The following is a 109,335-nucleotide window of genomic DNA, read 5'->3' as shown; positions in this document are numbered from 1 at the left end:
TCGAGCGCAGCAAGCAGTACCCGGACCTCACGCTGAACGTCGGGACCAAGCGGCTCAACGAGACGCAGGTCACGCAGGCCATCGTGGGACTCACCGTGCCCCTGCCCTTGTTCGACCGCAACCAGGGCCGGCTCCAGGCCGCCAGCAGCCGCGCGGCCAAGGCCGAGGACGACTTGCGGGCGGCGCGCACCCGGCTCGTGAATGAGGTGCAGCAGGCGTCGAGCCGCCTCGCGCGCGCCCGCGCGTCGGCCGAGATGCTGAAGGCCACGATCCTTCCGGCCGCACAGCAGGCACACGACGCGGCGACGCGTGGCTTCGAGGCCGGCAAGTTCGGCTTCCTCGACGTGCTCGACGCCCAGCGCAGCCTGCTGCAGGCGCGCGTGCGCTATGTGGACGTCGTGACCAGCGCCTACCAGGCCGCCACGACGCTCGACCGGATTCTCGGTCGCCAACCCCACGAACAGGCAGCGAAATGACACTCTCGAACAAGCAGAAGGTCGCGATCGCGGCCATCGTGATCCTCGGCGCGCTCGCGGGCGCCGCCATGCGGATGACCGGAGGCTCGCCGGAAAGCGCCGGCGCGGGCCATGGGCATGAAGAAGCCGCCGGCCATGACGACCACGAGCACGGCAAGGAATCCGCCGCCGGCCACAAGGAACCCGAAGGCCACAAGGAGCCCGAAAGCCATGGCGACAAGTCGCACGCCCACGGCGCGAAGGAAGAAAAACACGAAAGGGTCGAACTCTCCGCCGGGCAGATCGAGGCCGCCGGCATCGAACAGCAGGTGGCCGGCAGCGCCCGCGTGCAGGTCACGCTGCAGCTGCCGGGCGAGATCCGCTTCAACGAGGACCGGACCGCCCACGTGGTGCCGCGGCTCGCCGGGGTGGTCGAAAGCGTGCCCGTGCAACTGGGCCAGCAGGTCCGCAAGGGCCAGCTGCTGGCCGTGATCGCCAGCTCCGCATTGTCCGAGCAGCGCAGCGAACTGCTGACCGCGCAGCGGCGCCTCGAACTCGCCCGCTCGACCTACGAGCGAGAAGAGAAACTCTGGAAGGACAGGATCTCGGCCGAGCAGGACTATCTGCAGGCCCGTACGGCGCTGCAGGAAGCGCGGATCGCACTGCAGAACGCGCAGCAGAAGCTCGGCGCGGTCGGCGGCGCTGCGAATGCGTCGGGCGCGCTGAACCAGTTCGAGCTGCGCGCGCCTTTCGAGGGCACCATCGTCGAGAAGCACATGGCGCTCGGCGAGGCGGTGCGCGAGGACGCCAATGTCTTCACGCTGTCGGACCTCTCCATGGTGTGGGCCGAGATGGCCGTGCCCGCGCAGGACATCGACCGCGTCCGCGTCGGCGGCAAGGTGCTCGTGAGCTCCACGGCCTCCAGCGTCAAGGCCGAGGGCACCGTGTCCTATGTCGGCGCGCTGATCGGCGAACAGACGCGCACCGCGAAGGCGCGCGTCACGCTGGCCAATCCGCAGCTCGCGTGGCGGCCCGGGCTGTTCGTCACGGTGACCGTGATCACGCAGGAGGCCGAGGCGCCGGTGACCGTGCGCGCCGAAGCGGTGCAGACGCTCGACGACCGGAGCGTGGTCTTCCTGGCCGTGCCCGGCGGCTTCGTCGCGCAGCCGGTGACCCTGGGCCGAAGGGGCGGTCCTTTCGTCGAGATCACGCAGGGCCTGGAGCCGGGCGCCCGCTACGCCAGCTCGAACACCTACGTCCTCAAGTCCGAGCTCGGCAAAGCCGGCGCGAGCCACACCCACTGAGGCGCGAGACACATGTTCGAACGCCTCATACGCTTCGCCATCGAACAGCGATGGCTGGTGATCCTCGCCGTGCTCGGAATGAGCGCCCTCGGCATCTACAACTACGGGCGCCTGCCCATCGACGCGATACCGGACATCACCAATGTCCAGGTGCAGGTCAACACCTCGGCACCCGGCTACTCGCCGCTCGAGATGGAGCAGCGCGTCACCTACCCGATCGAGTCGGTGATGGCCGGGCTGCCGGGCCTGGAGCAGACCCGGTCGCTGTCGCGCTACGGCCTGTCGCAGCTGACCGTGATCTTCAAGGACGGAACCGACATCCACTTCGCACGCCAGCTCGTCAACCAGCGCATGCAGGAGGCCAGGGACAAGCTGCCCGACGGCGTGACGCCCACCATGGGCCCGATCTCCAGCGGCCTCGGCGAAATCTACCTGTGGACGGTGGAGGCCGATGACGAGGCGAGGAAGCCCGACGGCACGCCCTACACGCCGACCGACCTGCGCGAGATCCAGGACTGGGTGATCAAGCCGCAACTGCGCAACGTGCCGGGCGTCACGGAGATCAACACCATCGGCGGCTTCGACAAGCAGTTCCAGGTGGCGCCCGACCTGGAGCGCCTCGCCGCGCGCGGCCTGAGCCTCCAGGACGTGGTCATGGCACTGGAGCGCAACAACGCCAACGTCGGCGCCGGCTACATCGAGCGGCGCGGCGAACAGTACCTGGTGCGCGCACCGGGCCAGGTGAAATCGATCGACGACCTGCGCGAGATCATCGTCGGCAGCGCGCAGGGCCAGCCGGTGCGCATTCGCGACGTCGCCGAGGTATCGATCGGGCAGGAACTGCGCACCGGCGCGGCCACCGAGAACGGCCGCGAAGTGGTGCTCGGCACGGTCTTCATGCTGCTCGGGGAAAACAGCCGCGCGGTCTCGCAGGCGGTCGACAGGCAGATGGCCGTGATCAACCGCAACCTGCCGCCGGGCGTGAACGCGGTCACAGTCTACGATCGCACGGTGCTGGTCGACAAGGCCATCGCCACCGTGAAGACGAACCTGCTCGAGGGTGCGGTGCTGGTGATCGCGGTGCTGTTCCTGTTCCTCGGCAATATCCGCGCGGCGATCATCACCGCGCTGGTGATTCCGTTCTCGATGCTGTTCACCTTCACGGGCATGGTGCACTACCGGATCAGCGCCAACCTGCTGAGCCTGGGCGCGCTGGACTTCGGGATCATCGTCGACGGCGCGGTGGTGATCGTCGAGAACTGCGTGCGGCGGCTCGCCCATGCCCAGGCTCACCATGGCCGGCCGCTGACGCGCTCGGAGCGCTTCCACGAGGTGTTCGCGGCATCCAAGGAGGCCCGGCGCCCGCTGATCTTCGGACAGCTGATCATCATGATCGTCTACCTGCCGATCTTCGCGCTCACCGGCGTCGAGGGGAAGATGTTCCAGCCGATGGCCTTCACGGTCGTGATCGCGCTGGTCGGCGCGATGATCCTCTCGGTCACCTTCGTGCCGGCAGCGGTCGCGCTGTTCATCGGCGACAAGGTCGCCGAGAAGGAGAACCGGCTGATGCAATGGGCCCGACGCTGGTACGCGCCGGCACTGCGCCACAGCATCGCCAACACCCCCGTGGTGCTGACGGCCGTGGTCGTGATCGTGGCGCTGTCGCTGCTGGCGGGGAGCCGGCTGGGCCGGGAGTTCGTGCCCAATCTGAACGAAGGCGATTTCTCGATCCAGGCGTTGCGCATACCGGGCACCAGCCTCACGCAATCGGTCGAGATGCAGGCGCGCATCGAAGAGCGGCTGAAGCAGAAGTTTCCCGAGATCGAACGCATCTTCGCGCGCACCGGGACGGCGGAAATCGCGTCCGACCCGATGCCGCCGAACATCTCCGACGGCTACATCATGCTCAAGCCCGAATCGCAGTGGCCCGCGCCGCGCAGGACGCGCGAAGAACTGCTGGCCGCGGTGCGCGAGGAGGTCGCCCAGCTGCCGGGCAACAACTACGAGTTCTCGCAGCCGATCCAGCTGCGCTTCAACGAACTGATCTCGGGCGTGCGCTCGGACGTCGCGGTCAAGGTCTTCGGCGACGACAACGAGGTGCTGAACGACACCGCCAACCGCATCGCCGCCGTGCTGCAGGCGGTCCCCGGAGCGACGGAAGTGAAGGTCGAGCAGACCACCGGACTGCCGATGCTCAGCGTGAACATCGACCGCGCCAAGGCCACGCGCCACGGCCTGAACATGAACGAGGTGCAGGAGGCGGTCTCGATCGCCATCGGCGGCAAGGAAGCAGGCACCTTCTTCCAGGGCGACCGCCGCTTCGACATCGTCGTGCGGCTGCCGGAGTCGGTGCGCGGCGACATCGAGGCGCTGGGGCGGCTGCCGATCGCGCTGCCGAAGGACGGCAACGGCCGCAGCGCCTTCGTGCCGCTGTCCGAGCTCGCCACGCTGGAGATCGCGCCCGGGCCGAACCAGGTGTCGCGCGAGAACGGCAAGCGCCGCATCGTGGTCAGCGCCAACGTGCAGGGCCGAAGCATCGGCAGCTTCGTGCCCGAAGCCGAGGCGGCGCTGCAGGCCGGGGTCAAGCTGCCGACCGGCTACTGGAGCACCTGGGGCGGCACCTTCGAGCAGCTCGAATCGGCGACGGCGCGGCTCAAGGTCGTGATACCGGTGGCGCTGCTGCTGGTCCTGGTGCTGCTGTTCGCGATGTTCGGCAACCTGAAGGACGGGCTGCTGGTCTTCACCGGCATCCCGTTCGCGCTGACCGGCGGCATCGTCGCGCTGTGGCTGCGCGACATCCCGATCTCGATCTCGGCCGCGGTCGGGCTGATCGCGCTGTCAGGCGTGGCGGTGCTCAACGGGCTGGTGATGCTGTCGTTCATCCGCAACCTGCGCGACGAGGGCCGCAGCCTCGACCAGGCCATCCACGAAGGCGCGCTGACCCGGCTGCGGCCGGTGCTGATGACGGCATTGGTGGCGTCGCTGGGCTTCGTCCCGATGGCCATCGCCACGGGCACCGGCGCCGAGGTGCAGCGGCCGCTGGCCACGGTGGTGATCGGCGGCATCCTGTCGTCGACCGCGCTGACGCTGCTGGTGCTGCCGCTGCTGTACCGTCTGGCGCATCGGCGCGAGGCCGACGAGCCTACTTCTTGAAGTTCGCGATGCCGTCCATGATTTCCTTCTTGGCGGCATCGATGCCTTCCCAGCCCAGCACCTTGACCCACTTGCCGGCTTCCAGGTCCTTGTAGTGCTCGAAGAAGTGGGTGATGGCCTTCAGGCGCATCGGGTTCACGTCCTCGACCTTCTTCCAGTGGCTGTAGATCGGCAGCACCTTGTCGGTCGGCACGGCGAGCACCTTGCCGTCGACGCCGGCCTCGTCTTCCATCATCAGGATGCCGATCGGCCGGCAGGGCACCACCACGCCCGGCACCAGCGCCCAGGGCGTGATCACCAGCACGTCGACCGGATCGCCGTCGCCCGACAGGGTCTGCGGCACATAGCCGTAGTTGGTCGGGTAGTGCATCGCGGTCGTCATGAAGCGGTCGACGAAGATCGCGCCTGATTCCTTGTCGACTTCGTACTTGATCGGGTCGGCGTTCATCGGGATCTCGATGACGACATTGAAGGCTTCGGGGGCGTCTTTGCCGGGGGAAACTTGGCCGAGGGACATGGTCTGTCTTGGAGTAGTTGAAAGTGTTCGCGGGATGCGGACAAACCCGAAGTTTACTTTCCATGTCACAGCCCGGTCGCACAGAAAGTCACTTTTGCCTGTAAATTGCCTACGTTGGCCAATCGGTCCCTGCCCTTCGCGGCACCGGGGCTTCGAGGAAGCAACGCGGCGGAAGCACTGTCCCGTACGCGTTGCGCACAGGGTCGGGCTTTCGTCTCCATTAGTTACAACGAACGACTGGAGAAGCAAGGCATGACTGGCAACACCCCTCTCGTCCTCGCCATCGTCTGCGGCCTGGTGGCCGTGGGCTATGGTTTCTGGGCGCGCAGCTGGATTCTTTCCAAGGACCCGGGCAACGCCCGAATGCAGGAGATCGCGGCCGCGATCCAGACCGGCGCGGCGGCCTATCTGGCCAAGCAGTACCGCACCATCGCGGTGGTCGGCATCGTGCTGGCGATCCTCATCGGGATCTTTCTCGACGTCACCACGGCGGTCGGCTTCATCATCGGCGCGGTGCTCTCGGGTGCCTGCGGTTTCATCGGCATGAATGTGTCGGTGCGCGCCAACGTGCGTACCGCGCAGGCCGCGACCCAGGGCATCGGCCCGGCGCTGGACGTGGCTTTCCGCGGCGGCGCCATCACCGGCATGCTGGTGGTGGGGCTCGGCCTGCTGGGTGTCTCGGCCTTCTACTGGTTCCTCGCCGGCAACGGCGTGCTGACGCCGGACAAGAACCTTGCGAACCTGCTCAATCCGCTGATCGGCTTCGCCTTCGGCTCCTCGCTGATCTCGATCTTCGCCCGGCTCGGCGGCGGCATCTTCACCAAGGGCGCCGMCGTCGGCGCCGACCTGGTGGGCAAGGTCGAGGCCGGCATCCCCGAGGACGACCCGCGCAATCCGGCGGTGATCGCCGACAACGTAGGCGACAACGTCGGCGACTGCGCCGGCATGGCGGCCGACCTGTTCGAGACCTATGCGGTGACGCTGATCGCGACCATGGTGCTGGGCGCGCTGATGGTGACGGCGGCGCCCGTCAATGCGGTGATGTACCCGCTGGCGCTCGGCGGCGTGTCGATCATCGCGTCGATCATCGGCTGCTTCTTCGTCAAGGCCTCGCCGGGCATGGTGAACGTGATGCCGGCGCTGTACAAGGGCCTGGCGGTGGCGGGCATCCTGTCGCTGATCGCCTTCTGGTTCGTGACCAGTTGGCTGATCCCGGACAATGCCATCGCACCCTCGGGCAGCCAGCTGAAGCTGTTCGGCGCCTGCTTCGTCGGCCTGGCGCTGACCGCGGCGCTGGTCTGGATCACCGAGTTCTATACCGGCACCCAGTACTCGCCGGTCAAGCACATCGCGCAGGCCTCGACCACCGGCCACGGCACCAACATCATTGCCGGCCTCGGCGTCTCGATGCGCTCCACCGCCTGGCCGGTGATCTGCGTCTGCATCGCGATCCTGGCCTCGTACACGCTGGGCGGCCTCTACGGCATCGCCGTCGCCGCCACCGCGATGCTCAGCATGGCGGGCATCGTGGTGGCGCTCGACGCCTACGGCCCCATCACCGACAACGCCGGCGGCATCGCCGAGATGTCGGAGCTGCCGGCCAGCGTTCGGGACGTCACCGACCCGCTGGACGCGGTGGGCAACACCACCAAGGCCGTGACCAAGGGCTATGCCATCGGCTCGGCCGGCCTCGCGGCACTGGTGCTGTTCGCCGACTACACCCACAAGCTCGAAGGCTACGGGCTGGCGATCAGCTTCAACCTGAGCGACCCGATGGTGATCGTCGGCCTGTTCATCGGCGGCATGATCCCCTACCTGTTCGGCGCGATGGCGATGGAAGCCGTGGGCCGCGCGGCCGGCTCGGTCGTCGAGGAGGTGCGCCGTCAGTTCCGCGAGATCCCCGGCATCATGGAAGGCACCGGGAAGCCCGAATACGGCCGCGCCGTGAGCATGCTGACCGGGGCGGCAATCAAGGAAATGATGATCCCCTCGCTGCTGCCCGTGGTGGTGCCGATCGTGGTCGGCCTGGTGCTCGGACCCAAGGCGCTGGGCGGCCTGCTGATGGGCACCATCGTCACCGGCCTGTTCGTCGCGATCTCGATGTGCACCGGCGGCGGCGCCTGGGACAACGCCAAGAAGTACATCGAGGACGGCCACCACGGCGGCAAGGGCTCCGAAGCGCACAAGGCGGCGGTCACCGGCGACACCGTCGGCGACCCCTACAAGGACACGGCCGGCCCGGCGGTCAATCCGCTGATCAAGATCATCAACATCGTGGCGCTCCTGATCGTGCCGCTGGTGGTCAAGTTCCACGCCGGCGATGCGGGTGCGATGACGGCGCCGGCCACGGCCCCGCCGCCAGCCAGCGCACCGGCGGCGCCTGCCGCGGCGCCCGCTGCGGCGGCACCGGCTGCAGCGTCAGTGGCCGCGGCCGATGGCGGTGCCTCGATCAAGGCCGAGGGCGGCGTGATCAAGTTCTACTTCGCCACCAGCAGCGCCGAAGTGCCGGCGGGCTCCAGCGCGGCGCTGGCCGAGATCGTGAAATCCGTGCAGAGCGGCGGCCGCGTGCTGGTGAGCGGCTACCACGACGCCACCGGCGACCCCGAGAAGAATGCCGAACTCGCCAAGCAGCGCGCGACGGCGGTGGGCGCAGCCCTCAAGATCGCCGGCGTACCGGAAGACAAGGTCGAGCTCGCCAAGCCTGCGCAGGCCCAGGCCGACGGACCGCCGGCGGAAGCGCGCCGGGTCGAAGTGAAGCTGCAGTAGCAGCGATGCCTTCGACCGCGACGCTCGAAGCCTTCATCGCCGCAGTCGAGAGCGGCCAGCACGCGCAGGCGATCGAGGATTTCTATACCGAGGATGCGTCGATGCGCGAGAACCAGGCCGAGCCCCGGCGCGGCCGCGCGGTACTTGTCGCGCATGAACGCGCAGTGCTCGCCCGAACCGCTTCGGTGGTCTCGCATTGCGTGCGGCCGGTGTGCGTGAGCGGCGACCATGTCGTGATCCGCTGGATCTTCGACTTCACCGGCAACGATGGGCGCCGCATGCGCATCGAAGAGCTCGCCTGGCAGCGCTGGGACGGCGAGCGCATCGCGCAGGAAGAGTTCTTCTACGATCCCGTGCAGATGAAACCGGACTGACTGGGGACGCTCAGTTCAGGCTGACGCCACGGGCCGGCGGCGTGCTTTGCTCGGCACGCAGCGGCACGCCCTGCAGGGTGTCGAAATCGGACGGCGCCTCGGGCACGCGCATGTCATCCAGCTCGTGCAGCGAGGCGACCCAGCGGCCGGCCGCGGACTCGGCCGGCTCGTCGTTGGTGAAGATGCCGTCGCGAATGTAGAAGGTCTCGGCCGCAGGCCGCTCCATGTGCAGCTCGATCAGCCGCGCGATCGGGAACGTATAGGTGACGAGCTTTTCCTTCGTCTTGCGGTCCTTGGCGCCGCAGTTGAAGAAACCCTCGGCGGCGATCACGATGCAGGAGCCTTCCACCGAACTGTCGATGTCGCCGCCGCAGCGCCAGATGGCGGTCGGCAGCCGGACACGCACCTTGTCGATGACCAGGTCGCGCTGCTTGTTGAGCGCGTTGAGCGGCGGCACCAGCGAGCGCAGTTGCCTGAGACGCTCGGCAAAGTTGTCGTCGATGCAGAACTCGACGTGGTGCGTGGCGCCGCCCGAGCGCTTGACGACCTGCATGATGACGTGACGCGGTGAGCTCACAGGGGCCGTCCTTTCGCGTGCGTTCGACGCAGACCCGACCCGTTCGAAGCAGTGGTCTTCATTGGGATCATTGAAGCTACGATTAATTAGAACTTAGGTATTGATGCAACTATTCGCATCATTTGTTTCTAACTGTAGTTCGAATGCCCGCGACTGGATAGGCGGAATGAAGTATTAATTAGATGAAATCAATTGCCTCGCCAACTCTCATAGGCGAGGCAATTCGCACCAGGTCAGGCGGTGCCGGCCGATTCCATCAATTCGTCGAGCGCCTTGCAGGAAGGCGCGCAGACCGTCTGTGATTTTCCGAGCAGCTGGCGGGTCCGCATCTGGGAGCGCACGCGATGCTTCCCGCACATGAAGCAGGACATCGTGGCGCCGCTGAACGAGGCCGAGGCGCGAAACGGCGAGCCGGGCGCCTTGGCCTTGTAGCGCAGGCCGTCGGCCACCACCGCGGTCTTGACGTCGGTCTTACTCATGGGCTGCTTCCGGGGGACCGTCTCGGTGCATGGCACGCCCGATGGCCGTCTTGGCGGCCAGTTCGGCCGCCAGCGAGGCGTCGAGCGCCGAACGGCACAGGCCGGCGTGCTGGTAGTTGAGGTTCTCGTACACCTGCGAGGCGGCGGGATAGGCATCCAGCAGCTGGCCGAGTTCGGCGCCGGGCTCGGAATCGCGGAATTGATCGACCAGGTGCATCACGACCGACCGGTATTGCTCGGGGCCTACCGGCACGGCGCTGTGCTCCAGCCGCTCGAGGAGCTGGGCCAGGACATGCGTCACGGCCAGATCGGCCTTGTGCGCGGGAGTATGGGTAGCGTTCATGCACAGCATGTGGGGCGGCGGCGGCGGATTGCAAGGGCGGAAAAGGACCATCCCCCGAGCCTACAGCAGCATCTCCGGCACGATCGGCGCGATCAGGGAGTTGTAGAACCGCTTGAAGAAGCCCGATTCGGGCTCCGAGGTCAGGATCACTTCCTTCTCCCCGTCGGTGGTGAGCCATTCGAGCGCGCCGGTGCTCTTGTCCAGCCGCAGGCGGTAGGAATTCTGCAGCTTGCTGATGTTGATGACCCGCAGCATCTCGCGCGCCAGCTGGGGGCTGTCGACCACCACGCCCATTTCGGTGTTCTGGGTCGCCGAGCGCGGGTCCAGGTTCATCGAACCGACGAAGATGCGCCGGCGGTCGATCGCAGCCGTCTTGGCATGCAGCCGGCCGAGCGAGTTGCCGAACATGTCGAAGCGCTTGTTGGCGGTGGTGCGCTCCGGGCTCAGTTCGTACAGGTCGGCGCCCGTCGCGAGCAGGCGCTCGCGGTAACGCGCGTAGCCGGTATGGACCAGCGGTTCGTCGTTGGCGGCCAGCGAGTTGGTCAGCAGCGTCAGCTTGACCTTGCGCCGCGACAGGTCCTCGAACGCGGCCATCCCCTTCTCGCCGGGCACCAGGTAGGGCGACGTCAGGTCGACCTCGGTCCTGGCGTCCATCAGCAGGCCCCAGACCTTCATGGTCACGCTGGTGGCGAGCGCGTCGTCGGCGGTCATGGTGGCTGGCTTGGTCGGCGGGTCGGCGATGGCGTGCGCCTCGCCCCAGAGGAGGCCCATCCGGCCACCATCCAGCTCCTCGGCGATCGGTCCGTAGCCGAGCACGTCTGACGGCGGCAACAGGATTTTCGGCGGCGGGGAGCTCATGCCGATCCAGGCATCGAACTCCTCGGCGCCGGGCTTGCGCCCGCCCGGGCCGCGGACGATCTCGGCGATCGGCCAGACCTGTTCGGCATTCCAGTATTCGTCGAAGATCGCCTCGAGTTCGGCCACCACCTTGCCGACGACCAGCGCGTCCATGTCGATGAAGTTCTGCGCCTCGCTGAGCACGAAATACTCGTCCGCGATGTTGCGCCCGCCGACCACCGCCACCACGCCGTCGGCGATGAAGAGCTTGTTGTGCATGCGATGGTTGAGCCGCCCGATCTCCTGCGGGGAAGCGAGGAAGCGCGACAGGAAGCCGTCCCGGCCGCAACAGAAGGGATTGAAGAGGCGCACCTCCACGTTCGGCGTCTGCGCCAGCGCCAGCAGCGGCTGCTGGCTCTTCGCGGTGTAGAGGTCGTCCACCAGCACCCGCACCTTCACGCCGCGCCCGGCGGCCTCGCGCAGGGCACGCATCAGGAGCCGGCCGGTGGCATCGTTCTCGAGCTGGTAGTACTGCACCACCAGCGACTGCTGGGCCCGCTGGGCAAGCTGGACGCGAGCGTCGAGCGAATAGACGCCCAACGGCATCAGGCGAAAGCCGGAATGCTCCTCGGGCGGCGTCGAATCCGCGACGATCTTCGCCAGCCGGGTCGAGCGGTCGGGCACCGCGGCGTATTCGGCCGGGCGGTCGCGCGATATCGGCAGCGAGCCGCAGGCGCCCAGCAGCGCGATGCCGGCGCAGACCAGCGCCAGGCGGAGCCAGCGATCCAGGCCAATCGTCATGTCAAATTCCTCATTGCTGGCGCGCATGCATCGAACCGCCGCGAGACGGGATGCGGTCCTAGAATTCGAAACGCTCTCACCCGGGGTTACATCATGATGCTATCGATCGCCGCGCGCGCAACTTTCGTTGCCTTCGCCGCCGCCCTGGCCGCGCCCGCCCTCGCCGCCCTCGACATCGGCGACGCGGTGCCCAGATTCACCGCCACTGCGGCGCTGGGCGGCAAGACTTTCCGCTACTCGCTGGCCGACGCGCTCGCCCAGGGGCCGGTGGTGGTCTATTTCTTCCCGGCGGCGGACTCGAACGACTGCTCCATCGAGGCGCATGCCTTCGCCGAAGCCATCGATCAGTTCGCGGCGCTCGGCGCCACCGTGATCGGTGTGTCGGCCGACGACATCGACACCCTCGCGAAGTTCTCGGTCAAGTCCTGCCAAAGCCGCTTTCCGGTGGCGTCGGACCAGTCGAAGACCGTGATCGAGGGTTTCGACGCGCTGATGCAGACCCGGCCGGATTTCGCCAACCGACTGTCCTACGTGGTCGCGCCCAACGGCAAGGTCGCCTACTACTACCAGAACCTGAATCCGGACAAGCATGTCGAGCGCATGCTGAATGCGCTGCGCGCGCTGCCGAAGGCAGCCGCTGCACGCTGAACGCGAAACGCGACGGCGGACCGTTACCATTTCCACCATGCAACTCAACTACATCGGCAACGAAAACGTTGCTTCCTCGTCCGGCCGCACGCTGCCGGTGATCGATCCGTCCGACGGCCAGGTCTTCGACGAACTGCAGCGCGGCAATGCAGCGGACATCGACGCCGCGGTGCGCGCGGCGCGCCATTGCTTCGAGACCACCTGGCACAAGGTCAGCGCGGCCGAGCGCGGGCGGCTGCTCTACAAGCTGTCGCAGAAGATCGCCGAGCACGTCGACGAGCTGGCGCTGATCGAGCAGCGCGACTGCGGCAAGCCGGTCAAGCAGGCCCGCGCCGATGCGGTGGCGCTGGTGCGCTACTTCGAGTTCTATGCCGGCGCCTGCGACAAGCTGCACGGCGAGACCATTCCCTACCAGGATGGCTACAGCGTCTTCACCTGGCGCGAGCCGCACGGCGTCACCGGCCACATCATCCCGTGGAACTACCCGATGCAGATCTTCGGCCGCAGCGTCGGCGGCGCCCTGGCCGCCGGCAACGTCTGCGTGGTCAAGCCCTCCGAGGACGCCTGTCTGTCGCTGATCCGGGTCGCCCAGTTGGCGGCCGAGGTCGGCTTCCCGCCCGGCGCGCTGAACATCGTGACCGGCTATGGCCACGAGGTCGGCGACGCGCTGGCGCGCCACGAGGGCATCGACCACATCAGCTTCACCGGCAGCCCGAAGGTGGGCACGCTGATCCAGCAGGTGGCGGCCGAGCGTCATTGCCCGGTGACGCTCGAGCTCGGCGGCAAGAGCCCGCAGATCGTGTTCGCCGACGCCGACCTGGGCGCGGCGATCCCGGTGCTGATCAACGCCATCGTGCAGAACGCCGGCCAGACCTGCTCGGCCGGCTCGCGCGTGCTGATCGACCAGGCCATCTACGAGCCGCTGCTGCAGCGCCTGGGCCATGCCTTCGAGGCGCTGCGCGTCGGCCCCGCGGCCATGGACCTGGACGTCGGCCCGCTCATCCGCCAGACGCAGCAGCAGCGCGTGTGGGACTTCCTGTCGGACGCGCACGTGGCAGGCATCCCGATGGTGGCGCAGGGCGTGGTGGTCGACGAAGCGCCCGAGGCCGGTTTCTACCAGGCCCCCACCCTGCTGCGCGACGTGCCGGTGGACCACCGCCTGGCGCAGGAGGAAGTCTTCGGCCCGGTGCTGGCCGCGATGTCCTTCCGCGACGAGGACGAGGCGGTGGCGCTGGCCAACGCCACCCAGTTCGGCCTGGTCGCCGGCATCTGGACCCACGACGGCGGACGCCAGTTCCGGATGGCCAAGCGCGTGAAGAGCGGCCAGGTGTTCATCAACAACTACGGCGCGGGCGGCGGGGTCGAACTGCCGTTCGGCGGCGTCAAGTCCTCGGGCTACGGCCGCGAGAAGGGCTTCGAGGCGCTGTACGGCTTCACCACGCTCAAGACCGTGGCCGTGAAGCACGGCTGAGCAAGTGCCCTTGCAAGGGCAGCAGCCCCGGCGATGCGTTAAATTGACCCTCATGAACAAGCATGTCGTCCACGTCTCCGAGATCGGCCGCCCGCGCCGCGCCGCGGCCGCGCCCGAGCGCATGGTCGCGGCCACCGGCGTGCTGCTCGACCGGCTGGCCCGGCCCCTGACCGACCTGCGCATCAGCGTGACCGACCGCTGCAACTTCCGCTGCAGCTACTGCATGCCGAAGGAAGTGTTCGACAAGGACTACCAGTACCTGCCCCACAGCGCGCTGCTGAGCTTCGAGGAGATCACGCGGCTGGCGCGCATCTTCGCCAGCCATGGCGTGCACAAGATCCGGCTCACCGGCGGCGAGCCGCTGCTGCGCAAGAACCTCGAGGTGCTGGTCGAGCAGCTCGCGGCGCTGCGCACACCGGACGGCCAGCCGCTCGACCTCACGCTGACCACCAACGGCTCGCTGCTCGCGCGCAAGGCCCAGGCGCTGAAGGCGGCCGGCCTCAAGCGCGTGACCGTGAGCCTCGACGGCCTCGACGACACGGTGTTTCGCAGCATGAACGACGTCGACTTCCCCGTCGCCGAGGTGCTGGCCGGCATCGAGGCCGCGCAGGCGGCCGGGCTGGGCCCGATCAAGGTCAACATGGTGGTCAAGCGCGGCACCAACGAGCAGGAGATCCTGCCGATGGCCCGCCACTTCCGCGGCACCGGCGTGGTGCTGCGCTTCATCGAGTACATGGACGTCGGCGCCACCAACGGCTGGCGCATGGACGAAGTGCTGCCGTCGGCCGAAGTCGTGCGGCGGCTCGCCGAAGTGTTTCCACTGGCGCCACTGGAAGCCACCGCGGCCGGCGAAACCGCGCAGCGCTGGGCCTACGCGGACGGCGCCGGCGAGATCGGCGTGATCAGCAGCGTGACCCAGGCCTTCTGCCACGACTGCAGCCGCGCGCGACTGTCGACGGAGGGCAAGCTCTACCTGTGCCTGTTCGCCAGCCAGGGCCACGACCTGCGTCCACTTCTGCGCGGCGACGCCGACGACGCGCAGATCGCCTCCGCCCTCGGCCACATCTGGCAGGGCCGCAGCGACCGCTACTCCGAACTGCGCGCACTGCGCGCACCCGACACCGACAGCAGCGCACCGCGCCGGGTCGAGATGAGCTATATCGGCGGATGAGCGCGGCCGGAATGAACCCAACGACTGCCATCGACGCCGGCGAGATCACCGGCCTCGTGCTCGCCGGCGGCCGCGGCTCGCGCATGGGTGGCGTCGACAAGGGCCTGCAGAACTTCAACGGCACGCCGCTCGCGATGCACGCGGTGCTGCGCCTGGGGCTGCAGGTCGGCGAGATCATGGTGAACGCCAATCGCAACCTGGCCGCCTACGAGTCCTTCGGCGTGCCGGTCTGGCCGGACGGCCTGGCCGACTATGCGGGGCCGCTGGCCGGCTTCCTGACCGGGCTGGAGCGCTGCGAGACGCCCTACCTGCTCACCGTGCCCTGCGACACGCCGCTGTTCCCGCTCGACCTGGCCAGCCGCCTCGCCGCCGCCCTGGCGGCCGAGGACGCCGACATCGCGATGGTCAGCGCGCCCGAGGCCGCGGACGATCCGGCTGCCGCGCCGGTGCTGTTCCCGCAGCCGGTGTTCTGCCTGCTGCGCGCCACACTGCTCGAAAGCCTGGTGCGCTTCACGCAGAACGGCGGCCGCAAGATCGACAAGTGGACCGGACAGCACCGCACGGTGCTGGTGCCCTTCGATCGCCCCGGCGATGCCGCCAATGCGTTCTTCAACGCCAACACGCTGGCCGAGCTGCACGCGCTCGAAGCCCGGCGTTGCTGATTCCTTTGTTGCCATGAGCCGAATTGCCGAGATTGCCGCCGCGCTGGCGGGCTATGACCCCAAGGCCCTGGGCGTCGACGCCGTGCAGGCCTTCCTGGCGCAACTGGCCGAGCCCGCGGTCGTCACGCAGGTCGAACGCCTGGCCCTGCGCGATGCGCTCGGACGGGTGCTGGCCGAGGACGTCGTCTCGCCGGTCAGCGTGCCGCCGCACGACAACTCGGCCATGGACGGCTTCGCCTTCGACGGCACGGTGCTCGACGCCGCCGGCGACGCCACGCTCACGCTGCGCGTGGTCGGCACCGCGCTGGCCGGCGCCGCCTGGCGCGGCACGCTGGGGGCCGGCGATGCCGTCAAGATCATGACCGGCGCGGTGATGCCGGCCGGACTCGACACGGTGATTCCGCAGGAGTTCTGCACGGTCGAAGGCGAGCGCGTGAGCTTCCCGGCCCGGGCGCTGCGGCGCGGCGACAACCGCCGCTTCGCCGGCGAAGACCTGATGCAGGGCCAGCCCGCGCTGCGCCGCGGCCAGATCATCACACCGGCCGCGCTCGGCATGGTGGCCAGCCTCGGATTGCCGATGGTGCCGGTGCTGCGGCGCCTGCGCGTCGCCTATTTCTCCACCGGCGACGAGATCCTGAGTCTCGGCGAACTGCCGCGCGAAGGTGCGGTCTACGACAGCAACCGCTACACCGTGTTCGGCCTGCTCACCCGACTGGGCTGCGAGGTGATCGACCTCGGCCTGGTACGCGACGATCCGGCGGCGCTCGAATCCGCGCTGCGCCGCGCCGCGGCGGATGCCGACGCCATCATCACCAGCGGCGGCGTCAGCGTCGGCGAGGCCGACCACACGCGCGCCGTCATGCAGCGGCTCGGCGACATGGCGTTCTGGCGCGTCGCGATGCGGCCCGGCCGGCCGATGGCGGTCGGCCTGATCCCGGCGCCGAACGAACAGCGCGGGCCCGCCGTGCTGTTCGGCCTGCCGGGCAATCCGGTGGCGGTGATGGTGACCTTCCTTGCCTTCGTGCGCCCTGCGCTGCTGCAGATGATGGGCTGCAACGCAGCCTGCGCCGCGCCGCCGCCGCTGCTGCGCGCCACCAGCGTGGATGCGATTCGCAAGAAGCCCGGACGCACCGAGTACCAGCGCGGCCGGGTGCAGGCGGTCGCGGGCGCGCTGCCCGAGGTGCGCATCGCCGGCAATCAGGGCTCGGGCGTCCTGAGCTCGATGGTCGAGGCCAACGGCCTGGTGGTGCTGCACCACGACCAGGCGAGCGTGGCGGCGGGCGAAGCGGTCGATGTGATGATCTTCGACGGCGTGGTGTAAGGTCGCTGCCCGCCCCTGGCCTCACGGGAGTTGCGCATGGCCGCCACCAGAATCGAGTTGATGCAGCAGATGCCGATCTTCGGCGCCATCGGCGCGGAAACCATCGAGTTCCTGCTGGCGTCCGCGCCGGTCGTCGAAGTGCCGGGCGGCAGCTACTTCTTCCGCGAAGGCGAGCCCGGCCACGGCATGTTCGTGCTCGAAACCGGCAGCGCGACCGTGTCCAAGAGCTGGCAGTCGCACGAGCTGCTGCTGGGGCACCTGGTCCGGGGCGACTGTTTCGGCGAGATGGCCCTGCTCGACCTCTTTCCGCGCAGCGCCTCGGTGCGCGCCGATGCCGACTGCGTCGCAATCGAACTCACTTCGGCCAACCTGTACCGCCTGTTCGAGCGCGACGTCGAACAGTTCGCGCTGATCCAGATGAACGTCGCGCGCGAGATGAGCCGCCGGCTGCGCGTCGCCGACGATCGCCTTTTCCGGGCACAGATGGGCGAATGCCTGGAGGCGCTGAAGCGCATTTGAACCCGCCCTCAGCCTTCGCGCACTTCATGCACGCCAAGGGCCGGCAAAGCCAGGCCGGTTCGTGAAACACCGCGGAACCGGCTCCGCCGGGCCGCTGGTGTTGCCCCCGGTAGGGGGTGGGCGGCTACACGAAGTGAGCCAACCTGGGGGCGAGCTAAATCCGGCCGAGTGCGCGCTCGACACCCTTGTTCGCGAGCGCATCCGCGCGCTCGTTCCCCGGATCGCCCGAGTGACCCTTGACCCAGCGCCATTCGATCTGGTGGCCGCCCTCGGCCACCAGCTTGTCCAACTGCTGCCAGAGTTCGACATTCTTCACGGGCTGCTTGGTCGAGGTGCGCCAGCCCTTGGCCTTCCAGCCCTTGATCCATTCGGTGATGCCCATGCGCACGTACTGGCTGTCCAGGTAGAGGACGACCTTGCACGGCCGCTTGAGCGCGCCGAGGCCCTCGATCACCGCCTGCAGTTCCATGCGGTTGTTGGTGGTGTTGAGTTCGCCGCCGAAAAGCTCCTTCTCAGTGGCGCCCGACTTGAGCCATGCGCCCCAGCCGCCGGGACCGGGGTTGCCCTTGCAGGCACCGTCGGTGTAGATCTGTACTTCGTTCAAAAACCGTTTCCTTCTCGATGTCCCCGATTGTCGCGTCCCCGGTGCATCTTTCCCGCGATTGGCACCGGCGCGCTGGCGCGCGAGGCGGCGCGGCGCCAGTCGGCGCTCAGCAGCCGCAGCCCCCGCACCCGTTTCACCGCCACGAGGAAATAAACAGCACCGAAAATCGGCCACCAGCGCTCGCCGGCGGCGTCGAACCAGCGGCAGCGCTCCAACCAGGCTTCGCTGCGGACCGCAGGCCGATAGACGCCGAAGCGCCCCGACTCGACCTCGAAGCTCAGCAGCCGCAACCAGTCGCGCATGCGCCGATAGCCGATGAAATCGCCGGCTTCGGGCAGGAACAGCTCGCCGAATCCCAGCCGTCGAAAAAGACGAGCCCGGCGCTGCCGCATGCCCCAGAGGCTGGCCGGATTCAGGCCGCAGATGACGACGCGGCCCTCGGGCACCAGCACCCGCTCGACCTCGCGCAGGGTCGCGTGCGGGTCGGGACTGAGCTCGAGCGCATGCGGCAACACCACCAGGTCGAGGCTGTTGGCCGAAAAAGGCAAGGCCGAGAAGTCCGTCACCAGCGCGCTGGCGCTGGCCTGGGCCGGATCCGACAGCGCCAGCCAGCGGTGCGGCATGCGATTGGCGCGCAATCCCTCGACCTCGGACAGGCCCAGCTGCAGCGCGTGGTAACCGAACACGTCGGCGACGGCCTGGTCGAGCTGCGCCTGCTCCCAGGCCAGCAGATAACGGCCGGGGGGGGTCTCGAACCAATCGTGCAAACCTATAATTTGACCGCTCATGACCCTCGTTCCGCTGCCCGCCTTCGCCGACAACTGCATCTGGATGTCGCAGGACGGGCACGACGCGATCGTGGTCGACCCAGGGGACGCCGGGCCGGTGTCCGAAGCACTCCCGCGCGGCAATCTGCAACTGGCCGCGATTCTAGTCACGCGCCATCATGCCGATCACACCGGCGACGTGGCGGCGCCGTACGCGGACTGCGGCCACGAAGTCACGCTTGCTTTTCCGAGATTTGCACAAAGCGTGGAACCCGGCAACCCGGATCTCACTCACTACACGGCGCACTGCGAAACATTGCGTGCGCGCGGCCAGCCGACGCTGCCCCCGCAGCGGCTCACCGGGCGCCGAATCCATCCCTCACTTCGCAGCTGCGAAGCCACTGTCAGTCAGTCGGTCCAGGCTCATGCCGGCCTTTGCGCGCAAGCCGCGCCGGCCGAAGTGTTCCCCGCGCTGCGCCAATGGAAAAACGACTTTCGATGAAATTTCTGCTAGCCGCCTGCCTCGCGGGCTCCTTGTTTCTCGCGGGCTGTGCCACCGGCACCGGGTCGGCGCCCGGTGGCGCTTCGGCCGGCGGCACGCCGGTCTATCCGGGCGGCAACCTGACGCCGATCACCTCGGGCAACACCAAGTCGCGCGCCGTGGTCACGCTGGCCCCGCCCACCGACATGTGGGACCGCATCCGCCGCGGCTTCAAGATGCCCGATCTCAGCAGCGATCTGGTGCGTGACCGCGAGCAGTGGTATGCGAGCCGGCCCGACTACATCCAGCGCATGACCGAGCGCTCGAACCGCTACATCTTCCACATCGTCGAGGAGCTCGAACGCCGCGACATGCCGACCGAACTCGCGCTGCTGCCCTACATCGAGAGCGCCTTCAACCCGCAGGCCGTGTCGAGCGCTCGCGCGGCCGGCATGTGGCAGTTCATGCCGGCCACCGGCACCGACTACGACCTGAAGCAGAACATCTTCCGCGACGACCGGCGCGACGTCGTGGCCTCGACCCGCGCAGCACTCGACTACCTGCAGCGGCTCTACGGCATGTTCGGCGACTGGCAACTCGCGCTGGCCGCCTACAACTGGGGCGAAGGCAACGTCGGCAAGGCGATCGCCAAGAACCAGCGCGCCGGCCTGCCCACCACCTACAGCGACCTCGCGATGCCCGCCGAGACCCGGCTCTACGTGCCGAAGCTGCAGGCGGTCAAGAACATCGTCGCCGATCCGGCGCGCTTCAATGTCGACCTGCCGCTGATCGCCAACCACCCCTACTTCCAGACCGTCGCGCTCAAGCGCGATCTCGACGTTGCGCTGGCGGCCAAGCTGGCCGACGTGCAGATCGAGGACTTCCGCGCGCTCAATCCGTCGGCCCACAAGCCGGTGCTGCTGGCCGCCGGCACGCCGGAGATCCTGCTGCCGTGGGACAACGCCGCCGTGTTCCAGCGCAACTTCGAGGCCTACAGCCAGGGCCAGTACGCCAGCTGGACCGCCTGGACGGTGCCGGCCACGATGACCGTGGCCGATGCCGCGCAGCGCTCGGGCATGAGCGAAGCCGACCTGCGCGCGATCAACAACGTGCCGCCGCGGATGCTGATCAAGGCCGGCTCGACGCTGATCGTGCCGCGCAGCGCCCGGGTCCAGGAAGACGTGGCGGCGCTGGTGGCCGATACCGGCCAACTGAGCTTCCAGCCCGAGATCGTCACGCGCCGCACCGTCATCAAGGCAGGCCGTCAGGACAGTGTCGCCAGCATCGCGCGGCGCTACCGCCTGAGCCCGGCCAGCGTCGCCGAATGGAACGACGTCAAGTCGAACCACACCTTCCAGCGCGGCTACGAAGTGGTGGTGTTTCTGCCGGTGCGGGCCGCGCGTGCGGCGAGCGTCGGCTCGGGCGGCAGCCCGGTGCGCGGCGGCCCGCCCGTGATCAAGAGCGCCGGCGTGCTCAAGAGCACCAGCGTGACCAGCAAGAGCGTGCACAACGCGCCCGCGCCTGCCGCCAAGTCGTCGAAGTCTTCGGCCGCCAGCAGCAAGCAGGTCGCACGCGAGCCGCGCGGCGGCACGCCGTCGAAGAAGCAGCGCTGATCGGAAACCCGGGAAGCACGATCAGATCAGAGCTTCTCGGTCTCGCCGCTGCGCGGCTGCCACTTCATCAGCCGCTTCTCGAGCACGCCGACGATCGCGTCCAGCACCAGCGCGAAGGCCGTGAGCACCACGATGCCGGCGAACACCGTGTTGACATCGAAGGTGCCCTCGGCCTGCAGGATCAGGTAGCCAACGCCGCGAGCCGAGCCCAGGTACTCGCCGACCACCGCGCCGACGAAAGCCAGGCCCACCGAGGTGTGCAGGCTCGAGAACACCCAGCTGGTCGCGCTCGGCAGGTAGACGGTGCGCAGCAGCTGCCGCTGGTTGGCGCCGAGCATGCGCGCATTCGCCAGCACCACCGGGCTCACTTCGCGCACGCCCTGGTAGACGTTGAAGAAGACGATGAAGAAAACCAGCGTGACTGCCAGCGCCACCTTGCTCCAGATGCCGAGGCCGAACCACAGCGCGAAGATCGGCGCCAGGATCACGCGCGGCATCGAGTTGGCGGCCTTGATGTAGGGGTCGAAGACCAGGCTCGCGGTCGGGGCCAGCGCCAGCCAGAGCCCGCAGGCCAGCCCCAGCACGGTGCCGATCACGAAGGCCAGCACGGTCTCGAGCAGCGTCGTGCCGAGGTGGACATAGATGTCGGCATTGCCCGCCAGGCCTTCGGGGAACAGCGGATTGGGCGGGATCGCGACCGGCATGAACCAGCTCCAGACCCGGCCTGCAACCTGGACCGGTTCGCCCAGGAAGAAGGCGAACTGCGGGTTGCGCGAGGCCAGGTGCCAGCCGACCAGCAGCAAGACCAGGACGGTCAGCTGCCAGAAGCGCGCGTTGCTTTCGTCAGGGCGCAGCCGCATGTTCAGGCCGCCTTCTTCAATTGCTGCGCATAGCCCTTGAGCACCTCGTCACGCAGCACGTTCCAGATCTGCGTATGCAACTCGACGAAACGCGGATGCGTGCGGACCTCCGCCACATCGCGCGGACGCGGCAGGTCGATCGCGAATTCTCCGATCGGATGGGTCGCGGGTCCGGCCGACAGCACCACCACGCGATCGCTCATCGCGATCGCTTCATCGAGGTCGTGCGTGATGAACAGCACCGCTTTCTTCTTTGCCGCCCACAGATCGAGCACCTCGTTCTCCATCAGCTGCCGCGTCTGGATGTCGAGCGCGCTGAACGGTTCGTCCATCAGGATGATGTCGGGATCCAGCGCCAGCACCTGGGCCAGCGCGGTGCGCTTGCGCATGCCGCCCGAGAGCTGGTGCGGATAGCGGTCGCCGAAGCCGCTCAGGCCGACACGCGCGAGCCAGTCCTCGGCCTGCGCCCTCGCCTGCGCGTCGGGCAGGCCGCGGTACTGGAGGCCCACCATCACGTTGTCGAGCGCGCTGCGCCATGGCATCAGGGCCTCGCTCTGGAACATGTAGCCGGCGCGCGCGTTGACGCCCGCGAGCGGCTGGCCGAAGACCCGCACCGTGCCCGACGAGGGCTCGAGCAGCCCGGCGCCGACATTGAGCAGGGTCGACTTGCCGCAGCCCGTGGGCCCGACCACCGACACGAACTCGCCCTCGCCGATGCGCAGCGTGGTGTCGGCAACCGCCGTGTAGCGCTGGCTGCGGTCGTCCTTCGAGCGGAAGGTGCAATGGATGTCGATCAGTTCGAGCGCGTGGTCGGCCATGGGCTTGGAAGAAAAAACCCGGCCGAAGCCGGGTTGCAGGACGCCACGGTCAGGCTTTGAACCGGTCCTTGGCACGCCGCGCAAAATCGTTGGTATAGAGCTTGGCCAGGTCGATCTTCTCGGCCTTGACGGAGGGATCGAAACTGGCGATGGCAGTGAGTGCTGTCCTGGGGCCTTCGGCCGGCACCAGCCCGTCGATCGCGATCGCCTCGCGCACCTTGTCGAAGGACGCCAGGTACAGCGCGCGGTCGCCCAGCAGGTAGGTCTCGGGCACGGTCTTGATGATGTCGCCCGGCCCGGCGGTCTGCAGCCACTTGAGGCCATGCACGATCGCGTTGGTGAGCGCCTGGCAGGTGTTCGGATGCTTCTGGACGAATTCTGTCGAGGCATACAGGCAGGCCGCCGGCATCAACCCTCCGAACACCTCCTGCGTGCCCTTGAGCGTGCGCGTATCGCTGATGATCTTCACATCGCCCTTCTGCTCGAGCATGGTCATCACGGGATCGGTGTTGCTGATCGCATCGATCTGGCCGGAACGCAACGCAGTGAGTGCACCGGCCGCGACACCGACACCGATGAAGCTCACGTCACTGGCCTTGAGCCCGCCGCGCGACAGCACCAGGTTGGCCACCATGTTGGTGGAAGAGCCCGGCGCCGAGACGCCGATCTTCTTGCCCTTGAGCTCCGCGATGCCGGTGTAGCCCGGCATGTTCTTGGTCGACACGCCGATGGCGATCTGCGGCGCACGGCCCTGCAGCACGAAGGCCTGGAAGAACTGGTTCTTGGCCTGCAGGTTGATGGTGTGCTCGAAGGCCCCCGAACAGACGTCGGCCGAGCCGCCCACAACGGCCTGCAGCGCGCGCGCACCGCCCGAGAAATCGGAGATCTCGACGTCGAGTCCTTCGGCCTTGAAGTAGCCGAGCTGCTCGGAGATCGTGAGCGGCAGGTAGTAGAACGCCGCCTTGCCGCCGACCGCGATGGAAACCTTGGACTTCTCGAGCTTGGCCTGGCCGTGGACCAGTGGCGCGCCGATGGCAGCGGCGCCCAGCGCGGCGGCTGCGGTGAAGGTACGGCGATTGAGCATGAGTGGTGCCCGCGGGCTCTGTTCGTGTGATTCGAATCGAGCTTAGAGGCCCCCCCCTGCCCCTGCATCGGGAACATCCCGTGCGGGTTTTCACGTAATCACGAAGACCGCTGGCGGTCCGCGAACAGGATGGCTGCGTGGGCACCGAATGCGAGCGCCCGGACCGCCCCTGCGTCGCGACGATCAGCGTCAACCGTTTCGATGCTCAGCGGCGATCCACGAGCGCATGGGCGATGGTGCCGAGGTCGACGTACTCGAGCTCGCTGCCGGCCGGCACGCCGCGCGCGAGCCGGGTCACGGCGAGGCCGCGCTGCTTGAGCGCATCACCGATCACGTGGGCCGTCGCCTCGCCCTCGGCAGTGAAGTTGGTGGCGAGGATCACCTCGGTCACGCTGCCGTCGAGCGCGCGCTCGAATAGCTTCGAGAGCCCGATGTCCTTGGGCCCGATGCCGTCGAGCGGACTCAGCTTGCCCATCAGCACGAAGTAATAGCCCCGGAACACGCCGGTGCGTTCGAGCGCGGCCTGGTCGGCCGGCGTCTCCACCACGCACAGCTTGCTGGCGTCGCGGCGCGCATCCTGGCAGACGCTGCAGATCAGGCCTTCGGTGAAGGTGTTGCAGCGCTCGCAGTGCTGCACGTTGCTGGCCGCCTGCTGCAGGGCGCGCGCGAGCCTTTGCGCGCCTTCGCGGTCGTGCTGCAGCAGATGGAACGCCATGCGCGAGGCCGACTTCGCGCCTACGCCGGGCAGTCGGCGCAGCGCCTCGACCAAGGCCTCGAGCGAGCTGGAATCCGCCATCGAGGGCTGATGAAAGCTCAGAACGGCAGCTTCATGCCGGGCGGCAGGCCAGGCATGCCGGAAGTCAGCTTGCCCATCTTCTGCTCGCTGGTTTCCTCGGCCTTGCGCACCGCGGCATTGAAGGCCGCTGCCACCAGGTCTTCGAGCATGTCCTTGTCGTCGGCCAGGAGGCTCGGATCGATGGTGATGCGCTTGACGTCGTGCTTGCAGGTCATCACGACCTTCACCAGCCCGGCGCCGGATTCGCCCTCGACCTCGATGGTGGCCAGTTCTTCCTGGGCCTTCTTGAGGTTGTCCTGCATTGCCTGCGCCTGCTTCATGAGGCCGGCCAGTTGTCCTTTGTTGAACATGTGGGTCCTGTCGATCGTTGAAATAAAGAGTTTAGTCAGTTGAGGACAGAGCAAGAACTGCTGCGCAGTTTCTTGGTCTGTCCCGCGAGGTATCAGTCAGTCGAGGACAGAGCAAGAACTGCTGCGCAGTTTCTTGGTCTGTCCCGCGAGGTCTCAGGCGGGACGCAGCGTACCCGGGACGATCCTCGCGTCCCAGTCGCGCATCATCGACTGCACCTCGGGGTCGTTGCGGATCGCTTCCTCGGCGACGCGCTGGCGCTCGTCGGCCGCCTGCTTGTTGCGGCGCGCCGGGCTGTCGACCACGGCGCCGATCTCGATCGCGATCTTGACTCCATGGCCCAGCGTCGCCAGCGCGGTCTGGAGCTTCTCGCGGCTGCTGGTCTGATTGAGCGACTCGCGCTCGACCCGCAGCAGCCACTGGTCGACGTCGCGGGCCACCAGCTGCGACTGCAACGCGAGCTCGCGCGCCAGGGCGTTGATGGCCTCGGCCACCACCATCTGGGTCACCGTGGCGTGCCAGAAGTCGCCCTCCTCGCTGGGCGGAATCGGCGCCGAGGGGGCGGAGGGCACGCCCGCCTGGACCTCGCGCGCACCGGGCGGCGGCTGCACGCGCACCGGCATCGCCATCAGCTTTGCGGCCGTGGGTGCCGAGTCGTCGGCAGCGGCTGCCGGTCTGGGCGGTACCGACGCGTTCAGCGCCGGGGCATCGACCACCGGCAGCCGCTGGCCCGGTGGCGTATGTGCGGCAACGGACGTCATCGCTACCGGCGCAGAGGCCGGGGCGCGCGGAGCGTCTGCGGCGGTTGGACGCGCCGCTTCGACAGCAGGAGGTGCGGCCCGGGGCGCATCGGCGACCGGCCGCGCAGGCTCATTCAGAGTTTTTTTTTCCGCGCCGGCCGCAGCGGCGGGCTTGAAGGCCAGCAGGCGCAGCAGCACCATCGTGAGCGCCGCGTACTCGTCGGGCGCCAGGCCGAGTTCGCCGCGGCCGTGCAGGCAGAGGCTGTAGAGCAACTGCGTCTCGTCGGCCGGCAGCAGCGCCGCAAGGCGCGCGGTCTCGGCCGCGTCGGGGTCGGTGCCGTCACGCGACTCGGCGCGAGAAGGCACGGCCTGCAGCACCGCCATGCCCTGCAGCACGGTCGTCATCTCCTCCAGCGTGGAGGCGGCCGACAAACCGTCGCGGCGCAGACCTTCGGAGGTCTCGACCACTGTCTTTCCGTCACCCTGCGCGAGGGCCTCGATCAGCCGGAACACATGGCCGCGGTCGACGCTGCCGAGCATCTGCCGCACGCCGGTCTCGAGCAACTCGCCATTGCCGAAGGCGATCGCCTGATCGGTCAGCGAGAGCGCATCGCGCATCGAGCCGCGGGCAGCGCGCGAAATCAGGCGCAGCGCGAGCGGCTCGGCCGGCACGGCTTCGGTCTGCAGCACCTGCGTCAGATGCTCGAGCACGGTCTCGGGCGCCATCGGCCGCAGGTTGAACTGCAGGCAGCGCGACAGGACGGTGACCGGCACCTTTTGCGGGTCGGTGGTGGCCAGCACGAACTTGAGGTATTCGGGCGGCTCCTCGAGCGTCTTCAGCATCGCGTTGAACGCGTGGCCCGTGAGCATGTGCACTTCGTCGATCATGAAGACCTTGAAGCGGCCCTGCACCGGCTTGTAGACCGCCTGCTCCAGCAGCGCCTGCACCTCGTCGACACCGCGGTTGGAGGCCGCATCGAGTTCGGTGTAGTCGACGAAGCGGCCAGCGTCGATGTCCTTGCACGCCTGGCATAGGCCGCACGGCGTGGCCGTGATGCCGCCCTGGCCGTCGGGCCCCTGGCAGTTGAGCGACTTGGCCAGGATGCGCGAGACCGTGGTCTTGCCGACGCCGCGCGTGCCGGTGAACAGGTAGGCGTGATGCAGACGCTGCGAGGTGAGCGCGTTTTCGAGCGCCTGGACGACATGCTCTTGGCCCACCATCTCGCTGAAGGTTCGGGGACGGTGTTTGCGAGCGAGCACGAGATAGGCCATCGGCGCATTTTAGGTCGACGCGGCGACCCGCCCCGCGCAACGGCCTAGGCCATCTTGCAGATGGCTTTCGCGGCCCCCGCACCTAGCATGAAAAACCCTCCGAGGAGATCGACATGTCCACTGCGACGCGCAAGGCGACCCGCCCGGCCACAGCCAGCAGATCCAGCCAGCCGGGGGCCCTCACCCCACGGCGCTATTGCTCGCAGCCGGTGCAGCAGGTTCGCCATTTCGATCTCAGCGTCGCGGCCGGCCGCGCCCGTGCCATCATCGCCGCAAGCAAGAAGTGGGTGAACGGCACCCAGCTCACCTACTACTGTTTCAAGCGCGGCGACGGCGTGCCCGCGGCTTGGCAGGGCAGCACGGCGGACATCGGCGTCGTCGACACCTCCTTCGAGACCTGGGCCAAGCTCGGCCTCGGCATCAGTTTCAGGCGCACGGAAGCGCCCGAGGACGCCATGGTGCGCATCGGCTTCGATCCGCAGGATGGTTCCTGGTCCTATGTCGGGCGCGATGTGCTCAACACCAGGTCGCCGCAGGAGCGCACCATGAATTTCGGCTGGGCGTTGACCACCGCCTACGGCCATGACACGGCGCTGCACGAGATCGGCCACACGCTCGGACTCGAGCACGAGCACCAGAACCCGAACGCCGGCATCACCTGGAACCGCGAGGCGGTGCTCGCCTATTTCAAGGGTCCGCCGAACAGCTGGGACGAGTCGCAGATCGAGTGGAACATCCTGCGCAAGATCCCGGTATCCGAGGTCAAGGGCACCACCTGGGATCCGGATTCCGTCATGGAATACCAGTTCGACGCCGGACTGATCATCGCGCCGGAGAAATACAAGGCCGGCCTGCAGCCCAAGGGCGGGCTCTCCTATGCGGACAAGGCGTGGGTCGTGGAGTCGTACCCGGGCGTCAGGGCGCCCTCGACCGCCACGTTGAAAGTCGGGCTGTCGCAACTGCTCAAGCTGAAGGCCGGCGAGACGCGCACCTTCGACTTCACCCCGGCCCGCACGCGGACCTACAGCATCGGCACCTTCGGCACCTCCGACACCGTGCTGGTGCTGTTCGAGGTCACGCCCAACGGCAATGTGCAGATCGCGGGCGCGGACGACAGCGGCACCGACCTGAACGCCAAGGTCAGCATGCGGCTGAACAAGGGCCGCCGCTACCAGATTGGCGTGCGCCTCTATTACGCGGACGCGGCGCTCGAAACCTCGTTGATGGTCTGGTGAAAAAAGCCGGGGCGCCCGAGTCGCCTACAATCCCGAGTTGACGGGCCTCCCCGCATGGTGAAGCGGCCAAACGGGTCAGGTGGGGAACCAAGCAGCCCTAACTGCGTAGTCAGTGCCGGGGGTAAGGCTCGTCAACCTCACATCAAGAAGCCTTGAGTTCTCGATAACTTGAGCGCCATCGACCGCAAGGGCGGGAAATAGTCCTAAAGCAAAACGACCCCAGGTGTCACCACATGGGGCCGCGTGAGGGAAATCGGACAACTACGGGAGCTTGGCCAGTATCTTGTCCATTTCCTGGCTCGAATACGCGCGCATCGAAGCGATGCGCACATTCCCCTGGCTGGCCGTCGCGATGCTGAACGCCGCCAATGCGAGTTCGTCCTCTGCCTCGAGCACGCAGACGAGGTCGTACTTGCCCATGGTCCAGAACAGTTCCCGCATGGTGACTCCGCCCTTTTTTGCAGCTTCCTTGGCGGCAGCGGCCCGTTTGGTCGTGTCCTTGACCGATTGAATGCCCTTGTCGGTGAAGCTCATCAAGCCAATGTAGGTGATCATGTCAACCTCCTTTGAGCTGAAAGTAGGTGGCCTGTGCCGACTGCCTCGAACCGACGCGGCCACCTGCCGTCGATCCAGATCACGACCAGTGAAATGACCTGCTGGTCCCTGGCCAGGAGCGCAGCATTACGGGAGCGAACCTCGCGCAGGGCGGCAAGGAGTTTCACTGAGGGGCGACCCGGCGCATGCTACGCGCTTCGTCGGCGGTGGCAAGGCCGGCCTGATGGGCGGGAAGCACGATGTCCACCGGGCATGACGCCCTCCTGGCGGACCGGATCGCGTCATCCGGCGCGCGGCATCTCGGCCGCAATGACCTCGAGCTCGTCCAGGAGCGCCCAGCCCTCGCCCTCCTCGCCCTCGCGGCTCTCGGTCAGCAACTCGACCGCGAACTCCATCTGCATCGGCGTAAACAGATGGGCCATCATGCCCATGAGTTGGTGGGCACTGCGCGGCGGATGGCCTGAGGCCTTCTCCGCCAGGTGGATGGCGCGAATCAGGTTCACCTGCGGATAGCTCAGTGCTTGTTCGCCGCAGTGGCCCAGATAGGCAGTCAGGGAGCGCGCGGCACGCTTGCAGGCCTGCCGCGTCTCGGCGCCGAGGGCTGCGGTCTGCGCGTCCGCGCGGCGCCCCTCCGCCAGGATGTCTGGGGCAGAGGTCTCGTTGTTCTGGGTCATGCTGTGGTGGAGCGGGAGTGGGCCAATCGGGGTGCGCAGGCGGTCCGGTCTGGTGGACCGATCCCGCCGCACATGACTCCGAGCTTCGGCGATCTCGCTGAAGGCAGCCTTAAACGAAAGTACCCGCTCAGGCGTAAATACTGTATTTTTATACAGTCATTTTGCTAGAATGGACCGCCTCCAACAACAACACAACGGCGAGACCATGCCCCCCTTGACCCCTTCCCTGAATGTTGGCCGGGTGCTGCCTTTGCGGCCTCCGCCGCGCCCAGCTCGCCCCTCCTGGCCCTTTCGAGTGGCGCGCGAGCCGCCTGCGGCCCCTCAGATCAGGGCGCAGGCGGCACGGGTCATCGCAACCACCGCCCGGCACTGGAGGGTCGACGAAAACTGAGATCCGACCGCTACTTCAAGCGCTCCAGCACGCCGCGCGCGGCCGCCGCGCCGCTCGCCATCGAGGCGGTCAGCAGATAGCCGCCGGTCGGCGCTTCCCAGTCGAGCATCTCGCCCGCAAAGAACACCCCCGGCAGCGCGGCCCCCATCAGCTTGTCGTCGAGCGCATCGAAGCGCACGCCGCCGCCGGTGCTGATGGCTTCGTCGAGCGGCCTCGGCGCCAGCAGCCTGAGCGGCACCGCCTTGATGGTTTCGGCCAGCTTGTCGGGCGATTGCATTTCTTCGCGCGTGAGCACTTCGTGCAGCACACCGGCCTTGATGCCCTCGAGGCCGAGCCGGCTTTTCAGGTGACTGGCCAGCGATCGCGCACCGCGCGGATGCAGCACTGCGGCGCGCACCTGTTCGGCGCTGCGATCGGGCAGCAGGTCGAGCATCAGGAGGGCGCTGCCGCTCTCGGTGATGTCGTCGCGCAACAAGGCCGAAGCCGCATAGATCAGGCTGCCTTCGACTCCGGTGGCGGTCGCCACGAACTCGCCCTTGCGCGCAAAGCGCCGACCCTGGGCATCGCTGACCGTGATCGCCACCGACTTGAAGGGCATGCCGGCGAAGCGCTCGGCGAAATGCGGGGTCCAGCCCAGGTCGAAGCCGCAGTTGGCCGGCACCAGCGGTGCGACCGGCACGCCGCGACCTGCCACCCACGGCACCCAGGCGCCATCGGAACCCAGCCGCGACCAGCTTGCGCCGCCGAGCGCCAGCACCACGGCATCATGGGCGGCAACGACTTCGGCGCCGGGCGCGGCGAAGCGCAGCGTGGTGGCCGGCATCGACGCATCCGGCCAGCCCAGCCAGCGGTGGCGCATGTGGAACCGCACGCCGGCCTGCCGCAGCCGATGCAACCAGGCACGCAGCAGCGGCGCGGCCTTCATGTCCTTGGGGAACACGCGCCCCGAAGTGCCGACGAAGGTCTCGATGCCGAGTCCATGCGCCCACGCGCGCAGTTGATCGGGGCCGAACCGTCGCAGCAGGGGCTCGAGCGCGGCGCGCTGCGGGCCGAAGCGGTCGACGAAGACGTCATAGGGCTCCGAGTGCGTGAGGTTGAGGCCACCGCGGCCGGCCAGAAGGAACTTGCGCCCGACCGAGGGCATGGTGTCGTAGAGATGCACCTCGACGCCTTCGCCGCCGAGCACTTCGGCAGCCATCAATCCGGCGGGGCCGCCACCGACCACCGCGACTTTCTTTCTTTGATTCATGCGTCGAGTGTCACCGCTTTGGCTATCGACGCCATAGCTTGCGCGTCGACCACGGCATCACTTGGTTTCTGTCACAATGACCCGCACTTTAGCTGCACCGAAACTCTCCGCGCAGAAGGACACACCCCCATGGCCAGCGACCTCATCAAACACATCTCCGACTCTTCTTTCGAAGCCGACGTGCTCAAGTCCGGCAAGCCTGTGCTGGTCGACTACTGGGCCGAATGGTGCGGTCCCTGCAAGATGATCGCGCCGATCCTCGACGAGGTCTCCAGCACCTATGAAGGCAAGCTGCAGATCGCCAAGATGAACGTCGACGAGAACCGCGACATCCCGGCCAAGTTCGGCATCCGCGGCATCCCGACCCTGATGCTGTTCAAGGACGGCCAGCTGGCCGCCACCAAGGTCGGCGCCATGAGCAAGGCGCAGCTCACGGCCTTCATCGATCAGCAGCTCGCCTGACGTTCCCCGGGGCTGCCCGCGCGCAATGCGCCGGCAGCCTTCCTTTTTCCTGTCATAATCTCCTACAGATCACCGGCCCTTCCAGGGACCCGGTTCGAGTTCCCCGGTTTGTGAGGCATCTCTCGCCTCTCCTCAAACCTCCCCCTCCTGGTTCCAGACTGATTTCCCCACACGGGGTCATTCCATGCACTTAAACGAACTCAAGGCACTCCACGTGTCCGAAGTCTTCAAGCAGGCTGAAGCGCTTGAAATCGAAAACATCGGCCGTATGCGCAAGCAGGAGTTGATGTTCGCAATCATCAAGAAGCGGGCCAAGGCCGGCGAGCAGGTCTTCGCGGACGGCGTGCTCGAGATCCTGCCCGACGGCTTCGGCTTCCTGCGCAGTCCGGACACCAGCTTCACCGCCAGCACGGACGACATCTACATCTCGCCCAGCCAGGTCCGGCGCTTCAACCTGCACACCGGCGACATGATCGAAGGCGAAGTGCGCACGCCGAAAGACGGCGAGCGCTACTTCGCGCTGACCAAGCTCGACAAGGTCAACGACGGCGCCCCCGAGGCCAACAAGCACAAGGTCATGTTCGAGAACCTGACGCCGCTGTTCCCCAAGGAGCAGATGCGTCTCGAGCGCGAGATCAAGGGCGAGGAGAACCTCACCGGCCGGATCATCGACATCATCGCGCCGATCGGCAAGGGCCAGCGTGCCCTGCTCGTGGCACCGCCCAAGAGCGGCAAGACGGTCATGATGCAGCACATCGCGCATGCGATCAGCGCCAACTACCCCGACGTCCACATGATGGTGCTGCTCGTCGACGAGCGCCCCGAAGAAGTGACGGAAATGCAGCGCACCGTGAAGGGCGAGGTCATTGCCTCCACCTTCGACGAGCCCGCAGCGCGCCACGTGCACGTCGCCGAAATGGTCATCGAGCGCGCCAAGCGCCTGGTCGAACTCAAGAAGGACGTGGTGATCCTGCTCGACTCGATCACCCGCCTGGCCCGCGCCTACAACAACGTCGTGCCCTCCTCGGGCAAGGTCCTGACCGGCGGCGTGGACTCCAACGCGCTGCAGCGCCCGAAGCGCTTCCTCGGCGCCGCGCGCAATGTGGAAGAAGGCGGCTCGCTGACCATCATCGGCACCGCGCTGATCGACACCGGCAGCCGCATGGACGAAGTGATCTTCGAAGAGTTCAAGGGCACCGGCAACTCCGAAATCCACCTCGACCGCCGCCTCTACGAGAAGCGCGTGTTCCCCTCGATCCAGCTCAACCGCAGCGGCACGCGCCGCGAAGAGTTGCTGCTGCCCCCCGAGATCCTGCAGAAGACCCGCATTCTTCGCCAGCTCATGTACAACATGGACGAGATCGAGGCGATGGAGCTGATGCTCAAGAACATGAAGGCGACCAAGACCAATGTCGAGTTCTTCGACATGATGCGTCGCGGGGGCTGATCAAGCCTGATCGCCTCCTCGCGCTGACGGCCTGTCAGCGCGCCGCCAGGGCCCGGCCTTCCGCCGCGCTCTGGCGCCCCAGGTCGAGCAGCTCCATCAGCTCGACCGCCTGCTCCGGCATCACCGGATTCGGGCCCTTCCCGACGATCGCATCGCGCACCGCCGCGTAGTAGCCGACATAGTTGCCCGCCGGCGTGGGCCGCTTCTGCGTCTGCGCACGGCCGTCGATCCCCACCAGCGTCAGTTCGCCTTCGACCGGGTCGACGCCCCATCCCGCTTCGCCGGGTCGGCCGCCGGCGCGCAGCGCGTCCTCCTGCGGGTCGACGCCACGCTTGATGTAGCTGCCGCGCGTGCCGTGCACGATGAAACGCGGCGCCGGAACGGCCGCCAGCGTGGTCGCGTGCAGCACCACGCGCAAGGGCGCGTGCTCGCCGCTTTCGTAGCGCAGGACGGCATGGAAGTAGTCCTCGACCAGCGCGCGCTCGCGCAACGCGGCGATGTCGAGTTGCAGCGTATCGGGCCGGCCGAAGAGCTGTACCGCCTGGTCGAGCAGGTGCGAGCCGAGGTCGACCCAGAGGCCCGCACCGGGCACCGGCTGTTCCCGCCAGCGTTCGCGCACCTGCGGCCGGAAGCGGTCGAAATGCGATTCGAAATACACCGGGCGACCGAGTTCGCCGCCCGCCAACAGGTCGCGCAGGCTCAGGAAGTCGGCGTCGAAGCGACGATTCTGGTAGACCGACAGCAGCCGCCCCTTTCGCTCGGCCAGCGCGGCCAGTTCGCGCGCCTGGGCGGCGTCGAGCGTGAAAGGCTTGTCGACCACCACGTGCTTGCCGGCTTCGAGCGCCAACCTGGCAAGCGGATGGTGCTGGGCATTGGGCGCGGCAATGACGACCAGGTCGATGTCGCTTCGACGCAACAGAGTGACGACGTCGGGGACCACGTCCACGCCGGGCCAATCTGCATGAACCTTGTGCGGCTGCGAACTCGCGACGGCGCCGAGTTCGAGCCCCGGGACGGCCGACAGCACGGGCGCGTGGAAAGTCTGGCCGGCGAATCCATAGCCGACCAGGCCGGCGCGCAAGTTGGAGAACGGCATGGTAAGGGAGCCCCTGGCGCGGAAAACGCCCAGTATGCGATAATTGCGGGCTTAGCGAAAAGTGCTGCGCGGCCTCCTGCCGCGGCTTGACGGCCCCAGGCCCTCGACACCCAGTGGCTCTCGCATCGACCCCAAAGGAAAAATCATGGCTAAAGAAGGCATTCACCCCAACTACCGCGAAGTTCTGTTCGTCGACCTGTCGAACGGCTTCAAGTTCGTGACCCGTTCGTGCGCGAACACCAAGGAGATGGGCAAGACCGACGACGGTCGCGAACTGCCTCTCTACAAGCTCGACACCTCGAGCGAGTCGCACCCCTTCTACACCGGCACGCAAAAGTCGGTCGACAACATGGGCGGCCGCGTCGAGAAGTTCCGCAACCGCTTCGGCAAGACCACCGGCGCCGCCTCCAAGTAAGGAGGGCGCTTCTGCGTCGAGGGCAGCCCGGTTTACCGCGCTGCCCTTTTTTCTTTGGCCCCCGCACGCCCCACACCCGACCCTTGAATCAGCCGACGCCAGCGATCGTTGCCCAGAGCGCCGTGCGCCGCCTGCCGCGGATCGCGCTGCTGCTGCTGTGCGCGGCCTACCTGATGCCGGGGCTGGTGGGCCGGGGGCCATGGAAGAGCGCCGACATCGCGGCCTTCGGCTTCATGGCCGAACTCGCGAACAGCACCGCAGGCATCGCGCGCTGGCTGGATCCGATGCTGCTCGGCCTCCGGCCCGAGACGCCGGCGCTGCTGCCCTACTGGATCGGCGCCTGGGCCATCAAGATGGCACCGGCCTGGCTCAACCCCGACCTGGCGGTGCGCATCGCCTTCGCACTGATGCTCTGGGGTGCCTTCAGCGCCACCTGGTATGCCGCGTACTACCTGGCACGCACACCGCGCGCGCAGCCGGTGGCCTTCGCCTTCGGTGGCGAGGCCCGCCCGACCGACTATGCGCGCGCCATCGCCGATGGCGCCGTGCTGGCGCTGATCGCCTCCCTGGGACTCGCGCAACTGGGTCACGAGACCACGCCCGCGCTGGCCCAGCTGTTCTTCGCCTCCCATCTTTTCTTCGGCGTCGCGGCCCTGCCGTATCACCGCATCGGCGCCTTCATCGCACTGCTGATCGGCAGTTGCGGGATGGCGCTGTCCGGCGGGCCGACGGTCGGGCTGGGACTGGGCCTCGGCTGCGTGCTGGTGCTGGCTGCGGAGCGCAGGCGCAGCAGCGCCGACCAGGCCTCCGAATCCGAACCGACCTACAGCGTCGGCGCGATCGCAGCGGTGCTGGCCGCCACGCTGTTGGCGGCGGCCCTCGCGGCCGCACTCGGGCTCTTCCAGTGGAAGATCGAACTGCCGGGCGGAGGCCCCAACGACCGCGTGTTCGCCGAGGTGCGCGGCCAGGCCAAGTTGCTGCTGTGGTTCACCTGGCCGACCTGGCCGCTGGCGGTCTGGACCCTCTGGCGCTGGCGCCGGCAACTGACGGCACGCCACGTCGCGCTGCCGCTGTGGTTCGCGCTGATGCCGCTGCTCGCCACCTGGACCACCGACTTCTCCGAGCGCTCGCTGCTGCTCGCGCTACCCGCCCTCGCGACGCTCGCCGCCTTCGCGCTGCCGACCCTGCGGCGCAGCGTGGCGGCGCTGATCGACTGGTTCACGCTGCTGTTCTTCAGTGGCTCGGCCATCATCATCTGGGTGATCTGGGTGGCGATGCAGACCGGTGTGCCGGCCAAGCCCGCGGCCAATGTCGCCAAGCTGGCACCGGGTTTCGTGCCGCATTTCTCGGTGGTCGCCTTCATCTTCGCCGTGGCTGCGACGCTGGCCTGGGCCTGGCTGGTCCGCTGGCGCACCGGACGCCATCGCGCCGCGCTCTGGAAGACCCTGGTGCTGCCGGCCGGCGGCGCCGCGCTGTGCTGGATGCTGCTGATGACGCTGTGGCTGCCGCTGCTCGACTACGCGCGCAGCTACGTGCCCCAGGTGCGCACGATCTCGGAGAAGGTCACCCAGAACGAGTGCATTTCCGAACTTGCCCTCAGTCGGCCGCACATCGCGGCGCTGCGCTACCACGGCGGCTTCAAGCTGCGCTCGCTCGGCACCGACGCGCCCTGCCCCTGGCTGCTGGTCAGCCCGGACGCGATCGCGCGCCTGCACAACATCGTGAACCTCGACGGCTGGCGCCTGATCGGCACGCTGCGGCGACCGACCAGCCCGAGCGACGATCTGCTGCTCTACCAACGGATCGTCCCGGCCGGTGGCTAGCGAGCGGCGGGTGATCGCGCGCCACGCCGCGACGGTGCTGGTCGGCCAGCTTGCGGTCATGGCCTTCGGCGTGACCGACACGATCGTGGCCGGCCGCTATGCCGAAGGCGCGTTGGCGGCGCTGTCGGTCGGCTCGGCGATCTTCATCAGCGTCTTCGTCTCGCTGATGGGCGCACTGCAGGCGCTGCTGCCGATCTGGGCCGAGCTCCACGGCGCGGGCCGCACGCACGAGGTCGGCCGCTCGGTCCGGCAGTCGCTCTATCTCTGCGCGATCACGATCGCGATCGGCATGGCAGTGCTGCTGTTCCCGGCGCCGTTGCTGCGCTGGACCGAAGTGCCGCCGGCCATGCGCGACGACGTCGAGGCCTACCTGCAGGTGCTCGCCTTCGCGCTGGCGCCGGCCCTGCTGTTCCGGCTCTTCAGCACCCTCAACCAGGGCCTGGGCAAGCCCCAACTCGTGACCTGGCTGCAGCTGGCTTCGCTGGGCGTGAAGCTGCCGCTGTCGATCTGGTTCGCCTTCGGCGGCGCCGGACTGCCGGCCATGGGACTGGTGGGCTGCGGCTGGGCCACGCTGGTGGTCAACTACGCGATGCTCGGCGCCGCCATCTGGCTGCTGCGCAGCGACTCCTTCTACACGGGCTACCGCTTCTGGCAGCGGATCGAAGCACCCGACTGGCGGCAGATCAGCCAGTTCGCGCGGCTCGGCGTACCGGCCGGGTTGTCGGTGCTGGTGGAGGTGACCTCGTTCACGCTGATGGCGCTGTTCATCGCCCGGCTGGGCACGGCGGCCTCGGCCGCGCACCAGATCGCTTCCAACCTCACGGCGGTGGCCTACATGATGCCGCTGTCGCTCGCCATCGCGACCAGTGCGCGGGTCAGCTTCTGGCTGGGGGCCGGCGATCCTGCGCGCGCGCGGCGCGCCTGCCGCCGGGGCTTCGAGCTGACCGTGTGCCTCGCGCTGCTGTTCGCCGCCGCGATGGCCACGCTGCGCTGGCAGCTCGCGGACATCTACTCGGCCAACCCGGCGGTGGTCGCGCTCGGCGCCACCCTGCTGCTGGCCACCGCCATCTATCACTTCGCGGATGCACTGCAGACGCTGTGCGTCTTCGTGCTGCGCTGCTACCGCGTCACCGTGCTGCCGCTGGTGCTCTATTGCACGCTGCTGTGGGGCGTGGGACTTGGCGGCAGCTACCTGCTGGCCTATCGCGGCATCGGCCCCTGGACAGCGATGCACTCGCCGCTGGCCTTCTGGATGATGGGGGCACTGGCGCTGGCCCTGACGGCCGGGGTGTTCATCACGCTGCTGGCGTTCACGCTCAGGCAACGACGCTGAGCGGCGAAGCCTGCCGCAGGCGCGCCACCGGAAACACGAGCGCGAACCGCGAACCCTTGCCGAGCGTGCTCTCGATGCGTAATTCGGCCCCATGGCGCTGCGCGATGTGCTTCACGATCGCCAGGCCGAGGCCGGTGCCGCCGGTCTCGCGCGAGCGGCTGCGGTCGACGCGGTAGAAGCGCTCGGTGAGACGCGGCAGGTGCTCCGCAGCGATGCCGGGGCCGCTGTCGCGCACCGCGTACTCGCCTCGGCCGTCGGGCAGCAGGCGCCAGGTCACCTCGATTTCGCCGCCGCCGGGCGTGTAGCGGATGGCATTGCTCACGAGGTTGGACATCGCGCTCTGCAGCTCGGTCGGTCCGCCGGCGATCTCGGAGTCGGCCTCGATCGAGAACGACAGCCGGTGACCCTGAGAGGACAGCCGGCTCGACAGCCCCCTGCCCTCGTCCTCGCATTGCGCCATCAGGGCCCGCACGCGGGTCCAGCGATGGGCCGGCGGGGCCGCGCTGCCTTCCAGCCGCGACAGGGTCAGCAGGTCGTTGACCAGCGTCTCCATGCGGTGCGACTGCTGGCCCATGAGCGCCAGATAGCGGGCCCGCTCCTCGGCATCGAGCGGCAGGTTCTGCAAGGTCTCGACGAAGCCGGCCAGCACCGTCAGCGGCGTGCGGATCTCGTGCGAGACGTTGGCGACGAAATCGCGCCGCATGGCCTCGGCCTGCTCGAGCGAGGTGATGTCGCGGGTCAGCAGCATGCGCCGGTTGCCGGCGTAGGGGTGCACCTGCACCGACAGCCGCGCCGGATGACCGCGATGCTGCGGGGCCTGCGCCGGGGCATCGATGACCACGTCGCGGCTGTAGTTCCAGGAGGCCAGGTAGGCGACGAAGGCCGGGTCGCGCACCAGGTTGGCCAGATGCTGGAGCAGGTCGCGTTCGGCGTCGATCCCGAACTGGCCGGCGGCGGTCTGGTTGCACCATTCGATGCGCCCCTGCTCGTCGAGCAGCACGACGCCGTTCGGCGAAGCCTGGATGGCGGCAAGAAACTCCTGCAGCCGATCCTCGGCCTGGCGGGTCTGCTGCTCGCGCTCGCGCAGCAGCTTGCGGATGCGCTCGGACAGCTCGCCCCAGACGCCGGGCCCGCGCGACGGCAGGCCGGCGACGTCCTTGCGCAGCACGTTCAGCAGCCGCTGGGCGCGCCAGGCGTCGAGCAGCAGCCACACCAGCGCGCCGAGCCAGCTGCCGAGCCAGGCATGGTGCCAGCCCAGCAGCGCCGCGGCCGCGCCGCCGCCAAGGGCGGAAGCCGTGAGGAAAGTGGCGATACGAAACGGCATGCCGAGCAATTATCCCGCCCGGTCGCAGCCGACCGGGCCTCTGGCGCGTTGGATTTTCAGACCGTGGCCTGGGCAGTGAGCCGGTAGCCCGCGCCGCGCACGGTCTCGACCATCGGCGCGGCGGCACCGAGCGACTCGCGCAGGCGCTTGACGTGAACGTCGACCGTGCGTTCCTCGATGTAGACGTGGTCGCCCCACACCTTGTCGAGCAGCTGGGCGCGGCTGTGAACGCGCTCGGCGTGCTGCATCAGGAAACCCAGCAGCTTGAACTCGGTCGGACCGACCTTCAGCGGCGCCCCTTGCCAGGTGACGCGATGGGTGGCGGTATCGAGCGCCAGCTCGCCGATCTCGACCCGCTCGGCCACCGCCTCGGGTGCCCGGCGGCGCAGCACGGCGCGGATGCGCGCCAGCATCTCCTGCGTGGAGAAGGGCTTGGTGATGTAGTCGTCGGCGCCGGCATCGAGCCCGGCCACCTTGTCGGGCTCATCGCCGCGCGCGGTCAGCATCAGGATCGGGATGGCCTTGGTGCGCGGGTCCTTGCGCCAGTGGCGGGCCAGCTGCAGGCCGCTCTGGCCCGGCAGCATCCAGTCGAGCAGCACCAGGTCGGGCAGGAAGGCATCGATCTCGCGCTGCGCCGCCGCGCCGTCCTCGGCCCAGATCGGCTCGAAGCCGTTGTGACGCAGGTTGACGGCGATCAGCTCGGCGATCGAGGACTCGTCTTCGACGATCAGGATCCTAGGTTTCTTCATGAATTGCAGGCGAACTTCATTGCAGTGCCGACTCGATCTCCTGCATCGAAGTGTGCCGCACATCGGCGCCCTTGACGATGTAGATGATGAACTCGGCGATGTTCTTGGCGTGGTCGCCGATGCGCTCGATCGCCTTGGCGAGGAACAGCAGGTCGAGGCTGGCGGAGATCTTGCGCGGGTCTTCCATCATGTAGGTGACCAGCTTGCGCACGAAGCCGTCGAACTCCTTGTCGATCAGGTCGTCGTCCTTGAGGATCGACAGCGCCGCCGCGGTGTCCAGCCGCGCGAAGGCGTCGAGCGCCTTGCGCAGCAGGCCCGAGGCCAGGTCGGCGGCGATGCGCAGCTCGCTCGAGGGCAGCGCGCGGGCCGATCCGCTCTCGATGATCGATTTGACCATGCGCGCGATCTTGTTCGCCTCGTCGCCCACGCGCTCGAGGTTGGCGGTGGTCTTGGAGATCGCGATCAGGAGGCGCAGGTCACGCGCGGTCGGCTGGCGGCGGGCGATGATCGACGACAGCTCGCGGTCGATCTCGATCTCCATCGCGTTGACGCGGTGCTCGGTCTCGGTGACGCGCTCGGCCGCCTCGGCGTCGAACTCCTGCAGCGCGTAGACCGCCTGGTGGATCTGGGCCTCGACCATGCCGCCGAGCTCCATCACGCGCGAGGACACGGTGTTGAGTTCGCTGTCGAACTGGCTGGAAAGGTGCTTTTCGGTCATGTCTGTCCCCTTAGCCGAATCGGCCGGTGATGTAGTCCTCGGTCTCCTTGCGCTTCGGCTTGAAGAAGAGGTCTTCGGTCGCGCCGAACTCGATCAGGTCGCCCAGGTACATGTAGGCGGTGTAGTCGCTGCAGCGCGCCGCCTGCTGCATGTTGTGCGTCACGATGACCACGGTGTACTCGCTTTTGAGCTCGGCGATCAACTCCTCGATTTTCGCCGTGGAGATCGGGTCGAGTGCCGAGCAGGGTTCATCGAGCAAGAGCACTTCCGGCTTGATGGCGATGCCGCGCGCGATGCACAGGCGCTGCTGCTGGCCGCCCGAGAGCCCCGAGCCGCTTTGCTGGAGCTTGTCGCGCACTTCCGTCCAGAGCGCGGCTTTCTTGAGCGCCCATTCGACCCGGTCGTCCATCTCGGAGGCGCTCAGGTTCTCGAACAGCTTCACGCCGAAGGCGATGTTGTCGTAGATCGACATCGGGAACGGCGTCGGCTTCTGGAACACCATGCCGACCTTGGCGCGGATCAGCGCCACGTCCTGCTTGGAGGTCAGCAGGTTCTCGCCGTCGAGGGCGATCGTGCCCTCGGCGCGCTGCTCCGGATAGAGCTCGAACATCCGGTTGAAGGTGCGCAGCAGGGTCGACTTGCCGCAGCCCGAGGGGCCGATGAAGGCGGTCACCTTGTTCTCGGGAATCTCGAGGTTGATGCCCTTGAGCGCGTGGAACTTGCCGTAGTAGAAGTTCAGGTCCTTGACCGAGATCTTCGAGCGCGTCGGCTGGGCGAGAGTGGTAGGCATGATTTTCTTAAAGCTTGTTGCGCGTGAGGATCCGCGCGAGGATGTTGAGCGCCAGCACCGCGACCGTGATCAGGAACACGCCGGCCCAGGCCAGCTGCTGCCAGTTCTCGTACGGGCTCATCGCGAACTTGAAGATGGTCACCGGCAGGCTGGCCATCGGCTGCGTCACGTCGGAGGTCCAGAACTGGTTGCTGAGCGCGGTGAAGAGCAGCGGCGCGGTTTCCCCGGCGATGCGGGCCACCGCCAGCAGCACGCCCGTCACCACCCCGGCGCGCGCCGCGCGCAGCGTGATGCTCAGGATCACCTTCCACTTCGGCGTGCCCAGCGCGTAGGCCGCTTCGCGCAGGCCCGGCGGCACCAGCTGCAGCATGTTCTCGGTGGTGCGAATCACCACCGGGATCACGATCAGCGCCAGCGCCAGCGCGCCCGCCAGCCCCGAGAAGGACTTGAAGTAGGCCACCACCACCGCATAGACGAACAGGCCGATCACGATCGAGGGCGCCGACAGCAGGATGTCGTTGACGAAGCGCACGATCATCGACAGCCAGCCCTTGGGGTTGTACTCGGCCAGGTAGATGCCGGCCATGATGCCGATCGGCGTGCCGACGAAGGTCGCCAGCAGCACCATCACGAGCGAGCCGAAGATCGCGTTGGCGATGCCGCCGGCTTCGTTCGGCGGCGGCGTCATCTCGGTCAGGGTGCTGAGCGCCAGGCCGCCGACGCCCAGGCGCAGCGTTTCCCAGAGGATCCAGACCAGCCAGAAGACGCCGAAGGCCATCGCGGCCAGCGAGAGCGTCAATGCGATGAAGTTGACCCGCTTGCGGCCGGCGAAGCGCGCCGCGCGCGTCTCGTCCAGCGTCTTGGCGTTCAGGAGGCGTTCCGCGGTGGTCATGACTTGGTGCCCTCGCTCTTCTTCATGCGCTGCAGCAGCAGCTTGGACAGCGACAGCACCACGAAGGTGATGAAGAACAGCACCAGGCCGAGGTACATCAGCGAGGCCTGGTGCAGGCCGGCGCCGGCTTCGGCGAACTCGTTGGCCAGTACCGAGGTGATGCTGTTGGCCGGCTCGAAGACCGACAGCGAATTGAGCTGGTTGGTGTTGCCGATCACGAAGGTGACGGCCATCGTCTCGCCCAGCGCGCGGCCCAGGCCGAGCATGATGCCGCCGATGACGCCGGCCTTGGTGTAGGGCAGGACGACCTTGGAAACCACTTCCCAGGTGGTGGAGCCGAGCCCGTAGGCCGACTCCTTGAGCAGCGGCGGCGTGACCTCGAACACGTCGCGCATCACCGAGGCGATGAACGGAATGATCATGATCGCCAGGATGATGCCGGCCGACAGGATGCCGATGCCCACCGGCGGGCCCGCCACCAGCGCGCCCAGATAGGGCACGCCCTCGAACAGCTTCTGCAGCGGCTGCTGCACGTAGGTCGAGAGGATCGGGCCGAACACCAGCAGACCCCACATGCCGTAGACGATCGACGGCACCGCGGCGAGCAACTCGATCGCGGTGCCGAGCGGCCGCTTGAGCCAGGCCGGCGACATCTCGGTGAGGAACAGCGCGATGCCGAAGCTCACAGGCACCGCGATCAGCAGCGCGATCAGCGAGGTGGCCAGCGTGCCGTAGATCATCACCAGGCCGCCGTACTCGTCCTTCACCGGATCCCAGACGCTGCTGGTCAGGAAACCGAGGCCGAACTTGGAAATGGCGGGCCAGGCGCCGACAAGCAACGACAGCAGGATGCCGATCAGCATCGCGAGCGTCAGCAGCGCGGCGCCTTTGGCGGCCCAGCCGAACAGGCGATCGGTGGTGGGGCCGCTGCGCGGCCGCTTGGCCGGCGGCGGGCCGGCTTGGGCACGGGCGCGCTCGGCCGGGAGGTCGAGCGTGGTGGCGCTGGCAGGGAATGTGGATGACACGTGTCGCTCCGAAGCCGGCGCGCGATCAAGCGGTGTGCTCATATGCGCGCCGAGGTGGCTTACTTGATCGCGACGGGCTTGCCCGAGGCGTCCTTGATCTCGCCCCAGGCGGTGGCGATCGCGCCCTTGACCTTGTCGGGCATCGGCACGTAGTCGAGGTCGCCGGCGGTCTTGTCGCCGTTCTTGTAGGCCCAGTCGAAGAACTTGAGCGTGGTCGTGGCCTGCGCCGGCTTGTCCTGCAGCTTGTGCATCAGGATGAAGGTGGCGCCGGTGATCGGCCACGAATCCTTGCCTTGCTGGTCGGTCAGCACCTGGTAGAAGCTCTTCGACCAGTCGGCACCTGCCGCCGCCGCCTTGAAGGCATCGTCGTCCGGCGAGACGAAATTGCCGGCCTGGTTCTGCATCTGCGCGTACGTCATCTTGTTCTGCTTGACGTAGGCGTACTCGACGTAGCCGATCGAGTTCGGCAGCCGGTTCACGAAGGCCGCGACGCCTTCGTTGCCCTTGCCGCCGGCGCCGGTCGGCCAGTTGACCGCCGTGCCGTCGCCGACCTTGGCCTTCCAGTCGGGGTTGACCTTGCTCAGGTAGTTGGTGAACAGGAAGGTGGTGCCCGAACCGTCGGCGCGGCGGACCGGCGCGATGGCGGCGTCCGGCAGCGCCAGCGAGGGGTTCAGCGCCTTGATGGCCGGATCGTTCCACTTGGCGATCTTGCCCAGGTAGATGTCGCCGATGACCTGGCCGCTGAGCTTGAGCTCGCCCGGCTTGATGCCCTGGATGTTGACCACCGGGATCACGCCGCCGATGACGGTCGGGAACTGCATCAGCCCCTTGGCCTTGAGCTCCTCGTCGCTCAGCGGCATGTCGGAGGCGCCGAAGTCGACCGTCTTGGCATCGATCTGCTTGAGGCCGGCGCCCGAGCCGACCGACTGGTAGTTGATCTTGGCGCCGGTGGCCTTGTTGAAATCGGCCGCCCACTTCGAGTACAGCGGCGCCGGGAAGCTGGCGCCGGCGCCGGTGGCGGCTTCCTGGGCCAGGGCCGGAACTTGCGCGAAGGCCGCGGCGATCAGGCCGGCGGCAGCGAATTTGAACGTCGTTTTCATGGTGCTTCCTTTGAGCTGCAAAAGGGCCCCTTGGGGGCTTGGCAGCGACTCTAGAAAGCTTGTGTGACAACGTCGTGACACTCGCGTACAGAGGGAGAAACAGCTGCTGCGGTGTGTGATCGTGTGTCGCTGTCACATATTCGTCACACGGCCCATCTAGCCTTGCGTGCCCACCGGGCTACGATCAGGCCCCGCCCTTTGCACCTCACTATGAAAAACGGAACCCGCCTCGCCGCGGTCGATCTCGGCTCGAACAGCTATCGACTGGAGATCGGCCAGGTCGACCACGGCCAGATCCATCGCACCGAATACCTCAAGGAAACCGTCCGCCAGGGCAACGGCCTCGACAGTTCGCGCAATCTCACGCCGGAGGCGATGCAGCGCGGCTGGGACACGCTGGCGCGCTTCGGCGAACGGCTGGCGGGCTTCGATCGCTCCCAGGTCCGCGCGGTCGCCACCCAGACGCTGCGCGAAGCCCGCAACCGCGACGAGTTCCTGTTGCGCGCGCGCACCGTTCTGGGCTTCGGCATCGACGTCGTCACGGGCCCCGAGGAGGCCCGCCTGATCTACCAGGGCGTGGCGCACACCCTGCCCCACACCGACGCCTCGAACCGCGAACGCCGCCTGGTGGTGGACATCGGCGGCCGCTCGACCGAGATGATCATCGGCCAGGCGCTCGTGGCCGAGGTCATGGAGTCCTACCGCGTCGGCAGCGTCGCCTGGTCGATGAAGCACTTCCCGCAGGGGCTGTTCACGCCCTCGGCCTTCCAGGCTGCCGAGGTGGCGGCCAAGGCGGTGCTCGACGAAGCGCTGGAAACCTACGTGCCCGACCGCTGGGACGTCGTGTACGGCAGCTCCGGCACGATCGGCGCCGTCGGCGACGTCCTGACCGCGGCCGGCAACGAGCCGGGCCTGATCACGCGTGACGGTCTCGATTGGCTGGTCGACCGGCTGCTGCGGGCCGGCAGCGCCGACCGGCTGCGCATCGAGGGCATGCGCGAGGACCGCAAGGCGGTGATCGGCGGCGGCGTGACCGTTCTGCGGGCCGTGTTCGACCTGCTCGAGATCGAGGAGATGAAGGTCGCCCAGGGCGCACTGCGCCATGGCGTGCTGTACGAGCTGCTCGAGCGCGACGACGTGGTGGCCGACCTGCGCACTGCCACCGTGGCACGGCTGGCGTCCCGCTTTCCGGTCGACAGCGCCCAGGTCAAGCGGGTCGGCGAGACCGCCGCCGCCCTCTATGTGCAGCTCAATCCGGCCGCGCGCGGCGGCAGCACCACGAGCCGGGCCGGCCGCGCGCTGCGCAAGCTCGGCTGGGCCGCGCAGTTGCACGAGATCGGGACCCAGATCTCGCACAGCGAATACCACAAGCACGGCGCCTACATCCTGGACAACGCCGAGGCGCCCGGCTTCGCGGTCAACGAGATGCATGCCCTGAGCCAGCTGGTGCTGGGGCATCGCGGCAAGCTGCGCAAGCTGGAAACGTCGCTGGACGACGAGAGCTTCGTCCCGCAGCTCATCGCGCTGCGGCTGGCCGTGATCCTGTGCCACGCCCGGCGCAACCCCGACCTGCAAGGGCTGCGAATCGAACAGCCCGACACGCGGCTGTTCGTCGTCGGCTGCCGCGCCGGCTGGTCCGACCTCTTCCCGCAATCCGCGTACCTGCTGCGGGAGGAGGTGCTGGCCTGGCAGAAGACCCCGTGGCGGCTCGAGCTCACCGGAATCTGAGAGCCCCCGCGCCCGAACGCCGCTACAGCAGCTCGGGCGCCTGAACCGTCACCACCACCGTCTGCACGTCGCCGTCGCGCTCGCGCGTGCGGATCCACCAGACCGCGCCCTTGCGCACCGGGCAGCTGTCCTGCTGCAGCCCCAGCAGCAGCGAGATCGCCTGGCCCAGCGAAGGCTGGTGGCCGATCAGCAGCACCACCGACTTGCCGTTCGGCCATCCGGCGGCGCCCAGCAGCGCATCGGGCGTGGTGTCGGGCGCGAGCTCGGTGCGCAGCTTGTACTTGCGCCCGAGCGCCAGCGCGGTCTGCTCGCACCGGCGCGCCGGACTGCACACGATGCGCGTGCCCTCGGGCAGCTGCCGATCGAGCCAGCCGGCCATGCGCTTGGCCTGCTTCTCGCCGCGCGAGGTCAACGAGCGCTGCAGGTCGTCGCAGCCCTCGGTCCAGTCGTCTGCCTCGGCGTGGCGCCAGAAAATGAGGTCCATGATTCAGTCAATCCCGTGATGCCGCGTGGCGGAGCCCGCGCGATGCGTAGCGGTTCATGAGGGCCGTCTGCGCACCATGGGCCTCGATGGCGCGCGAGGCGCCCTCCTCGCCCGCATGCGTGTCCGCGTCGACGCGGCGATAGACGCCGTCGGGACCGAGGTCCCAGGCGTCGCGCCCGTCGTGCAGGTAGGCCACCAGGCACTCGTCGATGAGCCGTTGCCGCAGCCCCGGGTCGGTCACCGGCCAGGCCAGTTCGATCCGGCGCAGCATGTTGCGGTTCATCCAGTCGGCGCTCGAAAGGTACAGCGACTCGTCGTCGCCCTGGCGGAAATAGAAGACCCGCGAATGTTCGAGGAAGCGCCCGATCACCGAGCGCACGCGGATGTTGTCGGTCAGCCCCGGCACCCGCGCCGGCAAGGTGCAGGCGGCACGCACGATGAGGTCGATCTTGACGCCCTTCTGCCCGGCCCTGACCAGCGAGGCGATCAGCGCCTCGTCGGTCAGCGCGTTCATCTTGGCGACGATGCGCGTGGCCTTGCCGGCCGCCGCAGCGACCCCGAGCGCGTCGATGCGCGCGATCAGGTTGCGATGCAGGTCGAAGGGCGCCAGCCACATGCGGTGCAGCTTCGGCAGCCGGCTCTGGCTGGCCAGGTGCACGAACACCGCCTCCATGTCGGCGGTGAGCAGCGGGTCGGCCGTGAGATGGCTGATGTCGGTGTAGAGCGCGGCGGTGCGCGGGTTGTAGTTGCCGGTCGACAGGTGGCCGTAGCGCCGCATCTGCCGGCCCTCGCGGCGCGTCACGAGCAGCATCTTGGCGTGCGTCTTCAGGCCGACCACGCCGTAGACGACCTGGGCGCCGATCGACTCGAGCATCTCGGCCCAGTTGATGTTGGCCTCTTCGTCGAAGCGCGCCTTGAGTTCCACCACCACGGTCACTTCCTTGCCGCGGCGGACCGCCTCGCGCAGCAGGTCCATCAGTTCGGAATCGGTGCCGGTGCGGTAGATGGTCTGCTTGATCGCGAGCACCTGCGGGTCCTGCACCGCTTCGCGCAGGAAGGCCAGCACGCCGCCGAAACTCTCGAAGGGCTGGTGGATCAGCACGTCGCCGCGCTGCAGCCGGTCGAAGAAGGACTGCCCGGGCGACAGCGTGATCGGGTAGGAGGCCTGGTACGGCGCAAAGCGAAGCTGCGGCTCGTCGAGCAGGTCGATCAGCTGCGTCAGGCGCGCCAGGTTCACCGGGCCGTGCACCCGGTAGAGCGCCTGCGGCGGCAGATTGAATTGCGCCAGCAGGAAGCTCGCGAGCGATTCGGCGCAACTGGAGGAAACCTCCAGCCGCACCGCCTGGCCGTAGTGGCGGTGCTCCAGGCCTTGCCGCAGGGCGGTGCGCAGGTTGCGGACATCCTCCTCGTCCACCGCGAGGTCGGAATGCCGCGTCACGCGGAACTGGGAAAACTCGCCCACTTCCCGCCCCGGGAACATGCTCGACAGGTGGGCCCGCACCACGCTGGACAGCGCGATGAACAGCGTCTTGCCGCCGGAGACCTTGGCCGGCAGGCGGATCACGCGCGGCAACACGCGCGGCACCTTCACGATGGCGATCGGGTTCTCGCGGCCGAAGGCATCCTTGCCGCCGAGCCTCACGATGAAGTTGAGCGACTTGTTGGCGACCTGCGGAAACGGATGGGCCGGATCCAGCCCGACCGGAATCAGCAGCGGGCGAACCTCGCGCTCGAAGTACTCATGCACCCACTTGCGCTGGACCGGATTGCGCTCGCCGTGCGAGATGATGTGGACGCCCTGGCTCGCGAAGGCCGGGATCAGCCCGTCGTTGTAGAGCGCGTACTGGCTCGCCACCAGCGAATGCGCCGCCTCGGCGAGGTGCTCGAAGGATTCGACCGTGTAGTTGCCCTTCTGGTTGCCGGCCACGCCGGCCGCCAGATGGGGCGCGGCCCGGACCTCGAAGAATTCGTCGAGGTTGGACGAGACGATGCACAGGTAGCGCAGGCGCTCGATCAGCGGCACCTCGGGGCGGTAGGCCCAGTCGAGCACGCGCTCGTTGAAGGCCAGGATGGCGTGATCCCGATCGAGCAGGGCCAGGGCGGATTCGGGTTCGACGATGGCAGGCGATTTGTCGGAAGTGGCAGGCGGCATGAATATGGATTCTGTAACAACCGCCGCAGGAGTGCTCAACGATCGCAGCATGCCAGTGTCACGGGCGCACATGACAGTTTTGTGACGATTGCGTGACGGAATTCCAACACTCCCTCGGCCCTCAGCGACCCTGGAAGTGCCTCTTGTAGCGTGCCGGCAACTCGTCGATGCGCATCAGCATCGGCAGGTCCGCGGTGTTGAAGTCCGGATCCCAGGCCGGCGGCCCGAGCACCTTGGCGCCGAGCCGCAGGTAGCCCTTGATGAGCGCCGGTGGCTCGATCTCGAGCGCGCCGTCCAGGCGCTGCACCGGCAGCGGCAGGCGCGGCTGCACGTGGTACTGGATCGGCGCCATGTGGGTGGCCGAGAGCTGACGCCAGATGCTGGCGGCCGCGTCGCCGCTGGTCACGCCGAGGTGCCACATCGGGATGCTGGCACAACCGATCATGGTGTCGAGCTTGTTGCGGCTCATGAAGCCGGCCAGCGCGCCCCAGAGCGCCAGGATGACACCGCCCTGGCGATGCTCCGCATGCACGCAGCTGCGGCCGAGCTCGACCATGCGCTCGCGCAGGTCGCGCAGGCGGGTCAGGTCGAACTCGATGTCGCTGTAGGTGCTGCCGACGCGCCGGGCCTGGGCCGGCGTCAGCACCCGATAGGTGCCGATCACCTGGCCGGTGGCTTCCTCGCGCACCAGCAGGTGCTCGCAGAAGTCGTCGAAGAGGTCGACGTCATGGCCGGCGACCGGCGTCGCCAGGCGCGCGCCCATTTCGCCGGCGAACACGTCGTAGCGCAGGCGCTGGGCGGCGCGCACCTCGTCCTGATGGCGCGCCCAGCTCACGCTGATGCCGCCGGTTTCTCGGCCACCCTCCGTGCGCGGGAGCGGCACGGGTATTGCAACGGGAGCCGGACCTGGCGCAGGCCGGAGGGAGCCGCGCAGGCCGAGCTGGGAGAACGGGAAGGTCGGGTTGGGCAGTTCTTTCATCGGGACCCTTTCTACGGACGCAGTCTGGGGACCGGCGGTGAAACAAGCATGTCGATTCGAAGGCAATTGCATGACGCCGCGCGATCCGGGCCGCTTCAGCGTTTAATGCCGGAAATTCGCTCTATGGAGTTTTGATGGCCACCGAAACCAGGATCGAGGTCGAGACTCGCCGCCACCAGATGTTTCCGGTCCTGAGCGACGCGGACATCGCACGCATCCGGCGCTTCGGGACCGTGCAGCGCCACGCGCGGGGCGACTGCCTTTTCCGGGCCGGCGAGCCTGGCCCCGGGATGTTCGTCGTGCTCGACGGCGCGGTGTCGATCACTCAGCGCGACGGCCTGGGGCATGTCGTGCCGATCGAGCGCCAGGGGCCGGGCCAGTTCCTGGCCGAGGTGGCCCAGCTCTCGGGCCGCCCCGCGCTGGTCGACGGCCATGCGGACACCGAGGTCCAGACCCTGCTGGTGCCACCTGACCAATTGCGGGCGCTGATCATCGCCGAGGCCGATCTCGGCGAGCGGCTGGTGCGCGCGATGATCCTGCGGCGGGTGGCGCTGATCGAATCGGGCGCCAGCGGACCGGTGCTGATCGGGCCGCCGCAGTCGGCCGGCGTGCTGCGGCTTTCGAACTTCCTGGGCCGCAACGGCCATCCCTACCAGGTGGTCGACGCCACGCAAGACGCCGACGCTGTGGCGCTGCTCGAGCAGTACGGCGAAGCCGAACTGCTGGTCGTCTGTCCCAACGGCACCGTGATGCCGAACCCGACCGAGCATGCGCTGGCGCGCTGCCTGGGCATGGTCGACAGCATCGCCCACGACGACCTGTTCGACGTCCTGGTGGTCGGCGCCGGCCCGGCCGGCCTCGCGACCGCGGTTTATGCGGCCTCGGAAGGCCTGCGCGTGATCGTGGTCGACTGCCGCTCCTTCGGCGGCCAGGCCGGGGCGAGCGCGCGGATCGAGAACTACCTGGGCTTTCCGACCGGCATCTCGGGCGGCGCGCTGGCCGGGCGTGCTTATGTGCAGGCGCAGAAGTTCGGCGTCGAGATGCTGATCCCGGCCCAGGTGGAATCGCTCGATTGCACCGCCGCCGAATCCCGGGGCGAAGTCTCGGTGCAGCTCGCCGACGGCCGGCGCCTGACCTCCAGGACGCTGGTGATCGCCAGCGGCGCGCGCTACCGCCGGCCCGAGGTCCCGCGGCTGGCGGAATTCGAGGGCCGGGGCATCTGGTACTGGGCCTCGGCGCTGGAGGCCAGGCTGTGCGCCCGGCAGGAGGTCGCGCTGGTCGGCGGCGGCAACTCGGCCGGCCAGGCCGCGGTGTTCCTGTCGCAGCATGCGGCCAAGGTCAACGTGCTGGTGCGCGGGCCCTCGCTGGCGGCCACCATGTCGCGCTACCTGATCGATCGCATCGAGGCCACGGACAACATCGCGCTGCGCCCGCACACCGAACTGGTGGCGCTGCACGGCGAGCCGGCCAGCGGCCTGAACGGCGCGACCTGGCGCCATCGCCTGAGCGGCAAGCAGGAGGATTGCCCGGCGCGCAACATCTTCCTCTTCATCGGCGCGGTGCCCGAAACCGATTGGCTTGCGGGCTGCGGCGTTGCGCTCGACAAGCACGGCTTCGTGCTCACGGGCCAGGCGGCGCGCGGCGGCTTTCCGGCCAAGACCGCGGGGACGCTCGAATCGAGCATCCCCGGCGTGTACGCGGTCGGCGACGTGCGCGCGGGCTCGGTCAAGCGCGTCGGCGGCGCCATCGGCGAAGGCGCTGCGGTGGTGGCGCTGATCCACCAGCACCTGGCGGCGTCGGCCGTCGCGGGGGCCTGAGCGGCTTGGGGCCCTGCAGGAAGACCGGTCCAGCGCTATGCTGACCGGCTTCGCCACCCGCACGGATTCCCCGACATGCCTCAAGCGCCCATCGACGTCTATTCCTGGCCCACGCCCAACGGCCACAAGATCCACATCATGCTGGAGGAATGCGGCCTTCCCTATGTTGCGCATCCGGTCAACATCGGCAAAGGCGACCAGTTCGAGCCCTCCTTCCTCGCGATCAGTCCCAACAACAAGATACCGGCCATCACCGATCCCCAAGGGCCGGATGGCAAGCCGATCTCGCTGTTCGAGTCCGGCGCCATCCTGGTCTACCTGGCCGGCAAGACCGGCAAGTTCCTTCCGGCCAGCGACCGCGCACGCTACGAGACGCTGCAGTGGCTGATGTTCCAGATGGGCGGCGTCGGCCCGATGCTCGGCCAGGCGCACCATTTCCGCATGTATGCGCCCGAGAAGATCGGCTACGCGATCGACCGCTACAGCAACGAGGCCAAGCGCCTCTACGGCGTGATCGACAAGCAGCTGTCGAGCAACAAGTTCATCGCTGGCGAGAGCTATTCGATCGCCGACATCGCGATCTTTCCCTGGCTTCGCGGTTGGGAGAACCAGGGCATCGTGCTCACCGACTATCCGCACCTGAAGCAATGGTTCGACGGCATCGCCGCACGCCCGGCGGTCCAGCGCGGCGTCAAGGTGCTGGCCGACCTGCGTCAGCCGATCACGGGCGACAAGGAACGCGAAATCCTGTTCGGCAAAACGCAATATCAGCGCCGCTGAAAGACGCCGGCGCGCCGATGCCCCATTCGCAGGTTAGAATCGAAGGCTCGTCGGGGTGTAGCGCAGCCTGGTAGCGCATCTGGTTTGGGACCAGAGGGTCGAAGGTTCGAATCCTTTCGCCCCGACCATGAAAAAAGTGAACGCCTGCAAGGACTTCGGTTCTTGCAGGCGTTTTGCTTTTTGGGGGGCGATTTCTAACTGCTGACTGAAATGTCTAACTGCCTGATGCCTCGACAGCTTCGACGGCGACAACCTGGTCCGCTCGCGAAGCCCTTCCTCAGCGTTCCGGTACGTTCAGGGGTTGAAGCCACTCCACAGCGGCCATTGCGGGTGCCATCGATCGCAGCCGCTCGTCGCGCCAAAGGTCGGCCGCGACCTCCTCGAGTTGCTCCGGGTCCACCGTTCGCCACTGTCGCTGCAGCTGGTGGGCACAGGCTGCAATCCAGGTTTGTGCGCTGATCGGGTCCATGCCTATACTGTACGTCCATCCAGTGTTTTTTGCAGATGTTTGCGATCGTCTATCGACGATCAACGAACGCGGCCTGCTGCTGACGGGCATCGAGATCAACCCTCCCCGCGGCACCAAAGGCCCGACTTCATGCAGCCTCGCAGTTGACGTCGGCAGCGTGGCGCCCACCGCGTTCTGCCAGAATTGCGGCAAGGTCGGCTCCGGCCAGGGCGGCCGGCAGCGCGTCTCGTCCGGATGCCACCGCGGCGGAGCTTGTGGCGCTCAAGCCGGATGTCATCATCGTCGCGAGTGGGACTGTCGGGGCATTCGCGGCCAGACGGGCGACGACGACCATTCCGATCGTCTTCTACCTTGTCAACGATCCTGTGGGCACGGGTCTCGTGCAAAGTCTGGCGCGCCCTGGCGGCAACCTGACGGGTAATGCATTCTTCTCGAAAGCGCTGGATCTCAAGCGATTTCAGTTGCTGACTGAGGTGGTCGGCACTGCGGCCGACATCGCGGTGATCGACGTGTCCTTCAGCGAGCCCTTCAAGAACGAGTATCTGCGCCAGAGGCCAGCGCTACCCGCCGGTCGAGTGGCCCGCACGGAGTTCATCGAGGTGAAAGAGGCAGGCGACTTCGACGCAGCATTCGAACGAATCTCCCGGGAACGCTTCGACGCGGTGGCCATCAACCAGTTCCCACTTGCATCGAACCATGAAGCACGCATTGCAGGTCTGGTCGCCCGGTACCGTATGCCGGCAGTCGCCGATGGCAGGAACTTCGCTGAAGCGGGCGTGTTGCTGACCTATACGACCGATACCTCCGAACTCTGGCCACGCACAGCCCAGTACGTCCGCAAGATCTTGAACGGCGCCAAGCCGGCCGATCTAGCGGTCGAACTGGTTTCGCGCTACGAATTCATCATCAATTTGAGGACCGCCAGGAACTTCGGAATCAAGGTGCCGCCATCTGTACTGGTCCGCGCCAGCAGATCCATCGAGTGATTGGCCGACTTCGTGCCGCAGTCGATGCCGCGCTGGCCGCCCAGGCCGTCGCCCAATCGACCAGACGCACGAGAGCGACCTGAACTTTGTCACCCGGCTGGCGAAGCGCCACGACGCGGTGGCCACCGTCAAGAAAGGGCTGCTGCTATTCCTGCCGATCATGGGCACGACCACCAGCGAAGGCCAGGCGGGGTCATCAAGGAACTGCCGGCGTTCCGCTCCTCGCGCCGCAGACGCCAGTCAAGGTGCACGGGTTCAAGGCCCAGATCGACGAGACCGATTGGCTCATCGTCAAGGTGAACCACAGCGTCGGCGACGGTGGCTACACGACCAAGCTGGAGCTGGAGATGGCCGGCACCGAGAACCGCTACCCCCGGCCATCACCCGGCGGCCCTGGTCACGCGCGGCCTGCCGCGGCATCCGCCCGCTGAGGCTCGGCCTTGACCTTCGGCGCCCGCTTCACATGCATCGTCTTCGCGATGCGCTGGCGTGCCTGCCACTCGTCGTAGTCGCTCTGGCCGCCGAGCCAGAGCCGCGCCGCGCCGCCCCGGTCGGCGCCAAGCCAGGCTTCCAGGCGAATCGCCAGCTCGGGCGAGATGGCGGCGTTGCCATTGATCACGCGCGAGAGAGCCACGCGCGACACGCCGAGCTGCTCGGCCGCCTCGGTCACGCTGAGGCCGAGCGCCGGCAGCACGTCATCGCGCAGCGTGAGGCCGGGATGCGGGGGGGTGAACATGCGGGCCATGATGAGTCCTAGTGGTAGTCCTGATAGTCGACGAGCACCGCGTCGGTGCCTTCGAATGAGAATGTCATGCGCCAGTTGCCGTTGACCCACACCGAGTAGTAGCCCTCGAGGTTGCCCTAGAGCGCGTGCAGTTTCCAGCCCGGAACGTCCATGTCCTTCGAATGGGCCGCATGGTCGAGCCGGGCGAGCAGGCGGCGCAGCTTGTCGGCATGCGCCGGCTGAATGCCCGCCTTGGTGCCCCCGCGGAAGAAGGCCTCCGGGCCCTTGTGGCGGAACGTCTTGATCACGGCGCAGTTTGTATCGCGTATCGCCTCGCGATACAACTTACCTTGACAGACCACCTCGGACCGGAAGACCATGATCGCCCACCATGAGCCTTTCAATGACCCCCACCATCACCGCCTTTGAACGGTCGCCCGATCGCGGCAGGGGACTGGCGCGCGACATGCGCGTTCGCTGGGCGCTTGAAGAAGTGGGCCAGCCTTACGACGTTCGCCTCGTCGCGTTCAATGAGATGAAGGAGCCCGCGCATCGCGCGCTTCATCCTTTCGGGCAGATTCCGACCTATGAAGAAGGCGATCTCGCCCTGTTCGAGTCGGGCGCCATCGTGTTCCATATCGCCGAGCGCCATGCCGGCCTGCTGCCAGACGATACGAAAGCACGGGCGCTCGCGATCGCATGGATGTTTGCCGCGCTGAACACGGTGGAGCCGCCGATCCTTGATCGCGAATACGCCACACTGCTGGAGCGCGACAAGACCTGGTATGGGGAGCGCCTGCCTGTGCTTGAGGATCGCGTCCGTGTACGGCTGAGTGAACTTTCCAGCCGGCTTGGCGATGCAGATTGGCTCGACGGTGCATTCAACGCCGGCGACCTGCTGATGGTGACGGTGCTACGCAGGTTGAGCGGGTCGGGGTTGCTGGAGCGATATCCGAACCTCTGCGCCTACGTCGCCCGCGGCGAAGCGCGGCCGGCCCACCAACGCGCTTTCGCCGATCAACTGGCGGTTTTCACCGGCAAGGCACAGAGCCGCTGACAAGGCTTGCTCTGCCCAAGCAGCCGTTAGCGGTGAGAGCGTTCAAAGCCTGGAACCGAGTCGAGCTGTGCCGCTGTAGATTTCGTCAGACAACATGAAGGATGTTGCGGACTCACGCTTGCAGGCGGCATACCCTGCATCAATTCTTCGAACGTCGATGCACCGGGAGTTGGAGATCCCAAGGAAGCTCTCCGTATCGGCAGCGTTTTCCTTCGGGGTTTTCGTTGCTCGCCCGAGCTCCTGGCTCATCTTTTCGCCCTCCGGGTCCTGCTGTCCGGCGGAATCGATTCGTCGGCGCCCTGCGCAAGGAGGCGCGCAGGATCGCCGCCGCCGGCACCACCGTAGAATCGCAGACCGCCCACCCTCCCGGCCCCTGCCGCGACGGTCGGCGCCTTTTTCTGCGCGGCGGTAGCTCAACCGGATAGAGCACCAGCCTTCTAAGCTGGGGGTTACGGGTTCGATTCCTGTCCGCCGCGCCATCTTGCTGAAAAAAGTCGATATTGCCCTCGGGCGCGCCGCACACTCCGCATGGTGACGGCCCCACAGGAGAGATCGATGCTGCAGCAATCCCCCATGTATGCCTACATTCCCGCCCGGGATGTGGCCCGCGCCCGCCGCTTCTACGAGGACACGCTGGGCTTCAAGCCCAGGGCCGAGGTCGCCGGCGGGGTCCACTACGAGTTCGCCGGCGGCACCGGCTGCTTCCTGTACCCGACGCCGAACGCCGGCACTTCGCAGGCCAGCCAGGCCTTCTGGCAGGTCGAGGACATCGAGCGCGAAGTCGCCGATCTGAAGGCGCGCGGGGTCGTGTTCGAGGACTACGGCATGCCCGGCCAGGACGCCGATGGCATCGTGAACCAGGGCGGCGCCCGGGCCGCCTGGTTCAAGGACAGCGAGGGCAACATTCTGGCGGTGATCCAGGGCGTCTGAAGCGCGCCCCGGGGCCCGGGGCAGAACGAAGGCGCTCAGGCGCGCAGCAGGAAGCCGCTGGGCGGCGCCAGCCATTCGACGTCATCGACGCCGAAGTCCCGCCCTGACACCGATTCGCCGACGAAGAGCATCTTCTCTTCCTCCAGCAGGAAGCCGCGATGCAGCACGCGCAGCCTGCAGCCGCCGAGGTCGATGCATTCGCCCAGGCGCGGCTGCATGTCGTGCCACGAAAGAACCCAGCGCACCGGGCCGGGCGCCGATGCCAGCAGCAGTTCCCGGTGCCTCGGATCGCCGGGGTCGGCGTCGATCAGCGCCCACTCGTTGCGCTCGCCGCCGACCAGATAGGCGTTGACCAGCATGTCCGCACGGCGCGCGGTCACCCGCAGCACCCGCGGTGACAGGAACATCGCGAGACCGTCGGCCAGCTCGCAGCGGCCGTGGCCCTCGCCTTCCGGGTCGATGCGGGCGATTTCGGCGTACGCGGGCTCCTCCGGGTTCACGGCCCGCAATCCGCCCTCGCCGATGGCCCGGCGCGGCATGACCAGCGGAATCTCCTGCAGCCCGCGGGCGTGCGCCAGGCAGGCTTCGGCGCTGTCGAAGGCGCCAAGCTGCTCCAGGATTCGCCGTTGCACGTTCATGAGCCGCAGCCCACGCGCCGGGTCAAGGGCGTCGGCCGGCCGCAGCCACTGGTGTTCCACCGTTTCGCGGCCGTCGGGACGGGCTTGCTGCGCGGCGGGCGCCAGCGCGACGAAGAAGCGGGTGTCGAAGCGCCGCGGCATGCCCGGCGGCGTGAGCCAATGGGCGAAGTACGCCAGCCGGTCGGCTGCGAGCCGCCAGCCGCGCTCGGCGCAAAGCCCGAGCAGCGATTCGGCGCCCTCTTCCGTGGTCGCGCGAAGCGCCGCGATCGCCTCGGCCGCCATGCCGTCCAGCGCGACTGGCCGCCCATCGGCCTCGCAGGCGAACAGCAGGCCGGCCTCTTCGAAGCACTCGCGCACCGCCGCCACGTAGAAGTCGAGGCCATGGGCCGGCAGGCCGAGCCGTCGGCTGGCCGCGGCATCGTCGATCTCCTGGCAGCATTCATGCAGCAGGCGGTCCTGCGGGTCCACGCCGCCGCCCGGGAAGACACTGGCGCCGCTGTTCTGGTCGCCTACCTTCTCGGCACGGCGCAGCATCAGTACCTCGAGGCCGGCGGCACCGTCGCGCAGGACGATCAGCGTGGCCGCGAAGCGGATCGGACGCTTCGGCGCCGAAGAAGTGGGGGGATTGGGAGCTAAATTCATTCGGAGTCGGGGGACGTTTTACCAGCTTCGCGCCTCGCCTGTTTTGGGGAGGAAGCCGGCGGCCGATTGCGCCACACTCCAGCGCGTCGATGGAGATCAGCCTTGGTGAAGAAGATTCAGCTCAATGACGAACAATGGCGCACGCTGCTGGCCCTGCACGAGGCCCATACGCGGCGTTCGCCGACCGATGCGATCAGCGTCTCCGAGCGCCTGCTCTCCAATGGCCTGGTCCGTTCCGACCGGCAAGGCGGCAAGTTCCTGACCGAACAGGGCCGCGAGCGTCTGAACCAGGGCCGCTGAGACACCCGCCCCGGGTCGCAGCGACCTCAATCCGCCAGACGCAGCCCCTGGCGATCGATGCTGTCGACGATCTCGCGCAGCGAATTGCGACCCAGCCGCGAGAGCGCGAACAGCTTGCGGGCCGGCAGCCGGACGAGGTCGCGCACCGTGTGCAGTTCGTTGACGCGCAACAGGTTGGTCGTGCGCTCGCACAACCGCAGCACCGCGATGTCGGCGTCCAGAAGGGGGTCCGCGGCGGCGGCGAAGGCAGAGGGGCGTGGATCCATGGCGATACTTCCTGAGAACGATGGCTGGAACTTGCACAGTTCGTGCCATCGGCGCGACCACCCTCGTTCCTCGCAATTTCGCTGGCGAATCGATTGCCTCGCCTGAAAATCGAACAGTGGAATGTCTGTTTTTCAGGCATCTGAACTTGTTTCATGCAGGGTTTTCCAGAACCCGCCTCAGGCCAGGCGTTCGGCCATGAAATCGAGGAAACAGGTGATCCGCGCCGACAGTTGCGTGTTGCGGTAGTACACCGCGTTGATCGGCTGCCTCACTTCCACCGTGTCGCGCGCCAGCAACTGGACCAGATCGCCGCGCGCGCAATCGGCGGCGGTCATGAAGTCGGCCAGGCAGACGATGCCGGCGCCCTCGAGCGCGAGCTGGCGCAGCGTCTCGCCGCTCGACGCAGTGAGCGCTGCCGCGATCGGCCATTCGTCACCGTGCGTGCCGCGCAGCGGCCAGCGGTTGAGCGTTTCGGGCTGCGTGAAGCCGAGCAGCGCGTGCTGCGCCAGGCCCGCCACGCTCTTCGGCCGGCCGTGCGCCTCGAGGTAGGCAGGGCTCGCCAGCACCCGCAGCCTGCTGGTGGCGATGGGGCGGGCATGCAGGGTCGAGTCGCGCAGCGCGCCGATGCGGATCGCGATGTCGGTGCGGCGCTCGAGCAGGTCGATGTTGAGTTCGTCGCTGTCGAGCTCGAGTTCGATCTGCGGATAGGCGCGCCGGAACGCCGGCACCAGCGGCACGATGGCATGCAGCATGAACGGCGTGGCGGCGTTGACGCGCAACCGCCCGGCGGGCTGCTGGCGCCGCGCGGCCATCTGCTCCTCGGCCTCGTCGATCGCGATCAGGATGGCGCGCGCGTGCGCCAGGAAGGCCCGTCCCTCCTCGGTGAGTTCGAGCCGCCGCGTGGTCCGGCGCAGCAGGGTGGTGGCCAACTTGCGCTCCAGTCGGCCCAACGCCCGGCTGATGCCCGAGACGGTCTGTCCGAGCTGTTCGGCCGCGGCGGTGATCGAGCCGCCGTCGACCACGGCGGCAAAGGCCTGAAGTTCCTCGACAGTGGTTTTCAAAGGCGCCCTTCGCTCGAAGATTGTTGATTCCTAGTCAAATATATTGTGCTTCGAATGGTGTTTTTCTGCAAAGGTCCCGAGCCCACACTCGCACCCTCATTCCAAGGAGTGCATTTCATGCCCATTGCTTTGCTGGCGCTGACCCTCAGCGCCTTCGCCATCGGAACGACCGAGTTCGTGATCGTCGGCCTGCTTCCCACCATCGCGGCCGACCTGCAAATCGGCCTGCCCTCGGCCGGCCTGCTGGTCAGCCTCTACGCGCTCGGCGTCGCCATCGGCGCGCCGGTGCTCACCGCGCTCACCGGCAAGCTGCCGCGCAAGGCACTGCTGCTCGGCCTCATGGCGCTCTTCACGCTCGGCAACCTGCTGGCCTGGAAGGCGCCGGGCTACGAGACGCTGATCGCCGCGCGCATCCTGACCGGCCTCGCGCATGGCGTGTTCTTCTCGATCGGCTCGACCATCGCCACCGGCCTGGTGCCGAAGGAGAAGGCCGCCAGCGCGATCGCCATCATGTTCACCGGTCTCACCGTGGCGCTGGTCACCGGCGTGCCGCTGGGCACCTTCATCGGCCAGCATTTCGGCTGGCGCGAGACCTTCCTCGCCGTCTCGGCGCTGGGCGTCGTCGCCTTCGCCGGCAGCGCGCTGTTCGTGCCGAACGACATCCGCCACACGCCGCCGGCCTCGCTGGCGCAGCAGTTCCGGGTGCTGGCCGAGCCGCGCCTGCTGCTGGTCTATGCCAAGACCGCGATCGGCTACGGCGGCTCGTTCATCCCGTTCACCTTCCTGGCGCCGATCCTCACGGAGGTGTCCGGTTTCAGCGCCGGCGCGGTCGGCGCCGTGATGCTGGTCTACGGGCTTTCGGTGGCGGCAGGCAACATCTGGGGCGGCAGGCTGGCCGACCGGCGCGGTGCGATCCCGGCGCTCAGGATCATCTTCGCGCTGCTCGCCGCCGTGCTGCTGATGTTGAGCTTCACGGCGCCGCACAAGTGGCTCGCGCTGGCCACCGTGCTGCTGTGGGGCGCGGTCGCCTTCGGCAACGTGCCCGGGCTCCAGGTCTACGTGGTGCAGCAGGCCGAGCGCTACACGCCGGAGGCGGTCGACGTCGCCTCGGGACTCAACATCGCGGCCTTCAACCTCGGCATCGCCGGCGCGGCCTGGGCCGGTGGCCTGGTGGTCACGCACCTGGGCCTGGTCCATACCGGCTGGATCGGCGCCCTGGTGGTGATGGTCGCGTTCGTCCTCACCGTCTGGAGCGGGCGGCTCGACCGCGCCCGCACGGCCTCCCCATCACTCGATTTCAACCACCCCAGGACCACTTCATGACCCCCAGCATTCCTCCCTTCGGCCTCGGCACCTTCCGCCTCCAGGGCCAGGCTGCCATCGACTCGGTCGCCACCGGTCTGGCGCTCGGCTACCGCGCGGTCGACACCGCGCAGATCTACGGCAACGAGGCCGAGGTCGGCCGGGCGATCGCCGACAGCGGCGTGGCGCGCGACGCGCTCTTTCTCACGACCAAGATCTGGACCGACCACTACGCCCACGACAGGCTGATCCCGAGCCTCAAGGACAGCCTCGCCAAGCTGCGCAGCGACCACGCGGACCTGGTGCTGATCCACTGGCCCTCGCCGGGTGGCGCGGTGCCGGTGGCCGAGTTCATGGGCGCATTGGCCGAAGCCAAGCGCCAAGGCCTCGCGAAGCGGATCGGGGTCTCGAACTTCAACATCGATCTGATGCGTCAAGCCATCGCAGCGGTCGGCGCGAGCGAGATCGCGACCCACCAGGTCGAGCTGCATCCCTACCTGCAGAACCGCAAGGTGGCCGAGTTCGCGGCCAGCCAGGGCATCGCCATCACTTCGTACATGACGCTGGCCTATGGCGCGGTGCTGCAGGATCCGGTGATCCGGCAGATTGCCGAAGCGCATTCGGCGACGCCGGCGCAGGTCGCGCTGGCCTGGGCCATGCAACTGGGCCATGCGGTGATCCCGTCGTCCACGAAGCGCGCCCACCTCGAAAGCAATCTGCGGGCACAAGCGCTTCGGCTCTCCGACGGCGAGATGGCGCGGATCGCGCTGCTGGAGCGCAATGGGCGGCTCACCAGTCCCGAAGGCCTGGCTCCGGCCTGGGATTGATCCGCGCTCGCACGGTCGGTGGTGCGTCATGCGCTCCCCCCTGTCGTCGATGAACCCATGACGGCCACGTTGGCGGCCGGCGACCGACGCCGCGCGGCGATGGCGCCGCAAGCTCTTGTAGGCCGATGGCGCGCCGTTTGGCTACTGCTGCGGGAAGCGCTTCAACATGGTGCGTCCAAGGGAGGTGATCTCGTTGACGGTGGCCGGCGGCTGGATGTAGCCATTCAGCGTGCGCAAAGGCTTGGGGATCATCGCCTTGATATGCCCAGCCATGCTGAGCACGCGAACGGCGTCGACCTCCTCACCTGTGGTGACGGCGACGGGCAGCTCCTGGGCTGCCAAACGATGGAGTAAGTACATGGCCACGGCGAGAGTATGCCGTCTGCGGCCTGGCGGCCTGCTTACACTCGCCCGACCCAGCTCGATTCGAACGCCATGCACATCCAGGAAGCCGTTGCCAGCCGCCACTCGATCCGCGCCTTCCTGCCGACGCCGGTCGACGGCGAAACCATCCGCCGGGTGCTGACACAGGCCGCGCGCGCGCCTTCGGGCGGCAACCTGCAGCCCTGGCACATCGACGTGCTCGCGGGCGATGCCCTCGCGACGCTGAAGGCGCGGATGCGAGAGCGCCTGGTCGAGGGAGGCGAGCCGGAACCGACCGACTACGACATCTATCCCCCCGCGCTGCGCGCGCCCTGGCGCGACCGCCGCTTCCAGGTCGGCGAGGCGATGTACGCGCGCCTGGGCATCCCGCGCGAAGACAAGGCCGCGCGCCGGCGCTGGTTCTCCCGCAATTTCGACTTTTTCGGCGCGCCCCTGGCGCTGTTCTGCTCGGTCGATCGCACGATGGGCCCGCCGCAGTGGTCGGACCTGGGCATGTACCTGCAAACCGTGATGCTGCTGCTGCGTGCCGAAGGCCTCGACAGCTGCGCCCAGGAATGCTGGGCGATCTACCCCGCCACCGTCGCCGGTGCCATCGAGTTGCCGCCCGAGCGCATGCTGTTCTGCGGCATGTCGATCGGCCAGCGCGATCCCGCCCATCCGGTCAACGGCCTCGTGAGCGACCGCGCGCCCGCCAGCGAGTGGCTCAGCTTCCGGGGGGTCTAGGGCCTGTTCACCCTATAGGCCCCGCTCTCAGCCGGCAGGCTGCGCGTCGTTGAAACGCGGCGCGCGCCGCTCGACATTGGCGCGTACCGCCTCGGTCTGGTTGGGGCTTCCGATCAGGGCCTTCTGCTCGAGCGATTCGGCCAGCAGGAGTTCGGCGGCGCCCGGGCCCATGGCCGCGTTGAGCAGCCGCTTGCCGGCGCGGATCGCATCGGGATTCTTCTGCGCGATCTCGTGCGCCATCTTCAGCGCCTCGGCCAGCGGGTCGGCCGCCAGCCGCGTGGCGAAACCGAGCGCCAAGGCCTCCTCGCCCGAGAAGATGCGCCCGGTGAAGGTGAGTTCCCGCACCACGTCGTCGCGCGCCAGCTCGCGCATCAGCACGATGCCGCCCATATCGGGCACCAGGCCCCACTTGATCTCCATCACCGACATCCGGGTGTCCGGCGCGACCAGACGCACGTCGGCGCCGAGCGCCACCTGGAAGCCGCCGCCGAAGGCGACGCCATGCACCGCGGCGATCACCGGCACCGGCACCTGGCGCCAGACCATCGCCACCTGCTGCGCCGCGTTGGCGATGCCGTGGGTGCGCGCCATGATGTCGACGTTCGCTGCGCCCGCGCCCAGGACCGCGCCGGCGCCCTGCCCCATGCGTTCGAAGGACTGCATGTCGAGCCCCGCGCAGAAGGCCTTGCCGCGGCCTGCCAGCACCACCGCGCGCACGCCGGCGTCGCCGCACAGGCGGCTGCCGGCATCGATCAGGGCGTCGAACATCGCCGGGTCCAGCGCGTTCATCTTGTCGGCGCGCGACAGCTGCAGCTCGACGACGCCATCGGCATGGCGGATGGATTCGATGCGATCGTTCACGGGGTGTCTCCTGGTGTTCGGTTGACGACGAGTATCGATGCTCGGCGATGATGGCGGTGTCGCCCAGTCAACAGAGACCCTCCAGACCCTCGCCATGCCGCTCGCCCGCCGCCAGTTCCTGCAATCCGGAGCCGCCGCCACCATCGTCTCCCTCCTGGGCGAGGCCTGCGCCCTGCCGGCCGGCGAACGCCGCCTCGGCTTCAGCGCCGTGCCCGCCACGCTGCGCGACGCGGTCACCGTGCCGCCCGGATACGAAGCGCAGGTGCTCTATCCCTGGGGCGCACCGACCGGCGTCGCGTCGTCGATGCCGGCCTTCGCCCCCGACGCGTCGAACAGCGCGGCCGACCAGTCGGTGCAGGCCGGCATGCACCACGACGGCATGCACTTCTTCGCGCTCGACGGCCGCGCCGATCGCGGCCTCTTGGTGATGAACCACGAATACACCGACGAGCTGCTGCTGCATCCGGACGGCACGACGCCCTGGACCGCGGACAAGGCCCGCAAGTCGCTGCACGCCATGGGCGTCTCGGTGATCGAGGTCGAACTCGACGCCACCGGCTGGCGCCAGGTGCTGCCATCGCGCTACGCCCGACGGGTGCACGGCCGCACGCCGATGCGCATCGCAGGCCCGGCGGCCGGCAGCCCGCTGATGCGCACTGCCGCCGATCCGACCGGCGAGCGGGTCGACGGCACCTTCGCCAACTGCGCGATGGGCGTCACGCCCTGGGGCACCTACCTCACTTGCGAGGAGAACTTCCAGGTCTACTTCGGCGCTCCGAAGGCGTCGCTGGCGCAGGCCACCGCGGCGCAGCGCCGCTATGGCCTGGCCACGGGCTCCTGGGTCGACTACTGGCGCGTCGACGAGCGCTTCGACCTCGCGAAGCACCCGAACGAATCGAACCGCTTCGGCTGGGTGGTCGAGATCGACCCCTTCGATCCCGCGTCCATACCGGTCAAGCGCACGGCCCTCGGCCGCAAGCACCAGGAGAGCGCCACCTGCACGCTCACGAAGGACGGCCGGCTCGCGGTCTACATGGGCGACGACTCGAACTTCGAATACATCTACAAGTTCGTGAGCCGCGACAAGGTCCGGCCCGGCAGCGATGCGGCGGCGCGGGTCGCCAACCGGCACTTGCTCGACGAGGGCACGCTCCATGTCGCGCGTTACGACGCCGGCGGCCGCGGGCAGTGGCTGGCGCTGCGGCATGGCCACGGCGGCATCGACGCCGCGAGCGGCTTCGCCGACCCGGCCGAAGTGCTGATCCATGCCCGGCTGGCCGCCGACATCGTCGGTGCGACCCGGATGGACCGGCCCGAATGGATCGCGGTCGAGCCGGCGAGCGGCGAGGCCTATGTCGCGCTGACCCACAACCGCCTGCGCGGCCGGCCGGGCATGCCGCCGGTCGACGCCGCGAATCCGCGTGCCGACAACCTCTTCGGCGGCATCCTGCGCTGGCGCGAGGACGGCCGCGATGCGGCGAGCACCACCTTCTCCTGGGACCACTTCGCACTGGCCGGCGACCCTGCCGTGCCGGGTGCGGGCGTGCGCTATCCGAGCGACGACGCCGACGCCTTCGGCAGCCCCGACGGCCTGCACTTCGACAGCGGCGGGCTGCTCTGGATCCAGACCGACATGAGCGGGCCATCGATCGGCAAGGGACCGACGGCCGCGCTGGGCAACAACCAGATGCTCTGCGCCGACCCCGCGAGCGGGCGCATCAAGCGCTTCCTGGTCGGCCCGAGCGGCTGCGAGATCACGGGCTGCGTGCTGACGCCGGACCGCCGCAGCCTGTTCGTCAACATCCAGCATCCGGGCGAGACACGCGACGAGGCCGGCGGCAAGCCGAACAGCGCCTGGCCCGACGGCACGGTGCCCGGCAGCGCGAGGCCGCGCTCGGCCACGGTGGTCGTGCGGCGCCAGGACGGCGGTATCGTCGGCACCTGAAATGAAACACCCCCCGAAGCGCCTGCGGCGCCTCCCCCCTCAAGGGGGGGCGATACCGGCGGCCCGGCAAAGCCGGTTCCGCGGTATCCCTGGTATCGAACTGCGCCGGTTTCATGCGTCGTGGGTCGCGCCAGGCGCGGTGGAGCAACTAGGATGAAACATCCCCGAAGCGCCGGGTTCATGCGCCGCGAGTCACGCGAGCGCATGGAGGAACACCGAGAAATCGAAGCAAAGGAACAACATCATGGCCATCCGCATCGTTCGCCTCGGCAGCGACCGCGCACCCGACGAGGGGCTGCGCATCGGCACGGTTCGTCGGCCGCCGCGCGGCGTTCCCAAGGCTGAATTCGCCACGCAGAACTGGTACGACGTCTGGTACCCGAACCTGGCGCCCTCGGTCGAGACGATGAAGCAGGCGCAGGCCGCGCTGGCCTCGGGCGTGCCCGCGCAATGGGCCGCCTTCGGGCGCAAGTACAAGGGCGAAATGGCCGAGGCGGATGCGAGCCGCAGCCTGGACCTTCTGGCGGCGCTGTCGCACCAGAGCGCGTTCTCGGTCGGCTGCTATTGCGAGGACGAGGCGCATTGCCATCGGTCGTTCCTGCGGGCGCTGCTGGCGGAGCGCGGCGCGGAGATCGTGGATTGAGGGCCCAGGGCCGGAACCAAGAATGTCCAACACCACTTCACACCTGACCTCCCCCGCGCTCGAAGCCTTCGTCGCCGAGGCCCAGAACCGCAGCCGGAATCAACCCGACCCGGCCGACTGCGTGCTGGCCCTGGCGCCGCTGATGCTTGACCTGATCGATCAGGCCGATGAGTTCCTGGAGCCACGGCACTATCGGAGTACCGGCGCCGACTACACCCGCAACCTCGTCTACGAGGCGGCGGACAAGAGCCTCTCCCTGTACGCGTTGGTCTGGCTGCCCGGTCAATGGACCCCCGTCCACGACCACGGGAGCTGGGGTGTCGTCGGCGTGCTCGAAGGTGTGCTGGAGGAGCGCAGCTACGTCCGGCTATCGCTGGATCGGGGAGCCGACGAGGAGATCGACCTCGCGCGAGGCGGCATCGTGCTGCTGCGCAAGGGCGCGGTCACGAGCTTCGTACCGAATCCCGATCACATCCATGTCACCGGGGTGCCGGCGGAGCGGCCCCGAGCGGTCAGTCTGCACCTCTACGGCAGGTCGATGAGCAACTTCAACATCTACGACGTGAACGCGCGTACGCGCCGTTGCATCGAGGTCGCGCACAACGAAAGCTGAGTCCGACGGATGCCCCGAATGACCGCGAGAAGCATGGAGTTCGACCATCAGATCGATGCTTGATTGACCCGCCTCGACAGCTCTGCGGCGCTCTCCTTGCGCTCGCTATAGCGGTCGACCAGGTAGGTCGTGGCGTCGCGCGTCAGCAGCGTGAACTTGAACAACTCCTCCATGACGTCGACGATCCGGTCGTAGTAGCTCGACGGCTTCATGCGTCCGGCCTCATCGAACTCCAGAAACGCCTTGGCCACCGAAGACTGGTTGGGAATGGTGACCATGCGCATCCATCGGCCGAGCACGCGCATCTGGTTCACGGCATTGAACGATTGCGACCCCCCTGAGACCTGCATCACGGCCAGCGTCTTGCCCTGCGTGGGGCGTACCGCTCCCAAGGCGAGCGGAATCCAGTCGATCTGCGCCTTCATGATGCCGGTCATTGCGCCGTGCCGCTCCGGCGAGGTCCACACCATGCCTTCGGCCCATTGGGCAAGCTCGCGCAATTCCCGGACCTTGGGGTGACTGTCCGGTGTGCTGTCGGGCAATGGCAAGCCGGCGGGGTCGAACACCTTGACCTCGCCTCCCATCGCTTCCAGGAGTCGCGCGGCTTCGAGAGTCACGAGCCGGCTGTACGAGCGTTCCCGCAAGGAGCCGTAGAGCATCAGAAAGCGTGGCTTGTGGCGAGAGGGCTCGCGCACACTCAGGCGGTCCGACGTCGGAACGTCGAACAACGCGGCGTCGAGGGAGGGAAACGTAGCGGGGCTTCGAATGGGAGTGACTTCAGACATAGGAGGATTCAGGACTCGGCTTGGCCGGCTTCGTACCAGTTCTGGGTACGGTTCACGACCGCGACGACCGCGAGCATCACCGGCACCTCGATCAGCACCCCGACGACGGTCGCGAGCGCAGCGCCGGATTGAAAGCCGAACAGGCTGATGGCCGTGGCCACCGCCAGCTCGAAGAAGTTGCTCGCGCCAATGAGCGCGGACGGACCGGCCACGCAGTGCTTGACCCCAAGCCTGCGGTTGAGCACGTAGGCCAGCCCCGAATTGAGGACCACCTGGATGAGGATCGGCACCGCCAGCAATGCGATGACCAATGGCTGGTGCAGGATGGCTTCGCCCTGGAATGCGAACAACAGGACCAGCGTCAGCAGAAGCGCCCCGATGGAAAGCGGGCCCAGCTTCGCAACGACCGCCTGGAAATGCCCCACGCCACGACGCAACAGCGCTTCGCGCCAACCCTGCGAGATGATGACCGGGACCACGATGTAGAGGCCAACCGAAACCAGAAGGGTGGCCCAAGGAACGGCGATGGAGGAAAGGCCCAGCAGCAGGGCCACGACCGGCGCGAAGGCGACCACCATGATGGCGTCGTTCAAGGCGACCTGGGACAGCGTGAAATACGGGTCGCCCTTGCAGAGCTGGCTCCACACGAACACCATGGCCGTGCACGGCGCGGCCGCCAGGAGAATGAGCCCGGCGACATAGCTGTCGAGCTGCTCGGCAGGAAGGTACGGGGCGAAGACGTGGCGGATGAAAATCCAGCCCAGCAAGGCCATGGAGAAGGGCTTGACCGCCCAGTTGACGAACAGCGTCACGCCAATGCCACGCCAGTGCGAGGTCACCTGGCCGAGCGCGCCGAAGTCAATCTTCAGCAGCATCGGAACGATCATGACCCAGATGAGCAGCCCGACAGGGACGTTGACCTGGGCCACCTCGAGACTTGCCACCTTTTGGAAGAAGCCAGGCAGCAGTTGGCCCAGGCCAATGCCGACGACGATGCACAAGGCCACCCACACCGTCAGGTAGCGTTCAAAGAAGCTGATGGCGGGTTTGACTGGCGCCGCTGCCGCGATGGCGGATGTGTTCATCGGAGAACTAGCTCTTCGAAATGCGGGTGAGCGCGGCCTGCAGGTCGGTGCTGCCGAGGTCGGTCAGCGGCAGTGCGAGAAGCTGGAGCATGCGGTAGCCGATGGCCTGGCGCGTGAGCTCGAACGCGCCGGCCTTCTCGGCTTCCGGCGCGTTCGAGGGATCCGGGTACCCCCAGTGGACCTTGACGGGACTGCCTGGCCAGAACGGGCAATGTTCGGCGGCCGCGCTGTCGCACACGGTAATGACGATGTGCATTTCCGGGGAGGCGTCGCCGGTGAACTCGTCCCAGCTCTTGCTGCGGCAACCCTGGGTGCTGACGCCGGCTGCTTGCAGCGCCTCAAGTGCCCGGGGGTTGATCCGACCGCTGGGTGCGCTGCCCGCGCTGTAGGCGCGGACGTCCTTGCCGAGCACTTGTGCCCAGTGATTGAGCATGCCCTCGGCCAGCACGCTGCGCGCAGAGTTGTGGGTGCAGAGAATCAGAACGTTGATGGTCATCTAGCGCGTCCCGATGTCCTTGATTTCACGGTGAATGGCCATCGCATCCAGGCGAGCCAGCGGCAGGGATAGCATGAGCTCAATGCGACGCTTGAGCGTCAGGGCGGCGTCACGGAACTGCTGTCGCTTTGCGTCGTCGCGACCTTCGCAGGCTGCCGGGTCTGCGACGCCCCAATGCGCGGTCATGGGTTGGCCTGGCCATATCGGGCACACCTCCCCCGCAGCCTTGTCACACACCGTCAGGATGAAGTCCATCTGCGGTGCATCGGGCTTCGCGAACTCATCCCAGTTCTTGCTGCGGAATCCGTCGGCCCGGATATGAAACGATTCGAGCGTATCGAGGGCAAACGGATTCACGGTCCCGTTGGGGTGACTCCCGGCGGAATACGCACGGAAGCGGCCTCCGCCAAGCTCGTTCATAAGGCCTTCAGCGAGGATAGAGCGCGCGGCATTTCCCGTGCAGATGAACAGCACGTTGTAGGTCCTGTCAGTCAAGATGGTTCCTTCAGCAGCAGGACGAGGCTGGCTTGATGGCAACGTCCAACGGCTTGGCGCGAGCGTTGGGCGCACAGCAGACAGGTGCCTGCGTTTCGGATTCCCTGGCGCCCTCGCCAAACACCGGGATGTTGTCCAGGGTGTGGAAGTGTTCCCATGCAATGCCTTGCGGGTCGGTGACCCAGTGCTTGTCGCTACGCGCATAGCAACAGCTGGTCTCGCCCTGATCGAGAAGCGCCATGTCCGCTGCCTTGGCACGCCGCTTCAACTCAGCGAGTTCGTCCGCGTCGTCGGTCTGGAACCCGAGATGGTCGACTCCCACGGCGTCGCCGCGCGTGGAGATGGCAAAGTTGATGCGAGGGTCCTCAAGCATCCACTTGGCGTAGTCGGCCTCAGCGCGGGTCGGCTCGGCGGCAAACAACTGCGAGTAGAAGGCGATGCTTGCCTTCAGGTCGGTGACGTGGACGTGGACGTGAAATCGCTTCATCGTGGGCTCCTGTGAATGAGGTCAACACTTGCAGGCATCGCCGGCCGTCTCTACAGCGCAGGCGGCCCCTTGGCAGCAGTTGTCGGTGAGGTAGCCGAGCAGCGCGTTCATGTTGTCGTATGCGGCCCTGTAGATGAGGTGGCGACTGGCACGCTCCTGGGTCACCAAGCCCGAGTTCGCCAGCTCCTTCAGATGGAAAGAGAGCGTGGCGGGAGCGACACCGAGCGCTTCCTGGATGACGCCTGGCGTGAGTCCGCTCTGCCCGGCCACCACCAACGCGCGAAAAACTTCGAGGCGCAACGGGTGAGCCAACGCCGCCAACGCCTGAACGACCTCTCTTGATTCCATGATTCGATAATAATCGAAATATATCTGGTTGATCAAGACCGGAGCGCCGGGATCATCGAACCGACTGAACTTCTGGCGCAGCGCGCATCGCCTGAGGCATCGCGCTGTGCCACGTGGCGCTTTTCCCTGCAACGTTCAGATGCCGTCTGACAGACGACGGCGACTAGAGTTTGAAAAGGTTTCCCCCGCTTCCGCCGGCATCTCAATGAGCTGAATCACCGCTCCTCCGCAACGATTGCGTGGGCAGTCGACTATGCTGATGAGGCATGGCCGAAAGCTACATCTGGCCTGGCGAATCAGGTTCTTCGGGACCGTCGCGCAACGGCAGGTGGTGGGGCGTTCCCTCTGCCAGGCGATCCGCTCCGAAAGCGCGGGCTAGCTCTTCAAGCGCGCTTCTTGCAATAGCGAATGCAAATATCCGCTCTTCGCGCGAACGCCGGGGCGAGCCCGGCGGCGGATCCATGGAGTCTCTCAAGCGCTCGCAGGCAGCTTCCCATCCAAGTCTCGCACGTGCTCGTGCAGTGTCCTTCGGCATGATTCCGCCCTATTGAAGATTGCAGCGCCTGCCAGATAGACAAGCTACCAACAATCAACAAATCCATCCGATGGCGCAACTGCTTTTACGCGCGGTTTCTACCGAAACCGCTTCGTAAACTCCCGGACGACGCCGATCACTCTTGCCGTTCCCAGGGGCTTGATCGGGTAGCGCAGTTCCTTACATGGTTCGATCCAGGCAGAACTCAATGAACTCGTCCAATTCGGTCGATTTGTCGAAGACCGCGTCGGCTCCAAACGCCTTGCAGCGTGAGCGCATATCCCGGGTCGCATAGTTGCTGAGCACAGCGACCCTTTGGCCAGGGTCGCGCACCCTGCAAGAGGCCAACACGGTCAGCCCGCTTCCCTCGGTCAGGAACAGATCCACGACCGCCAGATCCCACTCGCCGGAATGGACTGCGAGCCAATCGGACGCCTCCAGAGCGCTCCCTGAAAACCCGACAACCTCCACATGCGCCAACTCCGTGAGGGCGTCTTCGAGATTGGCCCGTATGACCTCGTTGTCCTCGACCAGAAACGCCCGCAGGGGCAGCCCCGAATGAATCACGAACGCCACTCCCCATCCGGCGGCGCTCGGGGGCCAATCCCCAGCGGCGTCGATACGCCCGCCTTTGCGCGGGAGATTTGACGAGTTGCCATCCAAAGACATGGCATTCCAATTCCCCATAGGCAACGAAGGTGCCCGTCGGAAACAGGATAGGCTGTTCAATTTTTTCTGATGTAGGACCAACGCCCTCCGCGCATTGCCTCTATGCCGCGCTTTCGTCCGGAGCACGCGTGTGACCCGGCAGGACTTGTCGCCCCCCTCAGCGGCCTCGCAATCGCGCCCCGGCGTGCTACAGCGGCGCAGCCTTCAGCACCCCGCCAGCCCGCACGAAGTTGCCTGCGCCAAGGTGATGAATGGTCTTGTGGTTCGACTCGGCATTGTGGACGCCCCGCCTGGCCCTGAAGAACAACCGGGGCAGCGGCCTTCAGCGCATCGCCCGCGCAATCCCCTGCGCCGCATTGCGCAGCTTGTCCAACTGCTGCAGCGCCTCCGGCAGCGGCATCCGCACCGCCGGCGCCTGCAGCGCCACGGCGCAGCGCACCGGCCCGTGCGCATCGTCGCGCACGGGCACCGCGACGCAGACCAACCCATCGATGAACTCCTCGGCATCGACCGAATGCCCATCCTGCCGGATGCGGTCGAGCTCGCCTTCCAGCGCCTCGCGCGAGCACAGCGTGTGCGAGGTGTAGCGCTGGTACTGCAGCCCGTCGAGCAGGCGCTCGCGCTGGGGCTTCGGCAGATGGGCCAGGAACAGCTTGCCGCTGGCCGAGCAGTGCAGCGGCACGCGCGAGCCGGGGCCGAGTTCCAGCCTGAGCGGAAATGCGGTCTCGACGCGATCAAGATAGATCACCTCGGCGCCCGACAGCGCCGTGAGGTTGCAGGTCTCCCCAACGTCCGCCACCAGTTGGCGCAGCACCGCATGCCGCACGCCGGTCGAGGTGCTGCTGCGCAGCACCGTTTCGGCGAAACGCATCAGGCGCGGCGTGATCGCATAGCGCCGGCCGTCGCCGCCGCGCGCCAGCAGGCCACCGACTTCCAACTGCTGCAGCATCCGGTGAACCGAGGGCTTCGGCTGGCCGCTCAGGCGCACGATGTCGACCAGCGTCTGGGGCTCGGGGGCGGAACACACCAACTCCAGCAATTGCAGCAAGCGCAGGCCGGGCGTGGCGGCCTGTTCGGTCTCCTCGGCAGGAGGCGATTCGGAATAACTCATCTGAAATCTCGAAAACCGAGACTGATTAAATAATAATTCCGAGATTCTGCCGCAAATTCGCTAAAGTTCCGAGGAGAGACATTTCTATGCCCATGAATACTCCCCTCCACAACCTGGTCATCACCGGCGCCTGCGGCGGCCTGGGCCGCGCCTTGGCCGCCGAGGCGCTGGCGCGCGGGGCCAAGGTTGCCCTGGTCGGCCTGGACCGCGCCACGCTCGAAACCCTGGCGGCCACTGCGCCCGGGCGCTGCGCCATCTATATGCCGGAGGTCAGCGACAGCATCGCGATGCAGGCGATGGCGCAGGACTGGGCTGGCCGCTTCGGCACGCCCGACGCCGTGATCGCGAACGCCGGCGTGGCCGGCGGCTTCGACACCGCGCAGGCCTGCGACCTGGCGGTGTTCCGCCGCATCCTCGAGATCAACCTGCTGGGCGTTGCCACCACTTTCCAGCCCTTCGTTGCGCCGATGCGCGAGCGCGGCCGCGGCATGCTTGCGGGCATCGCCAGCCTGGCTGGTCGCCGCGGCCTGCCCGGCAACGGCGCCTACTGCGCCAGCAAGGGCGGCCTGATCCGCTATCTGGAAAGCCTGCGCGCCGAGTTGCGGCCGAACGGCGTGCAGGTCTGCACCGTGAGTCCGGGCTACCTGCGCACCGCGCTGACGGCCGGCAATCGCTTCGCGATGCCGGGGCTGATGGCGCCCGAGGCCGCGGCCAGCGCCATCCTGCGCGCCCTGTCGCAAGGGCAGGAGCAACTGGTGCTGCCGCGCCGTCTCGGCTGGCTGTCGAATGCGCTGGGCCTGCTGCCCGATGCCTGGCACGATGCGCTGCTGCTGCGGCAGCCGCGCAAGCCGCGCGCGGGCGATCCCGGCGCCACGCCTATCCCGGGCTTGCCCGCAGACGCCGCGTCTCGCGCGCCGGCCTCTGCACCCGAATCCACCGCGCACTGATCGCGCGGCCACCCTGAAGCCGGAGTTTTTTTCGTGAGCCATCCCGTGTCCGCACCCGTGCCCTCGCACCAGCAAATCGCACTGATCGGCGCCGGCCCCTCGGGTCTCGCCGGCGCCCGCAACCTGCAGAAGCTCGGCATTCCGTTCCAGGGCTTCGAGGCCTACGACGACGTCGGCGGGCTCTGGAACATCGGCAATCCGCGCAGCACGGTCTACCAGTCGGCGCACCTGATCTCGTCGAAGCGCACCACCGAGTTCGCCGAGTTCCCGATGGCGGACAGCGTGGCCGACTACCCGAGCCACACCGAGCTGTGCCGCTATTTCAGCGACTTCGCCGACCACTTCGACCTGCGCCGCCACTTCCGCTTCGGCACCCGCGTGATCCGCGTCGAGCCGGTGAGCGAGACCGCCTCGACGCTCTGGCGCGTGAGCGTGGACACCGGCAACGGCCGCATCGAAAGCGCCGACTACAAGGGCGTGATCATCGCCAACGGCACCCTGTCCGAACCCAGCATGCCGCGCTTCGAGGGGCACTTCGACGGCGAACTGCTGCACACCTCGGCCTACAAGCACGCGAAGCTGTTCCAGGACAAGCGCGTGCTGGTGGTCGGCGCCGGCAACAGCGGCTGCGACATCGCGGTCGATGCGGTGCACTATGCGAAGAGCGTCGATCTCTCGGTGCGCCGCGGCTACTACTTCGTGCCCAAGTACATCTTCGGCAAGCCGGCCGATACGCTCGGCGGCAAGCGTCCGCTGCCGGCCTGGATCAAGCAGCGGCTCGACGCCAAGGTGCTGCAGTGGTTCACCGGCGATCCGGTGCGCTTCGGGTTCCCGAAACCCGACTACCTCATGTACGAATCGCATCCGGTGGTGAACTCGCTGGTGCTGCACCACATCGGCCATGGCGACATCGGCGTGCGCGCCGACATCTCGCGCCTCGACGGCCACACGGTGCACTTCAAGGACGGCAGCGCGCGCGACTACGACCTGATCCTGTGCGCCACCGGCTACAAGCTGCACTACCCCTTCATCGACCGCACCTGGCTCAACTGGCAGGGCATGGCGCCCAAGCTGTACCTGAACATCTTCGCGCCGGGCTTCGACAACCTCGCGGTGCTCGGCATGATCGAGGCCAGCGGCATCGGCTGGCAGGGGCGCTACGAGCAGGCCGAACTGGTCGCGCGCTACTTCAAGGCGCAGGCCGACGGCCGCCCGCAGGCGGCCGTGCTGAAGCGGGCCAAGGCCGGCCCGACGCCCGATCTCTCGGGCGGCTACAGCTACCTGAAGCTCGAGCGCATGGCCTACTACGTCCACAAGGACAGCTATCGCCGCGCGGTGCGCGACGCTGCCGCCGCGCTCGCCTGAGGAAACCCACCCATGCTGCCTGTCGACGAGGTCCGCCTCAATTTCAATCCGGCCTCGCTGATCGCACTCAACGCGGTGCTCGGCTTCCTGATGTTCGGCATCGCGCTGGACACGCGCGTCGCCGATTTCAAGCGCGTGATGCGCATGCCGGTGGCGATGGCGGTCGGCATCGCGGCGCAGTTCATCGTGCTGCCGGCGGTCACCTTCGGGCTCACCCTGCTGCTGAATCCGGCGCCGAGCATCGCGCTCGGCATGATCCTGGTGGCCTGCTGCCCGCCCGGCAACGTGTCGAACATCCTGACCCACCGCGCGGGCGGCAACGTGGCGCTGTCGGTGTCGATGACCGCGATCTCGAACCTGATCTCGATCGTCGTGATGCCGCTGAACTTCGCCTTCTGGGGCGGGCTGCACCCCACGGCGGCGCCGCTGCTCAAGGCCATCGCGCTCGACCCGGCCGAGATGGTGCTGCACATCGTGGCGATCATCGGCGCGCCCTTCGTCATCGGGCTGGCCTGCTCCCACTGGCTGCCGCGGCTCACCGGGCGCATCAAGAAGCCGGCCCGGATCCTGAGCTTCGTCTGCCTGGTCGGCTTCATCCTGGCGGCGATCGCCGGCAACTGGCGCTACTTCCTCGACTACGTCGGCCTGGTGCTGGTGGCGGTGGTGCTGCACGACGCGCTGGCCTTCGCCACCGGCTATGCCTGTGCCACGGCCACCGGGCTGGCGGAGTACGACCGCCGCGCGGTCAGCTTCGAGGTCGGCATCCGCAATGCCGGCCTCGGGCTGGTGCTGATCTTCAGCTTCTTCGGCGGCCTCGGCGGCATGGCGGTGGTCGCCGGCGTCTGGGGCTTCTGGGACATCGTCGCGGGCCTCGGGCTCGCCGCCTGGTGGGCGCGCCGCCCGCTGACTTCAACGGCCGCGCGTTCGGCCTGAATCATGAATGTAGTTCTGCCCTTCGCGGCACGCCGGGTGCTCGTCACCGGCGCCGACGGTTTCCTCGGCCGCACGGTGGTGGCCGCCCTCGCCGCCCTGCCCGACATCGACTGCGTGCTCGCCCTCGACGTGCGCGAGGTGCCGGCCGCGCGGCGCGTGCCCGGCGTCAGCTATGCGGTGCAGGACGTGCGCGGCGCGGAACTCGGCGCCACGCTCGGCCGGCACGCGATCGACGCCGTGGTGCACCTGGCCTCGATCGTCACGCCCGGCCCCGGCAGCACGCGCGAGTTCGAGCACTCGGTCGATGTGCTCGGGACCCGCAATGTGCTCGAGGCCTGCGTCGCGCACGGTGTGCGGCACATCGTCGTGTCGTCGAGCGGCGCCGCCTACGGCTACCACGCCGACAACCCGGCCTGGATCGACGAGGACGATGCGCTGCGCGGCAACCAGAGCTTCGCCTACTCGGACCACAAGCGGCAGGTGGAGGAGATGCTGGCCGAATACCGCGTCGATCACCCCACGCTGCAGCAGACGGTGCTGCGCATCGGCACCATCCTGGGCACCCACGTGCACAACCAGATCACGGCGCTGTTCGACAAGCCGCGCATCCTCGCGATCCGCGGCAGCGACAGTCCCTTCGTATTCATCTGGGACGAAGACGTGACCGGCTGCGTGGTCCATGCCATCACCACCGGCCGCACCGGCTGCTTCAATGTCGCCGGCGACGGCGCGCTCACGTTGCCGCAGATCGCGGCGCTGCTGCGCAAGCCGCTGTTGTCGATGCCGGCATCGCTGCTCAAGCTCGCGCTGGCCGTCGGCTCGCGACTCGGCATCAGCCGCTACGGTCCCGAGCAGCTCGACTTCCTGCGCTATCGCCCGGTGCTGTGCAACAAGCGGCTCAAGACCGAATTCGGCTATGTGCCGAAGAAGACCAGCCTGGAGGCGTTCATGGCATTCAAGGCCGCCCGCTGCGCGCAAGGGACACGGGCCGGCCAGGCGTCGGCATGAGCGCGGCGCCGGACCGCTCCAAGCAAGCTCGCGCCGCAGTGCGCAGCACGGAGGCTACCCAATGAACACGACGCTGAGCCGCGGCGACCTCGCCGCCGCGATGGGCGTGGTCCTGATCTGGGGCCTCAACTTCGTCGCCATGGAACTCGGGCTGCAGGACCTGAGCCCGATGCTGCTCGGCGCGCTGCGCTTCGCCGTCGCGTCGCTGCCGCTGCTGCTGTTCGTGGCGCGGCCGGCCATGCCCTGGCGCTATCTCGCCGCCTACGGGCTGGCGCAGGGTGTGGGCCAGTTCGGCCTGCTGTTCCTCGGCCTGCAGCTCGGCATGACCGCCGGCATGGCCTCGGTCGTGATGCAGACCCAGGCCTTCTTCACGCTGCTGCTCGCCGGGCCGCTGCTGGGCGAACGGGTGCAGCGCAGCCAGTGGCTCGGGCTCGCGGTCGCGCTCGCGGGCCTGCTGGTGATCGCCGCCGCGCACGGCGACGGCCCCGGCCAGATGACCCTGATCGGCTTCATCCTCACGCTGTCGGCCGCGCTGATGTGGGCCGTCTCCAACGTGGTGGTGCGCTTCGCGGTGCGGGCCGCGCCCGGCTACGCCCCCTTCGGCTTCATCGTCTGGAGCAGCCTGGTGCCGGTGCTGCCTTTCACGCTGCTGGCGGTGGCCATGGACGGCCCGGCGCAGGTGCTGCGCCAGATCGGCGGGCTCGACCTGCGGGCCCTGCTGGCGGCGCTGTTCCTGGCCTGGTTCGCCACCCTGCTCGCCTACACGCTGTGGACCCGGCTGTTGCAGCGCCATGCGGCCGGCCGCGTGGTGCCGTTCTCGCTGCTGGTGCCGGTGGTCGGACTGGCGGCCGCGGCACTCGCCTTCGGCGAGCGGCCGAGTCCGGCGCAGTGGCTCGGCACCGCGGCGGTGCTGCTGGGCCTGGCGATCAACCAGGGCCTCGCCGCCCGAGTCCGGGGCTGGTGGGGGCGCCGGCCGGTCCCGGCGCGCAGCCGGCCCTGAAGCGGACCGGCTTCAGCGCTGTGCCTTGTCCTTCTGGTTCTGCGCCTCGATGCGCTCGCGCGCGGCCAGCCAGTCGGCGTCGCTCCACTGGCGCAATTCGTAGAAATTGCCGCCGGTGGCCAGCGCGTTGCCGCCGTCCATCATGATGCTCTGGCCGGTGAGCCAGTCGCACTGGCCGCGCGCCATCAGAAAGGCGGCCAGGTTCTGCAGTTCGCTCATCTGCCCGGTGCGCGCCATCGGATTGCTGGCCTTGCTGCGGGCGCCGGGTTCTTCGCCGGGATTCAGGCGCTTGCTCATGCCCTCGGTCGGGATCTCGCCCGGACCCACGGCGTTGAGGCGGATGCCGTAGCGCGCCCACTCGGTCGCCAGCGACTTGGTCATGACCTCGATGCCGGCCTTGCTCATCGCCGACGGCACCACGTAGGGGCTGCCGTTGTCGACCCAGGTGACGATGATGCTCATCACGCTGCGGTACGGATCGCCGGCCTTCCACTTGCCCTCCTTGGCCTCGGCCACCCAGCGCTTGCCCACCGCCTGCGTGACGTAGAAGCTGCCGTGGAAGACGATGTTGGCGACCGCGTCGAAGGCCCGCGGCGACAGGCTCTCGGTCGGCGCCACGAAGTTGCCGGCCGCGTTGTTGATCAGCCCGGTCAGGCCGCCGGACTGCCACAGGCTCTCGACCATCTCGTCCACCGCCTGCGCATTGCGGATGTCGACGCCGAAGGTGTCGATGCGGCGGCCCGGGAACTGGCTGCGCCATTCGGCCGCAGTCTCCTCGCAGACGCTCTGGCGCCGGCCGCAGATCGCGACGTCGGCGCCCAGGCTCAGGAAGCGCTCGGCCATCGCGCGGCCGAGGCCGGTGCCGCCGCCGGTCACGAGGATGCGCTGGCCGGCCATGAGATCGGATTGGAACATGTGGGGTCTCCTTGTCTTCGGTGTGGATCGGGCTTCTGCCAGCCGCATCGTAGAGCGCTTGCCCCGACCCGGTAAGCTCCCAAGGTGACACTCTCCCAAGGACGCCCACCGATGCCGAACCCCACTTCCGCCACCTTCGCGCCGCTGGCCGGCGTGCGCGTGCTGAGCCTGGCGCTCAACCTGCCCGGCCCCGCCGCGCTGCTGCGCTGCCGCGCCATGGGCGCCGCCTGCCTCAAGTTCGAGCCGCCCTCGGGCGATCCGATGGGCCACTACAACAAGCCGGCCTATGCCGCGCTGCACCAGGGCGTGACGGTGGAGGTGGTCGACCTCAAGGCCGAGGCCGGCCGCGAACGCCTGCACCAGGCGCTGGCCGACTGCGATGTGCTGCTGACCTCGTTCAGGCCCTCGGCGCTCGCCAAGCTCGGACTCGGCTGGGACGCGCTGCAGGCGCGCCATCCCAGGCTGTCGCAGGTCGCGATCGTCGGCGCGCCGGGCGCGCGCGCCGAGGAGCCGGGCCACGACCTCACCTACCTGGCCGAAAGCGGGCTGGTCACCGGCACCGCGCTGCCGCCCACGCTCTACGCCGACATGGGCGGCGCGCTGCTCGCGAGCGAGGCGGTTCTGCAGGCGGCGCTGCACGCGCGGCGCTCGCCGAATGCGGGCATCTATCTGGAAGTGGCGCTCAACGCCGCCGCCGACTGGCTCGCGCTGCCGCGCACCTGGGGCTTGTCGCAACCGACCGGCGCAGTCGGCGGCGCCCATGCGGGCTACCGCGTCTACCCATGCGCCGACGGACGGGTGGCGGTGGCCGCGCTGGAGCCGCATTTCGCGGCCCGGCTCTGCGAGGCGGCCGGCCTGGCCGCCGGCGACATGCTGGCGCCCGCCACCCACGAGGCGCTGGCCGCATGGATCGCCCGGCGCACGCGCGCCGAACTCGATGCCATGGCGCGCGAGCGCGACGTCCCGCTGCTCACGCTGGCCGACTGATCCGGCCGCTAGGGCGGACCTTCCTGCACGATGGCGCCGTCGAAAGACGCACGGCGCTCTTGCGCGCGCCCGAGGACCATCGACAGGACGGCCCATCCAAGCACCACCGGCACCGCGCACAGCGCGATCGCGCCGATCTTGAGCCCGATCGCGTGCAGCGTGTCGTAGACCCAGCCGTAGAGTGCATCGGAACCCCGGTAGATCACGACGTCGATCAGGTTCTTCGCCTTGTATTTTTCCTCGCGCCCGACGACGGTGAAGAACACCTGCCGCGCCGGGTTGGCGATGGCGAAGTTCATCCAGCGCTGGGCCACCTGGAACACCACCACCACCGCCAGGCTCGGCGACGTCGCCAGCACGAGAAAGCCGATGACATAGACCATCGGCAGCGCCGCCGCCGCCGCGCCGGTGCCGAAGCGCTGCAGGAGCCGGCCGGTGACGAACACCTGCGTGGCCAGCGTGAGAAGTCCCACCGCCAGGTCGATGCTCGCGAAGAGCCGAGTCTGCGCCCCCGCACCCTGCACGGTGGCCGCCACCACGTTCGCCTGGGCCAGATAGAGCATCGTCGCGCCGAAGGACAATAGGCTCACCCATGCGGCGACACCAAGCAGGTACGGCGAGCGCACGAGCCCCGACACCCCGGCAAGGGCGCTGCCGCCGACTCGGGGCTCCTCGCGCCGATGACCGCCAAGGCTTCCCCCCGCGCCTCGCTCGAGCCGATGCGCGCAGAACACCGCGATCTCGAGGAACACGATGGCCGCGATCAGCAGGTTGTGCGGCCCCAGCGGCACCGAGAGCGCGATGGTGATCACCGGCCCCAGCAGCGCGCCGGCCGTGCCGCCGGCGCCGATGAATCCGAACAGCCGCTTGCCCTGCTCGCTCGTGAAGAGATCGGCCATGAAGGACCAGAACACCGCGACGGCGAACAGGTTGAAGACGCTGACCCAGACGAAGAACACGCGCGCCACGATCACCGGCGCGATGCCCAGCGCCAGCAGCGCCCAGAACACCGCGAGGTTGACGACGAAGAAGTGATAGACGATCGGGATGAACCGAGCGCGCGACAGCCGCGCCACCAGTGCGCCGTAGAGCGGCTGCGCAGCCAACAGCGTCACGAAGGTCGCGGTGAACAGCCACGGCAGCGCCCGCGTTCCGCCTGCGATCCCCATCTGGTCGCGCAGCGGCCGCAGCACGTAGTAGCCCGCCAGGAGCGCGAAGAAATAGCCGAAGGACCACAGCGCCGCCGCCAGCTCCTGCGGCGTCGCCGGCACCGCCCGCCGCAGCCAGCGCTGGAATGGCGTCATGGCGCCAGCGATAGCTTCTGCCTGAGTTCAGCCGCGCTCACCGCCTGTCCGTAGCCCGGCGCGCCGCGCTGGAATCGCCGGGCGTCGGCCAGCTTGCCGACCACCACGGGCTCGAAGCCGGCATCCTCGATCAGCCCCGCCGCGACCCTGACGGCTTCAGGATCGTCGCCCGCGATCGGTATCGCCAGCCTCGGCGCGGGCCGGTGGGCCTCGCGGGCGAAGATCGCGTAGGACATCGTGTTGAACGCACGCACCAGCCGCGCGTTCGCGAGGTACTTCTGCGACACGGCGCCGATGCCCAACTGCTCCACCTCGTCCGCCACGGCGGCCCCATCGCGCGAGGCCACGGCGTTGCAGGCATCGAGCAGGATCTTGCCCCGGAGCGCCGCGCCGTGGTCGCGGCCGATCTGCGGCAGCGCGCCATAGGGCACCGCAATGAAGAGCGCGTCGCCGAAGGCGATCGCCTGCGCCACGGTGCCGGCGCTCGCAAGCGGGCCGAGGCTCGCGACCAGGCCCTTGAGTTCGTCGGGATGGCGCGACGACAGCATCACCGGATGGCCGGCCTTGACCCACAGCCCGCCGATCGTGCCGCCGATGCGGCCCGCGCCGATGATGCCGATGCGCAAGCCGGCGGTGGTCTGCGCCCGGACTCGGCCCGGGTGGAGCGCCGCGAGGACGGTCCATGCGGCGCCCGCCGCGAGCAGGCCGCGGCGGGKGCCGGCGAAGGGTTGATGTTGCGGCATCGAAACCTCCTGGAGTTCCCCGCGATCATCCGCCGCCGGGTGAGGCCGCGCAAGCAGCCCGAAGCACGCTCAGAGCTTGATGCCCGCGGCCTTCACCGTCGGCCCGAGCACGCCCACCTGCTCCTTGACCATGGCCTCGAAGCGGGAGGTGCTCTCGGGCCTGGCGACGATGCCGAGTTCGATCAGCTTCTTCTGCACCTCGGGCATCACCAGCACCTCGTTGCAGGCGGTGTGCAGCCGCACGACCATCTCGGGCGGCAGCCTGGCCGGGCCGCTCAGTCCGAAGAAGTTCTCGAGCACGAGTTTCGGCTGGCCCAGCTCCACGATGGTCGGCACCTCCGGCATCAACGGCGAGCGTGCGCTGCCGGTCACGGCGAGCGGCACCAACTGGCCGCTCTTGAAGAACGGCACGTAGGCGGTGATGACGTCGATGCCGACCGGGATCACGTTGGCGATCAGGTCGGTGGTCATCGGGGCGCCGCCGCGGTACGGCACGTGCACGAGGTTCGCGCCGGTGGTCTTGCGGATCAGCTCGCCGTGGATGTGGCCGATCGATCCGGGCCCACCGGAGCCGAAGTCCAGCCGCCCTTCCTTGCGTGCCCGCGCCTCGAGGTCGGCCCACGTGGTGATGCCCGAGGGCTTGCTGGCCATGATCACCAGCGGCGCCGATCCCAGGTAGGCGATGTGGGTGAAGGCGCTGACCGGGTCGTAGGGCTGCTTGTCGAGGGTGAACGGGCCGAGCGCGATCGGCGTGGTGTTCGACAGCATGAAGGTGGCGCCATCGGGCGCCGCCGCGGCCACCTGGGCGCCTCCGATCGTGCCGCCGGCACCGGGCTTGTTGTCCACCACCACCGCCTGGCCCAGCTTCTTGCCCAGTTGTTCGGCCATCACGCGGGCCAGGATGTCGCTCGATCCGCCGGGCGGAAAGGTCACGATGATCTTGATCGGCTTGTCCGGCCACTGGGCGAAGGCCGGCAGGCCCAGCGCGGCGGCGCCTGCGGCCAGCAGTTGGAGTGCGCCGCGGCGCGTGGGGTGAATCAGGTGGGTCATGGGGTGGTGCAGCAAAAGGGATGCCTGACTCTAGGAACGCAGCCATGGCACGCCAATCGCTAGGCAGCAATCAGCGGCATAGCAAAGCGCCGCCCCGCAGCCCGCCGGAGACCGGCGCCGGTGCCCCGAGGCACCAAATCTGTGCAGGAGACAGGCCATGTCACGCGCCAACGACCCCTTCGATACCTACCTGCTGCGCGTCTTCAGCATCCTGATGAACGAGCGCAGCGTGTCACGCGCGGCGACGCGCCTGAACCAGTCGCAGCCCGCGGTCAGCACCGCGCTGAAGCGGCTGCGCGAGATCTTCGACGACCCGCTGTTGATCAAGGACAAGCAGCGCATGGTGCCGACCGAGCGCGCGCTGCAGCTGGAGGCCTCGGTTCGCACGGTGCTCGGCGAGATCGATGCCCTGCTCTCGCCCGGCGACGCCTTCGACCCGGCCACCACGCGCCAGACCTTCCGCATCGGCACGCCCGACTACCTGGCGCCGCCGCTGATGGCGGCCGTGGTGCACTATTTGCGCACCACGGCACCCGGCGCGCGGATCCTGCTGCAGCCGCTCGGTCAGGACTACGACTTCGATGCCGCGCTCGCCGAAGGTGCGCTGGACGTGGTGATCGGCAACTGGCCGCAGCCGCCCGAGCACCTGCGCACCACGCTGCTGCTGGAGGACGAGATCGTCTGCCTGGTCGACCGCGACCACCCGGGCGCCGCCGGCCTGACGCTCGCGCACTACCTGCAGGGCTCCCATGTGGTCCCGCTGCTCTACAGCGGACTGCAGCGCGGCGTGGTGGAAACCCACCTGGCGGCCCAGCGCATGGCGCGCACGCCCACGGTGACCGTGCCCTACTTCTCGATGGCACCTCAGCTCTTGCCCGGCACCGACCTGATCTTCACGACCAGCCGGCATTTCGCTCTGCACTTCGCGGCGACGCTGCCGCTGGCCGTGGTGCCCTCGCCGATCGCCTTCCCGCCGATGCGCTTCTACCAGCTCTGGCACGGGCGCAACCAGCATGCGGCTGCCCACATCTGGTTCCGCTCGCTGTTGTCGGCGGTGATGCGCACTGCCAGCGCCACCCGTCACCTGCGGGTCAGCGCGCCGGTCGTGCCGGAGACCCGGCTGGCCGCCTGAAACAGGCGCGTCGGCCGGTTGGCGTAGGCCGACTGAAAAACGGACGGCAGCGGGACTTTGAATCACAATGCGGGTCTTCGCCGACCTGCCCCGTTTCCATGTCCGCCGACCCTCCCCATCCCCTGCTGAGCCCCGAGCACATCGCGATGATCGACAAGGGCGTCTCGGCCATCGTCGCCTCGCGCAATGTCGCGCACCGGCCCAGCCTGATGCGCGCGGTCGGCGCCGGCATCGCACCGGACGGCAGCGAGGTCACGGTCTATGTCTCGCGCAGCCAGTCGCGCCAACTGCTGCAGGACATCGCCGCCACCGGGCACATTGCGGTGGTCTTCAGCGAACCGCTGAGCCATCGCACGGTGCAGGTGAAGGCCGGCCGCGCGGAGCTTCGGGCCGCCACCGAGGCCGACGAGCCCTTGCTGCGCCGCTACCTGCGCTCGATGGAACACGAGGTCGGCTGCGTCGGCTACGACATCCCTTTCGTGCGCGCGATGCTGGCCTTCACGCTCGACGACGTGGTGGCGATCCGCTTCAACCCGACCGCGGCCTTCGACCAGACGCCCGGCCCGAAAGCCGGCAGCGCACTGCCCGCTCTTTGAACACTGCGATGAACATGCGCGCCACGCCGCCCTCGCTGCATGCGATCCGCGCCTGCTTCGAAGGTGCGATCCCGGCGATGATGGCCACCTGTTCGGAGGACGGTACGCCCAACGTCGCCTACATCTCGCAGGTCTACTACGTCGACGAGCGGCATGTCGCGCTGTCCTTCCAGTTCTTCAACAAGACCCGGCAGAACATCCTGGCCAATCCGCACGCGACGGTGCTGGTGATGGATCCGGTGGTCGCCGCCTTCTACCGGCTCGGGCTGCGCTACCTGCGCACCGAGACCGGCGGGCCGCGCTTCGAAGGCATGAAGGCGCAACTGGCGGGCATCGCCTCCCACTCGGGCATGGCGGGCGTGTTCCGCCTGCTCGGCGCCGACATCTACGAGGTCGAAGCCATCGAGCGGCTGGAAGGCGACTGCCTGGCGCCGCCGCCGCCGCGCCACGGCCTGCTGGCGGGCGTGCGCCGTTGCGCCGAACGGCTGTCCGCCTGCTGCGCGACCGACGAGCTGCTGCAGGCCGTGCTCGCAGTGCTCAACGACCAGCTCGACGTGCGCCACGCGATGGTGCTGATGCGCGACGGCGTGACCGACCGCCTCTACACGGTGGCGAGCTGCGGCTACGCGACCTCGGGCGTCGGCTCCGAGATCGAGATCGGCCACGGCGTGATCGGCGTCGCCGCACGCGAGCGCACGCCGGTGCGCATCAGCCACATGACGAATGCGGCCAGCTACAGCCACGCGGTGCGCAGCAGCATGCGGGAGATCGAGCCCGGCCTGGTGCTCGAGACCGAGATCCCGTTTCCGGGCCTGCCCGAGCCGCACAGCCAGCTCGCGGTGCCGATCGTGTCCTGCGGCCGCCTGCTCGGCGCGCTGTTCGTCGAGAGCCCGCAGGACCTGCGCTTCGGCTTCGAGGACGAGGATGCGCTGGTCGCGATCGCCGGCCACCTGGGCGCCGCGCTCGAGCTGCTGCGCACCGCCGACGAGCCGGCCGCCGCGGCCGAGCCGCCCACGCCGGCGCGGCAGGCGTCGGCCACGGGTGCCCCGGTCGCGGTGCGCCACTATCTGGCCAACAACAGCGTCTTCATCGGCGACAGCTACCTGATCAAGGGCGTGGCCGGCGCCATCTTCGGCAAGCTGCTGCGCGAGCACGCGCAGCAGGGCCGAAGCGAATTCACCAATCGCGAGCTTCGGCTCGACCCGGCGCTGCGACTGCCCGACCTCTCGGACAACCTGGAGGCGCGGCTGGTGCTGCTGCAGCGCCGGCTGCAGGAGAACAGCCCGCACATCCGGATCGAGAAGACCGGCCGCGGCCGCTTTCAGCTGCGCATCGCGCGGCCGGTCGCGCTGACCGAGATCGCGGGCTGAACAGGGATTCAGCCCTGCACCAGTCCCGGCACCGCCGGCAGGCCCAGGCTGGCGCTGAGCTTGGTCCATTCGCGTTCGCTCAGATGCGGGCGCACCACGTCCAGCGCCGCGGCGAAGGCCGGCGCCGGCGCATGCGCGCGCATGTCGCCCAGCATCGCGGCGCGCTCGGCCGGGTTCATGAACGGCACCATCCAGCGCAGCACGAACATCATCTCCTCCGGCGGGATCGCCGCCACCAGCGCGTTCTCGATCGCGATCAGCTCGGCGTCGGTGTAGCGGGCCCACAGCACCGCGTTGTGGGCGGTCTCCTCGACATGCATGTGCTCGAAGTTGTGAGCGACGAACAGCGCCAGCGCGCGGTACAGCGCCAGCGTGCCGGCGGCCCGGGCCGCGGGCGCGCATTGCAGCAGGGCCGTGGTCTCGCCGGCCAGTGCGACGATGGCCTGCAGGTGCTCGTCGTGCTCATGCGCGATCTTGCCGCTGGCGCCGGGCGCGCGGGCCTCGATCGCGGTGTGGACGAACTCGTTCTCGTGCCGCAGGTGGGAGCGGCAGAAATCGAGCAGTTCGAGCACGCGCTGAGTGACTTGCGCAAGCTCCAGCGCATCGTCGCTGTCCATCCGCCCGACGGCCAGCAGGGTGTCGGCCATCAGCGCGCGCAACGCCTTGTGAATGCCGGCATACAAATCGACACGGGGCGCTGCGGCCTCCGCGACATGGCGCAGTTCGCGCTGATCGATGTTCATGGGGTCCTCTTTTCGGTACAGCGGCGGGCGCACCGTGCGCCTGCCTGCTGGAAAAGAAGTCTAGGAATCCACGCCCGCGCGCGCCGCTAAGAATTGCTTAAGCAATCCCTCACCAAACCTTAAATTTCGCGCGCGGACCCCGGCCGGCAGCCGCACGTCCCGCTCATCAGGAACAGGAACACCCGGCTGCGTCAGTCCTGCCGGGCCTGGACCGCGATGCGCCGGCTGAACCAGTCGTCCAGCATCGCCTTCTCGTAGCGCAGCCGGTCGCTGGATCCATAGCGATTGACCGTCATGAGGTAGTTCAGGTCAGCGACCTGTTCCTCGGCGCTCGCGATCACACGGTCGCCGCGCGTCAGCGTGTAGTGCAGCCGGATGCGCGGCCAGGTGATGTCGCGCAGGACGCGCACATCGGTGCCGGTGCGCAAGCGAAACGGCTCGAACCACCCGGCCAGATCGATGTCCAGCACCTCGACGCGCAGCGTGTCGCCCGCCGGCAGCCCGCGCTCGACCAGCTGCCGCAGGTGCCGCTCGATGTCGCGCAGTACTTCGGCGCGCTGCTGCGCGGTGCCGTGGGGATGCGAATACGCGGCATCGGTGAACCTGTCCGGATCGACGAAAACGACCGACAGCGCGGCAGCGGAAGCCGCCGCCGATGCGCCGGCGGCGACGACGATCGCCGCGAGTAGGGAAAGCAAGCGTCGGGGCATGGCGTCTCCTGTCGAAGCCGAGCCTGCTTCGACACCGCGGCGCGACCCCGGGTTCCGCGCCGGCACGCCCCAGAGTCAGTCTTGCGTGGCCTCAGGGGGCCGGCAGCTTCAGGTCGGTCAGCTTGCGCGCGAAGCGCAGGAGCCAGAGCCGCGTCGGCCTTTCAAGGTCGCTTCCGCGTGTGATGCGTGCGCCGACGACGCCCGCCGGGCAGCCGCTCACGATCGCGCCGGCGGCATCCACGGTGCAATCCTCGATGCTGCCGGCCACCCGCTGGCCGCTGGCGTCCAGCAGCGTGGTGGCGACCCCGAAGTCGTTGTCGTTGACGAGCGCCAGCGTGTGCTCGTCCACCAGCGTCAGGCCCTCGGCCTTCTCGGCCAGCCAGCCGAGCGCGTTGAGGTCGAGCAGATCGGTCTTCTTCAGCGTCACCACGCTCGACCAGTCGGCACCGCTGGACGCCGCCTGCGTGATGCTGCTGATCTCGAGGTTGTGGTCGAGTGCGGCAATGTCGGTCGCATCGGCCGGAATCTCGACCAGCACCAGCTTGTTGAACACCTTCGCATCGCTCTTGCGCGCGCCCTGCTCGATCACGATGAAGCGCCCATTGCCCAGGCTCACGACATCGCCGAGCTTGGCGTTGCCGGTGCGGTCCTTGTCGTACTGGCTGCCGTCGATCGGGTAGGCGTAGAGCTTCGAGCGCTCGGTGGCCGGATCGAACTCAAGCCAGCGCGTGAACTTCGCGAGATGGCGCACGTCGGTCTTCTTGCCGCCGGGTGGCAAGGCCTGGATCGACTTGCCGGCGCCGTCCTTCGGGTCGATCGGGCTCTGCAGGAAGCCGTGCAGCCGGCCGCTGGCGACGTCCAGCGTCAGGCCTTCCATGCCGCGGTTGGGGCGCCGCAGCGCCAGCACCGCGGGCAGGTCGGCCGCGCCGCTGCCCGGTGCGTACTTCTTCTCGATGACTCCGCTGTCGATGTTGATGCGAACGATGAAGGGACCGTATTCGTCGCTGCTCCAGAGCACCTTGCGGGCCTTGTCGAGCACCAGCGTCTCGGGGTCCAGGCCGTTCGCGTCGAAGTTCGCCTTGGCCGGATCGAAGAGGTAGGCGTCGGTCAGCGGCGTCTCGCCGGTGGCGCCCACGCCCGACTGCGGAGGCAGGCCGCTGATTCTGCGAGTCGCATCCTGCTTCAGCGCGACGCTCGTCTGCAGCACGGCACCGCTCTTGCCGACCGTGACCCGTCCGAAGCTCGGCGCGAAGGACGGCGCCGGAAACACCTTGCTGATGTTGACACCGGCGCCGCCAGGCACCGGCGCGGTCGGGCCATCGCCGTTGGGGCCACGGTCGGTGATGGCGTAGAACTCCAGCGCGCCATCGGCCGCCGTGCCCTTGAACGCCAGGCCGGAGCCGTAGGCCGGCAGGAAGCCCTTCGGGAAATCGGCGCGCGTCTTCTCGTTGGCGCCTTCATAGGGCACATTGAACTTCGCGTCGGCCTGCAACTGGTGGCGGGTGACGCTCACCGCAATGGCGCCCAGCGCGTGGGTCTGGGTCGAGGTCTCGACCACCGGGGCGCCGAGCTGCGCGGCCAGCGTGTTCTCGAAGTGCTCGCGCGCCAGCGCGCGCCGATTGGCATCGGACACCCGCGTGGCATAGGGGCCCGGCAGCGCCGCGAGCAAGGTGTTGAATGCGCTGTCGAAGCTCGCCGCCGGAGCCGCGAAGTCGAGCGCGCCGGCCTTCAATGCGCCCTTGAGCGCGTCCGCGATGCGGATGCCGTTGGACGGGTCGCCGTCCTCGTCGAAGCTCTGCAGCGCGATCAGGCGGTTGACCACCGCATCGGCCTTCAAGCCCTCGGGCGTGGCCTGCTGCCCTGCCAGCGATAGCGGCGTGAGGATGCTGCCGCAGGCGGCGCTGCCGAGCGCCAACGCGCCGAGGCTGAAGCTCACCGTCTCTCCCGCCTTGCAGGCGAACTCGCCCTTGGCCGAGGTGACCGCCTTGGGGGCCGTCCCCGCGGCATAGTCCAGGCCTTCGACCGCCGCGTCAAGGAAGACGCCGGCCACACTCGGTACCGTTCCAGCAGCGCCGCCACCGATGGCCGTGCCGCCGCCGGCGCCCGTGCCTCCCGTGCCTCCCGTGCCTCCCGTGGGCAGCACGAAACTGCCGCCGCTGCCGCCACCGCCGCATGCGGCCACCACGAGGCCGGCCCCCACCGCCGCCAGCCACCTCATCCTCGATCGCTCGTTCATTGTTGTTCCTGCACAGTGATGCCCGCGCACCGCGCGCGAGCCCGGGCATTAGTACGGAAGTTTGTGACGCCGCCGTGAAATCGCGCCCCGCATAAACTGGCCGCTCGAACAACAAAGGAGACCTGCATGGATCGGATGAACCCAGGGCTGCGGCGCTTCGCCGCGGCCATCGCCCTCGCCGCGCTCGGCGCCGGCGCCGCGGCCCAAGCCCGGATCTCGGACAACGTCGTGAAGATCGGCGTGCTGACCGACCTCTCGGGCGTCTCGAGCGACAACGCGGGCAAGGGCTCGATCGTGGCGGCGCAGCTCGCGATCGACGAGTTCTCGAAGGACCGGAAGGTGCTCGGCATGCCGATCGAGCTGGTCTCGGCCGACTCCCAGGGCAAGACCGACATCGGCGCCACCAAGGCGCGCGAGTGGTTCGACCAGGACAGGGTCGACATGATCACCGACCTGACCTACTCCAACGTCGCGCTGGCCGTGACCCGCATCGCCGACGAGAAGAAGAAGCTCGCGATGGTCACCGGTGCCGGCGCCTCCACCATCAGCGACGACCAGTGCACCGCGCACAGCGTGCACTGGATGTACGACACCTACTCGCTCGCCAATACCACCGTGCCCGCGCTCATCAAGAAGGGCATGAACAGCTGGTACTTCATCACCGCCGACTACGCCTTCGGCAACGCGCTCGAGAAGGACGCCACCGCGATCATCACTCGATCCGGCGGCAAGGTGCTCGGGTCGTCACGCCATCCGCTCAATTCGTCCGACCAGTCCTCCTACCTGCTGAAGGCCCAGGACTCCGGCGCCCAGGTGATCGCCCTGGCCAACTCGGGACTGGACACGCTCAACACCGTGAAACAGGCTTCTCAATTCGCGATGGTGCGCGGCGGCAAGCAGACCTTCACTCCGCTGCTGTCGCTGATCACCGAGATCCACGGCATGGGCCTCGCCAACGCGCAGGGCATGATCCTCACCAACGGCTTCTACTGGGACTACGACCAGCGCTCGCGCGCCTTCGGCCAGCGCTTCCAGGCCGTGCATCGCAAGATGCCGACGATGATGCAGGCGGCGGTCTACTCGGCGGTGCTGAGCTACCTCAAGGCCATCGAAGCCGCCGGCACCGACGAGCCCGACGCGGTGCTCGCCAAGCTGCGCTCGGCCAGGCTGGACGACGCCGTGATCCGCAACGGCCAGTTGCGCGCCGACGGCAAGATGGTGCACGACATGCTGCTGGTGCAGGTCAAGACACCGGCGGAGTCCAAGGGCGAATGGGATCTGTACAAGGTGCTCGAGACGATCCCGGGCGACAAGGCCTTCGCGCCGCTGGCCGATTCGAAGTGCCCGCTGGTCAGGCGCTGACCCGTGCCGCCAGGCGCAGCCGCGTGATGAAGCCGACCTGGCGCAGCGCCTCGGCGAGTTCCTGCGCCGGCTCGCGCAGGCTGCGCGATTCGAACTCCGCGAAGATGCCCGCCCGCGTGTAGTGCCGCACGCAGACGATGAACGGGAAGCCATGGCGCGCCTCGTAGGCGCGGTTCAAGCGGTCCAGGGTCTGCTCTTCGGTCGCCGACAGGGCCTCCAGCCCGGCGCTCTTCTGCTCGGCGATCGAATCCGAGGTCATCGAACCGGCGCGCACCGCGCTGCCCGACAAGGGCGGATGGCCGCGCAGGAACTCGATCTGCCGGGCCCTGCCGCTGGCCCGGACGCCGTCCATCATGGCCTCGTGCAGCGCCCGCACCGAGCCGAAGGGGCGCACCGCCCACGCCGCATCGGCGACCCAGGGCGAGTGCTCGAAGATGTCGCCCAGGGCGGCGGTGAATGCACTGCGCTCCATCGCATTGACGGCGCTCAGGTCGAGGTGGGTTTGCAGTGTGGACATGCACCCAGTGTAGGAACGCGTCACGCGCGCCTGAAGACGCACGGCGCTATACGGCGCATAGCAAAGGGCCCGGGGATTGCTCTGGCTCAGTGCAGCCGGGCCGTTGGCTGCGCCAGCGTGCGCGACGCGGCCGTGAGCACGCCGCGCAGCCAGACGTGCGCTGCCGAGCGGTGCTGCGACGAGTGCCACAACTGGTAGAAGCGCATCGCCGGAAGCGGGATCGGCGAAGGCACGATCGCGATGTCCAGGCGCTCGGCGTGGTACTGCGCGAAATGGCGGCTGGTGGTCATGATCAGGTCGGTGCCGGGCAGCAGGCTCGGCGCCAGGCCGAAGTATGGACACTCCACGCGCCGGTCGCGGCCGACCCGCATCGTGTTGAGACCCGACTCGACCACGCCGCGCTGGCCAATCGAGTACGGCATCGGCACCACGTGCGCCGCCCGCAGATAGCGCTCGAGCGTGAGCGCGCCTTCGGCCGCCCAGGGATGCTCGCGCGCGAGGATGCACACCACCTCGTCTTCCAGCAGCGTCGAGATGTGCAGATGCTCGGGCGGGCTCGGCCAGTTGCCGATCACGATGTCGACCGCGCCGTCCTGCAGGGCCAGTTCGTAGTCGAACTGCGGGCCGAGCGGCATGGCGGTCAACCGCGCGCGCGGCGCCTCGGTGCGGAAGGTCCGCACCACGTGGGCCAGGAAAGGCGGCGCCAGGTAGTCGGGCATGGCGATCGTGAAGGCCTGCTCGGTGGTCGCCGGATCGAAGCGCTCGCCCGAACTCACGAGGCCGTCGATCAGCGCCAGCGCGGCCCGCGCCTGGGCCGCCGCCGCCAGCGCGCGCGGGGTGGGCACCATGGTGTTCTTGTCGCGCACCAGCAGGGGATCCCCGAAGATCTCTCGCAGCCGCTTGAGCGCGGCGCTGATGGCCGGCTGGGACTGGTTCATGCGGATCGCGGTGCGCGAGACGCTCTGGTCGGCCATCAAGGCACAGAGCACCCTGAGCAGGTAGGTCTCGAACGGATCATCGGCGCGCGACACGGTGGTTCAGACTCCGGATATCGACATTGCTATGCGCCCTATTGCGGCTGCCCAGTTTCGCACAGGCGCGCGAGCGGCCAACATTGGCGCAGCCGAATCCGGCCAGAACCAGGAGCTGAGACATGAGTGCACACGACATGGCGCTGCCCGGCGCCATCGCCTCCCAGGACAGGGTCGACGCGACCTACGGCAAGATCTCGTGGCGGCTGCTGCCCTTCCTGGGCGCGCTCTGGGTGCTGGCCTGGCTCGACCGCGTGAACATCGGCTTCGCCAAGCTGCAGATGCTTGACGACCTGCGCTTCAGCGAGGCGGTCTACGGGCTCGGAGCCGGCATCTTCTTCCTTGGCTACTTCTTCTTCGAGGTGCCGTCGAACATGCTGCTGCAGAAGATCGGCGCCAAGAAGACCGTGATGCGCATCACCATCGGCTGGGGCCTGGTCTGCATGATGCAGGCCTGGGTCACGACGCCGACCCAGTTCTACGTGCTGCGCTTCCTGCTCGGCGCCTTCGAGGCCGGCTTCTACCCGGGCGTGATCCTCTACCTGACCTACTGGTATCCCTCGCAGCGCCGCGCCAAGGCCTTCGGCACCTTCATGTCGGCCTCGGCGATCGCGGGCGTGCTGGGCGGCCCGATCGCCGGCTGGATCATGACCTCGATGGGCGGCGTCCACGGCTGGCACGGCTGGCAGTGGCTGTTCGTGCTCGAAGGCATCCCCTCGGTGCTGGCCGGCGTCTTCGCCTGGTTCTACATGACCGACCGGCCGGAGCAGGCGCGCTGGCTCAGCGACGAGGAAAAGCGCGTCGTGCGCCACGAACTCGAGCTCGACAACCGCCGGCTCGGCAACCGCGGCAGCGACTGGCGCCAGCTCTTCACCCACCCGAAGGTGTGGCTGCTGATCGCGATCTTCTTCTGCCTGCTGTGCGCCAATTCGACGATGACCTTCTGGATCCCCACCGTCATCAAGGAAACCGGCTTCGTGACGCCGATGGCGATCGGCTGGATTGCCGGCGCGGCCTACCTGTTCGGCGCCGCCGGCATGATCCTGAACGGCCGCAACTCCGACCGCCGCGGCGAGCTGCGCTGGCACTTCAGCGGTGCCGCGATCTGCGGCGCCGCCGGCATGCTGCTGCTGGCGTTGGCGCTCGGCCTGCCGGGATTGCCCGCCGTCGTGCCGCTGCTCGCGATGGGCCTGGCCCTGGTCGGCACCATGAGCGCGATCCCGGTGTTCTGGCAGTTCCCGAACATGTTCCTGAGCGGCGGCGCCGCCGCGGTCGGCGTGGCGCTGATCAACTCGATCTCCAACCTCGCGGGCTTCGGCGCCCCTTATGCAATGGGCCTGATCAAGAACGCGACCGGGCGGGTGGCGCCGGGCCTGTATCTGGTCGCCGCGATCGAATTGCTGGCCGCCGTGCTGGTGATCGTGTTCATCGCCCGCAGGCAGCCGCCGAAAGAGGCCTGACACCGCCCTTGTTCAGACCAGCCTGCCACGGCAGCCGATTCATCCCACGCTCAAGCGAAAGCCCATGACCACGAAGACAGACGCCGAGAAATACCTGCTCGAATCCATCCAGCTCGCCATGGAGAACGTGCGTCAGCGCAAGACCTGGCCGTTCGGCGCGGTGATCGCCCGCGAGGGCCGCGTGGTGGCAACCGGCGTCAACGAGGTGGAGGCGCTGTGCGACCCTTCGGCCCATGCAGAGATGCAGGCCGTGCGCGCGGCCGGCCGGGCCCTGAAGAGCACCGACCTCAGCGGCTGCACGGTCTATGCGAGCGGCTATCCCTGCCCCATGTGCCTCACGGCCATGTACCTGGCGGGCGTGAAGGAGGTCTACTACGCCTACTCGAACGAGGACGGCGAGCCCTACGACCTGTCGGCCGCCCGGGGCTACGTCGAGTTGGCCAGGCCGCCCGAGCAGCGCGAAATGAAGCTCGTCAGCCTGCCGGTGCGGCCCGAGGGCGAAGACCTGTACGAGGCCTGGGGCCGGCGGGGCTAGGCAAGCTTGCCTAGAACGGGGGCTGCGCCTTGCAGCCGCGCGATGCGCGCAGTAACCTGAATCAGGGGGCGGGTCCCGCTCGCCCAGGAGTTCCGTCATGTACGAACGCATCCTCGTCGCCACCGACGGTTCCGAGCTGTCGGAACAGGCCGTGTCCAGCGCCATCGACCTGGCCATCCTGACGCAGGCGGAGTTGTTCGCCGTCAAGGTGGTCCATCACCAGTCCGCCGGCTACTTCGAAGGGTCGCTGCTGCTCAACCAGATGGAAGTCACGCGCCTGCGCGAACAGGCCGACATCGAGGCCCAGCGGGTGGTCGATGCGGTCAAGTCCAAGGCCGATTCCCGGGGCGTCAAGAGCACCACGGCCATCATCGTGCGGGCCGAGGGGGTGTCCGAAGCCATCATCGAGACCGCGCGGGTCCACCATTGCGACCTGATCGTGATGGCCTCGCACGGCCGTCGCGGCATCAAGCGCCTGCTGATGGGCAGCGAGACGCTGCACGTGCTGACCCATTCGCACACGCCGGTGCTGGTGCTGCGCTGAATTCAGCGCACGGACGCCGCCGCGTCGCGCTGGCGATCCTCTCGCTTGATGCCGAGGTACGTGGTGCGATCGATCTCGTGCAACTGCGTCGGGTAGCGCTCGACCGCTTCGAACCAGCGGTTCAGGCGCTGGGTGTCGCGCTCGGCCGATGGCACGGCCAGGCCATCGAGGTAGGCATCGAGCGCCAGGAAGTAGCGCATCGCGTTGCGCTCCACCAGGCCGCGCAGGCCGCGGATGTATTCGGGATCGCCATTCGGCTTCTTGCCGATCACCGTGAAGCCGACCTTCTCGCTGCCGAAAGTCGCGAGGTAGGCCATGGTGGCGAGCCGCGCCACCACGTTGTGGTCGTAGGCATAGGCGAAATGCAGGAAAGTCTGGTGCTCGCCGAGCGGCACGGCTTCGAGCATCACGCGATAGTTGCTGGTGCCCATCGGACCGGATTCCGCCGACAGGTCCACCAGCAGGTAGTCGCGCGTGGCCTGCGGCGTGCGGTACACGAAGGACAGTTCGAAGGCTTGCTCGATCGGCTTGTCGTAGCGTGGCACCACGCTGAGCGTGAGCGTGTCGCCCCCGGGTCCGCGGGCGACCCGGCAGCGCCGGTTGTTGATGTGCAGCAGCAGCATGTCGCACCACTGCGACGATTGTTCGAGCGCGCGCCGCACCTCCTCCAGCGAATGATCGACGACGGCGTAGACGTCACCCTGGAGTCCGCCGTCGGTCTCGGCCGAATCCAGCACGACCGGCCGCTTCAAGGGACTGTGGGCCAACTGGCCGCCGAGCTTGTAGTGCAGCGCGCGCAGGGCCTGGGCGGAGCCCGCCTCGAGCGCTGCCTGGGCGCCGGAGGCCCACGCGCACAGTGCCAGCCAGAGGCCGATTCGACACCAGAGCGGGAAAGGGGCCGGCAGTCTGTTCATGCCGACACGATACAGGGGGCCGCGGCGCGGGCCTCTCAGCGACCTTTGCGGATCGCCGCCTTGCCCGCGGAGGGCTTCGACCGCCCTGCCCCGGTGTCGCGCGGCGGCAGCCCGGTGTGCTGGGTCAGGATGCGGCCCTTGACCGGCGCCGCCGGCTTGGCAGCCACCGCGGTCGAGTTCTTGCGCCGGGCGCTCTGGTAGCTGCCGTCGGTCAGCGGCTGCCAGGTCGGGATCAGGTGATGCTTGCCGTTGCCGATCAGGTCGGCGCGCCCCATGGATTTCAAGGCTTCGCGCAGCAGCGGCCAGTTGTTGGCGTCGTGGTAACGCAGGAAGGCCTTGTGCAGCCGGCGGCGCTTGTCGCCGCGCACGATGTCCACGGTCTCGCTCTCGCGCGTGATCTTGCGCAGCGGGTTCCTGTTGGTGTGGTACATCGTGGTCGCGGTGGCCATCGGCGACGGATAGAAGGTCTGCACCTGGTCGGCGCGGAAGCCGTTCTTCTTCAGCCAGATCGCGAGGTTCATCATGTCCTCGTCGCTGGTGCCCGGGTGCGCGGCGATGAAGTACGGGATCAGATACTGCTTCTTGCCGGCCTCGGCGCTGTACTTCTCGAACATCTGCTTGAACTTGTCATAGCTGCCGATGCCCGGCTTCATCATCTTGGTGAGCGGGCCCTGCTCGGTGTGCTCGGGCGCGATCTTGAGATAGCCGCCGACATGGTGCTGCACCAACTCCTTGACGTACTCGGGCGACTGCACGGCCAGGTCGTAGCGCAGGCCGGAACCGATCAGGATCTTCTTGATGCCCTTGAGCGCGCGCGCCCGGCGGTAGATCTTGATCAGCGGATCGTGGTTGGTGTTGAGATTCGGGCAGATGCCCGGGTACACGCAGCTGGGCTTGCGGCAGGCCGATTCGATCTCGGGCGACTTGCAGCCGATGCGGTACATGTTGGCGGTCGGCCCGCCGAGGTCGGAGATGGTGCCGGTGAAGCCCTTCACGCTGTCGCGGATCGCCTCGACCTCCTTGATGATCGATTCTTCCGAGCGGCTCTGGATGATGCGGCCCTCGTGCTCGGTGATCGAGCAGAAGGTGCAGCCGCCGAAGCAGCCGCGCATGATGTTGACGCTGAAGCGGATCATTTCCCAGGCCGGGATCTTGGTGGCGCCGTCGTGGCTGCCGTTCTCGTCGGCATAACCCGGATGCGGGCTGCGCGCGTACGGCAGGTCGAACACGTGGTCCATCTCGGCCGTGGTGAGCGGGATCGGCGGCGGGTTGATCCAGACGTCGCGCGCGGTCGTGCCTTCGCCGTACGCCTGCACCAGCGCGCGGGCATTGCCAGGGTTGGTCTCGAGATGCAGCACGCGGTTGGCGTGGGCATAGAGCACCGGGTCGGCGCGCACCTGCTCGTACGAAGGCAGCCGGATCACCGAACGGTCGCGCGGCGGGACCTTGATTCGCTCGCGGCTTTGCAGGGCCGGATTCGGCACGAAGGTCAGCGGCTTGATCGCGAGGTTGACCGAACCCTTCGCCTCGGCAGCCTGGGCGACCGCCTGCGCATCGTCTTCCTTGGCACAGGTGGCGCCGTTGGCCTTGGCCTGGTCCGACACCATCAGGTACGGATTGACGTGGGCCTCGACCCGGCCCGGCTCGTCGACGCTGGTCGAATTGATCTCGAACCAGCCCTCGGGGGTTTCGCGGCGCACGAAGGCGGTGCCGCGCACGTCGGTGATGTGCGCAACCGGCTCGCGCGCCGCCAGCCGGTGCGCGATCTCGACGATCGCGCGCTCGGCGTTGCCATAGAGCAGCAGGTCGCACTTGGCGTCGACCACGATCGAACGGCGCACCTTGTCCTGCCAGTAGTCGTAGTGCGCAATGCGGCGCAGCGACCCTTCGATGCCGCCGAGCACGATCGGCACGTCGCTCCAGGCTTCCTTGCAGCGCTGCGAATAGACGATGGCCGCGCGGTCGGGACGCTTGCCTCCGATGTCGCCGGGCGTGTAGGCGTCGTCGCTGCGCACCTTGCGATCGGCCGTGTAGCGGTTGATCATCGAATCCATGTTGCCGGCGGTGACGCCGAAGAACAGGTTCGGGCGGCCGAGCGCCTTGAACGGGTCGGCGCTCTGCCAGTCGGGCTGCGCAATGATGCCGACCCGGAAACCCTGCGCCTCCAGCATGCGGCCGATGACCGCCATGCCGAAGCTCGGATGGTCGACGTAGGCGTCGCCCGTGACCACGACGATGTCGCAGCTGTCCCAGCCGAGCGCGTCCATCTCGGCGCGCGAGGTCGGCAGGAACTTCGCCGTGCCGAAGCGGGCCGCCCAGTACTTGCGGTAGCTGGTGAGCGGCTTGGCGGCGCGCGTGAAGAAGGAGACGTCGACGGGGGCGTTCATCAGGGGGAAAACGGCAATCGGTTGCCGCGCAGGCCTGCGGGCCGGGTGGGCCCGTGGTGGGCAACCCGCGATTTTAGGGTTTTCCATTGGATCTGTCGCCCTAAAGGACTAAGGCCCCTTCTCGACACCCGATCAATTGATTGCTTTTGTCAATCAATCAATTGACAATGGCAATCATGCCCGACGCAACTGCCCTCTTGCCAGAGGTCGCCCAGGTCAAGGCGATCCGCGGCTTCAACCGCTTCTATACCCGTCGCATCGGCGTCCTCGACCCCTACCTGGACAGCGACATGTCGCTGACCGACGTGCGCGTGCTCTACGAACTGGCCCACCGCGCCGAAGCAGTGGCGAGCGAGATCGGCCGCGACCTGCACCTGGACGCAGGCTATCTCAGCCGCATCCTGCGCGGTTTCGAGGCCCGTGGATGGCTGCGCCGCCAGGCCCATCCGCGTGATGCGCGCCAGAGCCTGCTGGCCCTGACCGAAGCCGGCCACGCGGCGTTCGCGCCGCTGCAGCAGAAGTCGCGCGACGAGGCCCTGGCGCTGCTCGCACCCCTGGCCGCTGCCGAACGGCGCCAGCTGGTCGATGCGATGGCCACGCTGCAGACGCTGCTCGAACCGGGCGCCCAGCCACCGGCCCGGCGCCAGGCCGCGGTGCTGCGCGATCCGGCACCGGGCGACATCGGCTGGGTGGTGCAGCAGCACGGCGAGATCTATGCGCGCGAATACGGCTGGAACAGCGACTTCGAGGCCTTGGTGGCCGACATCGCGGGCCAGTTCCTGCGCAAGTTCCAGCCGGCGTGGGAACGCTGCTGGATCGCCGAGCTCGACGGCGAGCGGGTCGGCGCCGTGTTCGTGGTGCGCAAGTCGGCCACCACGGCCCAGTTGCGCATGCTGATCCTGAGCCCGAAGGCGCGCGGACTGGGCCTGGGCGCCCGCCTCACCGACGAGTGCATCGCCTTCGCCCGCGGCAAGGGCTACAGGAAGATGGTGCTGTGGACCAACAGCTGCCTGACGGCGGCGCGCGGCATCTMCGCCGCGCGCGGGTTCAAGCTCGTCAAATCCGAGCCCTACGAGGGCTTCGGCCAGCAGCTGGTCGGCGAGACCTGGGAGCTGAAGCTCGGGCCTGCGCCCACCTCCGCCCGAGGGCTCAATCCGCCGTAATCCTTCGCTCACGCACGATGCCGCCCCACTTGGCATCTTCCTTGCGCATGAAGGCGGTGAGTTCGGCCCGCGTGGTGGGCTGCGGCGTCAGGCCGTGCTTGTTCAAGGCATCCTTGACACCCGGGTCGTTCAGCACTTTCACGATCTCGAGGTTCCAGCGCTCCAGCATCGGCGCCGGCGTCTTGCCGGGCGCCACGAAGGCGTACCAGTTCAGCGCCTCGAAGCCGGGGTAGCCCGACTCGGCCACCGTGGGAATGGTCGGCATGTAGGCCGGCCGCACCGACCCGGTGGTGGCGAGCGGGATCAGCCTGCCGGCTTCCACCTGCGGCAACGCCGTGGGCGGGGCCGAGAAGTAGGATGCGACGCGCTCGCCCAGCAGGTCCTGCAAGGCGGGTGCCCCGCCCTTGTACGGCACGTGGACCATCTCGATGCCGGCGCGCTGGTTGAACAGCTCGCCGGCCAGGTGGGAGGCCGAGCCGGCGCCGGTGGACGCATAGTCCACGCCGCCGGCCTTCTTCCTTGCCAGCGCCACGAACTCGGCGAGCGTCTTCACGCCCAGTCCCTTGTGCACCACCAGCACGTTAGGAAAATTGACGCCGCCCGACACCGCGGCCAGGTCCTTGAAAGGGTCGTAGCGGACCTTCATCACATGCGGTGCGATGGTCAGCGGCCCGATCGAGCCGAACAGCAGCATCGTGCCGTCAGCCGGACCGTTCGCCACCAGCTGGTGGGCGATGTTGCCGCCCGCACCGGCCTTGTTGTCGATGACCACGCTCTGGCCGATGTTCTCGCCCAGTTTCTTGGCGATCAGCCGTGCCGCCGCGTCGGCCGCGCCGCCGGCGGAAAAGCCCACCACCAGGGTCACCGGCCTGTTCGGGGGAAAGTCCTGCGCCTGGCCAGCGCCGGCCAGCAACAGGGAGGACGCGGCCAGGGTGGTGGCGCGCAACAGGTGACGTCGGTTCATCGTGGGTCTCCGGAATGGTTGTCTTGTTCAGTCGGCGCCGAGGCCGATCGGATTCGGCTGGCGCTTCTCGACGGCATGGCGCAACAGCGCCGCGGTGCGGAAGATGCCGTGCGCGAACTTGCCGTAGGGCAGCGTGGCGAAGAGCGCCATCACCGCGCCCAGGTGCAGGCACAGCAACAGCGCCAGCGCCGGTGTCCCGCGCCCGAGCCACAGCGCCAGGCCGCTGGTGCTGGTGAGGAACAGCAAGGCGATGAAGCCCAGGTCCATCGGCTTCTGGGCCGGGTCGCCGTGCAGCGGGTGACGCCGCCGATTGAGCCGCCACAACCCGGCCGTGCCGATCATCAGGCTCACCCCGCCGGCCACGCCGAGCAGCTTGGGCAGGCTGGGCAGCGCGTAGGGCGCCTGCCAGCCGAGCAGGTAGTGGTAGAGCGTGGCCACGCTGGTGGCCGCGAAGCACAGCAGGAAGCCGTAGAAGGTGAAATGGTGGAAGCGCCGGCGCGACAGCGTGAAAGCATCGTCCTCGTCGTGGCAACCCTCGCCGTGGCCGCCATCGAGGTACTTCAGGCGCAGCACGGCGTCGGCGGCCTCGGCCGCGGCCGGCGCGCGCAGCGGCGCGCCGCTGGTGGCCGGCGTGACATCGCGCCAGAAGCGGGCCACGCCCATCCCCAGCGCGAACACCACGAGCAGGAACACCGGCGCGAACAGCCCGACCAGCAGGTTGTGCGGAAACAGCCGATAGAAGTTACCCTCCAGCCGACCGCTCCACAGCGATCCGTGGCTCGCCACCGCAAGCGCCAGGAACAACGCCAGCGCCGCCGCCAGGGCCAGCGACAGCGTCAGCCCGTTGCGCTGGTACAGCCGGCCCAGCATCGGCGGCCAGGCGTAGTCCGCATAGGTCTGCCCACGCACCTCGGCCATCGCCCGCGGCACGTTGACCGCGAACTCGTGCGGCGGCGCGTACTGGCAGGCGTGCAGGCAGGCGCCGCAGTTGTGGCACAAGTTGGCCAGGTAGTGGATATCGGACTTGCCGAACTCGAGCCGCCGCGTCATCGCCGGGAACACGGCGCAGAAGCCCTCGCAGTAGCGGCAGGCGTTGCAGATCTGCATCTGGCGGCCGACCTCGGCCTCGCTCGCGCTCAGGATCGGGATCACGCGCGGGCCGCCGGTCGCAAGCGACACCGCCTCGCGCGTCAGGGCCTCAAGCTGCTGCATGGTGGCGCTCCACATCGAATGCCTTCGCGGCCTGGGCGGCCTCCGTTCCGGCGATGCGTCCGAAGGCGGTGCCGATGGCCATCCCGACGCCCGCGGTGTAGCCCTTGCCGAGCACGTTGCCGGCCATCATCTCGCCGGCCACGAACAGGTTCGGGCTCGGCCGGCCGCCGAAGTGCACGGCCGACTGGTCGTTCACCTTGAGGCCCAGGTAGGTGAAGGTGATGCCGGGGCGCAGTGCATAGCCGTAGTACGGCGGCGTGTCGATCGGTCGCGCCCAGTGGGTCTTGGCAGGCGCAAGCCCTTCGGTGTGGCAATCGTCGAGCGCCGTGTGGTCGAAGCGGCCGACACGGCAGGCCGCGTTGTAGGCGCCGACCGTCTCGGCGAAGGCCGCCTCGGGCAGCCCCAGCTTGCGCGCAAGTTCGGGCAGCGTGTCGGCCACGGTGCCCGGAAACACCGGCGGCATGAAGCGGCCGATGGCCTTGCGGTCGATGATCGAATAGGCGATCTGGCCCGGCTGCTGCGCCACCAGGCGGCCCCAGATCGCATAGCGCTTGGGCCAGAAATCCTCGCCCTCGTCGTAGAAGCGCTCGGCCTCGCAATTGACCACGACCCCGAGCGAGACGCAGTCGATGCGGGTGCAGATGCCGCCGTCGTACAGCGGCGCGCGGGCGTCGATCGCCACCATGTGGGCCTGCGTCGGGTCGCCGATCGAATCGGCGCCGGCGTCGGTCAGGGCCTTGAGCAGCACGCCCTGGTTGAAGCGGGTGCCGCGGATCAGGAAGTTCTCGGCCGGCCGCTCGCCGCGTTCGTTCTCGCCCCAGGCCTGGCTGAGCCATTCGCGGTTGGACTCGAAGCCGCCGGCCGCCAGCACGCAGCTGCGGGCCTCGATGCGCTCGCCGTCCGCGCTGCGCGCGGCCACGAACCGGTCGCCGTCGAGTTCGATCGAGGCGATCGGCGTCTCGTAGCGGACCTGGACGCCGAGCCTCTCGGCGCTGCGGAAATAGGCGTTGACCAGGGCCTTGCCGCCCCCCATGAAGAAGGCGTTGGTGCGCGCCACGTGCAGCGCACCCGACAACGGCGGCTGGAAGTGCACGCCGTGACTGCGCATCCAGTCGCGGCAGGACGAGGAGGCGCGGATCGCGATGCGGGCCAGGTGCTCGTCGGTCAGGCCGCCGGTCACCTTCAGCAGGTCCTGCCAGTACTCCTCCTCGGGATAGGCCTCGATCAGCACATCCTGCGGTGCGTCGTGCATGCAGCGCAGGTTGCGCGTGTGCTGGGAATTGCCGCCGCGCCATTCGCGCGGCGAGGCCTCGACCAGCAGCACGCTGGCGCCGGCCTCGCGCGCCATCAGCGCGGCGCACAGCGCGGCATTGCCGCCGCCGATGACCAGGACATCGATCATGCAGTTGTCTCCTCGTGGTGGAGAGCGACTGTAGGCAGGCGGGGCCTCAGGCGACAGTGCGCCCGGGACAAGGGGTCTTCAGTTTTCGTGAAGGGTGGCGCCGGCCCAGCGGCCTTCGCGCACCAGCTGGCGCGCCACGTCGGCGAGCACCACCCGGGCCGCCAGCGCCGCCGGCGACAGTTCGTCGTCGGACAGGCTCGCGAGCAGGTTGCGGCGGCCGACCTGGGGATCGGCGATCCGCACCTGCGCGAGAGGGGCGACGGCGAAGCGCGCGGTGGCCGCGCCCGGCTGGATGGTGGCGCCGTGCCCGGCACGCACCGCATCCATCAGCAGCGCCAGGCCGTCGATCTCGGCCACCACGCGCGGCGCGACCCGCGCCCGCGCGAACGCCTCGGCGAGCGTGGCGCGCAGGCCGTGCGAGGCGCTCGGCAGGATCAGCGGCAGCTCGCCCAGGCGCGCGATGCGCACCTGCGGCCCCTTCGGCAGGCCGGGCAGCCCGGCCCGGCCGATCACGAACAGCTTCTCGTCCAGCAGCGGCAGCACGCTCCAGCGCCGCGCGGTGTCGGTCTGGAACAGCACCGCGAGATCGAGCTGGCGGGCGTTGAGCATCGTCGCCAGGTGGCCCGACAGCGACTCCACCAGGTGCAGCCTGACCTCGGGGTAGCGCTCGGCCATGGCCTGCATCAGCGGCACGCCGAGCACCGACGCGGTGGTCGGCGGCAGCCCGATGCTCACATGGCCCGAGAGCCGTGCCTGCTGCGCCGCCCGCACCGCTTCGTCGGCATGCCGCAGCGTGAGCTGGGCCTGCTGCAGGAAGGCCAGGCCGGCATCGGTCGGCGTCACGCCGGTGGAGCTGCGCTGCAGCAGGCGCGTGGACAGCTCGCTTTCGAGCCGGCTGATCTGCTGGCTCAGCGCCGAGGTCGCGAGATCGAGTTCGAGCGCCGCACGCCCCATGCTGCGCAGTTCGCAGGTCTTGACGAAGTAGCGCAGCTGCCTCAGTTCCATGTCGGCTTCAGCGGGCGGCGAGCGGCTCGAGGCCGGTCTTGGCGATGGTCGGCGCGGCCGCGGGCGAGTTCAGGTAGCGGATCAGTTCGCGGGCCGCCTCGGGCTGCTTCGACCCGGTGGCGATGCCGGCCGAGAACACCGTCACGCGCTGGACCTCGGCCGGCAGCGGGCCCACGTAGTCGATGCCCTCGATCGGCAGCAGCTCGCTCACCTGCTGCAGGCCGAGCGCCGCATCGCCGCGCGCGACCACGGTGCCGACGCGCTCGCTCAAGATGCGGCGGCTCTTGGGCTTGACCTGTGCCTCGATGCCCAGGTTCTTCAGCAGCTCGGTCTCGTAGTAGGTGCCGCTGGCGCTCGCCGAGTAGGCGATCGAGGGCGCGGCGATCAAGGTGCGCTTGAGCGCCTCGACCGTGCCGATGTCGGGCTTGGGCGCCCCCTTCTTCACCGCGAAGCCGATGGACGAGCGCACCAGGTCGACCTGGCTGCCGGGCACGACCTTGCCCTGCTCGACCAGCGCATCGAGCGCCGGCCGCGCGAGGATCACGACATCGGCCGGCTCGCCGCGGGCCAGCCGGCTCGGAATCGAATCACCGGCGTTGCCCATCGAGGCGCCGTAGGCGGTCTTCACCGTGTGGCCGCTGGCCTTCTCGAAGCCGGGCCTCAGGTCGTTGTAGGCGGCCGTGAAGCCGCCCGACGTCATGACGTGGATGTCGGTGGCAGCAGGCTTGGGGCCGATGCTGCTGCAGCCTGCGAGCGCCAGCGCGGCAGCGACGAGTACGGCGCGGCGGCCGAGCGAAGGAAGGGATGCGGTCATGGGCCTGGTCTCCGAGTCATGGCGGGCGCCGGGTGCGCCGTTGCCCACGCTCAGTTTCCCACAGCGCGATGCGTGACCGTCGGCTCAGCCCGATGCCAGGGATACCGCGGAACCGGCTTTGCCGGGCCGCTGGTATCGCCCCCTTGAGGGGGAGGCGCCGCAGGCACTTCGGGGGTGTTTCATCCTCACTGCATGAACCAGCCGTGGCTCACCACCAGCGACTGCCCGGTCAGCGCGTTGGTCGGGAAAGCCGCGAACATCAGCGCCACCCGGGCGACGTCGTCGGTGGTGGTGAATTCGCCATCGACCGTTTCCTTGAGCATCACGTTCTTGATCACCTGCTCCTCGGTGATGCCGAGCGTCCTGGCCTGCTCCGGGATCTGCTTCTCGACCAGCGGCGTGCGCACGAAGCCCGGGCAGATCACGTTGGCGCGCACGTTGTACTTGGCGCCTTCCTTGGCGACGGTCTTGGCCAGCCCGATCAGGCCGTGCTTGGCCGTGACATAGGGTGCCTTCAGCAGCGAGGCCTCCTTGGAGTGCACCGAGCCCATGTAGATCACGCTGCCGCCGCGGCCCTGCGCGTACATGTGCTTCAGGCAGGCCTTGGTGGTCAGGAAGGCGCCGTCGAGGTGGATCGCCAGCATCTTCTTCCAGTCGGCGAAGCCGAATTCCTCGACCGGATGCACGATCTGGATGCCGGCATTGCTGATCAGGATGTCGATGCCGCCGAAGGCCTTGGCGGCCTCCTCGACGGCCGCGTCGACCTGCTCCTCGCTGGTGACGTCGACGCCGACGCCGATGGCCTGCGCGCCGCTCGCCTTGAGTTCGGCGGCGGTGGCATCGGCGGCCTGCTTGTTGAGGTCGGCGATCACGATCTTCGCGCCTTCCTGCGCGAAGACGATGGCGATTTCCTTGCCGATCCCGCTGGCCGAGCCGGTGATGAAGGCGACCTTGTCCTTGAGCTGCATGGGTTTTCCTTGGTGTGGCGGAGTTGGGGGGATGCGTGCAATCTGCGTGCCGGGCGCGCTACTGGGCGGCGGGAATCTGCGGCAGGTTCAGCGGATGGCGAATGCGCCGGGCATTCGGCTCGGTCAGGTCGAACGTGGTGACCCCGCTCGACAGCGAAGCGCTCTGGAGCCACTCGGGATGGTCCAGCGTGTTTCGGATGTCGCGCAGCCCGGCCTCCCAGTGCTCGTCGACCGAGGCGCGCGAGAACTCGTAGTCCTTCGAGTCGAGCTCGTAGGGCTTGTCCCGGTAGATCAGGTGCACGATCTCGATCGGCTCGTGGCTCAACTGGGCGCACACGGCCTGCACGCTGGGGTCCTTTCGCAGCGGTGCCGGCAGCTTGCCGATCAGGTCGGCGATCGCCTGCTGCAGGTTCATGTTGGAGGCCAGCGCGTCGGTGTTCATGCGGGTGCGGCTCGAATAGGTGATGTCCTTCTGCCGCTCCATGGTCTCGGCGAGCGTGCGCGGCATTGCGCCGTGGGCACTGAACAGGTCGACCTGCAGCACCATCAGCGGCTCGCTGCGCGGATGCGTGTCCAGCACGTACTGCAGCGGCGTGTTGGAGACGATGCCGCCGTCCCAGTAGTCCTCGCCGTCGATGTGCACCGGTGCGAAGCCCGGCGGCAGGGCGCCGCTGGCCATGATGTGCTCGGGGCCGATGCGCTGGACCGTGTTGTCGAAATAGACCGAGTTGCCGGTGCGGACGTTGACCGCCCCCACGCTGAAGCGGGTGTCGCAGTGGTTGATGCGGTCGAAGTCCACCAGCCGCTCGAGCGTCGCCTTGAGCGGCGCGGTGTCGTAGTAGCTCAAGAGCGGCGCCGCGCCGCCCAGCAGCAGCGTCGGGTTGCGGCGCGGCTCGAAGAAGCCGGGAACCCCGAACATCGCGACCGCCGCGGCGCTCCACTGGTTCCATGCGGCCCGGTCGCCGCCCCACCAGCCCGGCAGGCGCTGGGTGGCGCCCGAGGAGACAAGGTCCCAGAACTCGCGCAGCCGCCGGACCCGCATCGCGGGCGCGTTGCCCGCGATCAGCGCGGCGTTGACGGCGCCGATCGACACGCCGGCCACCCAGTCGAGCGTCTTGTGCTTCTCGAACACGCCCGCATAGACGCCGGCCTGGTAGGCCCCCAGGGCGCCACCACCCTGCAGCACCAGCGCCTTCCTGGCGGTCGTGATGTCGACCCGCGCAGTGGCGGGTCGGGCGGCGGCGCGAAGCTTCTTGGTGACGGGCATGGCGTCATTTGACACCATCTGCCGCCGGCGCCGCCGCGCTCCGGCGCTCGGCGCCAGGCTACATCTTCGGCAGCATCTGGCCGCGGATCTCGCCGGCCGGATTGGCCGCCGTATGGATGTTGGCGTACCACTTGCCTGTCATCAGGTCGGCCGCCTGGGCCGGCGTCAGCGTGGCCTGGCCCTCGATCGGGCTGGCCGGCGAAGCGAAGGGCAGCACGACGGCGGCGTTCGCCCCGGCGGCCGCCGGACCGTGGAAGTGCGCGGCGGTGGCCGGCCCGCTCAAGCCCTCGTAGGTGATCTTGTACTTGAGCACGTTGGTGTCCTTGTTCAGCCAGGCCTCGGCCATGCCGCTGCCGCGCGTCATGTTGGGCGGCACCTCGCTGGCCGCATTCATGGCACCGCTGAAGCTCGCGGTATTGGACTTCGACATCATCCCGCAGCCCGCCAGGGCCGCGGTCGCGACGCCCGCGACGAGGGCCAGGCGCAAGAGTTTTCCGTATCGTGTCATGGGTGATCTCCATCGGGTTGCGATGCGCTCAGCTTAGGCATGGGCAGGCGCTCGCGATGTCGGCCACCGCCCCGACTTTCGGGACCGATGGCATCATCCGGCGCATGACTGCCCTGCTCTCCGCCGCCGATGTCGCCGCCTTCTGGCGCGATGCCGGCCCCCGCCGCTGGTTCGCCAAGAACGAGTCCTTCGATGCCGACTTCAAGGCCCGCTTCGAGAACGCGCACCACCTCGCCGCCACCGGTGCGCTCGATCACTGGGCCGCCGATGCCGAAGGCGCACTGGCGCTGCTGGTGCTGCTGGACCAGTTTCCGCGCAACGCCTGGCGCGGCAGCGGCCGCATGTTCGCGACCGACGGCAAGGCCCTCGGCATCGCGCAGGCCGCCATCGACGCCGGCCTGGACCGGCAGATCGAGCCGGCGCTGCGCCCCTTCTTCTACATGCCCTTCATGCACTCCGAGTCCCTGGCCGACCAGGAGCGTTCGGTGCTGCTGTGCGGCGAACTCGACCCCAACACCCAGCGATTCGCGGTGCTGCATCGGGACATCGTGGCGCGCTTCGGGCGCTTCCCGCATCGCAATCAGGTCCTGGGGCGCAGCAGCACGCCGCCGGAGCAGCAGTTCCTCGACGACGGGGGCTTCGCCGGCTGAACGGGCAAAACGGGCAGAACGGCCTTCATTTTTCCGCGCGGTTGCCGATATCCCACTGACAGTCGGACTGTCCGGCAACGAGGAACGCACGTGAAACACTTGAAGATCGGCACCCGCCTGGGATTGGGTTTTGGCATGGTGCTGGCGCTGATGGCGCTGATGACGGCACTCGGCATCTGGCGCCTGCAGGCGGTGACTGCCTCCGCCGAGGAGATCACCAGCCAGCCGCTGGCCAAGGAACGGATGATCAGCGACTGGTACCGGCTGGTCGCGGTCGGCGTGCGCCGGACCACCGCGATCGCCAAGAGCGCCGACCCGTCGCTCGGCCCCTTCTTCGCCGAGGAGGCCGCGAACTCCACCAAGGAGGCGCAGGCACTGCAAAAGCAACTCGAGCCGCTGCTGGTCAGCGACGAGGAAAAGCTGCTGTGGAAGAATTTCCAGGACGTGCGGACGAAGTACCTCGAGGGGCGCGACGCCGTGGTCAAGGCGAAGGCCGAGGGCACGATGGAGGATGCGACCCGGGCGCTGGAGCGCCAGTTCATGCCCACCGCCAAGGTCTACCTGGACAACGTCCAGCAATTGCTCGAGATGCAGCGGCGGACGATCGACGGCACGGTGGTCCGGATCGGCGCCGACTACCGGGCCAGCCGCAACCTGCTGCTGGCGCTCGGAGCCCTGGTGCTGGGACTGGGCGGGCTCTGCGCCTGGTGGCTGGCGATCGGCATCACGCGGCCGCTCGGCCGCGCCGTGCGGGTGGCGCAAACGGTGGCCGGCGGCGACCTGACCGGCCGCATCGAGGCCGGCACGCGCGACGAGACCGGGCAATTGCTGCGAGCACTCAAGGACATGAATGACAGCCTGGTGAAGATCGTGGGCGAAGTGCACCAGGGCACCGACACCATTGCGACCGCCTCGGGCCAGATCGCCACCGGCAACCAGGACCTGTCGTCGCGCACCGAGGAGCAGGCGAGCTCGCTGGAAGAGACCGCGGCCTCGATGGAAGAGCTCACGAGCACGGTGAAGCAGAACGCCGACAACGCGCGCCAGGCGAACCAGCTGGCCGTCTCGGCCTCCGAGGTGGCGGTGCGGGGCGGCAGCGTGGTGAGCCAGGTGGTGGACACCATGGGCTCGATCAACGCCTCCTCGCGCAAGATCGTGGACATCATCGGCGTCATCGACGGCATCGCCTTCCAGACCAACATCCTGGCGCT

General features: G+C 68.1%; 110 protein-coding genes, 2 tRNA genes, 1 other RNA gene and 1 pseudogene (1 of these 114 only partly in view). 52 read left to right on the top strand and 62 right to left on the bottom strand.

Annotated elements, in window-relative coordinates; translation table 11 throughout:
- The 3 genes in view from AC1DYK_RS00570 to AC1DYK_RS00560 are tightly spaced (at most 12 nt apart) and all read left to right on the top strand, a layout consistent with a single transcriptional unit that may run on beyond the window.
- A protein-coding gene (locus tag AC1DYK_RS00570; protein WP_478164489.1) for a TolC family protein crosses the window boundary here: on the top strand, positions 1 to 476 show its 3' portion. 799 nt of this gene lie to the left of the window's left edge; only the last 476 of its 1,275 coding nucleotides appear in the window; its start codon lies beyond the left edge, outside the window; the stop codon is at positions 474 to 476.
- Positions 473 to 1,759, top strand: a complete 1,287-nt coding sequence (locus AC1DYK_RS00565) for an efflux RND transporter periplasmic adaptor subunit (protein ID WP_478164488.1) — start codon at positions 473 to 475, stop codon at positions 1,757 to 1,759. Before AC1DYK_RS00570 ends, AC1DYK_RS00565 begins: the two co-directional genes overlap by 4 nt.
- Before the next feature lie 12 nt (positions 1,760 to 1,771).
- Positions 1,772 to 4,912, top strand: coding sequence for a CusA/CzcA family heavy metal efflux RND transporter (locus tag AC1DYK_RS00560; protein ID WP_478164487.1), 3,141 nt, complete (start codon positions 1,772 to 1,774; stop codon positions 4,910 to 4,912).
- Here AC1DYK_RS00560 and ppa read toward each other — a convergent pair.
- On the bottom strand, positions 4,902 to 5,429 hold the full coding sequence (ppa, locus tag AC1DYK_RS00555; protein ID WP_478156775.1) for an inorganic diphosphatase: 528 nt from the start codon (positions 5,427 to 5,429) through the stop codon (positions 4,902 to 4,904). The two genes, AC1DYK_RS00560 and ppa, sit on opposite strands and share 11 nt — an antisense overlap.
- Before the next feature lie 252 nt (positions 5,430 to 5,681).
- On the opposite strand from ppa, the gene AC1DYK_RS00550 reads away from it, so the two are divergent.
- Entirely contained in the window at positions 5,682 to 8,195 is a 2,514-nt protein-coding gene (locus tag AC1DYK_RS00550; RefSeq protein WP_478164486.1) for a sodium-translocating pyrophosphatase, read from the top strand.
- A 5-nt stretch (positions 8,196 to 8,200) separates the two neighbouring features.
- Positions 8,201 to 8,569, top strand: a complete 369-nt coding sequence (locus AC1DYK_RS00545; RefSeq protein WP_478164485.1) for a nuclear transport factor 2 family protein — start codon at positions 8,201 to 8,203, stop codon at positions 8,567 to 8,569.
- A 10-nt stretch (positions 8,570 to 8,579) separates the two neighbouring features.
- Here the strand turns inward: AC1DYK_RS00545 and AC1DYK_RS00540 are convergent, their stop codons facing one another.
- The 4 genes from AC1DYK_RS00540 to AC1DYK_RS00525 all read right to left on the bottom strand — a co-directional run bounded on the left by AC1DYK_RS00540 (position 8,580) and on the right by AC1DYK_RS00525 (position 11,606).
- Positions 8,580 to 9,146 (bottom strand): hypothetical protein, encoded by a 567-nt coding sequence (locus AC1DYK_RS00540; RefSeq protein ID WP_478164484.1) that lies wholly within the window; start codon positions 9,144 to 9,146, stop codon positions 8,580 to 8,582.
- Between the two features lie 233 nt (positions 9,147 to 9,379).
- The gene (locus tag AC1DYK_RS00535) at positions 9,380 to 9,625 is read right to left on the bottom strand and encodes a hypothetical protein (RefSeq protein ID WP_478089817.1); all 246 of its coding nucleotides are present in this window, start codon (positions 9,623 to 9,625) and stop codon (positions 9,380 to 9,382) included.
- On the bottom strand, positions 9,618 to 9,968 hold the full coding sequence (locus AC1DYK_RS00530) for a hypothetical protein (protein ID WP_478164483.1): 351 nt from the start codon (positions 9,966 to 9,968) through the stop codon (positions 9,618 to 9,620). Before AC1DYK_RS00530 ends, AC1DYK_RS00535 begins: the two co-directional genes overlap by 8 nt.
- Positions 9,969 to 10,028: 60 nt before the next feature.
- Entirely contained in the window at positions 10,029 to 11,606 is a 1,578-nt protein-coding gene (locus tag AC1DYK_RS00525) for a phospholipase D-like domain-containing protein (protein ID WP_478164482.1), read from the bottom strand.
- A 93-nt stretch (positions 11,607 to 11,699) separates the two neighbouring features.
- Here AC1DYK_RS00525 and AC1DYK_RS00520 point away from each other — a divergent pair, with 93 nt between their 5' ends.
- The 6 genes from AC1DYK_RS00520 to AC1DYK_RS00495 are packed head-to-tail and all read left to right on the top strand — an operon-like array spanning position 11,700 to position 17,398.
- Positions 11,700 to 12,254, top strand: coding sequence for a peroxiredoxin (locus tag AC1DYK_RS00520; protein ID WP_478164481.1), 555 nt, complete (start codon positions 11,700 to 11,702; stop codon positions 12,252 to 12,254).
- A 37-nt stretch (positions 12,255 to 12,291) separates the two neighbouring features.
- Entirely contained in the window at positions 12,292 to 13,725 is a 1,434-nt protein-coding gene (locus tag AC1DYK_RS00515) for an aldehyde dehydrogenase family protein (protein ID WP_478164480.1), read from the top strand.
- A gap of 52 nt (positions 13,726 to 13,777) precedes the next feature.
- Entirely contained in the window at positions 13,778 to 14,896 is a 1,119-nt protein-coding gene (gene moaA / locus AC1DYK_RS00510; protein ID WP_478164479.1) for a GTP 3',8-cyclase MoaA, read from the top strand.
- Between the two features lie 11 nt (positions 14,897 to 14,907).
- Positions 14,908 to 15,558 (top strand): molybdenum cofactor guanylyltransferase MobA, encoded by a 651-nt coding sequence (gene mobA / locus AC1DYK_RS00505; protein WP_478164478.1) that lies wholly within the window; start codon positions 14,908 to 14,910, stop codon positions 15,556 to 15,558.
- Between the two features lie 13 nt (positions 15,559 to 15,571).
- The gene (moeA, locus tag AC1DYK_RS00500) at positions 15,572 to 16,879 is read left to right on the top strand and encodes a molybdopterin molybdotransferase MoeA (RefSeq protein ID WP_478164477.1); all 1,308 of its coding nucleotides are present in this window, start codon (positions 15,572 to 15,574) and stop codon (positions 16,877 to 16,879) included.
- A gap of 36 nt (positions 16,880 to 16,915) precedes the next feature.
- Positions 16,916 to 17,398: a Crp/Fnr family transcriptional regulator gene (locus AC1DYK_RS00495; protein WP_478164476.1), complete on the top strand. Its 483-nt coding sequence runs from the start codon at positions 16,916 to 16,918 to the stop codon at positions 17,396 to 17,398.
- A 154-nt stretch (positions 17,399 to 17,552) separates the two neighbouring features.
- Here the strand turns inward: AC1DYK_RS00495 and rnhA are convergent, their stop codons facing one another.
- Positions 17,553 to 18,002: a ribonuclease HI gene (rnhA, locus tag AC1DYK_RS00490; RefSeq protein ID WP_478089808.1), complete on the bottom strand. Its 450-nt coding sequence runs from the start codon at positions 18,000 to 18,002 to the stop codon at positions 17,553 to 17,555.
- Positions 17,999 to 18,790 carry a class I SAM-dependent methyltransferase gene (locus tag AC1DYK_RS00485; RefSeq protein ID WP_478156781.1) on the bottom strand — a complete coding sequence of 264 codons (792 nt, stop codon included), beginning with the start codon at positions 18,788 to 18,790 and terminating at the stop codon, positions 17,999 to 18,001. Before AC1DYK_RS00485 ends, rnhA begins: the two co-directional genes overlap by 4 nt.
- Here AC1DYK_RS00485 and AC1DYK_RS00480 point away from each other — a divergent pair.
- On the top strand, positions 18,789 to 19,271 hold the full coding sequence (locus tag AC1DYK_RS00480) for a hydroxyacylglutathione hydrolase C-terminal domain-containing protein (protein WP_478164475.1): 483 nt from the start codon (positions 18,789 to 18,791) through the stop codon (positions 19,269 to 19,271). The two genes, AC1DYK_RS00485 and AC1DYK_RS00480, sit on opposite strands and share 2 nt — an antisense overlap.
- Positions 19,268 to 20,863, top strand: a complete 1,596-nt coding sequence (locus AC1DYK_RS00475) for a transglycosylase SLT domain-containing protein (RefSeq protein ID WP_478164474.1) — start codon at positions 19,268 to 19,270, stop codon at positions 20,861 to 20,863. Before AC1DYK_RS00480 ends, AC1DYK_RS00475 begins: the two co-directional genes overlap by 4 nt.
- A 26-nt stretch (positions 20,864 to 20,889) precedes the next feature.
- Here AC1DYK_RS00475 and AC1DYK_RS00470 read toward each other — a convergent pair whose 3' ends face one another.
- The 6 genes from AC1DYK_RS00470 to dnaX all read right to left on the bottom strand — a co-directional run bounded on the left by AC1DYK_RS00470 (position 20,890) and on the right by dnaX (position 26,781).
- Positions 20,890 to 21,723, bottom strand: a complete 834-nt coding sequence (locus AC1DYK_RS00470) for an ABC transporter permease (RefSeq protein ID WP_478164473.1) — start codon at positions 21,721 to 21,723, stop codon at positions 20,890 to 20,892.
- Positions 21,724 to 21,725: 2 nt separating this feature from the next.
- Entirely contained in the window at positions 21,726 to 22,541 is an 816-nt protein-coding gene (locus AC1DYK_RS00465; RefSeq protein ID WP_478164472.1) for an ABC transporter ATP-binding protein, read from the bottom strand.
- A gap of 49 nt (positions 22,542 to 22,590) precedes the next feature.
- Complete coding sequence (locus AC1DYK_RS00460) at positions 22,591 to 23,625, bottom strand: ABC transporter substrate-binding protein (protein ID WP_478164471.1); 1,035 nt, start codon at positions 23,623 to 23,625, stop codon at positions 22,591 to 22,593.
- Positions 23,626 to 23,830: 205 nt separating this feature from the next.
- Positions 23,831 to 24,421, bottom strand: coding sequence for a recombination mediator RecR (gene recR / locus AC1DYK_RS00455; protein ID WP_478164470.1), 591 nt, complete (start codon positions 24,419 to 24,421; stop codon positions 23,831 to 23,833).
- A gap of 17 nt (positions 24,422 to 24,438) precedes the next feature.
- Positions 24,439 to 24,771, bottom strand: coding sequence for a YbaB/EbfC family nucleoid-associated protein (locus AC1DYK_RS00450; protein WP_442283093.1), 333 nt, complete (start codon positions 24,769 to 24,771; stop codon positions 24,439 to 24,441).
- Positions 24,772 to 24,924: 153 nt separating this feature from the next.
- Positions 24,925 to 26,781: a DNA polymerase III subunit gamma/tau gene (gene dnaX / locus AC1DYK_RS00445; RefSeq protein ID WP_478164469.1), complete on the bottom strand. Its 1,857-nt coding sequence runs from the start codon at positions 26,779 to 26,781 to the stop codon at positions 24,925 to 24,927.
- Positions 26,782 to 26,894: 113 nt separating this feature from the next.
- Here dnaX and AC1DYK_RS00440 point away from each other — a divergent pair, with 113 nt between their 5' ends.
- Complete coding sequence (locus AC1DYK_RS00440) at positions 26,895 to 28,016, top strand: M12 family metallopeptidase (RefSeq protein ID WP_478164468.1); 1,122 nt, start codon at positions 26,895 to 26,897, stop codon at positions 28,014 to 28,016.
- A gap of 39 nt (positions 28,017 to 28,055) precedes the next feature.
- An RNA gene (ffs, locus tag AC1DYK_RS00435) (signal recognition particle sRNA small type) lies at positions 28,056 to 28,152 on the top strand.
- A 125-nt stretch (positions 28,153 to 28,277) separates the two neighbouring features.
- On the opposite strand, the gene AC1DYK_RS00430 is transcribed toward ffs, so the two are convergent.
- The 3 genes from AC1DYK_RS00430 to AC1DYK_RS00420 all read right to left on the bottom strand — a co-directional run bounded on the left by AC1DYK_RS00430 (position 28,278) and on the right by AC1DYK_RS00420 (position 30,885).
- Positions 28,278 to 28,571, bottom strand: coding sequence for a GYD domain-containing protein (locus AC1DYK_RS00430; RefSeq protein ID WP_478092694.1), 294 nt, complete (start codon positions 28,569 to 28,571; stop codon positions 28,278 to 28,280).
- Positions 28,572 to 28,852: 281 nt separating this feature from the next.
- On the bottom strand, positions 28,853 to 29,245 hold the full coding sequence (locus AC1DYK_RS00425; RefSeq protein ID WP_478164467.1) for a hypothetical protein: 393 nt from the start codon (positions 29,243 to 29,245) through the stop codon (positions 28,853 to 28,855).
- A gap of 401 nt (positions 29,246 to 29,646) precedes the next feature.
- Complete coding sequence (locus AC1DYK_RS00420; protein ID WP_478164466.1) at positions 29,647 to 30,885, bottom strand: TIGR03862 family flavoprotein; 1,239 nt, start codon at positions 30,883 to 30,885, stop codon at positions 29,647 to 29,649.
- A 129-nt stretch (positions 30,886 to 31,014) separates the two neighbouring features.
- Between AC1DYK_RS00420 and trxA the strand changes: the two genes are divergently transcribed.
- Together trxA and rho are read left to right on the top strand one after the other, a co-directional pair.
- Entirely contained in the window at positions 31,015 to 31,347 is a 333-nt protein-coding gene (gene trxA / locus AC1DYK_RS00415; RefSeq protein WP_183023723.1) for a thioredoxin TrxA, read from the top strand.
- Positions 31,348 to 31,531: 184 nt separating this feature from the next.
- The gene (gene rho, locus AC1DYK_RS00410) at positions 31,532 to 32,794 is read left to right on the top strand and encodes a transcription termination factor Rho (RefSeq protein ID WP_442283085.1); all 1,263 of its coding nucleotides are present in this window, start codon (positions 31,532 to 31,534) and stop codon (positions 32,792 to 32,794) included.
- Between the two features lie 34 nt (positions 32,795 to 32,828).
- Here the strand turns inward: rho and AC1DYK_RS00405 are convergent, their stop codons facing one another.
- The gene (locus AC1DYK_RS00405; protein WP_478164465.1) at positions 32,829 to 33,890 is read right to left on the bottom strand and encodes an oxidoreductase; all 1,062 of its coding nucleotides are present in this window, start codon (positions 33,888 to 33,890) and stop codon (positions 32,829 to 32,831) included.
- Positions 33,891 to 34,035: 145 nt separating this feature from the next.
- Here AC1DYK_RS00405 and AC1DYK_RS00400 point away from each other — a divergent pair, with 145 nt between their 5' ends.
- The 3 genes from AC1DYK_RS00400 (at position 34,036) to AC1DYK_RS00390 (ending at position 37,461) form a co-directional block, all read left to right on the top strand.
- Positions 34,036 to 34,305 carry a type B 50S ribosomal protein L31 gene (locus AC1DYK_RS00400; protein ID WP_478156791.1) on the top strand — a complete coding sequence of 90 codons (270 nt, stop codon included), beginning with the start codon at positions 34,036 to 34,038 and terminating at the stop codon, positions 34,303 to 34,305.
- An 83-nt stretch (positions 34,306 to 34,388) separates the two neighbouring features.
- Positions 34,389 to 36,128 (top strand): hypothetical protein, encoded by a 1,740-nt coding sequence (locus AC1DYK_RS00395; protein WP_478164464.1) that lies wholly within the window; start codon positions 34,389 to 34,391, stop codon positions 36,126 to 36,128.
- Positions 36,121 to 37,461 (top strand): MATE family efflux transporter, encoded by a 1,341-nt coding sequence (locus AC1DYK_RS00390; protein WP_478164463.1) that lies wholly within the window; start codon positions 36,121 to 36,123, stop codon positions 37,459 to 37,461. The genes AC1DYK_RS00395 and AC1DYK_RS00390 overlap by 8 nt, the downstream gene beginning before the upstream one ends.
- Here AC1DYK_RS00390 and phoR read toward each other — a convergent pair.
- The 7 genes from phoR to pstS are packed head-to-tail and all read right to left on the bottom strand — an operon-like array spanning position 37,445 to position 44,059.
- Positions 37,445 to 38,785: a phosphate regulon sensor histidine kinase PhoR gene (phoR, locus tag AC1DYK_RS00385; RefSeq protein ID WP_478164462.1), complete on the bottom strand. Its 1,341-nt coding sequence runs from the start codon at positions 38,783 to 38,785 to the stop codon at positions 37,445 to 37,447. The two genes, AC1DYK_RS00390 and phoR, sit on opposite strands and share 17 nt — an antisense overlap.
- Positions 38,786 to 38,841: 56 nt before the next feature.
- On the bottom strand, positions 38,842 to 39,534 hold the full coding sequence (gene phoB, locus AC1DYK_RS00380) for a phosphate regulon transcriptional regulator PhoB (protein WP_478164461.1): 693 nt from the start codon (positions 39,532 to 39,534) through the stop codon (positions 38,842 to 38,844).
- A 16-nt stretch (positions 39,535 to 39,550) separates the two neighbouring features.
- Positions 39,551 to 40,252, bottom strand: coding sequence for a phosphate signaling complex protein PhoU (gene phoU / locus AC1DYK_RS00375; protein WP_478092820.1), 702 nt, complete (start codon positions 40,250 to 40,252; stop codon positions 39,551 to 39,553).
- Between the two features lie 10 nt (positions 40,253 to 40,262).
- Positions 40,263 to 41,042 carry a phosphate ABC transporter ATP-binding protein PstB gene (pstB, locus tag AC1DYK_RS00370; protein ID WP_442283078.1) on the bottom strand — a complete coding sequence of 260 codons (780 nt, stop codon included), beginning with the start codon at positions 41,040 to 41,042 and terminating at the stop codon, positions 40,263 to 40,265.
- A 7-nt stretch (positions 41,043 to 41,049) separates the two neighbouring features.
- The gene (gene pstA, locus AC1DYK_RS00365) at positions 41,050 to 41,934 is read right to left on the bottom strand and encodes a phosphate ABC transporter permease PstA (RefSeq protein ID WP_478164460.1); all 885 of its coding nucleotides are present in this window, start codon (positions 41,932 to 41,934) and stop codon (positions 41,050 to 41,052) included.
- Positions 41,931 to 43,001, bottom strand: coding sequence for a phosphate ABC transporter permease subunit PstC (pstC, locus tag AC1DYK_RS00360; protein ID WP_478164459.1), 1,071 nt, complete (start codon positions 42,999 to 43,001; stop codon positions 41,931 to 41,933). Before pstC ends, pstA begins: the two co-directional genes overlap by 4 nt.
- A 17-nt stretch (positions 43,002 to 43,018) precedes the next feature.
- Positions 43,019 to 44,059: a phosphate ABC transporter substrate-binding protein PstS gene (gene pstS / locus AC1DYK_RS00355; protein ID WP_478164458.1), complete on the bottom strand. Its 1,041-nt coding sequence runs from the start codon at positions 44,057 to 44,059 to the stop codon at positions 43,019 to 43,021.
- A 210-nt stretch (positions 44,060 to 44,269) separates the two neighbouring features.
- On the opposite strand from pstS, the gene AC1DYK_RS00350 reads away from it, so the two are divergent.
- Positions 44,270 to 45,787, top strand: coding sequence for a Ppx/GppA phosphatase family protein (locus AC1DYK_RS00350; RefSeq protein WP_478164457.1), 1,518 nt, complete (start codon positions 44,270 to 44,272; stop codon positions 45,785 to 45,787).
- A gap of 22 nt (positions 45,788 to 45,809) precedes the next feature.
- Here the strand turns inward: AC1DYK_RS00350 and AC1DYK_RS00345 are convergent, their stop codons facing one another.
- The 3 genes from AC1DYK_RS00345 to AC1DYK_RS00335 form a co-directional block, all read right to left on the bottom strand.
- The gene (locus AC1DYK_RS00345) at positions 45,810 to 46,271 is read right to left on the bottom strand and encodes a SixA phosphatase family protein (RefSeq protein ID WP_478164456.1); all 462 of its coding nucleotides are present in this window, start codon (positions 46,269 to 46,271) and stop codon (positions 45,810 to 45,812) included.
- Positions 46,272 to 46,278: 7 nt separating this feature from the next.
- Entirely contained in the window at positions 46,279 to 48,423 is a 2,145-nt protein-coding gene (gene ppk1, locus AC1DYK_RS00340) for a polyphosphate kinase 1 (RefSeq protein WP_478164455.1), read from the bottom strand.
- A gap of 121 nt (positions 48,424 to 48,544) precedes the next feature.
- Complete coding sequence (locus tag AC1DYK_RS00335; protein ID WP_478094333.1) at positions 48,545 to 49,402, bottom strand: GNAT family N-acetyltransferase; 858 nt, start codon at positions 49,400 to 49,402, stop codon at positions 48,545 to 48,547.
- A 134-nt stretch (positions 49,403 to 49,536) separates the two neighbouring features.
- Here AC1DYK_RS00335 and AC1DYK_RS00330 point away from each other — a divergent pair, with 134 nt between their 5' ends.
- The 3 genes from AC1DYK_RS00330 to AC1DYK_RS00320 all read left to right on the top strand — a co-directional run bounded on the left by AC1DYK_RS00330 (position 49,537) and on the right by AC1DYK_RS00320 (position 52,127).
- Positions 49,537 to 51,219 (top strand): FAD-dependent oxidoreductase, encoded by a 1,683-nt coding sequence (locus AC1DYK_RS00330; RefSeq protein ID WP_478164454.1) that lies wholly within the window; start codon positions 49,537 to 49,539, stop codon positions 51,217 to 51,219.
- A gap of 75 nt (positions 51,220 to 51,294) precedes the next feature.
- Positions 51,295 to 51,999, top strand: coding sequence for a glutathione binding-like protein (locus AC1DYK_RS00325; protein ID WP_478164453.1), 705 nt, complete (start codon positions 51,295 to 51,297; stop codon positions 51,997 to 51,999).
- A 51-nt stretch (positions 52,000 to 52,050) separates the two neighbouring features.
- Positions 52,051 to 52,127: transfer RNA gene (locus tag AC1DYK_RS00320), tRNA-Pro, on the top strand.
- A gap of 149 nt (positions 52,128 to 52,276) precedes the next feature.
- Here the strand turns inward: AC1DYK_RS00320 and AC1DYK_RS00315 are convergent.
- Positions 52,277 to 52,660 (bottom strand): hypothetical protein, encoded by a 384-nt coding sequence (locus AC1DYK_RS00315; RefSeq protein ID WP_478164666.1) that lies wholly within the window; start codon positions 52,658 to 52,660, stop codon positions 52,277 to 52,279.
- Here AC1DYK_RS00315 and AC1DYK_RS00310 point away from each other — a divergent pair.
- Both AC1DYK_RS00310 and AC1DYK_RS00305 read left to right on the top strand, forming a co-directional pair.
- Entirely contained in the window at positions 52,612 to 53,454 is an 843-nt protein-coding gene (locus AC1DYK_RS00310) for an ABC transporter substrate-binding protein (protein WP_478164452.1), read from the top strand. The two genes, AC1DYK_RS00315 and AC1DYK_RS00310, sit on opposite strands and share 49 nt — an antisense overlap.
- A gap of 245 nt (positions 53,455 to 53,699) precedes the next feature.
- Positions 53,700 to 53,885 (top strand): hypothetical protein, encoded by a 186-nt coding sequence (locus AC1DYK_RS00305; RefSeq protein WP_478164451.1) that lies wholly within the window; start codon positions 53,700 to 53,702, stop codon positions 53,883 to 53,885.
- On the opposite strand, the gene AC1DYK_RS00300 is transcribed toward AC1DYK_RS00305, so the two are convergent.
- Both AC1DYK_RS00300 and AC1DYK_RS00295 read right to left on the bottom strand, forming a co-directional pair.
- Positions 53,852 to 54,199 carry a HigA family addiction module antitoxin gene (locus tag AC1DYK_RS00300; protein WP_478164450.1) on the bottom strand — a complete coding sequence of 116 codons (348 nt, stop codon included), beginning with the start codon at positions 54,197 to 54,199 and terminating at the stop codon, positions 53,852 to 53,854. The genes AC1DYK_RS00305 and AC1DYK_RS00300 overlap by 34 nt on opposite strands.
- An 8-nt stretch (positions 54,200 to 54,207) precedes the next feature.
- Positions 54,208 to 54,486 (bottom strand): annotated as a pseudogene (locus AC1DYK_RS00295) (type II toxin-antitoxin system RelE/ParE family toxin).
- A 95-nt stretch (positions 54,487 to 54,581) separates the two neighbouring features.
- Here AC1DYK_RS00295 and AC1DYK_RS00290 point away from each other — a divergent pair.
- The 3 genes from AC1DYK_RS00290 (at position 54,582) to AC1DYK_RS00280 (ending at position 56,165) form a co-directional block, all read left to right on the top strand.
- Positions 54,582 to 55,235 carry a glutathione S-transferase family protein gene (locus AC1DYK_RS00290; RefSeq protein WP_478164449.1) on the top strand — a complete coding sequence of 218 codons (654 nt, stop codon included), beginning with the start codon at positions 54,582 to 54,584 and terminating at the stop codon, positions 55,233 to 55,235.
- Between the two features lie 402 nt (positions 55,236 to 55,637).
- A tRNA-Arg gene (locus AC1DYK_RS00285) sits at positions 55,638 to 55,714 on the top strand.
- Positions 55,715 to 55,790: 76 nt separating this feature from the next.
- A complete protein-coding gene (locus AC1DYK_RS00280) occupies positions 55,791 to 56,165 on the top strand; it encodes a VOC family protein (protein WP_478164448.1) in 375 nt (124 codons plus the stop codon).
- 35 nt (positions 56,166 to 56,200) lie between these two features.
- Here the strand turns inward: AC1DYK_RS00280 and AC1DYK_RS00275 are convergent, their stop codons facing one another.
- A complete protein-coding gene (locus tag AC1DYK_RS00275) occupies positions 56,201 to 57,445 on the bottom strand; it encodes an NUDIX hydrolase (RefSeq protein WP_478164447.1) in 1,245 nt (414 codons plus the stop codon).
- Between the two features lie 102 nt (positions 57,446 to 57,547).
- On the opposite strand from AC1DYK_RS00275, the gene AC1DYK_RS00270 reads away from it, so the two are divergent.
- Positions 57,548 to 57,745, top strand: coding sequence for a hypothetical protein (locus AC1DYK_RS00270; protein WP_478089834.1), 198 nt, complete (start codon positions 57,548 to 57,550; stop codon positions 57,743 to 57,745).
- A 26-nt stretch (positions 57,746 to 57,771) separates the two neighbouring features.
- Here the strand turns inward: AC1DYK_RS00270 and AC1DYK_RS00265 are convergent, their stop codons facing one another.
- The gene (locus AC1DYK_RS00265; RefSeq protein ID WP_442286616.1) at positions 57,772 to 58,011 is read right to left on the bottom strand and encodes a DNA-directed RNA polymerase subunit alpha C-terminal domain-containing protein; all 240 of its coding nucleotides are present in this window, start codon (positions 58,009 to 58,011) and stop codon (positions 57,772 to 57,774) included.
- A 177-nt stretch (positions 58,012 to 58,188) separates the two neighbouring features.
- Positions 58,189 to 59,073, bottom strand: coding sequence for a LysR substrate-binding domain-containing protein (locus tag AC1DYK_RS00260; RefSeq protein ID WP_478164446.1), 885 nt, complete (start codon positions 59,071 to 59,073; stop codon positions 58,189 to 58,191).
- A 117-nt stretch (positions 59,074 to 59,190) separates the two neighbouring features.
- On the opposite strand from AC1DYK_RS00260, the gene AC1DYK_RS00255 reads away from it, so the two are divergent.
- Together AC1DYK_RS00255 and dkgB are read left to right on the top strand one after the other, a co-directional pair.
- A complete protein-coding gene (locus AC1DYK_RS00255) occupies positions 59,191 to 60,396 on the top strand; it encodes an MFS transporter (protein WP_478164445.1) in 1,206 nt (401 codons plus the stop codon).
- A complete protein-coding gene (gene dkgB, locus AC1DYK_RS00250) occupies positions 60,393 to 61,202 on the top strand; it encodes a 2,5-didehydrogluconate reductase DkgB (RefSeq protein WP_478164444.1) in 810 nt (269 codons plus the stop codon). The genes AC1DYK_RS00255 and dkgB overlap by 4 nt, the downstream gene beginning before the upstream one ends.
- A 141-nt stretch (positions 61,203 to 61,343) precedes the next feature.
- Here the strand turns inward: dkgB and AC1DYK_RS00245 are convergent, their stop codons facing one another.
- Entirely contained in the window at positions 61,344 to 61,568 is a 225-nt protein-coding gene (locus tag AC1DYK_RS00245; RefSeq protein ID WP_478089828.1) for a hypothetical protein, read from the bottom strand.
- 69 nt (positions 61,569 to 61,637) lie between these two features.
- On the opposite strand from AC1DYK_RS00245, the gene AC1DYK_RS00240 reads away from it, so the two are divergent.
- On the top strand, positions 61,638 to 62,309 hold the full coding sequence (locus AC1DYK_RS00240; RefSeq protein WP_478164443.1) for a nitroreductase: 672 nt from the start codon (positions 61,638 to 61,640) through the stop codon (positions 62,307 to 62,309).
- Between the two features lie 27 nt (positions 62,310 to 62,336).
- Here AC1DYK_RS00240 and AC1DYK_RS00235 read toward each other — a convergent pair whose 3' ends face one another.
- Positions 62,337 to 63,170 carry a crotonase/enoyl-CoA hydratase family protein gene (locus tag AC1DYK_RS00235; RefSeq protein WP_478164442.1) on the bottom strand — a complete coding sequence of 278 codons (834 nt, stop codon included), beginning with the start codon at positions 63,168 to 63,170 and terminating at the stop codon, positions 62,337 to 62,339.
- A 94-nt stretch (positions 63,171 to 63,264) separates the two neighbouring features.
- On the opposite strand from AC1DYK_RS00235, the gene AC1DYK_RS00230 reads away from it, so the two are divergent.
- The 3 genes from AC1DYK_RS00230 to AC1DYK_RS00220 all read left to right on the top strand — a co-directional run bounded on the left by AC1DYK_RS00230 (position 63,265) and on the right by AC1DYK_RS00220 (position 66,371).
- On the top strand, positions 63,265 to 65,115 hold the full coding sequence (locus AC1DYK_RS00230) for a PhoX family protein (RefSeq protein ID WP_478164441.1): 1,851 nt from the start codon (positions 63,265 to 63,267) through the stop codon (positions 65,113 to 65,115).
- A gap of 244 nt (positions 65,116 to 65,359) precedes the next feature.
- The gene (locus AC1DYK_RS00225; protein ID WP_478089824.1) at positions 65,360 to 65,758 is read left to right on the top strand and encodes a DUF488 domain-containing protein; all 399 of its coding nucleotides are present in this window, start codon (positions 65,360 to 65,362) and stop codon (positions 65,756 to 65,758) included.
- A 22-nt stretch (positions 65,759 to 65,780) separates the two neighbouring features.
- Positions 65,781 to 66,371 (top strand): cysteine dioxygenase family protein, encoded by a 591-nt coding sequence (locus tag AC1DYK_RS00220; RefSeq protein ID WP_478164440.1) that lies wholly within the window; start codon positions 65,781 to 65,783, stop codon positions 66,369 to 66,371.
- A 47-nt stretch (positions 66,372 to 66,418) separates the two neighbouring features.
- On the opposite strand, the gene arsH is transcribed toward AC1DYK_RS00220, so the two are convergent.
- The 8 genes from arsH to AC1DYK_RS00180 all read right to left on the bottom strand — a co-directional run bounded on the left by arsH (position 66,419) and on the right by AC1DYK_RS00180 (position 72,382).
- Entirely contained in the window at positions 66,419 to 67,156 is a 738-nt protein-coding gene (gene arsH, locus AC1DYK_RS00215; RefSeq protein ID WP_478164439.1) for an arsenical resistance protein ArsH, read from the bottom strand.
- A gap of 8 nt (positions 67,157 to 67,164) precedes the next feature.
- Positions 67,165 to 68,241 carry an ACR3 family arsenite efflux transporter gene (arsB, locus tag AC1DYK_RS00210; RefSeq protein ID WP_478164438.1) on the bottom strand — a complete coding sequence of 359 codons (1,077 nt, stop codon included), beginning with the start codon at positions 68,239 to 68,241 and terminating at the stop codon, positions 67,165 to 67,167.
- 7 nt (positions 68,242 to 68,248) lie between these two features.
- Positions 68,249 to 68,737: an arsenate reductase ArsC gene (locus AC1DYK_RS00205; protein ID WP_478164437.1), complete on the bottom strand. Its 489-nt coding sequence runs from the start codon at positions 68,735 to 68,737 to the stop codon at positions 68,249 to 68,251.
- Entirely contained in the window at positions 68,738 to 69,235 is a 498-nt protein-coding gene (locus AC1DYK_RS00200; protein WP_478164656.1) for an arsenate reductase ArsC, read from the bottom strand. It abuts the gene before it with no gap.
- A 7-nt stretch (positions 69,236 to 69,242) separates the two neighbouring features.
- On the bottom strand, positions 69,243 to 69,719 hold the full coding sequence (locus tag AC1DYK_RS00195; RefSeq protein ID WP_478164436.1) for an ArsI/CadI family heavy metal resistance metalloenzyme: 477 nt from the start codon (positions 69,717 to 69,719) through the stop codon (positions 69,243 to 69,245).
- A gap of 21 nt (positions 69,720 to 69,740) precedes the next feature.
- Positions 69,741 to 70,067, bottom strand: a complete 327-nt coding sequence (locus AC1DYK_RS00190; RefSeq protein ID WP_478164655.1) for an ArsR/SmtB family transcription factor — start codon at positions 70,065 to 70,067, stop codon at positions 69,741 to 69,743.
- Between the two features lie 715 nt (positions 70,068 to 70,782).
- A complete protein-coding gene (locus tag AC1DYK_RS00185; RefSeq protein WP_478092884.1) occupies positions 70,783 to 71,178 on the bottom strand; it encodes a response regulator in 396 nt (131 codons plus the stop codon).
- Between the two features lie 415 nt (positions 71,179 to 71,593).
- Positions 71,594 to 72,382, bottom strand: a complete 789-nt coding sequence (locus AC1DYK_RS00180) for an IclR family transcriptional regulator (RefSeq protein ID WP_478164435.1) — start codon at positions 72,380 to 72,382, stop codon at positions 71,594 to 71,596.
- 92 nt (positions 72,383 to 72,474) lie between these two features.
- Here AC1DYK_RS00180 and AC1DYK_RS00175 point away from each other — a divergent pair, with 92 nt between their 5' ends.
- The 5 genes from AC1DYK_RS00175 to AC1DYK_RS00155 all read left to right on the top strand — a co-directional run bounded on the left by AC1DYK_RS00175 (position 72,475) and on the right by AC1DYK_RS00155 (position 77,635).
- Positions 72,475 to 73,329 (top strand): SDR family oxidoreductase, encoded by an 855-nt coding sequence (locus AC1DYK_RS00175; RefSeq protein WP_478164434.1) that lies wholly within the window; start codon positions 72,475 to 72,477, stop codon positions 73,327 to 73,329.
- Between the two features lie 33 nt (positions 73,330 to 73,362).
- Positions 73,363 to 74,694 (top strand): flavin-containing monooxygenase, encoded by a 1,332-nt coding sequence (locus AC1DYK_RS00170; RefSeq protein ID WP_478164433.1) that lies wholly within the window; start codon positions 73,363 to 73,365, stop codon positions 74,692 to 74,694.
- Positions 74,695 to 74,706: 12 nt separating this feature from the next.
- Entirely contained in the window at positions 74,707 to 75,627 is a 921-nt protein-coding gene (locus AC1DYK_RS00165) for a bile acid:sodium symporter family protein (RefSeq protein ID WP_478164432.1), read from the top strand.
- Between the two features lie 3 nt (positions 75,628 to 75,630).
- Entirely contained in the window at positions 75,631 to 76,635 is a 1,005-nt protein-coding gene (locus AC1DYK_RS00160; RefSeq protein WP_478164431.1) for an SDR family oxidoreductase, read from the top strand.
- Between the two features lie 61 nt (positions 76,636 to 76,696).
- A complete protein-coding gene (locus tag AC1DYK_RS00155) occupies positions 76,697 to 77,635 on the top strand; it encodes an EamA family transporter (protein ID WP_478164430.1) in 939 nt (312 codons plus the stop codon).
- Positions 77,636 to 77,647: 12 nt separating this feature from the next.
- On the opposite strand, the gene AC1DYK_RS00150 is transcribed toward AC1DYK_RS00155, so the two are convergent.
- Entirely contained in the window at positions 77,648 to 78,550 is a 903-nt protein-coding gene (locus AC1DYK_RS00150) for an SDR family oxidoreductase (protein ID WP_478158216.1), read from the bottom strand.
- 111 nt (positions 78,551 to 78,661) lie between these two features.
- Between AC1DYK_RS00150 and AC1DYK_RS00145 the strand changes: the two genes are divergently transcribed.
- Positions 78,662 to 79,537 carry a CoA transferase gene (locus AC1DYK_RS00145; protein WP_478164429.1) on the top strand — a complete coding sequence of 292 codons (876 nt, stop codon included), beginning with the start codon at positions 78,662 to 78,664 and terminating at the stop codon, positions 79,535 to 79,537.
- An 8-nt stretch (positions 79,538 to 79,545) separates the two neighbouring features.
- On the opposite strand, the gene AC1DYK_RS00140 is transcribed toward AC1DYK_RS00145, so the two are convergent.
- From AC1DYK_RS00140 to AC1DYK_RS00130, 3 genes are all read right to left on the bottom strand, one after another.
- The gene (locus tag AC1DYK_RS00140; protein ID WP_478164428.1) at positions 79,546 to 80,841 is read right to left on the bottom strand and encodes an NTP/NDP exchange transporter; all 1,296 of its coding nucleotides are present in this window, start codon (positions 80,839 to 80,841) and stop codon (positions 79,546 to 79,548) included.
- The gene (locus AC1DYK_RS00135) at positions 80,838 to 81,584 is read right to left on the bottom strand and encodes an NADPH-dependent F420 reductase (protein WP_478164427.1); all 747 of its coding nucleotides are present in this window, start codon (positions 81,582 to 81,584) and stop codon (positions 80,838 to 80,840) included. The genes AC1DYK_RS00140 and AC1DYK_RS00135 overlap by 4 nt, the downstream gene beginning before the upstream one ends.
- A gap of 69 nt (positions 81,585 to 81,653) precedes the next feature.
- Positions 81,654 to 82,634, bottom strand: coding sequence for a Bug family tripartite tricarboxylate transporter substrate binding protein (locus AC1DYK_RS00130; protein ID WP_478164426.1), 981 nt, complete (start codon positions 82,632 to 82,634; stop codon positions 81,654 to 81,656).
- Positions 82,635 to 82,791: 157 nt separating this feature from the next.
- Here AC1DYK_RS00130 and AC1DYK_RS00125 point away from each other — a divergent pair, with 157 nt between their 5' ends.
- From AC1DYK_RS00125 to AC1DYK_RS00115, 3 genes are all read left to right on the top strand, one after another.
- Complete coding sequence (locus AC1DYK_RS00125; protein WP_478164425.1) at positions 82,792 to 83,766, top strand: LysR family transcriptional regulator; 975 nt, start codon at positions 82,792 to 82,794, stop codon at positions 83,764 to 83,766.
- Between the two features lie 98 nt (positions 83,767 to 83,864).
- Positions 83,865 to 84,362, top strand: coding sequence for a hypothetical protein (locus AC1DYK_RS00120; RefSeq protein WP_478164424.1), 498 nt, complete (start codon positions 83,865 to 83,867; stop codon positions 84,360 to 84,362).
- Positions 84,363 to 84,376: 14 nt separating this feature from the next.
- Positions 84,377 to 85,732 carry a GAF domain-containing protein gene (locus AC1DYK_RS00115; RefSeq protein ID WP_478164654.1) on the top strand — a complete coding sequence of 452 codons (1,356 nt, stop codon included), beginning with the start codon at positions 84,377 to 84,379 and terminating at the stop codon, positions 85,730 to 85,732.
- A gap of 8 nt (positions 85,733 to 85,740) precedes the next feature.
- Here the strand turns inward: AC1DYK_RS00115 and AC1DYK_RS00110 are convergent, their stop codons facing one another.
- The 3 genes from AC1DYK_RS00110 to AC1DYK_RS00100 form a co-directional block, all read right to left on the bottom strand.
- A complete protein-coding gene (locus tag AC1DYK_RS00110) occupies positions 85,741 to 86,475 on the bottom strand; it encodes a hemerythrin domain-containing protein (RefSeq protein WP_478164423.1) in 735 nt (244 codons plus the stop codon).
- A 191-nt stretch (positions 86,476 to 86,666) separates the two neighbouring features.
- Positions 86,667 to 87,185, bottom strand: a complete 519-nt coding sequence (locus AC1DYK_RS00105; protein ID WP_478164422.1) for a DUF3016 domain-containing protein — start codon at positions 87,183 to 87,185, stop codon at positions 86,667 to 86,669.
- A gap of 91 nt (positions 87,186 to 87,276) precedes the next feature.
- Positions 87,277 to 89,421, bottom strand: a complete 2,145-nt coding sequence (locus AC1DYK_RS00100; protein ID WP_478164421.1) for an esterase-like activity of phytase family protein — start codon at positions 89,419 to 89,421, stop codon at positions 87,277 to 87,279.
- A gap of 126 nt (positions 89,422 to 89,547) precedes the next feature.
- Between AC1DYK_RS00100 and AC1DYK_RS00095 the strand changes: the two genes are divergently transcribed.
- Complete coding sequence (locus AC1DYK_RS00095) at positions 89,548 to 90,783, top strand: ABC transporter substrate-binding protein (protein ID WP_478164420.1); 1,236 nt, start codon at positions 89,548 to 89,550, stop codon at positions 90,781 to 90,783.
- On the opposite strand, the gene uraD is transcribed toward AC1DYK_RS00095, so the two are convergent.
- Both uraD and AC1DYK_RS00085 read right to left on the bottom strand, forming a co-directional pair.
- Positions 90,773 to 91,291: a 2-oxo-4-hydroxy-4-carboxy-5-ureidoimidazoline decarboxylase gene (gene uraD / locus AC1DYK_RS00090; RefSeq protein ID WP_478164653.1), complete on the bottom strand. Its 519-nt coding sequence runs from the start codon at positions 91,289 to 91,291 to the stop codon at positions 90,773 to 90,775. The two genes, AC1DYK_RS00095 and uraD, sit on opposite strands and share 11 nt — an antisense overlap.
- Before the next feature lie 95 nt (positions 91,292 to 91,386).
- The gene (locus AC1DYK_RS00085) at positions 91,387 to 92,331 is read right to left on the bottom strand and encodes a LysR family transcriptional regulator (protein ID WP_478164419.1); all 945 of its coding nucleotides are present in this window, start codon (positions 92,329 to 92,331) and stop codon (positions 91,387 to 91,389) included.
- A 122-nt stretch (positions 92,332 to 92,453) separates the two neighbouring features.
- On the opposite strand from AC1DYK_RS00085, the gene AC1DYK_RS00080 reads away from it, so the two are divergent.
- The 3 genes from AC1DYK_RS00080 to AC1DYK_RS00070 all read left to right on the top strand — a co-directional run bounded on the left by AC1DYK_RS00080 (position 92,454) and on the right by AC1DYK_RS00070 (position 94,870).
- Positions 92,454 to 93,791, top strand: a complete 1,338-nt coding sequence (locus tag AC1DYK_RS00080; protein WP_478164418.1) for an MFS transporter — start codon at positions 92,454 to 92,456, stop codon at positions 93,789 to 93,791.
- A 64-nt stretch (positions 93,792 to 93,855) separates the two neighbouring features.
- Positions 93,856 to 94,326, top strand: coding sequence for a nucleoside deaminase (locus tag AC1DYK_RS00075; protein ID WP_478164417.1), 471 nt, complete (start codon positions 93,856 to 93,858; stop codon positions 94,324 to 94,326).
- A 97-nt stretch (positions 94,327 to 94,423) separates the two neighbouring features.
- Positions 94,424 to 94,870: a universal stress protein gene (locus AC1DYK_RS00070; protein WP_478164416.1), complete on the top strand. Its 447-nt coding sequence runs from the start codon at positions 94,424 to 94,426 to the stop codon at positions 94,868 to 94,870.
- Between the two features lie 2 nt (positions 94,871 to 94,872).
- Here AC1DYK_RS00070 and AC1DYK_RS00065 read toward each other — a convergent pair whose 3' ends face one another.
- A complete protein-coding gene (locus AC1DYK_RS00065) occupies positions 94,873 to 95,784 on the bottom strand; it encodes a hypothetical protein (RefSeq protein WP_478164415.1) in 912 nt (303 codons plus the stop codon).
- Between the two features lie 35 nt (positions 95,785 to 95,819).
- Positions 95,820 to 98,171, bottom strand: coding sequence for a YgiQ family radical SAM protein (locus AC1DYK_RS00060; protein ID WP_478164414.1), 2,352 nt, complete (start codon positions 98,169 to 98,171; stop codon positions 95,820 to 95,822).
- A 176-nt stretch (positions 98,172 to 98,347) separates the two neighbouring features.
- On the opposite strand from AC1DYK_RS00060, the gene AC1DYK_RS00055 reads away from it, so the two are divergent.
- Positions 98,348 to 99,334 carry a bifunctional helix-turn-helix transcriptional regulator/GNAT family N-acetyltransferase gene (locus tag AC1DYK_RS00055; protein ID WP_478164413.1) on the top strand — a complete coding sequence of 329 codons (987 nt, stop codon included), beginning with the start codon at positions 98,348 to 98,350 and terminating at the stop codon, positions 99,332 to 99,334.
- Here the strand turns inward: AC1DYK_RS00055 and AC1DYK_RS00050 are convergent.
- From AC1DYK_RS00050 to AC1DYK_RS00015, 8 genes are all read right to left on the bottom strand, one after another.
- The gene (locus AC1DYK_RS00050) at positions 99,321 to 100,298 is read right to left on the bottom strand and encodes a Bug family tripartite tricarboxylate transporter substrate binding protein (protein WP_478164412.1); all 978 of its coding nucleotides are present in this window, start codon (positions 100,296 to 100,298) and stop codon (positions 99,321 to 99,323) included. The two genes, AC1DYK_RS00055 and AC1DYK_RS00050, sit on opposite strands and share 14 nt — an antisense overlap.
- A 27-nt stretch (positions 100,299 to 100,325) precedes the next feature.
- Positions 100,326 to 101,510, bottom strand: coding sequence for a tricarballylate utilization 4Fe-4S protein TcuB (gene tcuB, locus AC1DYK_RS00045; protein ID WP_478164411.1), 1,185 nt, complete (start codon positions 101,508 to 101,510; stop codon positions 100,326 to 100,328).
- Positions 101,497 to 102,912 (bottom strand): FAD-dependent tricarballylate dehydrogenase TcuA, encoded by a 1,416-nt coding sequence (gene tcuA, locus AC1DYK_RS00040; protein WP_478164410.1) that lies wholly within the window; start codon positions 102,910 to 102,912, stop codon positions 101,497 to 101,499. The genes tcuB and tcuA overlap by 14 nt, the downstream gene beginning before the upstream one ends.
- A 78-nt stretch (positions 102,913 to 102,990) precedes the next feature.
- Positions 102,991 to 103,917: a LysR substrate-binding domain-containing protein gene (locus AC1DYK_RS00035; protein ID WP_478164409.1), complete on the bottom strand. Its 927-nt coding sequence runs from the start codon at positions 103,915 to 103,917 to the stop codon at positions 102,991 to 102,993.
- Between the two features lie 7 nt (positions 103,918 to 103,924).
- Entirely contained in the window at positions 103,925 to 104,731 is an 807-nt protein-coding gene (locus AC1DYK_RS00030) for a substrate-binding domain-containing protein (RefSeq protein ID WP_478164408.1), read from the bottom strand.
- A gap of 185 nt (positions 104,732 to 104,916) precedes the next feature.
- Positions 104,917 to 105,699, bottom strand: a complete 783-nt coding sequence (locus AC1DYK_RS00025; RefSeq protein WP_478164407.1) for a 3-hydroxybutyrate dehydrogenase — start codon at positions 105,697 to 105,699, stop codon at positions 104,917 to 104,919.
- Between the two features lie 58 nt (positions 105,700 to 105,757).
- Complete coding sequence (locus AC1DYK_RS00020; protein WP_478164406.1) at positions 105,758 to 106,966, bottom strand: DUF3734 domain-containing protein; 1,209 nt, start codon at positions 106,964 to 106,966, stop codon at positions 105,758 to 105,760.
- A gap of 58 nt (positions 106,967 to 107,024) precedes the next feature.
- The gene (locus tag AC1DYK_RS00015; RefSeq protein ID WP_478164405.1) at positions 107,025 to 107,474 is read right to left on the bottom strand and encodes a CHRD domain-containing protein; all 450 of its coding nucleotides are present in this window, start codon (positions 107,472 to 107,474) and stop codon (positions 107,025 to 107,027) included.
- A gap of 56 nt (positions 107,475 to 107,530) precedes the next feature.
- On the opposite strand from AC1DYK_RS00015, the gene AC1DYK_RS00010 reads away from it, so the two are divergent.
- Both AC1DYK_RS00010 and AC1DYK_RS00005 read left to right on the top strand, forming a co-directional pair.
- Positions 107,531 to 108,124, top strand: a complete 594-nt coding sequence (locus AC1DYK_RS00010) for a DUF924 family protein (protein WP_478164404.1) — start codon at positions 107,531 to 107,533, stop codon at positions 108,122 to 108,124.
- Positions 108,125 to 108,214: 90 nt separating this feature from the next.
- A partial coding sequence (locus tag AC1DYK_RS00005) for a methyl-accepting chemotaxis protein (protein WP_478164403.1) occupies positions 108,215 to 109,335 on the top strand: 1,121 nt, incomplete at its 3' end.

This window comes from Variovorax sp. P2_H12, assembly GCF_056403395.1.
This window is presented reverse-complemented; position numbering and strand designations above follow the sequence as displayed.

Bases quoted from the DNA above. Each gene is read 5' to 3' on its own strand.
- phoU (WP_478092820.1), bottom strand. From the start codon at position 40,252: ATGACCGAAAAGCACCTTTCCAGCCAGTTCGACAGCGAACTCAACACC.
- AC1DYK_RS00495 (WP_478164476.1), top strand. From the start codon at position 16,916: ATGGCCGCCACCAGAATCGAGTTGATGCAGCAGATGCCGATCTTCGGC.
- AC1DYK_RS00080 (WP_478164418.1), top strand. From the start codon at position 92,454: ATGAGTGCACACGACATGGCGCTGCCCGGCGCCATCGCCTCCCAGGAC.
- AC1DYK_RS00265 (WP_442286616.1), bottom strand. From the start codon at position 58,011: ATGGATCCACGCCCCTCTGCCTTCGCCGCCGCCGCGGACCCCCTTCTG.
- AC1DYK_RS00050 (WP_478164412.1), bottom strand. From the start codon at position 100,298: ATGAACCGACGTCACCTGTTGCGCGCCACCACCCTGGCCGCGTCCTCC.
- AC1DYK_RS00520 (WP_478164481.1), top strand. From the start codon at position 11,700: ATGATGCTATCGATCGCCGCGCGCGCAACTTTCGTTGCCTTCGCCGCC.
- pstC (WP_478164459.1), bottom strand. From the start codon at position 43,001: ATGAGCACACCGCTTGATCGCGCGCCGGCTTCGGAGCGACACGTGTCA.
- AC1DYK_RS00350 (WP_478164457.1), top strand. From the start codon at position 44,270: ATGAAAAACGGAACCCGCCTCGCCGCGGTCGATCTCGGCTCGAACAGC.
- dnaX (WP_478164469.1), bottom strand. From the start codon at position 26,781: ATGGCCTATCTCGTGCTCGCTCGCAAACACCGTCCCCGAACCTTCAGC.
- AC1DYK_RS00060 (WP_478164414.1), bottom strand. From the start codon at position 98,171: ATGAACGCCCCCGTCGACGTCTCCTTCTTCACGCGCGCCGCCAAGCCG.
- AC1DYK_RS00220 (WP_478164440.1), top strand. From the start codon at position 65,781: ATGTCCAACACCACTTCACACCTGACCTCCCCCGCGCTCGAAGCCTTC.
- AC1DYK_RS00425 (WP_478164467.1), bottom strand. From the start codon at position 29,245: ATGACCCAGAACAACGAGACCTCTGCCCCAGACATCCTGGCGGAGGGG.
- AC1DYK_RS00275 (WP_478164447.1), bottom strand. From the start codon at position 57,445: ATGAATTTAGCTCCCAATCCCCCCACTTCTTCGGCGCCGAAGCGTCCG.
- arsB (WP_478164438.1), bottom strand. From the start codon at position 68,241: ATGAACACATCCGCCATCGCGGCAGCGGCGCCAGTCAAACCCGCCATC.
- AC1DYK_RS00460 (WP_478164471.1), bottom strand. From the start codon at position 23,625: ATGCTCAATCGCCGTACCTTCACCGCAGCCGCCGCGCTGGGCGCCGCT.
- AC1DYK_RS00545 (WP_478164485.1), top strand. From the start codon at position 8,201: ATGCCTTCGACCGCGACGCTCGAAGCCTTCATCGCCGCAGTCGAGAGC.
- ppk1 (WP_478164455.1), bottom strand. From the start codon at position 48,423: ATGCCGCCTGCCACTTCCGACAAATCGCCTGCCATCGTCGAACCCGAA.
- arsH (WP_478164439.1), bottom strand. From the start codon at position 67,156: ATGTCTGAAGTCACTCCCATTCGAAGCCCCGCTACGTTTCCCTCCCTC.
- AC1DYK_RS00440 (WP_478164468.1), top strand. From the start codon at position 26,895: ATGTCCACTGCGACGCGCAAGGCGACCCGCCCGGCCACAGCCAGCAGA.
- AC1DYK_RS00290 (WP_478164449.1), top strand. From the start codon at position 54,582: ATGACCCCCACCATCACCGCCTTTGAACGGTCGCCCGATCGCGGCAGG.
- AC1DYK_RS00120 (WP_478164424.1), top strand. From the start codon at position 83,865: ATGTCCGCCGACCCTCCCCATCCCCTGCTGAGCCCCGAGCACATCGCG.
- AC1DYK_RS00020 (WP_478164406.1), bottom strand. From the start codon at position 106,966: ATGCCCGTCACCAAGAAGCTTCGCGCCGCCGCCCGACCCGCCACTGCG.
- AC1DYK_RS00420 (WP_478164466.1), bottom strand. From the start codon at position 30,885: ATGAATCAAAGAAAGAAAGTCGCGGTGGTCGGTGGCGGCCCCGCCGGA.
- AC1DYK_RS00330 (WP_478164454.1), top strand. From the start codon at position 49,537: ATGGCCACCGAAACCAGGATCGAGGTCGAGACTCGCCGCCACCAGATG.
- AC1DYK_RS00070 (WP_478164416.1), top strand. From the start codon at position 94,424: ATGTACGAACGCATCCTCGTCGCCACCGACGGTTCCGAGCTGTCGGAA.
- AC1DYK_RS00075 (WP_478164417.1), top strand. From the start codon at position 93,856: ATGACCACGAAGACAGACGCCGAGAAATACCTGCTCGAATCCATCCAG.
- moaA (WP_478164479.1), top strand. From the start codon at position 13,778: ATGAACAAGCATGTCGTCCACGTCTCCGAGATCGGCCGCCCGCGCCGC.
- AC1DYK_RS00450 (WP_442283093.1), bottom strand. From the start codon at position 24,771: ATGTTCAACAAAGGACAACTGGCCGGCCTCATGAAGCAGGCGCAGGCA.
- AC1DYK_RS00465 (WP_478164472.1), bottom strand. From the start codon at position 22,541: ATGGCCGACCACGCGCTCGAACTGATCGACATCCATTGCACCTTCCGC.
- AC1DYK_RS00125 (WP_478164425.1), top strand. From the start codon at position 82,792: ATGTCACGCGCCAACGACCCCTTCGATACCTACCTGCTGCGCGTCTTC.
- AC1DYK_RS00190 (WP_478164655.1), bottom strand. From the start codon at position 70,067: ATGGAATCAAGAGAGGTCGTTCAGGCGTTGGCGGCGTTGGCTCACCCG.
- pstS (WP_478164458.1), bottom strand. From the start codon at position 44,059: ATGAAAACGACGTTCAAATTCGCTGCCGCCGGCCTGATCGCCGCGGCC.
- AC1DYK_RS00105 (WP_478164422.1), bottom strand. From the start codon at position 87,185: ATGCCCCGACGCTTGCTTTCCCTACTCGCGGCGATCGTCGTCGCCGCC.
- AC1DYK_RS00240 (WP_478164443.1), top strand. From the start codon at position 61,638: ATGCACATCCAGGAAGCCGTTGCCAGCCGCCACTCGATCCGCGCCTTC.
- AC1DYK_RS00010 (WP_478164404.1), top strand. From the start codon at position 107,531: ATGTCGGCCACCGCCCCGACTTTCGGGACCGATGGCATCATCCGGCGC.
- mobA (WP_478164478.1), top strand. From the start codon at position 14,908: ATGAACCCAACGACTGCCATCGACGCCGGCGAGATCACCGGCCTCGTG.
- AC1DYK_RS00300 (WP_478164450.1), bottom strand. From the start codon at position 54,199: ATGGCCCGCATGTTCACCCCCCCGCATCCCGGCCTCACGCTGCGCGAT.
- AC1DYK_RS00515 (WP_478164480.1), top strand. From the start codon at position 12,292: ATGCAACTCAACTACATCGGCAACGAAAACGTTGCTTCCTCGTCCGGC.
- AC1DYK_RS00485 (WP_478156781.1), bottom strand. From the start codon at position 18,790: ATGAGCGGTCAAATTATAGGTTTGCACGATTGGTTCGAGACCCCCCCC.
- tcuB (WP_478164411.1), bottom strand. From the start codon at position 101,510: ATGCAGCAGCTTGAGGCCCTGACGCGCGAGGCGGTGTCGCTTGCGACC.
- AC1DYK_RS00140 (WP_478164428.1), bottom strand. From the start codon at position 80,841: ATGACGCCATTCCAGCGCTGGCTGCGGCGGGCGGTGCCGGCGACGCCG.
- AC1DYK_RS00165 (WP_478164432.1), top strand. From the start codon at position 74,707: ATGCTGCCTGTCGACGAGGTCCGCCTCAATTTCAATCCGGCCTCGCTG.
- AC1DYK_RS00205 (WP_478164437.1), bottom strand. From the start codon at position 68,737: ATGACCATCAACGTTCTGATTCTCTGCACCCACAACTCTGCGCGCAGC.
- moeA (WP_478164477.1), top strand. From the start codon at position 15,572: ATGAGCCGAATTGCCGAGATTGCCGCCGCGCTGGCGGGCTATGACCCC.
- AC1DYK_RS00175 (WP_478164434.1), top strand. From the start codon at position 72,475: ATGAATACTCCCCTCCACAACCTGGTCATCACCGGCGCCTGCGGCGGC.
- pstB (WP_442283078.1), bottom strand. From the start codon at position 41,042: ATGCCTACCACTCTCGCCCAGCCGACGCGCTCGAAGATCTCGGTCAAG.
- AC1DYK_RS00255 (WP_478164445.1), top strand. From the start codon at position 59,191: ATGCCCATTGCTTTGCTGGCGCTGACCCTCAGCGCCTTCGCCATCGGA.
- recR (WP_478164470.1), bottom strand. From the start codon at position 24,421: ATGGCGGATTCCAGCTCGCTCGAGGCCTTGGTCGAGGCGCTGCGCCGA.
- AC1DYK_RS00030 (WP_478164408.1), bottom strand. From the start codon at position 104,731: ATGACCGCATCCCTTCCTTCGCTCGGCCGCCGCGCCGTACTCGTCGCT.
- AC1DYK_RS00400 (WP_478156791.1), top strand. From the start codon at position 34,036: ATGGCTAAAGAAGGCATTCACCCCAACTACCGCGAAGTTCTGTTCGTC.
- AC1DYK_RS00480 (WP_478164475.1), top strand. From the start codon at position 18,789: ATGACCCTCGTTCCGCTGCCCGCCTTCGCCGACAACTGCATCTGGATG.
- AC1DYK_RS00115 (WP_478164654.1), top strand. From the start codon at position 84,377: ATGCGCGCCACGCCGCCCTCGCTGCATGCGATCCGCGCCTGCTTCGAA.
- AC1DYK_RS00110 (WP_478164423.1), bottom strand. From the start codon at position 86,475: ATGAACATCGATCAGCGCGAACTGCGCCATGTCGCGGAGGCCGCAGCG.
- AC1DYK_RS00225 (WP_478089824.1), top strand. From the start codon at position 65,360: ATGGCCATCCGCATCGTTCGCCTCGGCAGCGACCGCGCACCCGACGAG.
- AC1DYK_RS00155 (WP_478164430.1), top strand. From the start codon at position 76,697: ATGAACACGACGCTGAGCCGCGGCGACCTCGCCGCCGCGATGGGCGTG.
- AC1DYK_RS00560 (WP_478164487.1), top strand. From the start codon at position 1,772: ATGTTCGAACGCCTCATACGCTTCGCCATCGAACAGCGATGGCTGGTG.
- AC1DYK_RS00150 (WP_478158216.1), bottom strand. From the start codon at position 78,550: ATGTTCCAATCCGATCTCATGGCCGGCCAGCGCATCCTCGTGACCGGC.
- AC1DYK_RS00325 (WP_478164453.1), top strand. From the start codon at position 51,295: ATGCCTCAAGCGCCCATCGACGTCTATTCCTGGCCCACGCCCAACGGC.
- phoB (WP_478164461.1), bottom strand. From the start codon at position 39,534: ATGAAGAAACCTAGGATCCTGATCGTCGAAGACGAGTCCTCGATCGCC.
- AC1DYK_RS00565 (WP_478164488.1), top strand. From the start codon at position 473: ATGACACTCTCGAACAAGCAGAAGGTCGCGATCGCGGCCATCGTGATC.
- AC1DYK_RS00345 (WP_478164456.1), bottom strand. From the start codon at position 46,271: ATGGACCTCATTTTCTGGCGCCACGCCGAGGCAGACGACTGGACCGAG.
- ppa (WP_478156775.1), bottom strand. From the start codon at position 5,429: ATGTCCCTCGGCCAAGTTTCCCCCGGCAAAGACGCCCCCGAAGCCTTC.
- tcuA (WP_478164410.1), bottom strand. From the start codon at position 102,912: ATGATCGATGTCCTGGTCATCGGCGGCGGCAATGCCGCGCTGTGCGCC.
- AC1DYK_RS00145 (WP_478164429.1), top strand. From the start codon at position 78,662: ATGCCGAACCCCACTTCCGCCACCTTCGCGCCGCTGGCCGGCGTGCGC.
- phoR (WP_478164462.1), bottom strand. From the start codon at position 38,785: ATGCCGTTTCGTATCGCCACTTTCCTCACGGCTTCCGCCCTTGGCGGC.
- rho (WP_442283085.1), top strand. From the start codon at position 31,532: ATGCACTTAAACGAACTCAAGGCACTCCACGTGTCCGAAGTCTTCAAG.
- trxA (WP_183023723.1), top strand. From the start codon at position 31,015: ATGGCCAGCGACCTCATCAAACACATCTCCGACTCTTCTTTCGAAGCC.
- AC1DYK_RS00095 (WP_478164420.1), top strand. From the start codon at position 89,548: ATGGATCGGATGAACCCAGGGCTGCGGCGCTTCGCCGCGGCCATCGCC.
- AC1DYK_RS00025 (WP_478164407.1), bottom strand. From the start codon at position 105,699: ATGCAGCTCAAGGACAAGGTCGCCTTCATCACCGGCTCGGCCAGCGGG.
- AC1DYK_RS00525 (WP_478164482.1), bottom strand. From the start codon at position 11,606: ATGACGATTGGCCTGGATCGCTGGCTCCGCCTGGCGCTGGTCTGCGCC.
- AC1DYK_RS00535 (WP_478089817.1), bottom strand. From the start codon at position 9,625: ATGAGTAAGACCGACGTCAAGACCGCGGTGGTGGCCGACGGCCTGCGC.
- AC1DYK_RS00065 (WP_478164415.1), bottom strand. From the start codon at position 95,784: ATGAACAGACTGCCGGCCCCTTTCCCGCTCTGGTGTCGAATCGGCCTC.
- AC1DYK_RS00015 (WP_478164405.1), bottom strand. From the start codon at position 107,474: ATGACACGATACGGAAAACTCTTGCGCCTGGCCCTCGTCGCGGGCGTC.
- AC1DYK_RS00195 (WP_478164436.1), bottom strand. From the start codon at position 69,719: ATGAAGCGATTTCACGTCCACGTCCACGTCACCGACCTGAAGGCAAGC.
- AC1DYK_RS00530 (WP_478164483.1), bottom strand. From the start codon at position 9,968: ATGAACGCTACCCATACTCCCGCGCACAAGGCCGATCTGGCCGTGACG.
- AC1DYK_RS00230 (WP_478164441.1), top strand. From the start codon at position 63,265: ATGCCGCTCGCCCGCCGCCAGTTCCTGCAATCCGGAGCCGCCGCCACC.
- AC1DYK_RS00160 (WP_478164431.1), top strand. From the start codon at position 75,631: ATGAATGTAGTTCTGCCCTTCGCGGCACGCCGGGTGCTCGTCACCGGC.
- AC1DYK_RS00470 (WP_478164473.1), bottom strand. From the start codon at position 21,723: ATGCGGCTGCGCCCTGACGAAAGCAACGCGCGCTTCTGGCAGCTGACC.
- AC1DYK_RS00180 (WP_478164435.1), bottom strand. From the start codon at position 72,382: ATGAGTTATTCCGAATCGCCTCCTGCCGAGGAGACCGAACAGGCCGCC.
- dkgB (WP_478164444.1), top strand. From the start codon at position 60,393: ATGACCCCCAGCATTCCTCCCTTCGGCCTCGGCACCTTCCGCCTCCAG.
- AC1DYK_RS00130 (WP_478164426.1), bottom strand. From the start codon at position 82,634: ATGACCCACCTGATTCACCCCACGCGCCGCGGCGCACTCCAACTGCTG.
- AC1DYK_RS00335 (WP_478094333.1), bottom strand. From the start codon at position 49,402: ATGAAAGAACTGCCCAACCCGACCTTCCCGTTCTCCCAGCTCGGCCTG.
- pstA (WP_478164460.1), bottom strand. From the start codon at position 41,934: ATGACCACCGCGGAACGCCTCCTGAACGCCAAGACGCTGGACGAGACG.
- AC1DYK_RS00035 (WP_478164409.1), bottom strand. From the start codon at position 103,917: ATGGAACTGAGGCAGCTGCGCTACTTCGTCAAGACCTGCGAACTGCGC.
- AC1DYK_RS00280 (WP_478164448.1), top strand. From the start codon at position 55,791: ATGCTGCAGCAATCCCCCATGTATGCCTACATTCCCGCCCGGGATGTG.
- AC1DYK_RS00430 (WP_478092694.1), bottom strand. From the start codon at position 28,571: ATGATCACCTACATTGGCTTGATGAGCTTCACCGACAAGGGCATTCAA.
- AC1DYK_RS00405 (WP_478164465.1), bottom strand. From the start codon at position 33,890: ATGCCGTTCTCCAACTTGCGCGCCGGCCTGGTCGGCTATGGATTCGCC.
- AC1DYK_RS00100 (WP_478164421.1), bottom strand. From the start codon at position 89,421: ATGAACGAGCGATCGAGGATGAGGTGGCTGGCGGCGGTGGGGGCCGGC.
- AC1DYK_RS00475 (WP_478164474.1), top strand. From the start codon at position 19,268: ATGAAATTTCTGCTAGCCGCCTGCCTCGCGGGCTCCTTGTTTCTCGCG.